A 112708-nucleotide genomic window follows, 5' to 3' on the forward strand; every position below is an offset into this window, starting at 1 on the left:
CACCACCGCGTTGATCTCGTTGATACCGGCGACGAGGCGCTGCATCTGCTCGTCGGCATCCTTGATCTCGAGCCGGGCCGAGAAATCGCCGGCCGCAGCCGCAGCGACCACCTCGCCGACATCCGAGACCACCGCTTCCATCGCCTGCGCCCGGGCGAGACGTGTCGCGGCAGCGGCACGCTCCTGCTCTTCGAGGGCGCGTACGCGCTGGATATTGGCCTGGAAATCGCCCAGTGCGTGGCTGATCGCGTCGATCTCGACCATGCCGACCTTGGCCGGGATCTTCGCATCCTCGGCGCCCGACAGCATCAGCTCGACGGAGCCGGCCAGGCGTCCGAGCGGGCGGACGACGCCGCGGTTGAACACGAACACGATGGCGATGACCACGCCTGTCACGGCAAGAATCGCGAGGATCGACAGGACCAGCTGCCAGCGGGCCATCGAGATGTTGGAGTCGATGTCGGCCTTGGCCGATTCGAAGGCCGCGTCGCGCATCTGCAGGATCGTCGCGAGAGACTTCTGCACCCAGCTGCGCCACTCGGGCAGGCTCATGCTGACGGGCTTGCCGTCGCGCGCGGCCTCATACATGGCCGCATAGGTCTTCAGTTCCTCGTCGCGGAAACCGGTCTTGACCACATCGAGCGCCGCTGTGAGCTGCGGCGTCGACTGCATCTGGACAAGGGCCTGGTCGACCAACGCCCAGAGCTGCTCGATGCGCCCCGTCAGGCGGTCGGCCTGCGCGATCGTCGCCGGCGCGAGCTTCGTGCCGCTGCCGACATACTGGGTGTAGTGGACCGCCCGGCTGCCGGCTGCCTCGCGCAGCGTGGTCGCGAATTCGGCGAGCGAGACGGTGTTGCTGACATCCGGATTCAGATCGCCGATGCGGGCGCCGATCTGGCGCTGCAGGGCGGATTGCTGGGTCAGCAGAGTGAGCAGCGTGGCGCTGAACACCTGGGCTGCCTTGGGGTCGCGCTGAGCGAGGGGCTTCGCGCCTTCGGCCTGCGCGGCCTTGCGCGCCTCGGCCAGGCGCTGGGCAATCTGGTTCACGGGCCCCGCTAGATCGGCACGCTTGGCGAAGGACGTCCCGGCGAAGCCTTCCTGCATCTGCGTAACGCGGCGATCGGTTTCGCGCGCCGCTTCGAGATTGGTCGCCGCAATCTTGCCATCGGCATCATCCGCGAGGATCAGCTGCGTGACGGCTCCTCGCTCGATGGCGGCGCGTTCGATGACGCGGCTGATGGCTTCCGAGGTGACGACGAGACTGCGAGTCTCCTGCGCCGTCGAGAGTGCCTGCATCTGCTGGTAGGCGACATAGCCGCTGGCGAGAATGGCTGCACCACCGGCCGCGATGGTGCAGATCAGGAAATGCGTGACGCGCATCGTATGAAGCCTTCTGGCGGTAGCAATACGCCGCCCGTGATATGCAGCCTTGTCGAAGCCGGAATCCGCTCAGCCGCCGATGCCGACGGTCTGTCTTTACGCCAAGGCCGTTAACGCCGACTTTCCCGCGCGCAACGACTGCGGAATGACTCCCGCGACCAAGTGTCTCCGCGCCGCTCTTCGGCACGCCCCCTTGATCCTGCGGGCTGGCCTGAACATCTTGGCGGCTTCCTGAGTCCCGTTCCGGTTCCCGATCGCCATGTCCGAATCCAGCAACGCCCCCGTCATGCACGCCACCACCATCCTGATGGTGCGCAAGGGCGGCCGCGTCGTCATCGGCGGTGACGGGCAGGTCTCGCTCGGTCAGACGATCATGAAGGGCAACGCGCGCAAGGTGCGCCGCCTCGCCAAGGGGCAGGTGATCGCGGGCTTCGCTGGCGCCACCGCCGATGCCTTCACCCTGTTCGAGCGGCTGGAGAGCAAGCTGGAGCAGTACCCGACGCAGCTTCTGCGCGCCTGCGTCGAGCTCGCCAAGGACTGGCGCACCGATCGCTATCTGCGCCGGCTGGAGGCGATGCTGCTCGTCGCCGACAAGGAGGTCTCCCTGCTGATCTCCGGCACAGGCGACGTGCTGGAGCCCGAAGCGAGCGAGCACGGCGCCGTGATGGCGATCGGCTCCGGCGGCAACTATGCGCTGGCGGCGGCGCGAGCGCTGGTCGATATCGAGCCCGATGCCGAGACGATCGTGCGCAAGGCCATGAAGATCGCCGGCGACATCTGCGTTTACACCAACCACAGCCTCGTCATCGAAACGCTGGACGCCGCTTGACGGATTCCAGCACCATAACGCTTCTCTGCGTTTCGGTATCAGCTCAACAAAGCTCGATAAGGCATTGCCAGTGACCAGTTTTTCTCCGCGCGAGATCGTTTCGGAACTCGACCGCTTCATCGTCGGCCAGAAGGATGCCAAGCGCGCCGTCGCCATTGCCTTGCGCAATCGCTGGCGTCGGCAGCAGCTCGAGGGGCCGCTGCGCGAGGAGGTCTCGCCGAAGAACATCCTGATGATCGGGCCGACCGGCTGCGGCAAGACCGAGATCGCGCGGCGCCTCGCCAAGCTCGCGGGCGCGCCGTTCCTCAAGGTCGAGGCGACCAAGTTCACCGAGGTCGGCTATGTCGGCCGCGATGTCGAATCGATCGTCCGCGATCTAGTCGAGATCGCGATCGCGCTGGTGCGCGAGAGCCGGCGCAAGGATGTCGAGGCCAAGGCCCATGTCGCCGCCGAGGAGCGCGTGCTCGATGCCCTCGTCGGGGCGAATTCCAGCCAGGCGACGCGCGATTCCTTCCGCAAGAAGCTGCGCGCCAACGAGCTCGACGACAAGGAGATCGAGATCGAGGTGGCGGCAGGCGGCGGCGCGGCGACCCCGATGTTCGAATTGCCCGGCATGCCCGGCGCCTCGATCGGCGCGATCAATCTCGGCGACATGTTCGGCAAGGCCTTCGGCCAGAAGGGCAAGCCGAAGCGCATGCTGGTCAAGGACGCCTATCAACCGTTGCTGGCCGAGGAGAGCGACAAGCTGATCGATCAGGATGCCATCGTGCAGGCCGCGCTCCGCGAGGTCGAGAACAACGGCATCGTCTTCCTCGACGAGATCGACAAGATCTGCGCCCGCGAGGGCAAGGGCGCCGCCGACGTCTCGCGCGAGGGCGTGCAGCGTGACCTTTTGCCGCTGATCGAGGGCACCACCGTCGCGACCAAGCATGGCGCGGTGAAGAGCGACCACATCCTCTTCATCGCCTCGGGCGCCTTCCATGTCTCGCGGCCCTCCGATCTCCTGCCCGAACTGCAGGGCCGCCTGCCGATCCGCGTCGAGCTCAACCCGCTCGACATCGAGGATTTCAAGCGCATCCTGACCGAGACGGAAGCCAGCCTGATCAAGCAGTCTGTGGCGCTGATGGCGACGGAGGAGGTCGAGATCGCCTTCACTCCGGACGCGATCGACGCCATCGCGCGCATCGCCGTCGAGGTGAATTCCACGGTCGAGAACATCGGCGCCCGCCGCCTCCAGACGGTGATCGAGCGCATTCTCGATGACATCTCCTTCACCGCGCCGGACCGTTCGGGAGAGACGGTGACGATCGATGCCGCTTACGTCGAGGCGCGCATCGGGGATCTTGCCAAGAACGCGGATCTGAGCCGGTTCATTCTCTGATGGACGGACCGGGAGCTTCCAGACCGGACGCGTCCCGGCTCGCCCGCGATTCCGCCGTCGTCGGTGCGGCGACGGTCGCCTCGCGCCTTCTCGGCTTCGCCCGCGATGTGCTGATCGCGCGCCTTCTCGGCGGCGGACCGGTGGCCGATGCTTTCCTCGCCGCGCTGCGCCTGCCCAATCTGGTCCGGCGCGTGCTCGGGGAGGGCGGGCTCAATGCGCCCTTCGTACCGCTCTACCTCGCGGTCAAGGGCGAGCGTGGCGAGGCTGAGGCCCGTCGTTTCGCCGGCGAGGCCGCGGGACATCTCGGGCTTCTCCTGCTGGTGCTGGTGGTGTTGGGCGAGCTTTTCGCCCCCTGGGTGGTGCTCGGCCTCGCCGGCGGCTTTGGCGACGAGCCGGCCACGCTGTTCCTTGCCGCGCATTACACGCGGCTGATGCTACCCTTCCTGCTGCTGACGACCCTCGCGGCCTTGCTGGCGGCCCTGCTCAATGCCGAGAAGCGCTTTGCGGTGGCGGCGCTGGCGCCGGCGCTGATGAACGCGATCCTGCTCGGTGTCCTGCTGGCTCTGCATCTGATCGGCGCGGCGCCGGAAACCGGGGCGCGTTGGCTCGCGCTCTCAGTCAGCCTGACCGGGCTCGCCCATTTGGCGATGATCCTGTGGGCCTTCGGCGGCGTAGGTCTGCCGCGCCCGAGCCTGCGCTGGTCGCCGGAGATGATGCGGCTCGTCCGGACCGGCGGCGGCACCCTGCTCGCCGCCTCCGCCGCCCAGCTCGTCCTGCTGGTGGCGACGCAGATCGCGTCCGCCGAGCCCGGGGCGGTCGCTGCGCTCTACTACGCCGACAGGGTGTTCCAGCTTCCGCTCGGTTTCGTCGGCGTGGCGATGGGCACGGTCGTGCTCTCCGACATGGCGCTGGCGGCAGGCAAGGATGGACCGGACGCCATGCTCGGCCGCGCCCTGGCGCTGGGCCTGGCCCTGGCGCTGCCGGCCGCGACGGCCCTCGTCGCGCTGGCCGGGCCGATCGTCTCCGTGCTGTTCGAGCATGGCCGCTTCGATGCCGGCGATAGCGGGCGCACAGCGGCGGCGCTCGCCGCCTTCGGCTATGGCCTGCCCTTCGCCATTGCCGCCAAGGTCTTCGGCCAGGTCTATTTTGCCCGGCGCAGGCCGCGCCTGCCGCTGGTTTCCGGCGCTCTGGCGGTGCTGGTCACCATTCTGGCCGGCCTGGTCTCGATCGGCAGGGGCGTTCCGGCGGCGCAGAGTGCGGCCCTCGCAGCGACGCTCGCCTTTGCCGCTCAGGCAGTGCTGCTGGGAGCCGTCCTGATGCGGGACGGGATCTGGCGTCCGACACTCGGCAATCTGAAGCCCATCGCCGGCGCGCTCGGCGCGAGCCTTGTGATGCTCGCTGTGCTGCTCTGGCTCAAGGGACTGCTGGCCACATTGCTGGCGCCGGACGGGCCGCTGCTGCTGCGCATCGGAGGCCTCGGTCTGCTTTGCCTCGGCGGTCTCGCTGTCTATGGCGCGGCCGGCTGGGTCATGGGTGCTTTCGGTGGTGTCCCCTTGCGCAAGCGGCAGGGTTGAGCCAGAAGCGCCGCTTCCCTCCTCCATCGTGACGACGGAGCGCCCCATGTCGGGTTTTCATCAGCGCGTTTTCTCAGGCATGCAGCCGACCTCGACGCTGCACCTCGGCAACTATCTCGGCGCGCTGACCAACTGGGTGGCGATGCAGCAGACACATGAGTGCATCTATTGCGTCGTCGACATGCACGCGATCACGATGTGGCAGGACCCTGCCGATCTGAAGCGCGCCATCCGCGAGGTCACGGCGGCCTATATCGCCGCCGGCGTCGATCCGAAGAAGAGCGTGATCTTCAACCAGAGCCAGGTCTCCGGCCATGCCGAGCTCGGCTGGGTGTTCAACTGCGTGGCCCGCCTGGGCTGGCTCAACCGCATGACCCAGTTCAAGGAGAAGGCCGGAAAGGACCGCGAGAACGCCTCGGTGGGCTTGTACGCCTATCCGAACCTGATGGCGGCCGACATCCTGCTCTACAAGGCGACGCATGTGCCGGTGGGCGAGGACCAGAAGCAGCATCTGGAGCTGACCCGCGACATCGCCCAGAAGTTCAACAACGACTTTGGGCCGCAGATCGCGGAGCTTGGGCTCGGCACCGGTGAGCTCGGCTTCTTCCCGCTGCCCGAGCCGATGATCCAGGGCCCGGCGCCGCGCGTGATGAGCCTGCGCGACGGCACCAAGAAGATGTCGAAATCGGACGCGTCCGACAATTCGCGCATCAACCTGACCGACGATGCCGAAACCATCGCCCAGAAGATCCGCAAGGCGAAGACCGATCCCGACGCGTTGCCTTCCGAGGAGAAGGGGCTGGAGGGCCGGCCGGAGGCGGAGAACCTCGTCGGCATCTATGCCGGCCTCTCCGGTAGCACGAAATCGGCGGTGCTGCAGCAGTTCGGCGGCGGCCAGTTCTCCGGCTTCAAGGCCGCGCTGGTCGATCTCGCGGTCGAGAAGCTGAGCCCCATCGCCGGCGAGATGCGCCGCCTGCTGGCGGAACCGAGGCATATCGACGCGATCCTCGGCGAAGGTGCCGAGCGTGCGAGGGCGATCGCGGCGCCGATCATGAACGACGTCAAGGACATCGTCGGCTTCGTGCGTTGATATGGGGTTGATCGAAGAGCGGAATCCGCTTTTCGGAGCCAGTGGGTGCGACGTTGGGGAAGCCCGTGACCGGCATGGCGGGCTTGCGCCGGCACCCCGGCGCGGGCCACCATGACGCCTCCCGAAGCGGCGGCACGGCGGGTTCAATGGTCAAGAAGCGGCGCTCCTACGAGACGGGCCATCGCCCGAAATTCCTCGCTGTGGTCGATGACAGCGAGGAATGTGCCAAGGCGATTCGCTTCGCTGCGCGTCGCTGCGCCCGCGTCGGCGCGGCGATGGTGCTGCTTGGGGTCGCCCAGACCCCGGAGCACGAGAACTGGCTCGGTGTCGGCAAGGTGATGCAGGCCGAGGCCGAAGCCGAGGCCGAGAAGCGGCTCGACGAGGCGGCGGCGGCCGTTCGCGCGCTGGCCGGCCTCGAGCCCGAGAAGGTCGTCCGCACCGGCGACAAGGCGGACGAGCTCGTCAAGCTGATCGAGGAGGACGAGGACATCTCGCTGCTGGTGCTGGCCGCCGGCACGGGACGCGAGGGGCCGGGGCCGCTGGTCAGCGCGCTCACCGGCAAGTCCTCGGCCAGCTTCCCGATCCCGGTGGCGATCGTGCCCGGTCATCTGGAAGACGAGGAGATCGACGCGCTCGCCTGATTCGGCGTTGCCGTCATTGCGAGGCGCGAAGCGATCCATGGGAGCGCGTCGAAGCGTTCAAGCCGGCCCCCTCGATTGCGTCGCTTTGCTCGCAATGACGACTCGGCTGGAATGATTCCATCCGCCGGCCTATATCGAGGACAGGAACGGCGACCTTGAACCGCCGGCATCCGGAGGTTGTCATGTTCATCCAGACCGAAGCCACGCCCAATCCGGCGACCCTGAAATTTCTGCCCGGCCGCATCGTCATGGGTTCGGGCACGCTCGACATGCGCGACGAGGCCGAAGCCGGGCGTTCGCCGCTGGCGCAGCGCCTATTCGGCGTCTCGGGCGTCTCGGGCGTCTTTCTCGGCTCGGATTTCATCACCGTCACCAAGTCGGATGGCGAGTGGCCGCATCTGAAGCCCGCGATCCTCGGCGCCATCATGGAGCACTTCATGTCCGGCGCGCCGGTGCTCGCCGCCGATTCCTCAGCCGACATGGACGAGGAGGGCGAGTTCTTCGCGCCCGAGGACGCGCAGACGGTCGAGACGATCAAGGACCTGCTCGAGACGCGCATCCGCCCGGCCGTGGCCGGTGACGGCGGCGACATCACCTTCAAGGGCTATCGTGACGGCACGGTCTATCTCGTCATGAAGGGCGCCTGCTCGGGCTGCCCGTCCTCGACCGCCACGCTGAAGCACGGCATCCAGAACCTGCTGCGCCATTTCCTGCCGGATGTGCGCGAGGTCGAGGCCGTCTGACGGAAAAGGTTCGGCATAGCCCTGATGCGCATCCTTGCGATCGATACCGCGCTCGGGGCCTGCTCGGCCTGCGTGCTGGAGGCCGGCGCCACCACGCCGCTGGCGCAGGAGCAGGCCCTGATGGATCGCGGCCATGCCGAGGCGCTGATGCCTCTGGTCGAGCGCGTGATGCAGCAGGCCGAAGGCGGCTTCGCGGCACTGGGCCGTGTGGCGGTCACGGTCGGCCCCGGCAGCTATACCGGCCTGCGCGTCGGCGTCAGCGCCGCCCGCGCCATCGCCTTCGCGACCGGCATTCCGGCCGTCGGCGTCACCACCGTCGCAGCCTGCGCCGCGCCGCTGATCGGCCGCGAGCACGGTCGTGTCATCGCCGCTGCGCTCGATGCCAGGCACGGCCAGGTCTGGTTCCAGGCCCTGACGGCGGAGGGCAAGCCGCTCGTCTCGCTGCGACAGGTCAGCTATCGCGATGCCGCGCGTGCCATCGGTGCAGGCCCCGTCAGCCTCGTCGGTTCGGCGGCGCTCTCCGTCGCCAACGAGGCCTGGGCCATCGGCCTCGACGCGCTGGTGGTCGATGACGCCAAGGCTCCGGACATCGCCTGGGTGGCACGGCTCGGCCTGATCGCCGATCCGGAGAGCGCGCCGCCGCGCCCGCTCTACCTGAAGGCGCCCGAGACGACGCCGCAGGACAAAGCCCGCCTGCCGCGCCGGTGAACGCATCCGTGAAATTCCGGTTGACGTTGCGTCAGTTTATGCGAACAGGCGGCATGGCCTGGCTGCGAACACTCCTCCGCCCGAACTCGGCACCCGCACACGCGATGCGGCTCGACTCCGCCTATGCGCGGCAGGTCGCGATCCTCCACCATTTCGGCGGCTTCGCGCGCGGCTGGGAGCCGGCCGAATGCGCCGCCTTGATGGTCGATGCCGCTGTCGTGACCGATGGCGTGTTCTGCGGCCGGCGCAGCGAGCCTGTCGGCTTCATCATGTCGCGCAAGGCCGCCGATGAGGCGGAGATCCTGAGCATCGTGATCGCGCCGGGTCACCGCGGCGATGGCCTGGGCGGAGTGTTGTTGGCTGCTCACCTCGCCCGGCTCGGCGAGGAAGGGGTCGCGCGTGTCTTCCTCGAGGTCGAGGATGGCAACGAACCGGCGGAAAGGCTCTACCGGCATTTCGACTTCCGCGAGGTCGGCCGCCGCAAGGGCTACTACCCCAAGGCCGATGGAACCCGGGTGAGCGCGATCGCCATGCGGCTCGATCTCGCGTGACATCCTGCGGCCGCCGGGCCATTGAAGCACTCGTGCTCGATCCTCTGAATCGCCCGGAATGAAGAGACTTCCCCCCGGCGCCATGTTCCGTCTGGCCGCGCTCGGGCTCGGCACGCTGGCCCTCGTCCCGCTGCAGATGGCTGCGCTGCGCCTCGCGCCGGGGCGCGCCGGAGCCTTGCCGATCCGTTTTCATCGGCTTGTCTGCCGATGCCTCGGCGTGCGCAGCCGCGTCCGGGGCAACCCGCCGCCGCCCGGGGTCGGCGCGCTCATCGTTGCGAACCATGTGTCCTGGCTCGATATCAGCGTGATTGGCGCTGAGCAGCGCCTTTGCTTCGTCGCCAAGAGCGAGGTTGCCGGCTGGCCGGTGGTCGGTTTCCTCGCCAGCCTCCAGCGCACCCTCTATATCGACCGCCAGCGGCGCAGCGCGACCGCAGGCGTCGCCGCGACGATGGGCGAGCGCCTGGCTGCGGGCGACGACGTCGTGCTGTTCGCCGAGGGCACGACCGGCGACGGCACGCGTCTGCTGCCCTTCCGCTCCTCGCTACTGGGTGCGGCCCATCAGGCCATGGGCGATGCGACGTCGGAGGTCACCGTCTATCCGCTGGCGATCACCTATACCGGCTGGCAGGGCCTGCCGGGCGGGCGTATCGAGCGTAGCGAGCTCGCCTGGTATGGCGATACCGAGCTCTGGCCGCATCTCAAGCTGGTCTTGGAGCGCGGCGGCGCCGATGTCGAGCTGGTCTGGGGCGAGCCGATCGTGATGGGCAAGACCACGTCCCGCAAGGAGGCGACGCGGCTTGTCGAAAGCGCGGTGCGCCAGGCCAGGCGCGAGGCCGTGACCGGGCGCCCGCCGGAATAGCGTCGGGCGTCATTCTCGAGCGAAGCAAGGCGCAGACCCGAGAATCTCCACCCGGGGAGTCGCGCGGCGTCGCAGGAGCCTCCTTTCCCAAGAGATGCCCGACTCAAGCCCGAGCATGACGGCTCGGATCTTGGTGCGGGCCTTGCTTTCCCCTCCATACGACGGGCCGGACATTTCCAAGGCGTCCGATCCGCAGTATGGAAGGACATTGGAGTTCCCGACCCGAGACGATGAAGAAAGTCCACATCAAGTCCTTCGGCTGCCAGATGAACGTTTATGACGGGCAGCGCATGGCCGATATCCTGAGCCACCAGGGCTATGAGGAGACGGCGACGCCCGAGGGCGCGGACCTCATCCTGCTCAATACCTGCCATATCCGCGACCGGGCGGTGCAGAAGGTCTATACCGAGCTCGGCAAGCTCAGGGACATCAAGAACGCCCAGAAGGCGGATGGTCAGGAGACGCGGATCGTCGTCGCCGGCTGCGTCGCGCAGGCCGAGGGCGGCGAGATCCAGCGCCGCCAGCCCGCCGTCGACCTCGTGGTCGGCCCGCAGGCCTATCATCGCCTGCCGGAGCTGCTGGCCGAAGCGGCGAGCAAGCGCGTCGTCGACACCGATCTGCCGATCGAGGACAAGTTCGGCTTCCTGCCGGCGCCGAAGCCGCAGGCGATCCGCGCGCGCGGCATCTCGGCCTTCGTCACGGTGCAGGAGGGTTGCGACAAGTTCTGCGCCTTCTGCGTCGTGCCCTATACGCGCGGCGCCGAGTTCTCGCGGCCCGTCGCGCAGATCATGGCGGAGGTCGAGCGCCTTGCCGCTGCCGGCGTCCGCGACGTCACCCTGATCGGCCAGAACGTCAACGCCTATCACGGCGAGGGGCCGGATGGCGCGGTCTGGGGTCTCGCCCGGCTGATGCATCGCGTCGCCGAGGTGCCGGGCATCGCCCGTATCCGCTATACCACCAGCCACCCCCGCGACATGGACGATGACCTCATCGCCGCCCATCGCGATCTGCCGCAGGTCATGCCCTTCCTGCACCTGCCGGTGCAGGCCGGCTCCGACCGCATCCTCGCCGCGATGAATCGCAAGCATACGGGCGACGAGTATCGCCGCCTCGTCGAGCGCATCCGCGAGGCGCGGCCCGACATCGCGCTCTCCTCCGATTTCATCGTCGGCTTCCCCGGCGAGAGCGATGCCGATTTCGAGGACACGATCCGTTTTGTCGACGAGATCGGTTTCGCCTCAAGCTATTCCTTCAAATATTCATCGCGCCCCGGCACGCCCGCGGCCGATCTCGACGCGCAGATTCCGCGCGAAGTGATGGATGAGCGGCTCTATCGGCTGCAGGAGCGCATCGAGCATCATCGCCAGGCCTTCAATGCGGCGATGGTCGGACGGACGGTCGAGGTCCTGCTCGAGCGCGCCGGCCGCCATCCGGAACAGCTTGCCGGCAAGTCGCCCTATCTGCAGGCTGTGCAGATCGAGAGCACGGCGAATCAGATTGGCGACATCGTGCGGGTGGTGATCGAGAAGACCAGTACCAACTCGCTCTTCGGCCGGCTGGCGGAGCCGGCCGCAGACGGCGGAAAGGATTTGGCCGCTTGAGCAGGCCCGGCTCCATGCCCATCTGCCGGAAGGACGCGGCCTGTCATCAGGCTGAAATCGTTGCGTTCGGTTATGCTGCGAGACGACCCGGCCGGGCGCTCCTGCCCGGATGGAATGCCGATCGGAGCCCGCATCGGCTCCGATGCTCAGAAGGGCGATGAATTTGGCACAGGCTGATTCGACGACGCAAAGACCGGACAGGACCCCGCGGCGCGAGGCGGCGCCTGCCCGTCCCGAGGCTGTGAGCCGCGAAGGGCTGCCGGCCGCCGAGGTGGAGCTGTCCTTCGACGACAACCGTCTCGCCAGCCTCGTCTTCGGCCAGTACGACCAGAATCTCGCCCATCTGGAGCGTCGGCTCGGCGTCGTGGTCAATCCCAACGGCAACCACGTCACCGTGAAGGGTCCGCGCGAGACGGCCGAGCAGGCCGGGCGCGTGCTGAAGACGCTCTACAGCCGCGCCAAGGCCGGAGCCCCCGTCACGCTGGGCGAGGTCGACGGCGCGATCGAAGAGAGCAACGTGCAGCGCTCGCTGTTCCCGACCGCCGATGTCGGCAAAGCCTCCTTCGACGCGGTCGTCACCCGCAAGCGCGGGCCAGTGCGGGCGCGCAATGCGGCGCAGGACGCCTATCTGCGCCAGCTCAAGCGCCACGAGCTCGTGCTCGCCGAAGGCCCGGCCGGCACCGGCAAGACCTGGCTCGCGGTCGGCCACGCCGTCTCGCTGATCGAGCAGGGCGTGGTCGAGCGCATGGTGCTGTCGCGCCCGGCGGTCGAGGCTGGCGAGCGCCTCGGCTTCCTGCCCGGCGACATGCGCGAGAAGGTCGATCCGTATCTCAGGCCGATCTATGACGCCCTCAACGACTTCATGGAGGCGCGCCATGTCGAGCGCGGCCTGCAGACCGGCATGATCGAGATCGCGCCGCTCGCCTTCATGCGCGGCCGCACGCTCTCCAATGCGGTCGTGCTGCTCGACGAGGCCCAGAACGCGACCTCGATGCAGATGAAGATGTTCCTCACCCGCCTGGGCGAGGGTTCGCGCATGATCATCACCGGCGACCCCACCCAGATCGACCTGCCGCCGGGCCAGCGTTCCGGCCTCGGCGAGGCGGTCAGGCTGCTCAAGGATGTCGAGGGCGTCGGCTATGCCCGTTTCGAGCAAGGCGATGTCGTGCGTCATGAACTGGTGCGCCGCATCGTTCTGGCTTATGAGACGGCGTCGCGCGAGGAGCGCGAGGAGCGGGAGGCGCGCATGCGCGATCCCGGAACGTCCTCCGATCTCCATCGCGAGGACGACAGCGAAGGGCTGAAGCGGATGTTGGCGCGGGAGCGGCCGCGATGAACGATCGACCTCGCGGGCGGCGCTCGGCGCCGCCACCCGAGAAGACGTCTCCTGATCTCAATCTCGACGTCAGGGTCCAGTCGCGCCGTTGGCACGAGCTGGGCAAGCTGGCGAGCCTGCGGGCGCTGGTCACCGATGCGCTCGCCGCAGGCGTGGCCGTGGCGCCGCGACGGCCTCTGCCGGGCGCCGAACTGAGCCTCCTGCTGACCGACGACAAGCGCATCCGCGTGATCAACCGAGACTGGCGCGGCTTCGACAAGGCGACCAACGTGCTCTCTTTCCCGGCCGCGCCGCCGGAGCGCATCGCCGCGAGCCCGCTGCTCGGCGACATCGTCCTCGCCTATGAGACAGTAGCGCGGGAGGCTGAGGCCGAGGGCAAGGCGCCCGCCGATCACCTCAGCCATCTCGCCATCCACGGCCTGTTGCATCTGCTGGGCGAGGACCATGAGACCGAGACCGAAGCGCGCCGCATGGAAGCGCTTGAGGTCGAGGCGCTCGCCCGCCTCGGCATTGCCGATCCCTATGCCGACGCCGAGCTCGTGACCGGGCCGGCCGCTTCCACAGTAGAACATCCACGACCATGAGCGACGACAGTCGACAATCCCAGGCCGAAAACGGCAATCGCGGCCTCGGGCACTGGCTCGGCCAGTTTCTGGACAGGCTCGGCCTGCGTGGCGGAGGCACGGCCCGCGAGGAGATCGTCGAAGCCCTGGCCGAGGAGAATGGCGAGCTCGCCGATCTCTCCACGCAGGAGCGGGCGATGCTCACCAATGTGCTGAGCCTGCGCGAGCGCCGCGTCGGCGACGTCATGGTGCCGCGCGCCGACATCGTCGCGGTTCCCGCCGATGCGACGCTCGACGAGCTGCTCGCCCATTTCCGCACGGCCGGCCATTCCCGCCTGCCCGTCTTCGACGACACGCTCGACGATCCGCGCGGCATGGTCCATATCCGCGACTTCCTCGAATACATCGCCGAGAAGGCCCGCCCGGATGAGGCGACGCTGCCGGAAGAGCCGGGCAAGCTCGCCGTGCCGCATGATCTCGCGGCGCTCGATCTGTCGGCAAGGCTTTCGGAGACGAAGCTGCTGCGCCCGGTGCTCTATGTGCCGCCCTCGATGCCGGCGGTCGACCTGCTGGTGCGGATGCAGGCGACCCGCACCCACATCGCCCTGGTCATCGACGAGTATGGCGGCACGGACGGCCTGGTCTCGATCGAGGACCTGATCGAGATCGTCGTCGGCAACATCGAGGACGAGCACGATCTCGAGGAGACGCCGATCGCGCCGGCCGGCGACGACAGCTTCACCGCCGATGCCCGCGCCACGCTGCACGAGCTGAAGCAGGCGACCGGCGTCGACCTCTCCGACAACGAGGTGGCCGAGGACGTCGACACGCTCGGCGGGCTGATCGTCACGCTGGCGGGTCGCGTGCCGACGCAGGGCGAGACGGTCGAGGGGCCGGAGGGGCTCTCCTTCGAGATTCTCGATTCCGATCAGCGTCGCGTGAAGCGCTTGACCATTCATTGTCGCCGCCAGCCCGTGTCCGAAGAGCCGGCGATGGAGCCCGGCTGATGCAGATCGGGAGGCTCGCTGAGGCCGTCATCCTGGCCTGGGGGTGGCGGAAGCGGCTGATCGCGTTGTTCGCCGGGGCGAGCGGCGCGCTGGCGCTGCCTCCGCTCGATCTTTGGCCTCTGCTCGTCGTGCCGATGACCATCGCGGTCTGGTTGGTCGATGGGGCCGTGGGGCCGAGCGCCGTCCGTCGCTTCCGTGCAGCCTTCGCCGCCGGATGGTGGTGGGGCTTCGGCTTCTTTCTGGCCGGGCTCTGGTGGCTCGGCGCCGCCTTCCTGGTCGAGGCCGATAAATTCGCCTGGGCGATGCCGCTCGGCGTCGTCGCCCTGCCCGCTTTCCTCGCCATCTTCCCGGCGCTCGGCTTCGCGGCCGCCCGCTTGATCTGGCCGGAAGGCGCCGGCCGCATCTTCGCGCTCGCCGCGATGCTCGCGATTAGCGAATGGGTGCGCGGCCATGTGCTGACGGGCTTTCCGTGGAACGCCTATGGCATGATGCTGGCGGGCGAGATCCATCTCGCCCAGTTCGGCGCGGTTGCCGGCCTCTACGGCCTGACGTTGCTAGCGGTCGCCATCGGCGCGGCGCCTGCGGTGCTCGGCACGGCGAAGACGGCCTCCGGCCGCTGGCTGCCGCCTCTGGTGGCGCTCGGCGTGCTGGCGGGTCTTTTCGCCTATGGCCTGTGGCGCCTGCCGGTCGGGCCGTCCCCGGTGGTGGCCGGCGTCAAGCTGCGGTTGATGCAGCCCAATCTGCCGCAGGACGCCAAGTTCAGCGGCGAGAACGGGGCTGCCATCCTCGATGGCTATCTGGCGCTAAGCGACCGCGCGACCAGCCCGACGACGCCCGGCCTCCAGGCCGTTACCCACCTGATCTGGCCGGAATCGGCCTTCCCCTTCCTGCTCGGGCGCACGCCCGGCGCGCTGTCCCGCATCGCCGCGACGCTGCCGCCGGACGTCACGCTGATCACCGGCGCTGCACGGGCCGGCGAGATGCTGCCGGGAGAGGGGCGTCCGCCGATCTACAACGCCATTCAGGTCGTCAATGACGAGGGCGTCATCGTCGCAAGCTACGACAAGGTCCATCTCGTCCCCTTCGGCGAATATCTGCCGCCCTTCCTGGACAACCTGATCCGGCGTGTCGGCCTTTCCGAGTTCGTCTCGGTGCCGGGCGGCTTCTCTGCAGGCACCGCGCGCACACCGCTCGCGGTCAAGGGCCTGCCGGTCGCTGCTCCCCTGATCTGCTACGAGGCCGTATTCCCGGGCGATGTCGCGCCGCGCGGCCCTCGGGCGGGCTTCTTCCTCAATCTGACGAATGACGGCTGGTTCGGTCAGACCAGCGGCCCCTATCAGCATCTCGCCCAGGCCAGGTTACGCAGCATCGAGGAAGGGCTGCCGTTGGTGCGCGTCGCCAATACAGGCATTTCCGGTGTGGTGGATGCTTACGGCCGCATGGTCGCAAGCCTGCCTCTGGGAACGGAAGGCGTGCTCGATTCCGCCTTGCCGCGTGCCGGGCCGGTCACGCTCTACGCGCGGCTGTCCGATGCGGTCTTCGCAGCCATGTTGTTGGTTTTCCTCGCGTTTTCACGCGCCAGGCTGCCATGATCCCGCGTAAGGAACCGCGTCGGATCGTCTCATTTGGAACTTTTGGGCCACAAACAGTGGACCGGCAGCGCAGCCTAGACTAAAGCATCATTCCTAATACAAATCGAACTTCGCGTCGATCGGGGTAGGGCGGCCTCCGGTCAAGGCAGGCGCGGGAACGGGCGGATCATGATCAAGAAGATTCCCAATCCGATCGACCGCCATGTCGGCAGCCGCGTTCGGATGCGCCGCATGCTTGCCGGCATCAGCCAGGAGAAGCTGGGGGATGCTTTGGGCCTGACCTTCCAGCAGGTCCAGAAATACGAGAAGGGCTCGAACCGCATCAGCGCGAGCCGCCTGCAGCAGATCGCCAAGATGCTGGACGTGCCGGTGTCCTTCTTCTTCGACGGGGCTCCCACGGGGGATGTTCCGACCGCCGGCTTCGCCGATTCCGCAGCGACGACCTATATTTCGGACTTTCTCACTACCAGCGAGGGTGTCCAGCTCACCAAGGCGTTCACGCGCATCAAGAGCGGCCGCCTTCGGCGCCGGGTCATCGACCTGGTCGAGGCGCTTGCCGATGAAGACGGCGAGAAGGCTTGATTTCTCTCGTTTTTTGTTCGGCTTGACGAACAAGCTTTCCGATAAACGGATTTATTCCGCTTGACGGCGAACGCGTCCGCTGTAATGACGGTGCGCTTTCCGGGGCCGATGCCGTTACGTCGGCCCTTCTCCATGTGCTGATCAGGGGCCCGCGAACCGTGTCACGCCAGAACTATCTCTTCACCAGCGAGTCCGTCTCCGAGGGGCATCCCGACAAGGTGTGCGACCGCATCTCGGACGAGATCGTCGATCTGTTCTTTAAGGAGGCCGTCAAGGCAGGTTACGATCCCGCCAAGGTGCGTGTCGCGGCCGAGACGCTGGCGACGACCAACCGCGTCGTCATCGCCGGCGAGGTTCGCACCCATCTGACCGAGAAGCAGATCAAGTCGAAGGTGAAGTCGGTCGCCCGCAAGGCGATCCGCAACATCGGCTACGAGCAGGACGGCTTCCACTGGAAGAAGTGCAAGATCGACGTGCTGCTGCATCCGCAGTCGGCCGACATCGCGCAGGGCGTCGACGAGGCCGGCAACAAGGATGTCGGCGCCGGCGACCAGGGCATCATGTTCGGCTATGCGAGCCGCGAGACGCCCGAACTCTTGCCCGCGCCGATCTACTATGCCCACAAGATCCTCGAGACGCTGACGATCGCCCGCAAGAAGGGCGAGGGCGCGGCCGCCAAGCTCGGCCCGGACGCCAAGAGCCAGGTCACGGTCAAGTACGAGAACGGCAAGCCGGTCGGCGTCACGCAGATCGTGCTCTCCACCCAGCATCTCGACGAGACGCTCTCCTCGGCCGACGTCCGCAAGATCGTCGAGCCTTATATCCGCGCGGCCCTGCCCGATGGCTGGATCAGCAAGGACACGGTCTGGCACATCAACCCGACCGGCAAGTTCGTGATCGGCGGCCCTGATGGTGACGCCGGCCTCACCGGCCGCAAGATCATCGTCGACACCTATGGCGGCGCGGCGCCCCACGGCGGCGGCGCCTTCTCGGGCAAGGACCCGACCAAGGTCGACCGTTCCGCGGCCTATGCGGCACGCTATCTCGCCAAGAACGTCGTCGCGGCGAAGCTCGCCGACCGCGCGACGATCCAGCTTTCCTACGCCATCGGCGTCGCCAAGCCGCTGTCGATCTATGTCGACCTGCACGGCACCGGCAAGGTCGAGGAAGCGAAGCTGGAGGAGGTCCTCGGCAAGATCGTCGATCTTTCGCCGAACGGCATCCGCAACCATCTCGGCCTCAACAAGGCGATCTACGCCAAGACCTCGGCCTACGGCCATTTCGGCCGCAAGGCCGGCCGCGACGGCAGCTTCTCCTGGGAGAAGACGGACCTCGTCGATACGCTGAAGAAGGCCGTCGCCGCCTGAGGCAGCGCCTTCGCTTGAATTGAAAAGGCCGGAGCCGATCGCTCCGGCCTTTTCATTTTGCGACAGCCGTCCTATCCGCGCCGTCATCCCGGATCGGCGCGGCTGAAGCCGCCTGTCCGGGATGACCTCGGTTCCTGCGAGACGATTCCGAATGACCTACGACCCCGATCATGACGACCGCGCCTTCTATGGCCGCCGCAAGGGCAAGGCCCTTCGCGACGGCCAGAGCCTCCTGATCGAGGAGACGCTGCCGCGCCTGCGCCTGCCGGAGGGCGAGATCGCCGATCTCAAGGCGCTGTTCCCGCAGCCTGTGGAAGCCGTACGGCTCGAGATCGGTTTCGGCGGCGGCGAGCATCTGCTGATGCGGATGCGCGAAAGCCCGCAGATCGGCTTTATCGGCGTCGAGCCCTTCATCAACGGCATGGCCAAGTTTCTGGCCGTGGCCGCACGCGAGGGGCTGACCAATATCAGGGTCTGGAACGACGATGCCGCGCTCCTGCTGCCGCGCTTGCCCGCAGGCAGCCTCGACGCGATCGACCTGCTCTATCCCGATCCCTGGCCGAAACGCCGCCAGCGCAAGCGCCGCTTCGTCTCGGAACACACGCTTGGCCTGTTCGCCCGCACGCTCAGGCCGGGCGGGCGTTTCCGCTTCGCCAGCGATATCGACGACTATGTCGGCTGGACGCTGTCGCGGTTGCGCGCCTCGCCCGATTTCGACTGGGCCGACGAGCGCCCCGACGATTGGCGCAGGCCCTATCCGGGCTGGATTCGCACGCGCTACGAGGCCAAGGCGGTCAAGGCCGGGCGCGTGCCGAGCTATCTTACTGCCTTGCGTCGCGCATCCTGAGAAAGCCCAAGACGCGCTGGGCGGTGTTCTCGCTCAGATTGCGAAAGCTCGCATGGGCGCGTTCTACCGCCGCCTGCGACCTCCCCAGATCCTTGCGCAGCGAGATCAGCGCCGCGGTTGTTTCCCAGGACCAGCCAAGCCCGCGCGTGACGAGCAGGATCGCCTCGCGGTCATGGCCGAGGACGATCTGCTCGGCGGCCGGCATGCTCAGTTGCGCCAGCACGGCGAGCGCGCAGATGGCATGTTCGCGTGCGCCTTCCTGCCCGAAGCCGCGGATCCTGGCTTCGTTGAGCTCGCCCGCCTCGTTCAACTCCCGGATTTCCTCGAGGGCGGCGCTGATGGCGTCGAGTTCCCGCGGCAGGCGCCCCGAAGCCTTGATGTCCTCGGCGCCGCGCTCCACCGCCTTGTCGACTGCCCCGGCCAGCCCCGGCTCGAGGCTCGCGTTGAGGCGCCGGCGGGCGGCGTTCTTGGCGGCCGTCATCAGCTGGTCGACGAGTTCCGCCGGAATGTCGCGGCGCAGGCCCAGCTTGGCCTGAAGTCCCTCGTCCTGTGCGGCGCGCATCACCATCACGCCCATGCCGTGGCGCGAGAAGCGCGCGGTCTGGTTGGCCGCGACGGCATGGGTGACGACACGTCCGCCGCGCAGGATCAGGAAATCGGTGATCGGCTCGCCGAGATGGGGCCGCTCGGTGATGGCGAGCATATGATCCCGCCCGCGCGCCGCCGAAATCGCGACGAGATCCTGATCTGTCAGGCGCGCGGATTGTGCGAGAACGGGTCGTGCCACGGCGATTTCATCGAGCGCGAGCTGGCGGATCACGCCGGTCGGCGCATTCGGCACCGGCGCGAGGCGCTCGGCGAGTTCGATGCGTGCGCGCAGCTCGATGGCCCGCGAGAGGCGGCCGATGACGGCGTCGAAGACACCGACCTGATCATCGTCCAGATGCACCGCGGTCGCGAGGAACAGGTCCGTCAGCCGCGTGACGATGCCCGCATGCTCGTCGCCCGAGCCGTGCGTCATCGTCGGTTCCAGATCTCGCAGCAGCGTGCCGACCGCACTCATTCTTTGACCTCTTGCACTGTCCCCCAGCGCTCCTCCCGTCAGGTTGGCAGCCACGAGTGACCACCCGGTTAGCGGGATCGTGAGAATTTGGCGTATCCATGAGGGGGAACTTGCATGTTCCGCCGATGCGGATTAAGTAGCCCGCAACAGCTCTGGTATCGGTCAGAACCGATGATCAAGAGCGGGCCTGCCGGCCCGCTCTTTTTTATTGGCCGCGACCCGCCGGAGGCAGATGGAACCGTCCGGGTCATGAGCGAACCGACATCCGAGCAGGAAAAGCGCCTCGTCGTCGAGACGGGTGTTGCGGCGCGAGTCGCCGCCATCATCGAGCCGGCGATCGTCGATCTCGGCTATCGGCTGGTGCGCGTGCGCGTCAGCGCCCAGAACGGCTGTACCGTGCAGATCATGGCCGAACGGCCGGACGGCACGATGAATGTCGAGGGCTGCGAGGAGATCAGCCAGGCTGTTTCGCCGGCGCTCGATGTCGACGATCCCGTCCAGGCGGCCTATCATCTCGAGGTTTCGTCGCCGGGCATCGACCGGCCGCTGGTGCGCGCGAGCGATTTCGAGCGCTGGGCCGGCCATCTTGCCAAGATCGAGACGAGCGAGCCCTTCGCCGGCCGCAAGCGCTTCCGCGGCATCCTGCGCGGCGTCACAGGTTCGGATGCCTTGCTGTCGCGTGATGACGCCAAGACCGACGAAGAACGGGACGTCGCCATTCCGATGCGGTTGATCGCCGAGGCCAGGCTCATGCTGACCGACGCGCTGGTCACCGAGTCGCTGCGCCGCGGCAAATCCGGCCTGCCGCCGGAGATGCCCGCCGCCGAGGACATTGCAGGCCCGAAGAAGGGCCGGGGTAAATCACTGGGACCGCGTCCGGGCAAGAAGTCCGGCGGACCGGCTCCGCAGAACGACGATATCGAAGAGGAGTGAGCGTCATGGTCGTCAGCGCCAACAGGCTCGAACTGCTGCAGATCGCCGATGCGGTCGCGCGCGAGAAGTCGATCGATCGCCAGATCGTCGTCGACGCCATGCAGGACGCCATCGCCAAGGCGGCCCGCTCGCGCTACGGCGCCGAGACGGACGTCCATGCCGAGATCAACACCAAGACCGGCGAGCTGCGGCTGGCCCGCCATCTCCAGGTCGTCGACACTGTCGAGAACCCGGCGATCGAGATCACGGTCGACGAGGCCAAGCGCCACAATCCTGCTGCGCAAGCAGGGGACGTGATCGCCGATCCGCTGCCGCCCTTCGATTTCGGCCGCATCGCCGCCCAGTCGGCGAAGCAGGTCATCGTCCAGAAGGTCCGCGAGGCCGAGCGCGACCGCCAGTACGACGAATACAAGGACCGCATCGGCGAAATCGTCAACGGCGCCGTCAAGCGCGTCGAATACGGCAACGTCTTCGTCGATCTCGGCCGGGGCGAGGCGATCATCCGCCGCGACGAGATGATCCCGCGCGAGACCTTCAAGGTCGGCGATCGCGCCCGCGCCTATGTCTATGACGTGCGCCGCGAGCCGCGCGGCCCGCAGATCTTCCTGTCCCGCACCCATCCGCAGTTCATGGCCAAGCTCTTCGGCCAGGAAGTGCCGGAGATCTATGACGGCATCGTGGAAGTCAAAGCCGTTGCCCGCGACCCGGGTTCGCGCGCCAAGATCGCCGTGATCTCCCGCGATTCCTCGATCGACCCGGTCGGTGCCTGCGTCGGCATGCGCGGCTCGCGCGTGCAGGCCGTCGTCGGCGAGCTGCAGGGCGAGAAGATCGACATCATCCCGTGGTCGCCCGACGTCGCGACCTTCGTCGTCAACGCGCTGCAGCCGGCGGAAGTCGCGAAGGTGGTGCTGGACGAGGAAGCCGACAAGATCGAGGTCGTGGTGCCGGACGAGCAGCTCTCGCTCGCGATCGGCCGCCGCGGCCAGAACGTCCGCCTCGCCTCGCAGCTCACCGGCTGGGACATCGACATCCTCACCGAGCAGGAGGAGTCGGAGCGCCGCCAGAAGGAGTTCGTGCAGCGCACCGAGCTGTTCATGAATGCGCTGAACGTCGACGAGACGGTCGGCCAGCTCCTGGCTTCGGAAGGCTTCCGCAATGTCGAGGAGCTCGCCTATGTCGAGCTCGCCGAGCTCGCCTCGATCGAGGGCTTCGACGAGGAGACCGCTTCCGAGATCCAGAACCGCGCGCTCGAGCATCTGGCCGCCATCGAGGCGGAGTTCGACGAGAAGCGCCGTGCGCTCGGCGTCGAGGACGCCTTGCGCGAAGTCGAGGGCGTCACCACTTCCATGATGGTCGCGCTTGGCGAGAACGACGTGAAGAGCGTCGAGGATCTCGCCGGCTGCGCCACTGACGACCTTGTCGGCTGGACCGAGCGCAAGGATGGCGAGGCCACCCGGCATTCCGGATATCTCGACGGTTTCGATCTCTCGCGTCAGGATGCGGAAGCGATCATCATGGCCGCGCGCGTCCATGCCGGTTGGATCGAGGCTCCCGTCGAGGAACCCGAGGCTGAGGCCGACGAGACGGCCGAGGCCTGAACGGGACTGTCGCGGTGAAGGCGGCGACGCAGAGAGACCGGAAGGAAGGGCTTGAGCGGAGCTGCGTCGTGACGCGGACCGCCAAGGCGCCGGAGGATCTCATCCGTTTCGTCGCCGGGCCTGACGGCGTGCTGGTGCCCGATCTGCGCAGGAAGCTGCCCGGGCGCGGCGTCTGGGCGAGCCTCAGCCGCCGTACTGTGGCGGAGGCGATCCGGCGCAAGGCTTTCGAGCGCTCGCTCAAGGCCAAGGTCGCGGTGCCGGCCGATCTGCCGGACATGATCGACCGGCTGATGCTGCGCGATGCGTTGCAGGCGCTGTCGATGGCCAACAAGGCCGGGCTCGTCATCGCCGGCTTCGCGAAGGTCGAGGCGCTGATCGGCTCCGGCCGTTGCCTCGCCGTCATCGCGGCGAGCGATGGCGCCGAGGACGGCAGGCGCAAGATCGGCCAGGCGGTCCGCAGGGTTGCAGCGGCCCGCGAGGCCGAAGGGCTCAAGGCCCGCGAACTGCCCGTCGTCGAGATTTTCTCGGCGGCGGATTTGGAATTGGCGTTGGGGCGGGCACATGTGATACATGCCGCCCTTGCTCCGGGTCCAGCGGCCGAGGGTGTGCTCTCTCGCTGGCGTCGGCTCGTCCGATACCGGACGGACGACACCGCCGCATCTGACCAGAACGACACCGAAAACACGACCGAACCGGCAGGACCGAACGCGGAATGACCGATACCAAGACCCCGGGCGACAAGACACTCTCCGTCAACCCGCCCAAGACCCTGTCGCTGAAGCGGCCTGTCGAGCAGAGCACTGTTCGTCAGAGCTTCTCGCATGGGCGCTCCAAGCAGGTCGTCGTCGAGGTCAAGCGCCGCGTCGCCGGGCCGGAGGTGAAGGAACCCGTCGCGCCGCGTCCGCCGCAGGCTCCCGCCCCGCAGGCGGTGCAGCCGCGCCCGTCGGCCCCCGCGCAACCCGCGCCGCAGCGTCCGGCCAGCAGCATGCTGCTGCGCACCCTCTCCGACGAGGAGAAGGACGCCCGCCAGCGCGCCCTGTCCGAGGCCCGCAACACCGAGGCCGAAGCGCGCCGTGCCGCCGAGGACGAGGCGCGCCGTCGCGCCGCCGCCGCCGAACGCGAGCGGCAGGAGCGTGACGATGCGCAGGCTCGCCAGCGCCAGGAAGAAGAGCGTCGCCGTCACGACGACGATCAGAAGCGCCGCGCCGAAAGCGCTGCCCGTCAGCGCGACGAGCAGGTCTTCCGCCCGGCCGCGCCTGCCAGCCGCGAGGCTGCTCCGTCGGCCCCGGCTTCCGCCCCGGCCCCGCAGGCAACCCAGTATTTCGGCCGCCCGGCCCCGTCCGGTCCGCGCGAATTCGCGCCGCGTCAGCCGATGCGCGACACAGGCGCGCGCCCGCCGCGGCTGGACAGCCGTCCGCCGCGCTCGGATTCGCCGCGTCCGCCCCGCATGGACACCACGGCCCCGTCCGAGCCTGCCGTCGTGCGTCCGGCCCGTCAGGCACCGTCTTCGAGCGGTGCCCCGCGCAGTCGCTCGGACGACGTCGATGTCAAGGCGGCGTTCCGCCGGCCCGGCATCGGCGCCGGTGCTGGCCGGGGGCCTGCTCCTGCCGCGCCCAAGGTTCCGAAGACCGCCAACGACAAGCCGCGCGGCCGCCTGACGCTATCGACCGCGACCGGGAGCGAGGACGAGCGGACACGCTCGGTCGCCTCGTTCCGCCGGCGCGTGCAGCGCATGACCGGCCATCGGGCTTCCGATGCGCAGAAAGAGCGCGTGATGCGCGAGGTGATCATCCCGGAGACGATCACCATCCAGGAACTCGCGAACCGCATGACGGAGCGCGGCGTCGACGTCATCCGCCTGCTGATGAAGCAGGGCGCGATGCACAAGATCACGGACGTGATCGATGCCGACACTGCCCAGCTCATCGCCGAGGAGATGGGCCACACCGTCAAGCGCGTGGCCGAGTCCGACGTCGAGGAAGGCCTGTTCGATACGCCTGACACCGACGAGACCCTGGAGTCGCGGCCGTCGGTCGTGACCATCATGGGCCATGTCGACCACGGCAAGACCTCGCTGCTCGACGCGATCCGCAAGACCAAGGTCGTCACCGGCGAGGCCGGCGGCATCACCCAGCATATCGGCGCCTATCAGGTGACGACGCCGCTGGGCAGCCAGGTGACCTTCATCGACACCCCCGGCCACGCCGCCTTCACGGCGATGCGCGCCCGCGGCGCCAAGGTGACGGACATCGTCGTCCTGGTCGTGGCGGCCGATGACGGCGTCATGCCGCAGACGGCCGAGGCCATCAATCACGCCAAGGCGGCCGGCGTTCCGCTGATCGTCGCGATCAACAAGGTCGACAAGGCAGACGCCAACCCCGACCGCGTCCGCGCCGAACTGCTGCAATACGAGATCCAGGTCGAGACGCTGGGCGGTGAGACGCTCGAAGTCGAGGTTTCCGCCAAGACCGGCCACAACCTCGACAAGCTGCTCGAGGCGATCTCGCTGCAGGCCGAGGTGCTCGATCTCAAGGCCAACCCGCATCGCGCCGCCGAAGGCACGGTCATCGAGGCCAAGCTCGATCGCGGCCGCGGCCCGGTCGCGACCGTTCTCGTCCAGCGCGGCACGCTGCGCACCGGCGACATCGTCGTGGCGGGCGCCGAATGGGGCCGCGTGCGCGCCCTGATCGCCGATACCGGCGCCCAGGTGAAGGAGGCTGCGCCCTCCATGCCGGTCGAGGTGCTCGGCTTCAACGGCACGCCCGAGGCCGGCGACCGCGTCGCGGTGGTCGAGTCCGAGGCCCGCGCCCGCGAGATCACCGATTACCGCGAGCGTCAGCGCCGCGACCGCCTCGCCGCCCGCGGCGCGGCTTCGGGCGCCGGTCGCTCGCTCGCCGAGATGATGCGCGAGCTCAAGGAAGGCGCCGGCCGCAAGGAGTTCCCGCTCGTCATCAAGGGCGACGTGCAGGGCTCGGTCGAGGCCATCGTCGGCTCGCTCGAGAAGGTCGGCAACGAGGAGGTGCGCGCCCGCGTGCTGTCCTCGGGCGTCGGCGCCATCACCGAGTCGGATGTCACGCTTGCCCAGGCTTCGGGCGCGGTCGTCGTCGGCTTCAACGTGCGCGCCCACAAGGAAGCGCGCGAGGCGGCTGAACGGGCCGGCGTCGAGATTCGCTACTACAACATCATCTATAACCTCATGGATGACGTGAAGGATGCGATGTCGGGCCTGCTGGCGCCGACTCTCCGCGAGACGATGCTCGGCAATGCCTCGATCCTCGAGATCTTCAACGTCTCGAAGGTCGGCAAGATCGCCGGTTGCCGCGTTACCGACGGCACGATCGAGCGTGGCGCCAATGTCCGCCTGATCCGCGACGGCGTCGTGGTCCACGAGGGCAAGCTCGGCCAGCTCAAGCGCTTCAAGGACGACGCGAAGGAAGTCGTGGCCGGCCAGGAATGCGGCATGTCCTTCGAGAACTATCAGGACATGCGCGTCGCCGACGTCATCGAGTGTTACCGCGTCGAAGAGATCAAGCGCAGCCTCTGAGGGCTGCGCTTCCTGAAGCAGCACGTCATGGCCGGGCTCGACCCGGCCATCTCGTGACGAGAAGAGCGCGTCCGGCGCCTTGTCTTCTGAGAGATGGTCGGGTCAGGCCCGTCCGTGACGTTTGATCCGGTCCGATCCCGGAGAACGAGAACAATGGCCAAACCAGCGAAACCTTCCGGTCCGTCCCAGCGGCAGCTCCGCGTCGGCGAACTCATTCGCCACGCCATCGCCGACATGCTGGCGCGCGGCGACATTCATGACGACGTGCTGGCAAAGCATGTCGTCACCGTGCCTGAGGTGCGCCTCTCGCCCGATCTCAAGCTCGCCACGGCCTACATCATGCCGCTCGGCGGGCAGGACGTTAAGCCGGTGCTCAAGGCGCTGGAGGGCCACAAGCGCTATATCCGCGGCGAAATCGCCCACCGCGTGAACCTGAAATACGCGCCTGACGTCCGCTTCCGCGCCGATGAGAGCTTCGCCGAGGCGGAGCGCATCGACACACTGCTGGATTCCGAGCAAGTGCGCCGCGACACCGATCGCAAACCCCTCAAGATCGACCAAGACGACGACCGTGACGATGACCTCTGAGAGCAAGACCGAAGCCGCCGCCATCAGGGAGGAGGCTCCGCCCCGCCCGAAGAAGCGTGACGTCCATGGCTGGGTCGTGCTCGACAAGCCCGTCGGCATGACCTCGACCCATGCGGTCAGCGTGGTGAAGCGCGCCTTCTCGGCGAAGAAGGCCGGCCATGCCGGCACGCTCGATCCGCTCGCCTCGGGCCTGCTGCCGATCGCGCTCGGCGAGGCGACGAAGACTGTTCCCTTCGTGATGGACGGGCGCAAGGCCTATCAGTTCACCGTCGCCTGGGGCAGCCAGACCGATACGGACGACACCGAGGGGCGCGTGATCGCGACCTCCGAGACGCGCCCGGACGAAGCAGCGATCCGCGCGCTGCTGCCGCGCTTCACGGGGACGATCCTGCAGACGCCGCCGAAGTTCTCGGCGATCAAGATCGCCGGCGAGCGTGCCTACGATCTCGCCCGCGACGGCGAGGAGGTTGCGCTCGAAGCGCGTCCCGTGGAGATCGATTCGCTGGTGATCGTCAGCCACGACGGCGCCACTACCACCTTCGAGGCCGAGTGCGGCAAGGGCACCTATGTCCGCGCCATCGCCCGCGACCTCGGCCAGGCGCTGGGCTGCCTCGGCCATGTCGCGCATCTGCGCCGCACCCGCGTCGGACCCTTCTCGGTTGCAGATGGGGTTGGCGTCGAGACGCTGCGCGAAAGCCCTGACGAGGCGCTGGCCGCGCTGAGGCCGGTCAAGTCGGCTCTGACGCTGATCCCGGAGATCGTGATCCATCGCGACGCCGCGGCCCGTATCAAGCGCGGCCAGAGCGCCCTGCTGCGTGGCGCCGAAGCGCCGGTCGCGTTGCAGGCGGCCTATGCCACCTGCGCCGGCACGCTGGTGGCGACCGGCTCGGTCGAGAACGGCGAGTTCGTGCCGCACCGGGTGTTCAATCTCTGAGACAATACCGCGTCACAGGGCGTCATGCTCGGGTCTGCGCTTTGCTCAGACCGAGAGTGGCGGCGTGGCGCCCTACGCCGCCCGCTTCAGCCCATCCCGAGTCCAGATCGCCGTCAGCGCCGCGACGAGCGCCTCGATATGCGCATCGGTGTGGAAGGGTGAAGGCGTGATCCTGAGCCGTTCCGTGCCGCGCGGCACGGTCGGGTAGTTGATCGGCTGCACATAGATGTCGAAGCGCGCGAGCAACTCGTCGCTGATCGCCTTGCAGGCCTTCGCCTCGCCGACCATCACCGGCACGATGTGGCTGGGATTGGCGAGATGCGGGATGCCGGCACGATCGAGCGCCCGGCGGAGCGTCGCCACGCGCTCCTGCTGCCGCTCGCGCTCGATGGCGCTGTCCTTGAGGTGATGGATCGCCGCGATGGCGCCGGCCGCCACGGCCGGCGGCAGCGCGCTGGAGAAGATGAAGCCCGAGGCGAAGCTGCGGATGAAGTCGCAGAGCGCCGCCGAGCCGGTGATGTAGCCGCCGATTACGCCGAAGGACTTCGCCAGCGTGCCCTGGATCAGCGTCAGCCGGTCGGTCAGCCCCTCGCGTTCCGAGATGCCGCCGCCGCGCGGCCCGTAGAGGCCCACCGCATGGACCTCGTCGACATAGGTCATCGCGCCGAATTCATCGGCGATGTCGCAGAATTCCTTGATCGGGGCGACGTCGCCATCCATCGAATAGACGGACTCGAAGGCGATCAGCTTGGGCCGCGCCGGATCAAGCGCGGCGAGCTTGCGGCGCAGGTCGTCGGGGTCGTTATGGGCGAAGATCAGCTTCTCGGCGCGCGAATGCCGGATGCCCTCGATCATCGAGGCATGGTTCAGGGCGTCGGTCAGGACGATGCAGCCGGGAATCCGCGCGGCCAGCGTCGAGAGCGCGGCCCAGTTCGACATGTAGCCGGAGTTGAACAGCAGCGCGGCTTCCTTGCCATGCAGATCGGCCAGCTCGCGTTCCAGCAGCACATGGTAGTGGTTGGTGCCGCCGATGTTGCGCGTGCCGCCTGCGCCGGCGCCGCAGCCATCGAGCGCTTCATGCATCGCGGCGAGCACCTTCGGGTGCTGGCCCATGCCGAGATAATCATTGGAGCACCAGACGGTGACGTCGCGCGGGCCGTTCGCGCCATGGAAGCGCGCGGTCGGGAAACGGCCGGCCTTGCGCTCCAGATCGGCGAAGACGCGGTAGCGGCCCTCGTGGCGCAAGGTCTCCAGCTCTGCGCGGAAGAAATGCTCGAAATCCATGGCCAGCCTCCTGCGGCGCGCCATTCCTAGTCCGCGGGGACGTTTCGCGGAATGGCGCGCGGTGTCGCGGCTGGAATTCTTCTACTTCGACCGTTCGGCGAGTTCCAGAATCGTCTCGAGCATCACGCGGATCGCGATGCCGGCATCGGCCTCGGTCATGTTCTCCAGCGGCGAGTGGCTGATGCCCTTCTCGTTGCGCACGAACAGCATGGCGGCGGGCGCGACCGCCGCCATCGACATGGCGTCATGGCCGGCGCCGGAGGGCAGGCGCCGGGTCGCGAGATTGCTGCCGGTCTTCGTCACGCCGGCGGCAAGGGCTTCCTGCAGGGCAGGGTCCATCGGCACAGCCTCGGCTCGGGCATAGGGCACGATATCGAGGCCGACGCCGCGGCGCGTGGCGATCTCGGCGAAGCGGGCGCGGATCGCGGTCTCCATCGAAGCGAGCGTCTCGTTCTTCGGCGCGCGGAAGTCGATGGTGAATTCGACCGCACCGGGCACGACATTGGTCGCGCCGGGGTTCGGCCGGAAGACGCCGACCGTGCCCACCGCGAGCTCATGGCTGCCGGCGATCGCCTCCAGCGCCAGTGCCATTTCGGCGGCGGCCGTCAGCGCATCCTTGCGCAGCGCCATCGGCACGGTGCCGGCATGGCCGGCCTCGCCGGTGATGCGCACCCGTGCGCGGCTCTGGGCGTTGATCGTGGTGACGATGCCGACCGGCTCGTTCTCGGCCTCCAGCACCGGCCCCTGCTCGATATGCAGCTCGAGATAGGCCCGGATCGAGCCGGGCTTGCGCGCGAGCGCGGGAATCCCGGCGGGATTGCCGCCGAAGGCGACGAGTGCGTCGGAGAGCTTCACGCCATCCGCGTCCCGGCCATCGAGCCAGGCCGGGTCGTAGCGCCCGGCCAGCGCCTCCGAGGTCGACAGATGCGTCGGGAAGCGGACATTCTCCTCATCGCCGAAGGCGACGACCTCCAGCGGAAAAGGCAGCGTGATCCCGGCATCGCGCAGCGCCTGCGCCACGAGGATGCCGGCGACCACGCCGAGATTGCCGTCGAAGCGCCCGCCATCCTTGACCGTGTCGATATGCGAGCCGATCATCACGGAAGGGTGGCCTGCGGCCGCCCCATCGCGCCGTCCCTGCACGGAGCCGGCAGCATCGATGAAGGCGCTGAGCCCGGCCACCTCCATCGCGCCCTTGACCCATTCCGCCGCCTGCCTGTGGGCCGGCGAGAGATAGAGCCGGGTCAGCTTGCCGGGCTCGTCGGAGAAACGGTTGAGGCCGGCAAGCGCGGCAAAGGCGCGGGCGCCGAGGACGGCGGCGGAGGGAAGCATCTGCGTCATGGCCGCGACGTTAGTGCAGCGCCGCTGAATCGGCGACAGGCATTTTGGCCTATCGCGTCGAACCATGTCGCAGGCGCTTTGTCGGCCGGATCCGCTCTCGGCGAGGTTGCTCCTAGCTCTGGGCGGCGTCCGCATCGCAGCGCTGCATCATGCGCGAGGCGGCTGTGACGCCGGCGAGCGAAAAGGTGTAGGTCGTGACATTGCCCCGCGCCGAGCGTGCTTCCAGCGTCATGTTGCTGCCGGCTCGCATGGCCGCGAAAAGCGCCGGTTCGCGTTCCAGCTGTTCGAGCCAGGCGTTGCTGCCCTCCGTCAGCATGCGAAAGCTGTCATCGCCGATGGTGATGGTGACGACCGAGTTCGTGGCGAAGTCATAGCCGGTCTGGAAACTCGATTCGGTGTTGCTGTCGCTGCCGCCCGTCTGCGTGAAGAAGAACACCTCTCCATGGCGCAAGCTCGAAGGCTCCATGGTCGATGGCGCGCTCATGATGAAGCAACGCTGCGTATCGCCTTTCTCATAGGTCACCGCGCTCCAGTCATTGAACTGTCCGAGCGACTTGGCGGTGACGGCCTGAGCTGCCGAAGCCGTCAGAAGGGCAAGGGCTGCTGTCGAGAGGGCCAGCTTGATCATCGTTTATCTCCTTTTCGCCCCCTTAGGGTGAAAAGAGAGCCTTACCGGGGCGTAAACATGATCAAGATAATTCTGCGTCGTTCTGGCGCAGGGCGCGACGCGGCGCTCAGGGGCTGCGCCGAAGCGGAGAATCCGGTCCGGCGCAGCTGATCGTCGGTGCCGGCCTCAGTAGGTCGCCCGGCCGCCCGAGAGGTCGAAGACGCTGGCGGTGGTGAAGCTGTTCTCGGCCGAGGCCAGGAAGGCGACCATGGAGGCGACCTCCTCGGGCAGCAGGAAGCGCCCGCGCGGGATCTTCGCCAGCATGTAGCCGATATGCTCCTCGCTCATCTGGTCGAAGATGCGGGTCCGCGCCGCGGCCGGCGTGATGCAGTTCACCGCGATGTCCTTGTCGGCCAGCTCCTTGCCGAGCGACTTGGTCAGCGCGATCACGGCCGCTTTCGAGGCTGAGTAGGCCGAGGCGTTGGGGTTGCCCTCCTTGCCGGCGATCGAGGCGACGAGGACGATGCGGCCGTAGTTGCGCTTGATCATGCCGGGCACGACAGCGCGGCAGCAATGCATCGTGCCGTCGACGTTCAACTTCATCACCCGCGCCCAGTCCTCGAGCGGGTATTCCCAGGTCTTGTGGTTCGGCCCGGCTATGCCGGCGCTGGTGACGAGGATGTCGACGCTGCCGTGCTTGGCTTCCAGCGCGTCGCTCGCCGCCTGCACGGCGGCCGCGTCGGTCACGTCGACGGCGATGCCGGCGGCGCCATGGCCGATCTCGGCGGCGGCCTTCTGGGCCAGCGCTCCGTCCACATCCCAGATTGCGACCGTCGCGCCGCTGGCCGCGAAACGTTCGGCGACGGCGCGGCCGATCCCCTGCGCGCCGCCCGTGACGATGGCGACGCGGTTCTTTAAATCGATTTGGTTCATTGGGGGGCCTCCCTCAGCCTTATGCGGCCTGAGCCTAGCCGGGACGTCGAGGCCGGGCCAGAGGGGCTTAATACTTCATTCAATCGTGCATGGTCGATATGCGTAAATCGCATGTCGAGAGCGGGGCGCGGCACACGTCTGGGCGTGTGTCCCGTGTCGTAACGAAACGGGGCGGGCCGATCCTGTGTCATCGCGGAACCTCCCGGCTGCGGCTGCCATGCAGGGCTGAAAAAGAGGGCGACGCGACGTTCCGGATCGGCACAAAACCTCGATATTACAAGTGGATCGCCGTTAAGGCGCATTCGCGCTTCGGGGAAGGAACGCGTTCACCTTCAAGCCGTCTTGGCCTTGACCGTGGGGCCGGTTGCGTCATGACATCCTCGCTATAAACAGGGGGCCGGCACGGCCTGGGAAAACGATCAGTGCGCGCATCTCTCTCCATCGCGATTGCCAATGAAGCCGAGCGCCGGAAGCGCGCGGGCTACGTCAAGCGCGACATCGGCGGCATCGGAGTCGCCGTCATGGAGCGCGAGGCTGCGATCGCGGAGGTCTTCGACGCGATCGCGACGCGCCGCCATGTGAAGCTCGCCTTCTGCAACGCCAATCTCGTCAACGTCGCCGCGGGTGACACGCTGCTGCAGCGCAGCCTCTCGACCTTTCTGGTGCTCGCTGACGGCATCGGCGTCGATCTCGGCAGCTGGCTGCTTTACGGCAGCCACTTCCCGGCCAATCTCAATGGCACCGATTTCTTCCCTGCCCTCTTCGCCCGGCAGGACCATCCGCTGCGCGTAGCGCTGCTCGGCGGCCGGCCCGGCGTTGCCGATCGCGCCGCCGCCCGGCTGGCGCAGCTCTATCCCACCCACCGCTTCAGCGTGCTGTCGCACGGTTATTATGCGCCGGCCGAGGAGGCGGGGCTGCTCGACAGGCTGAAGGCTGAGCAGCCGGACCTGCTGCTGGTGGCCTTTGGCAATCCCCTGCAGGAGCGCTTCATCGCCGACAAGCTCACAGGCCGGCACGCATCCGTGGCCGCGGGCGTCGGGGCGCTGTTCGACTTCTTCGCCGGCGAGGTGCCGCGCGCGCCGGAGGCGATCCGCAAGGCCCGGCTCGAATGGGTCTATCGCCTCTGGCTGGAGCCGCGCCGGCTCTGGCGCCGCTATGTCGTCGGCAACCCGGCCTTCCTGCTGCGCCTGTTCAGGCAATACGTCGCCGACGGCCGACGCAGCGGGTGAGTTCGCGGCATTGAGCATGAGCTTTGCCCTGGCGACGCCGAGCTACAGGGGCGATATCGAGCGTTGCCGCCTGCTCTGCGCCAGCATCGATCGCTTCGTGACCGGCCATGCGGTCCACTACCTCCTGATCGAGGACCGCGACCTTCCCCTGTTCCGGGATTTCGAAGGCCCGCGTCGGCGCGTCCTCGCCGAATCCGAAGTGCTGCCGCGCTGGCTGAAGTCCTGGCCCGATCCGTTCAGCCTGGGCCGGCGCCGGGTCTGGACGGGCTTGGGCGCCGCGGCCCGTGGCATCCCGCCGCTGCGGGGCTGGCACGCCCAGCAATTGCGTAAATTCGCCGTCGCGAAGGCCAGCGCTGAGGATGTCATCCTCTTCGCCGATTCGGACATGCTCTTCGTCAGGCCTTTCGATCTCGCGAGCCTGATGAAGGACGGCGCCACCCGCCTCTATCGCAAGCCGGATAACATCACCGCCGAAATGGAGCCTCATCGAGCCTGGTGCGAGAATGCCTCGACCCTGCTCGGCCTGGCGTCCCCGGCCTATCCGGGGCCGGACTACATCAACAACATGGTCAGCTGGCGCCGCGAGCATGTGCTGTCTTTGCTCGCCCTGATCGAGCGCCGCAGCGGGCGCGACTGGGTGACGGCGATCGCGCGCGACCGGCGGTTCTCCGAATACATGATCTACGGCTACTACGTGGAACGCCTGCTCGGGCTGGAGGCCGCCGGCCACTGGCCGGACCCGCGCGAGCTCTGCAAGGTCTACTGGATCAACGAGGATGTCGAAGGCTTCGAGCGCCTGGATTCCTTCGAGGAGGTACTGGCGCCCTGGCAGGTCGCGGTGGGCGTGCAGTCCTTCATCGGCGAGCCGCTCGACCGCATCCGCGCCCTGTTCGAGCGGCAGGCTCGACAGGCGAGCTAGCGCCGCGCCGGCGCCAGCAGCGGATAGGTGAAGCCGGCCGAGACCAGATAGACGAGGCCAAAGACGAGGTTCATCCAGCCGGCCCACTCGTCTCCCGCCGCGAAACGCGTCATCACGAGCGTGATCAGCCCGGCCTTGAGCGCCGTCAGCAGGGCGAGCAGCAGGATGCGCGAGCCCGTCCGTTCGCGGGCATAGAGCAGCTCGGCATGGTATTCGACGAGATTGCGGAAGGCCGGCACCAGCAGCATCGGCGCGAAGAGATAGGCGGCCTGGGAGACGTTGCGCCCGAGCAGCCCCGGAAACGGCATCAGGGCCAGGATCACGGCCACGAGCCCGGCGACCGAGACCAGCGCGATGCCGGCCTCGAAGCCGGCGAGCCGCCTGCCTCCGCCGAGCCCGCGCTCCTGCATGATCTTCTGCACCAGCATCTGGTTGAAGCTGCGCACCGGCATGGCGGTGAGGTCGATGACCCGGAAGGCGATGGCGTAGAGCCCGGCAGTGCGCTCGCCGGCGATGCCTAGCACGAGCAGCTTGTCGAGCTCGGACTGGATGTAGAAGAAGATATCGGCCGTGCCGGCAAAGACCGCGTCCGCCATGCGGCGCGGATAGAGGCTGCGCACGAAGCGCCAGCGCGACGCCGGCAGGAAGGCCGCGAGCGCGATCGCCGCGCTGGTCATCGTCGCGGCGCAATAGGCGAAGGCCCAGTTCTCGAGGCTGGAATGGCCGAGCGCGACGAAGGCCAGCGCCGCGGCGGTCCGCAGCGCCGAGCCGATGATGACGAGCAGCGCCGCCTGCCGGAAGCGCCTGAGGCCGTTGTTGACGATGGCGACGACCTCGACGACGCGCCAGCCCAGCACCTCAGCGCCGATAATCGCCGCGAAGGGCAGGATGGCGAGGCGTTCCGCGAAGAGGGCGAGATAGGCTGCCGCGGCGACGGCGGCGATCAGTGGCAGCGACACCAGGCCAAGCCCCGCGAAGCCGCCGAGATAGGCTCCCAGCAGGCGCGGCTTGACGGTGGCGGTGCGATAGAGCGGCGAGACGAAGCCGAAGGCGAGCAGCCGCGACAGGATCAGCCCGGTCGCCGAGGCGGTGGCGAACAGGCCGAAATCGCCGAGAGTCAACGTGTTGGCAACTATAAGGAAGTAGACAAGGGAGATGACGAGCCGGCCGGCCGAGCCGCTCAGGATGGTGAGGTATGCGACGATGACGGCACGATCTGGCAGCATGATCCGTTTCCGCGGGCGGCTGGCCCGGCGCGTGCCTCTGGCGTGGCATATGGCGAGTCCCTCATAGCCGAGAGGCGTTGAACGACCCTAAACGAAACGGAATCGCCCCAAATAAGGCGGCCCCCGGAAAGCGCCCAGGAAAGAGCCCAGCGCCGATGCAGCAGACCGAAGCGGACCGGAATGACGCGATGCCGACGCGGCGCGGACTCCTGCGCGGCGCCGCAGCCTGCGCGTTGACGGCCGCAGCGGCCGGCCCGGATGCGGCGCAGGCGGCTCTTCGGCCGATCCCCTTCGGCTCCGCCGCCGAGATCGACGCTTTCCGGAGCGATGCGCGCTATCGCGAGGCGCTGAAGCGCTATTGCGACGTCATCGTGCCGATGAACGACCTGAAATGGCAGGGGCTGCGGCACGACCGGCCGCGCTTCGACTTCTCCGGAGCCGACGAGATCGTCGCCTTCGCGCAGGCGAACCGCAAGGCGCTGCGCGGCCACACCCTGCTCTGGGGCGATGCGCTGCCGCCCTGGGCGAAGGAGATGACGACCCGGGCGGAGGCCGAGCGCGAGCTCGTCAACCACATCGAAATCGTCGTCGATCGCTACAAGGGCCGGATCGCGACCTGGGATGTGGTCAACGAGGTCATCAGATACGAGCCCAGTCCCGATACGCCCCTGCGCGACACGATCTGGCAGCGCCTGCTCGGCCCTGAGCATATCGAGATCGCCTTCCGCACGGCCGCACGGGTCGATCCCAAGGCGCGGCTCGTCCTCAACGACTTTCTCTTCGAGGAGGCGGCTCCCGCCGGTGCCGCGCGCCGCAAGGTCGCGCTCGACATCTTCCGGCGCCTCCGGGACAAGGGCATCCCCGTCCACGGCCTCGGCATTCAGGCTCATCTCTACGGCGAGAAGGACCTCGATCTCGACGGGCTCCAGCGCTTCCTGCGCGATCTCGACGCGCTCGGCCTCGATGTCGAGATCACCGAGCTCGACGTCATCGACTGGAAGCTGCCCGCCGATCCGGTCCTGCGCGACAAGCTGGCCGCGGCCAGGGTCTCGTCCTTCCTGGAAGCCGTCGTCGCCGCCAAGCGCCCCAAGGCGATCGTGACCTGGGGGCTGACCGATCGCTATTCCTGGGTCCCGGACACCTTCCCGCGTCAGGATTCGGCCCGCGCCCGGCCCCTCCCGCTCGATACCGATTACCGCCCCAAGCCGATGATGGCCGTGCTCGAGCGCTTCCGGCGCGGCACGGCCTAGTACAGCCCCTTATCCCGGAACAGAGTGAAGCGTCGCGTCATGTTCACCACCGAGCCGGCTGCACAGGAAGGACAGGAGGCACCCGCCCGCCGGGAACGGCCGGCCTCGCCCTCCGCCCTGCCGCTCGCCCGCCTTGCCGACCCCGCCTGGATCCTGGCGACGCTCTGGAGCCGGCGCGGGCTGATCCTGCTGATGGCGGTCGCTGGTCTCGGCCTGGGCATCCTCGCCGGCCTGATGATGACGCCGAAATACGTCTCGACGGCGCAGCTCTTCATCGACCCGCGCGACCTGCGCGTGCTCCAGAACGACGTGTCGCCCAATACGGTCGGCAGCGACCCCACCTCGATCACCGGCTATCTGGAAAGCCAGGCGCGGGTCATCGCCTCGGACAGCATCAAGTCACGTGTCGTCGAGCGGCTCGGCCTCGACAAGGACCCCGATTACGGCGGCGTGGCCCGCGGCGGCCTGTTCTCCTCCCTCTTTTCCTCAACACCGGCCCCCGGCTCGCCCGATCGGTCCATGCTCTATGCGCTGGCGGCGCTCGACAAGAATGTCGCGGTCCGCCGCGGCGAGCGCACCTTCGTCATCGACATCTCCGCGACGGCGCAGGACCCCGACAAGGCCGCGAAGATCGCCAACGCTCTCGCCGAGGCCTATCTGGAGGATCAGGCCGCGGTCCGTGTCGAGTTGGCGCAGCGCGCCACCGCGTCCCTGACCGGGCGTCTGGAGGAGCTGCGCAACCGTCTGCGGATCGCCGAGGACAAGGCGCAGAAATACCGCGAGGCCAATAATCTCGTCGGCATCGGCGGCAAGCCGCTGAGCGAGGAGCAGCTCGCGCTCAATACAGGCCAGCTCGTCGCGGCGCGTACACGAATGACCGAAGCCAAGGCGAAATACGACCAGATCGTCGCGACCCGCGCCTCCAGCCTCGAGGCAGGAGCCGCGCCCGAGGCCGTCTCCTCGAACACCATGACGGCGCTGCGCGCCCAGCTCGGTGCCGCGCTCGCCCGCGAGGCCGATCTCGTCGCCTCGCTCGGCGATCGCCATCCTGCACTCGCGGCCGCGCAATCGCAGGTCCGTGACGCACGCCGCCAGATCACCGAGGAACTCGCCCGCATCGGCCGTTCCGCCAAGGTCGAGTACGACCGGGCCATGGATGCCGAGCGCCAGCTCGCCAGCCGCGTCGATCAGCTCACCAAGGCGCAATATGCCGTGGGCCGCGCCTCGGTCGAGCTGCGCGAGCTGGAGCGCGAGGTCGAGTCCTCGCGCGCCGTCTATGACGCCTTCCTGCGCCGCGCCCGCGAGACCGGCGAACTCGGCGGCATCGACACCACCAACGCCCGCGTCATCAGCCCGGCCATGCCGCCGCTGGAGAAGAGCGGCATCAGCCGCCGCAATCTCGCATTGCTCGGCGCCATCGGCGGTGGCGGCTTCGGTGCCCTGCTCGCGCTGGCCCTCGCCCTCTCACCCGTCCCGCTTCCGGCGCCGGGCGTTGGCGCCGCCATGCGCCGGCCCTTCTGGCGCCGCGCTCCGCGTCCGGTGGCGACGCCTGCGCCTGAAGCCTCCCCGGCTCCGGTCCCGCCCCCACAGGCCGCGGCTGTGCCGCCCGAGCCCCCCGTCCTGAAGCCGGCCGCGACCCCACAGGTCGAGACGAGCAAGCCCAGGGAAGCGGAGCCGGCCGCCCAGACGAGCGGCTGGCGCCGCCTCATCGCGATTCCGGGCGGCCAGACCGAACGCGGTGCCGATAGGCCGGTGCCCACTCCCTTGCGCGTGCTGGGCGCGCTTCCGGCGGTGCGCCATCGCCGCTGGCGCAGCGAGGTCGCCGATCCGCGCTCGGTCTTCCAGGCGCAGGCCCATCTCGTCGACGTCATCGACAAGCCGCAGGGCGGCTTCGCGCGCGCGGTCGCCACGATCCGCACCGAACTGGCGCAGGCCGGCAACCGCCGCCGCATCCTTGTCGTCGGGCTGCAGCCGCAGGCGGGCGCCACCACATTCGCGCTGAACCTGGCGCTCGATGCCGCGCAGGCCGGTCTGCCGGCACTGCTGGTCGATGCCGGCGATGGCGCGCTCGGCCTTACCCGCATCTTCGCCTCGGATGCCCCGACCGGTCTCGCCGAGGTGCTCGGCCAAGGCGCTTCCGTCGCGCGCACCGCCTGCAAGGACGAGGGCACGGGCCTCGCCTTTCTGCCGCGCATCGGCAGCGTGCCGGTGCCGGGTCCGAACGCGATCCAGTCCGGGCTGTTCGGCGCGGCGCATCGCTTCGGCCCGATCGTGATCGATGGTGGCAGCCGCCGGGCCGATGCGCTGATCGGCCGCTTCGCCGAGGCGGTCGACGACATCGTGCTGGTCGTGCGCGGGGAAGAGCCCGCCAAGGCGGAGATCGAGCGCTGGAGGGCCGAGCTCGGGCCTCAGGCCGGCAAGCTCGCCGGCGTCGTCGTCAACGCGGGCTGAGCCGGCGCGTCCTCCGTCCCGATTCGAGGATGCCGCCCTTTTTCATTGCGGCATCGGTTCTGGGTTCCGGCCTCAGGCCTGCAGCCTGCCCCGGAATGACGGGGAGGTTCCGTTGCCTAGTTCTTTTCCGGCTTGCGATACTGCTCGTTGGCGACGCCGAATTCGGACATCAGGCGACCCCATGCCACCTGCGCATGATAGAGCCCGATCAGCCCCGAGCTCGTCCGCAACCCGAGCGCGATGCCACGCGGAATGGAAGCCGCCAGAAGGGCTAGCGACTTCCCTAGCACGCGCAGTCGCCCGGTGGGTCCGGGATGCTGCCGTCGCTCGATGGCGGCCGAGATCGCGCCGTTGCGCAAGCCGCGCGCCGCGATCCAGCCGAACTCGCTGCGCCGCGCCGGCATGGTCTCGCGCTGCGCCGCTTCCTGCACCCACCAGAAGCGGAAGCCGGCGGCCTTGGCGCGGGTGAAGAAATCGGTATCGCCGCCGCCGGTGAAATCGAAGCTCTCGTCCAGGAAGGGGAAGCCGAGCCGCTCCAGCACCTCGCGGCGGATCAGGTAGTTGGCGCTCGAATAGAGCATCGGCACCGGCCCCGAGGCGCTGTAATGCGACCGGAAGACCGGATGCGCCGAGAGCCAGTCGCGCGAGGTGTCAGTGAAGACGGGGGTCACCGAGCCGCCGAACAACTCCGCCGGCGCGCTTCCGGCCGCTTTCAGGAAGGCGTCGAGCCAGCCGGGTTCGGCCTCTTCGTCGTCGTCGATGCCGAGCACCTGCTTGAGCGCCGGAAACCGCGTCATCGCGCAGCGCCAGGCGGCGTTATAAGCCTTGCAGTTGCCCTGGCGCGGCTCGACGATCACCAGTCCCTTGAACAGACCGGCCGCCAGCAGCGCGCTCGCTCGTGCGGCACCGGCCCGCTCGATCCCCTCGTTCTCGACCACGATCACCGCGAAATCATGCCCGCCCTGCTGGCCGGCGAGCGAACGCAGCGTCGCCTCCAGCATGTCGGGCCGCTTGAAGGTCGGCACGCAGATCACGCTCTCGACCCCGGCGAGCGCGCCAGGCGGCGATTGCGCGATCACCGCGAACGGCTCCGGCGTGTCGAAATGCAGGGCAGTCGTCATGGGGCCGGACCCTAGGTCAGCGTGGCTTAAGGTTCGGTGTTCGCGGGCTCATTTAGCATGGTTTCCCTTGGCGCTTGACCTGTCGTGACAATGGGGAGACTGAAACGCATCCGCTCCAGAGCCTCCGTCATTGCGCCTCGCTTTCCTGACCTCGCTCATCCCGGTTGCCCGGCCTGATACCGGCTTTGAGATCGCCAATGCGGCGATCCTCTCGGCTTTGCGTGCCGCCGGTCACGACGTCCTGGCGATCGGCTTCGTCCGGCCGGGCGAAGTTCCGGCCGATCCGGAGGCCGCCGTTGTCGTCGCGGAGGTCGACATCGAGAATGCGGTGGTCCCGCTGGCGCGAAGGCTCGAATGGCTCGCGGCGGCCTTCCGTTTCCGGCTTCCGGTCGCCAGTGCCAAGCTGCGGCAGGCCGGCGCCGGACGCCTCGTCGAAGCGGTCGAGGCGCATGGACCCTTCGATGCCATCGTCCTGAATTCCGTCATGCTCCCGGGCGCCTTTCCCGAGCTGCTCCAGCTCGCGCCCTGCATCCTCGTCGAGCACAATATCGAGCATGCATCCGCGCGGCAGAGCGCCGCCTACGCAGGCAACCCGCTGCTCCGCTGGCTCTTCGCCCGCGAGGCCCGGCTGCTGGAGGAGATCGAGCGCCGGCTCTGGCGGGAGGCGCGCTTCGTCTGGACCCTGTCCGAGGAAGACAGGCAGGCGCTCGGCCCGGCCGGGCAAGGCAAGTCGGACGTGCTGCCGCTGCTCTCGGGGTGCGGCGAAGCACTGCCGCAGGGCGCGCCGGAGGCGCCGCCGGCCTTCGATATCGGCCTGATCGGCACCTGGAGCTGGGAGCCGAACCGGGTCGGGCTCGACTGGTTCCTGCGGGAAGTCTGCCCGCTGCTGCCGGCGGATCTGCACGTTGCCGTCGCCGGCCGGCTGCCGGCCGATCTGCAGGCGCCGCCCCATGTCGCGCTCGTCGGCCGCGTGCCGGCTGCCGACGCCTTCCTCCGCTCCTGCCGGATCGTCGCGCTGTCGAGCCGGGCGGGCACCGGCGTCCAGCTCAAGACGATCGAGGCGATGCAGCTCGGCATGCCGGCCGTGGCGACGCCGCTTTCCTGCCGTGGCTTCACGGCGCTGCCGGCCAACTTCACCCTCGCCGAAACGCCCGCCGATTTCGCAGCGGCGCTGGTCGGGCGGCTCGGGGCGATCCGTGCCGGTGATCGTCAGCGCATCGACGGAGCGGCCTTTCTCGACGGTCAAAGCGCCGCCCTGGCGGAAGCGCTCGCGCGTGGGCTTGCTGCCGTTCGGCCTTGAGCGCGGCCATCGGCCGCGCCATCGGCACAACCCCGCCATGTGCCTGTCCCACTGGCCGCGCTGCGGCGCTTCGCCGATGAAAGAGGCAAGGGAAGAAGCGCTGATCCGGCCCCTCTTGAGGCCGGGCGATGGTTGGGGCGATGAGCGAGGACAGGCAGGCCGGGCGGCAGAGCCGTTCGGGGTTTGAGGCTGAGGCTCCGGCCTGGCAGGAGCCGGCCGCAATCGCGCCCCCGGGTTCCAGCACTGCATCTTCCGCCACCGCATCCGATGCGTCTCCGGCAGCTTCGCAACGGTTGCCCGACAACGCGGTTTCGGCCGCGCCGGGCCGGCTCACCCGGAAATTCCGGCACTGGTGGCGCGGCGCGAGCCCCAATCTGCGCGGCTCGGTGTTCATGCTCGGTGCGATGCTGGTCTATGCGGTGATGGTCGCCGGCATCAAGCATGTCGGCCAGGCCATCCCCCTCGTGCAGATCCTGCTGATCCGGCAGGTGATCATGACGATGATCCTGCTGGCCTTCGCCGCCGGCAGCCTGCGCCAGGCCCTGCATACCGACCGCCTCGGACTGCAGATCACCCGCAGCGTCTTCACGCTGGCGTCGATGCTGGCCGGCTTCACGGCGGTGGTTAAGATCCCGCTGGCACAGGCCACGGCAATCGGCTTCAGCCAGGTGCTCTTCGTCACCATCGCCGCCGTCATCGTGCTGAAGGAAAGGGTCGATGGCCGGCGCTGGGCCGCGACGATCATCGGCTTCGTCGGCGTGCTGATCATGCTGCGTCCCAGCAGCGACGGGCTCGACATCTACGCGCTGCTGGCCGTCTTCGGCGCGGTCTGCGGCGCCGGCATCACGGTCAGCGTCCGCAAGCTCGCGGCGAGCGAGCGCACCGACACGATCCTGCTCTACCAGGGCGCCGTGCTCATCGTCCTGCTCGCCATCCCGACCTGGGCCTGGTGGCAGGCGCCGACCGCCAACCAGTGGTTCTGGATTGCCGTGCTGAGCCTGTTCGGCACCGCCGGGCAGTGGCTGATCACCCGTGCCTATCAGGTCGGCGAGGCGGCGGCGCTGGCGCCGCTCGATTTCAGCCGCCTGCTGCTGGCGAGCTTCACCGGCTTCTTCTTCTTCGCCGAGATTCCCGCGCTCACCACCTGGATCGGCGCGGCCATCGTGATCGGCGCGACGCTCTACACCATCCGCAAGAACGCCCGCATCGCCGCCCCGGCCGCAACCTGAGGTGAGCCGGCCGGCGTGACCTCGGGCGCCTGTCAGGGATTGGGATTTCCGCCGCTACCGCTTTCGGCCCGGCTGTTGCATAGTCCGGTTTCCAGCACAGAAAGCCGCCAATGGCTTCGGGGAGACGGGACTATGACCATCAGAATCTTCAGCACGGCCGCGGTTCTCGCCGCCGGAATCTCTTTCGCGCAGGCGCAGCAGCTTGCACCGAGCCCGACGCTGGATGCCGTCAAGGCGCGCGGCAATCTCGAATGCGGCGTGCATCTCGGCCTGCCCGGCTTCTCCTTCGCCAATGACAAGGGCGAATGGAGCGGCATCGACGTCGATTACTGCAAGGCGCTGGCCGCCGCGATCTTCGGCGACGCGACCAAGGTCAAGTACACGCCGACCTCGGTGCAGCAGCGCTGGCCGATCCTGCAATCCGGCCAGGTCGACGTGCTTTCGCGCAACTCGACCATCACCTTCTCGCGCAACGCGACGCTCGGCCTGAACTTCCAGGGCATCAACTTCTACGAGGGCCAGACCTTTCTCGTCCGCAAGTCGGCCAACGTGAAGGAAGCCGCTGGCCTCGACGGCGCCTCGGTCTGCGTCGCTGCCGGCTCGACCGAGGAGAAGAACGCCGCCGACTGGTTCCGCGAGCGCAATCTCAAGGTCACCATCACCAACTTCCAGAAGAACGACGATGCCATCGCCGCCTATGACGCCGGCCGCTGCGACGCCTATACGGCTGGCGTCGGCGCGCTCGCGGGCCAGCGCATCAAGCTGAAGGCGCCGGACGAGCACGTCATCCTGACCCAGCCGATCTCGAACGACCCGCAGGGCCCTGTGACGCGCTGGGGCGACGAGCGCTGGCAGCTCATCGTCCGCTGGGTGTTGAACGGCACGATCGCGGCCGAGGCGCTCGGCGTCACCTCCAAGAACGTCGACGAGATGAAGGCGAACTCGAAGAGCTCCGAGGTTCGCCGTCTGCTCGGCGCAGAGGGCGGCTTCGGCAAGATGATGGGCCTGAACGACGACTGGATGTACAACGCCATCAAGCAGGTCGGGAACTATGGCGAGAGCTATGAGCGCACCGTCGGCATGGGCTCCCCGCTGAAGCTTGAGCGCGGCCAGAACCAGCTCTGGATCAAGGGCGGCCTGCTCTTCACCCCGCCTTTCCAGTGAGAGCGGGCGCCGGTTCCGCGTAAATCCGGAACCCGCCGTCATTCCGGGGCGCCCCGCAGGGGCGAGCCCGGAATCCAGAACCGCAGGTCCGACAGGAAAACCCGTCGGGCTTGCCGCTCTTCCTGACAGCCGCATCGGCTCTGGAGTCCGGGCTCTTCGCTGCGCGAAGCCCCGAAATGACGGAGGCGCCAGCGGGTCTTCTACGATTCAGGGTTCCATCATCGTGAACAAGGCCCTGTCCTTCATCAACGACAAGCGCGTCCGCGACTGGATCTACCAGATCGCGGCCGTGGCCTTCCTCGTCGGGCTGACGATCTTCTTCGTGCGCAATGCCTCGGAGAACATGGTCAAGGCCGGCATCGCCTCCGGTTTCGGCTTCCTCTGGCGCACCTCCGGCATCGAGGTGCCCTTCGTCCTCACCGGCTACACCCAGTCCGACAATATTTTCAGCCTGTTCTGGGTCGGCGTCGCCAACACCATGCTGGTGACGGTGATCGGCATCGTGCTCGCGACCTTGCTGGGCTTCGTCATCGGCATCGCCCGGCTCTCCTCGCATTGGCTGACCTCGGCCATCGCCGGCGCCTATATCGAGTTTGTCCGCAACATCCCGCTGCTCTTCTTCGTGCTGTTCTGGTATTTCGGCGTCATCGCCGCCTTGCCGGCGCCGCGCCAGAGCATCGGTCTCTTCGGCGTCGCCTTCCTCAACAATCGCGGCCTGACCATCCCCTTGCCGGACAGCGTCGACAACCTCCGCTGGGCCGCGCTGATCGTGCTCGCATCCTGGGTCGCCTACGGGCTGATCTCGGTCTGGGCGCGGCGGCGCAAGGAGCGCACGGGGCAGGACGCGCCGCTGCTCGCCATAGGCATCGGGTTGATCCTCGTCATTCCCGCGCTCGCCATCGCCTGGGCGAGCCTCGCCACGCGCTGGGACGTGCCGGTGCTGCGCGGCTTCAACTACCGCGGCGGCTTCGCGGTGATTCCGGAGTTCGTCGCGCTGCTGGCGGCCCTCGTCACCTATACGGCGGGCTTCATCGCCGAGATCGTGCGCGGCGGCATCGAATCCGTACCGAAGGGGCAGACCGAGGCCGCCGGCGCGCTCGGCCTGCGTCCGGGGCGCATCCTGAGCCTCGTCGTCATCCCGCAGGCGCTGCGCGTCATGATGCCACCGCTGACCAACCAGTATCTGAACGTGCTGAAGAACTCCTCCTTCGGCGCGGCTATCGCCTATCCCGACGTGGTCAGCCTGTTCATGGGCTCGGCGCTCAACAATACCGGCCAGGCGATCGAGATCATCGCCATGACGCTCGCGGTCTATCTGGTCATCGGCCTTGCCGTCTCAGGCTTGATGAACTGGTACAACGCCCGCATCGCCCTGGTGACGCGATGAACCGTGTCTCGTCCCTCTCCCTCTGGCGGGAACGCCTCTTCGGCACGCCCTTCACCGGCTTCCTGACGCTGGTGATGGCCTTCGGCATCGCCTGGGTCGCGGTGCCGCTGATCCGCTGGTCGCTGATCGACGCGACCTGGGCGGGCACGACCCGGGCCGATTGCGCGCCGGGCGGTGCCTGCTGGGTCTTCATCCGCGCCCGCTTCGGCCAGTTCATGTACGGGCTCTATCCGGTCGACCAGCGCTGGCGCGTCGATTTGGCCGGCATCCTCTTCCTCCTCGGCACGCTGTCGGTGGTCTTCGCGCCGCAGCGTTTGCGCCTCAGGCTCGGCGTCGCCATGCTGGTTCTCCTGCCGCCGCTGGGAATCTGGCTTCTCTCGGGCGGGCTCAGTCTGCGCTACATCGAGACGCGCGAATGGGGCGGGCTGATGCTCACCCTGTTCATCTCGATCTATGCCAGCCTCATCGCCATCCCGCTCGGCATCCTCTTCGCGCTCGGCCGGCAATCGGAGCTGCGCGTCATCCGGCTGATCAGCGTCGTCTTCATCGAGTTCTGGCGCGGCGTGCCGATCATCGCCGTGATCTTCCTCGCCTCGCTGCTGCTGCCGCTGATCCTGCCGGGCGGCATCGGCATCGACCGGCTGGCGCGGGCGGTGATCGGCCTCGGCTTCGTCATCGCGGCCTATATGGCCGAAGCGGTGCGCGGCGGCCTCCAGGCCCTGCCCAAGGGCCAGCGCGAGGCGGCGACCGCGCTCGGTCTCACCTACTGGAAGGCGACAGGGCTCATCATCCTGCCGCAGGCGCTGCGCATCTCGCTGCCGGCGATGACCAACGAGTTCATCGCGCTGATCAAGAACACCACGCTGGTGCTGGTCGTCTCGATCCTCGACCTGCTCGGCATCGCCCAGGCCTCGCTCGCCGACCCCAACTGGGTCGGCATGAATATGGAGGCCTATGCCTTCTCGGGCGCGATCTACTGGCTGATCTGCTTCGCGCTCTCACGCTGGAGCCGGCACCTGGAGACGCTCGGCCGGCGCCAGAATCATTGAAAGCAAAGCGCTATAACCGTCAGTCGCTAGCAACCGCCGCGGCACTTGCGGCCGGCGAGTTTGAAGGCCTCCCGACTATCGGAAAGTGCCGACCAATCGCGTCGCCGACGTGAATCTGGGGTTGCGACGAGGTAAGTCCGTCACGCCGCTCCCATTCGCCGACGAGTTCCTTCGCCTTTTCGAAGGCAGCCGAGAGCGTCGGCGCCGTTCGCAGCGCCTGATTGAAGAAGGCGTCGCCGAAATAGGTCCAGTCGCGTTCGTTCGAGCATCCGAAAGAGTTTGTCGTCGCGGATGAAGCGGTGATCACGACCGTGTTCTCGTCGGCGAGTTCCGGCACGAAAACGCCGGAATAGCAGGCCGAAACGACGATGATCCGATTCTTGATCTCGGCGCTGTCGAGCATCGCTTTTAGGGCGAACGGCGTAAGTGTCCGCTGCACGAGGCTCCCGAAAGCCAGTGAGAAGCCGGTCTTGTCGCCGTGCGATGTCAGGACGAGCAACGCCGCGTCGCGGTCCTTGTCCATGCGCTTGCCGATGGCGCGCAATGCTGCAGAAATGTTCGAGACCGAAGCGATAGGCAGCGTTGAGGGGAATGTCTTCGCCGGATTAACGAGCAGGATCGACCTGTTCGTTGTGCCGAGGCGGTGTCCGACCACCTCTACGGACGCTTGAAGCTCCGTCGCGAAGACAGTTTCGGTGTTGGAGCCGGCGACGCCGAGCACGAAGATGTTGTCCTCGCCTTCCCGTCTTGCCGCGACGTTGCCGATGGCTTCTTCCATCGCCGCGGGCTGTGCCATCTCGATCGCAGCGGCGATTTCCTGACGTTGGACCCAGCGCGGATCCGGCTCATTGTCTGCCGTCGCGGCAGAGATTAGCTCCCAGATGTTGGCGGTGGAGGTGGTAAAATCCTTGCCGGTGAAGATCGGCCATGTGGGAAGCAAGGCAAGCGCGACGAATGTGCCGACAACGGCAGCTATGGCGCGTCCGACCGGACGGATCGATGCTTCGGATGCGAGACTCCCTAGTGCGGTCGCAAAGGCGCCGATCGACCAGATGACGACGACAATAAGAGTGGCGAACGAAAGCCCGGTCGAGGCAATAGCGTTCGCCTCGGACCAATCCAAAAGGAAGACATCCCGGGACAGGGCCAAGCCGCTTAACACGAGCGAAGTCAGGATCGACAAACCCAGTCCGATCGCGATGCCGGAGGCGCGTCGTCCCAGTGGCGCAGCCATGCCCATCAAGGCAATGCTGATCGCGGAGCCGGCGATCACGGAATTCACGCCGTAGAGTTGAAACGCTCGGTCTTCGCCGGCAAGCGTCCACTCAAAAAGGACGGCGGAAAGGCCCGATAGTACGGCGAGGGCGACGAGGGATGCCGGGTGGGGTTCTCTGGAGGGTAATGAGAAGCGCTGCCATGCGCCGGCGCTGATGATGTTTGACAACAGCGAGAATGCTGGCATCGGGACACTCCACGTAACAGCTGACCTTAGGTCCTTTCCACTTAAGGTTGCTCCGTACTAATCGATCGAATTTGATTGATACGGAGTGCGGCAACAAAAAAGCCGGCCTCACGGCCGGCTTTTCCATAATTGCCAAGCTTTCTGCCCTCAACTCAGGCCCGCGCCTTGCTCCGGTCGCGCCGGCGGTCGGCGGCGGGCTGGTAGGCGATGCGGGCGTGGTAGCCGCAATAGGGCATGCCGGTCTGCGAGCGCGCCCCGCAGAAGCGGAATTCCGCGGTCGTCGGATCGCCCATCGGCCAGCGGCACATATATTCGCGCAGCTCCATGATGGTGACGCGCTCCGAGAAGGGGATCACCACATCTTCGGAGGGCGCCGGTTCCTGCGCGGCTTCGACATCCGCCTGGGGGGCGAAGCTCGGGGCCAGCGCATGGGCGCCGCGGGTGGCGGCGGCAGGGTTTGCCATCGGGTGGCTCGGCGAGCGCGTCGGCGCCTTGCGCGGGGCGGCGTTGCGGGGTGCGGCCTGCTGGGCCGCGCTCTTGGCCCGGCCCGAAAGGCCGAGGCGGTGAACCTTTCCGATCACCGCATTACGCGTGACGCTACCGAGCTCGGCGGCGATCTGGCTGGCGCTCAGCCCGTCGCTCCAGAGCTTCTTGAGCAACTCGACGCGTTCGTCCGTCCATGCTCCGGCTTCGTTCATCGCATCACCTGTCTGTCCGGCAGGCCTCTCGCGAGACTGCCTTTGAGGGCGCTTCGTGACGGAATCCGGAACCGTCGGCTTCTGTCGCAGGGACAAAGCCGTTTCTGCCGCAACCGACGGTACAAGGGAACGCCGCACGAAATGTCGTATCTGACGAGGCAGACCATACAAGCGGCAGTGACTCGCGAACAAGAGTCGCCGAATCCGAAAACAGCTTTTCCCCAGCCGATTGACGATTACGCCGCGCGGCGAATCTTTTCGGCAACACTGCCTGCGCCAGGCACAGCTTGCTTTGAATTGACAGTCCCGGCCGCCTTAAGCATATTTATCCACAAGGTGACGCCGCCCGCTCGGGCGGCGCTTATGTTTTGCGGATCAAGGCCCGAACGATGCGGATGACGGTGCGACGAGAGGCCAGGAGCCTGGTGCGACGATAACGTCGTCGCCGGGTCGCACCACGGCTGCAGGTTGCAGCATCAATCCCGGATCGTCGTTCAACCGTCAGCGCCAATCCGTTCTCACCGCCCCCTTCGCGAGGATTCTCGTTCCATGGCCCCCGCTCCCGTTTCCACCGCCCAATCCGTGCTCGTGCCGACCTATGCCCGCGCGCCCGTCGCTTTCGAGCGCGGCGAGGGCCCCTGGGCGATCACCGCCGACGGCACGCGTTATCTCGATTTCGGCGCCGGCATCGCCGTCAACGCGCTGGGCCACGCCCATCCGCATCTCGTCAAGACGCTGACCGAGCAGGCCGGCAAGATCTGGCATACCTCGAACCTTTATGGCGCGCCCGAAGGCGAACGCCTCGCCCGCAGGCTCTGCGAGGCGACCTTCGCCGAGCGCGTCTTCTTCACCAATTCCGGCGCCGAGGCGAACGAGTGCGCCATCAAGATGGCGCGGAAATACCAGGCCGCGAAGGGCCATCCCGAGCGCTTCCATATCGTCACCTTCGAAGGCGCCTTCCACGGCCGGACGCTGGCGACGATCGCCGCCGGCGGTCAGCAGAAGTACATCGAAGGCTTCGGCCCCAAGGTCGAGGGTTTCGACCAGGTGCCCTTCGACGATGAGAAGGCGCTGCGCGCCGCCATCGGGCCTCAGACCGCCGCGTTGATGATCGAGCCGATCCAGGGCGAGGGCGGGCTGCGCTCCGTGCCGGCGCGCTTCCTCAAGCTGCTGCGCGAGCTCTGCGACGAGAACGGCCTGCTGCTGATCTTCGACGAGATCCAGACCGGCGTCGGCCGCACCGGCAAGTTCTTCGCGCATGAGGCCTACGGCGTGACGCCGGACATCATGTCGATCGCCAAGGGCATCGGCGGGGGCTTCCCGATGGGCGCCTGCCTCGCCACCGAGGAGGCGGCTTCGGGCATGACGCTCGGCACCCATGGCACGACCTTCGGCGGCAATCCGCTCGCCATGGCGGTCGGCAATGCCGTGCTCGACGTTGTGCTGGCGCCGGGCTTCATCGAGAATGTCGGCCAGATTGCGCTCAGGCTGAAGCAGTCGCTCGCCGAGCTCAAGGACAAGCACCCGCAGGTGATCGCCGAGATCCGCGGCGAGGGGCTGATGCTGGGCCTGAAGCTTCACACGCTGAACACCGATTTCGTCAACGAGGCCCGTGCGCAGGGCCTGCTCGTGGTCGGCGCCGGCGACAATGTCGTGCGCCTGCTGCCGCCGCTGATCATCACCCAGGCGGATGTCGCCGAGGCGGTGTCCCGGCTCGACAGGGCCGCGAGCGCCGTCGAGGACGCGCTGAAGCGTCCGGCCGCCGAATAAGTTCGATCGATCAACCCCGCGCAAGCCGAAGGGAAGCGCCCGTGACGCGCCACTTCCTCGATCTCTCCGATTTCTCCGCGACCGAGCTGCGCGCCATCCTGCGCGCCGGCGAGGAGATGAAGGCGCGACGTCGCACGCCCGCCGCCGCCGGAGACCGCCTGCTCGAAGGCAAGGTCATCGCCATGATCTTCGAGCAGCCGAGCCTGCGCACGCGCGTCTCCTTCGATGTCGGCATCCGCGAACTCGGCGGCTCGCCGATGATGGTCGCGGGCCATGAGATCGAGCTCGGCGAGCGCGAGACCATCGCGGACACCGCCCGCGTGCTGTCGCGCTATGTCGATGCGATCATGATCCGCATCCTCGACCATGACTCGCTGGTCGAGATGGCCCGATACGCCACGGTCCCGGTGATCAACGGCCTGACCAAGCGCCAGCATCCCTGCCAGGTCATGGCCGATGTCATGACCTTCCAGGAGCGCAAGGGGCCGATCGCCGGCAAGCGCATCGCCTGGACGGGCGACACCAACAACGTCCTGACCTCCTGGGTGCACGCGGCCGGCCGGCTCGATTTCGAACTCTCCATCGCGACGCCCGCGGAACTGGCGCCTCCACCAGCGCTGGTCGCCTGGGCGAAGAAGCAGGGCGCGAAGATCACGCTCACCCACAGGCCCGAGGAAGCGGTTGAGGGCGCCGATTGCGTCATCACCGATTGCTGGGTTTCGATGGGCGACGATGAGGGCACGCGCCACAACCTGCTGCGGCCCTATCAGGTCGACGACAGGCTGATGGACCGCGCCGAGAAGGACGCCATCTTCATGCACTGCCTGCCGGCCTCGCGTGGCGAGGAAGTCACGGACGCGATCATGGACGGCCCGCAATCGGCTGTCTTTGACGAGGCCGAGAACCGCCTGCATGCGCAGAAGGGCATCCTCGCCTGGTGCTTCGGCGGGGTCGCGGCCTGATGGCCGCGGGCGAATTGAAGTCCACCGTCGGGCTCGACGATCGCGTCGTGCCCTTCGCCGTGCCGGATCTCGACGTGCGCGGCCGCGTCGTGCGCCTGGGCCCGGCCATCGACACGATCCTGGAGCGTCACGACTATCCGGCGCCGGTCTCCCGCGTGCTGGGAGAAGCCGCGGCGCTTGCCGTGCTGCTGGGAACGGCGCTGAAGTTCGAAGGCCGCTTCCAGCTCCAGACCAAGAGCGATGGCGCGATCTCGATGATGGTGGTCGATTTCAATGCGCCGGACAATTTCCGCGCCGTCGCCCATATCGACGAGGCGAAGCTGGTCGAGGCGATGGCGCTCGACAAGCTCTCGACCGGCGATCTGCTCGGCGAGGGCCATCTCGCCATGACCGTGGACCAGGGCTCGACCACGACACGCTATCAGGGCATCGTCGCGCTGAAGGGCCAGAGCCTCGAAGAGGCGGCGCATCAGTATTTCCGCCAGTCGGAGCAGATTCCGACCCGCGTGCGCCTCGGCGTCGGCACGGTCACGACCGGCGGGCGTCCGGAATGGCGCGCCGGCGGCATCCTCGTGCAATTCATGCCGCATTCGCCGGATCGCCTGCGCGCCGCCGACATCCATCCCGGCGATGCTCCGGAAGGCCATGAGATCCTGGCCGGGGACGATCCGGACGGCATCAGCGACGATGCCTGGATGGAGGCGCGCTCGCTCGTCGAGACGGTCGAGGATCACGAGTTGCTCGACCCCATGCTGGAGAGCGAGCGCCTGCTCTACAGGCTCTTCCACGAGCGCGGCGCGCGCGTCTTCGAGCCCGTTCTGGTGCATGAGGCCTGCCGCTGCTCGCGCGAGCGCGTGCTGTCCATGCTGCGGGGCTTCTCGCCCGAGGACCGTCGCGCCATGATCGCCGATGACGGCCAGCTCGGCGTCACCTGCGAATTCTGCTCGCGGCGCTACAGCTTCGACCCTTCGGAGGTCGAGGACGGGCTCTCCGCGGGCCTCTGAAACATCGGCCTGGAAGCGTATCCCGCTTTCGGAAAAACGATGAAAAATCAAAGCAATACAGGGGAGAAGGCTGTCATGAGCGAGACGGACGCGTTGCCGCGCCTTGGCCAGGGCGCCTGCTGGCAGGACCTGTCGGTGGGGCAGAAGTTCCGGACCTTCCGGCGCACCATCACCGAGACGGATCTGGTCAATTTCATCGCCGTGACGGGCATGCTGGAAGCGATCTTCATCGACGCCGACTATGAGGGCGCAGCGATGAAGGGCCGCCCCGTGCCGGGCGCGCTGACCTATACTCTGATCGAGGGCTTCATCCTGCAGACCCTGATCCAGGGCACCGGGCTGGCCATGCTGGAGCTGCAGCAGACGATCCACGCGCCCGTCGTCGTCGGCGACACGATCTGGGCGACGGTCGAGATCACCGGCATCAGGCCGACATCCAAGAGTGGCCGGGCCGTCGTGGATTCGATCATCGAGGTGTTCAATCAGGGTGGCGTGAAGGTCATGACCTACACCGCCCGGAGGCTTTTGGCGGGTCGGCCCGAGGCCTGAGCGAGCCGATCCGGCCTGCAACGCCCCCGTCATCCCGGGTTGACCCGGGATTCGTGCCGGAGCGCCTCCCGAAAGGCTGAGGCAAGGCTGCCAGCCGCGCGCCGCGCCGCGGGCGGCACAGTGCTCGTTCTCGTAAAAAATGCAGCGCTCTCAGTGTCTTATTTAGGTTAGCTGAGATGCGTGTTTCGCTTCGCCGCGGATGGAAGGATTGATTAACGATGTTCCTGCGCCGCGGAACGATATTTTTAAGTTTACCCGCTCAGGCAATTGTTTTTGTTGGAATTTTCCATGCATCGACGCATCTATCTGGAGAGTTTCTGCCGACGCAAGGTTAATTCGCTGACCCTGTAAGCTTCGACGCCTAAGCGGCTGAACAAATTCGGTATTTGATCGTTGCTTAAAGTGGCGCGTGAGAAAGAAGGTAGGTCAATATATTACTGCATAAAGCCAGAGTATTTACTTTAAGATGAACGACACCATCTTTTCATTCAATTTCGGCACTCGGCCATCAGCCGGCGCATGAACGCCTCGCCCGCGTCGAGCTGCTCCAGCGTAATATATTCGTCCGGCTGGTGCGCCTGATCGATCGAGCCGGGCCCGCAGACCACGGTCGGCAGCCCGGCGCGCTGGAAATGCCCTGCCTCGGTGGCATAGGCGACGGCGATCGTGTGGTTTCGCCCCGAAAGCCGCATTGCGAGCCGCTCGGCCTCGGAGCCGGGCTCGGGCGCCAGGCCGGGCACATCCGAGCTCATAACCGTCTGAATTGTCGAACTTGGTGCAGTTTTGCGCATGCGCGCAAGAATCTTGTCCGACGATACAGCAAAGCGCGCGGGCCCCATCTCCGGATCTGAGCCCGGAAGGGTCCGAATCTCCCAGAGCAGCTCGGCCCGGTCCGCAAGGATGTTGCGTGCGATGCCGCCATGGAACGAGCCGACATGGACCGTGTCATAGGGCGGGTCGAAGCGGCCGCCCCCGTCCGGCTGTTCCTTCGCCTCCTCCTGCATCAGGTCGAGCTCGGCCGCGAGCAGCGCGCCGGCATGGACCGCGCTCGCGCCGAGCTGCGGCTTGGAGGAGTGAGCGGCGAATCCGCCGATGGTCGTGTGGAAGGTTCGGATGCCCTTATGCGCATCGGCGATGTCGAGCGATGTCGGCTCGCCGACGATGACCGCTCGGGGGCGAGGCAGCGTCTTGCCCATGGCGGCGATGCCGTCGACGACGCCGAGGCAGGTCACCTCCTCGTCATAGGAGAGGAAGAGGTGGATCGGCGTCTTCAGGTCGGCCGCGATGAAGTCCGGCACCAGCGCGAGCGACAGCGCGACGAAGCCCTTCATGTCGACGGCGCCGCGGCCATAGGCGCGACCGTTCTCGACATGCAATGTGAAGGGATCCCGGCTCCAGGCCTGGCCCGCAACCGGCACTACGTCGGTATGACCGGAAAGTACGACCCCGCCACGGTCGGTAGGGCCGATGGTAGCGAACAGCGCTACCTTGTCTCCGGCCGCGTTCGGGAAGCGCACCGAAGGTATGCCCCAGCCGGCGAGGTAGTCCTCCACGAACGCCATCAGCGGCAGGTTGGAATTGGAGCTCACCGTGTCGAAGGCGACGAGGCGGGCGAGCATGTCGAGCGGCGTGTAGCGCTGCCCGGCCGGAGCGTTGGCGGGGGTCAATGCAGAACCTTCTTCACGTAAGGGGAGTCGAGCGGGAAGAGCGGCACCGCGACATCGAAGATCGCGCCCTTCTCGTCCTGCATGGCGTAGAATCCCTGCATCGAGCCGTCCGGCGTCGTCAGCGGGCAGCCGGAGGTGTAGCTGAAGCTCTCGCCCGGCCGCAGCACAGGCTGCTTCCCGACCACGCCTTCGCCGCGCACCTCATGCACCTCGCCGCGCCCGTCGGTGATGATCCAGTGCCGCGTCATCAGCTGGACGGTCTGGTCCGACAGGTTCACGATCTCGATGGAGTAGGCCCAGAAGTAGCGGCCCTGCGCATGTGAGGATTCCGCATCCATGAAACGCGGCGCCGCGCTGACGCGCACGCCATGCGTCTGTGCCTGATACATCGCCGAGGCTCCGCTCGCAGCCATCGCTCTGTTATCGGGGAGCCGGCGCCGGCGTCAATGCCGGTCATACCGCGATTCCGGCGTGGACAACCCCGCCGGTCCGGCCGCTGCCCCCTCGCGCAAGCTTGGCCTTTGCCGGGCGCTTCGCTAGCTATGGCCGATTGTCCTCGCGGATTTCGCATGCTGCCCTTCAAGCCCGGCATCCAGCCCGACAGCTCCATTCGCGCCTTCATCGAGCAGGGCGTGATCCGTCTTGCCCGCCCGCCAGCGGAGACGCAGATCCAGCCAGCGAGCCTCGATCTGCGCCTCGGTGAGCGCGCCTATCGCGTCCGCGCGAGCTTCCTGCCGGGGCCGGAACGCACGGTGCGCAGCCGCATCGAGGACCTCTCCCTGCACGAGATCGACCTGACCAACGGGGCCGTGCTGGAGACCGGCTGCGTCTATATCGCCGAGCTGATGGAGGGTCTGAACCTGCCCAGGGGCCTGCGCGCCGCAGCCAACCCGAAGAGCTCGACCGGCCGGCTCGACGTCTTCACCCGCGTCATCACCGACCGTGCCCGTGAGTTCGACCTGGTCGAGGACGGCTATGACGGCCCGCTCTTCATCGAGATCTCGCCGCGCACCTTCCCGGTGCTGGTGCGCTCCGGCTCGCGCCTGTCGCAGATCCGCTTCCGCGCCGGCGAGGCCCGCCTTGACGACAAGGCGCTGGGAGAGCTCCACGCTCGCGAAACGCTGGTCAGCGCATCGGAGCCTTCCTTCCAGGGCGGCGTTGCCGTCAGCGTCGATCTGTCGGGCTTCGGCGGTCTTCTGGGTTATCGCGGCAAGCATCATACGGCGCTGATCGACGTCGACCGCGTCGGCGCCTATCGCGCGGCTGATTTCTGGGAGCCTATCCCGGACGATGGCGCGGGCAGCATGATCCTCGATCCCGGCCAGTTCTACATCCTCGCCTCGAAGGAAGCCGTTCACGTCCCGCCCGACTACGCGGCCGAGATGACGCCCTTCGACGCGCTGGTCGGCGAATTCCGCGTGCACTACGCCGGCTTCTTCGACCCAGGCTTCGGCCACAGCGCCGCCGGCGGCCAGGGTGCCCGCGCCGTGCTCGAGGTCCGCTCCCGCGACGTGCCCTTCATCATCGAGGACGGCCAGATCGTCGGCCGGCTGGTCTACGAGACCATGGCCGGGCGGCCGGAGGCGCTCTATGGCGCAGGGCTGAGCTCGAACTACCAGGGCCAGGCCCTCAAGCTGTCGAAGCACTTCAAGGGCTGAAGTGGCCAGCGACACTGCTCCGAGCACGTCGTTGCGCTGACCGCATGGCTTTGGCTGCGTACGCAGCACCACCTGCGCGGGCGGCGACGGCAAAGAAGAGTTCTTCGCCGATCTGGGCCGTGTTCAGCTTCGGCTGAGACAGGGGGCTTCAGCGTCGTTTGCTCGGCGGTCCGTGGCGATGGCGGATGCCGAGGGAATGCCTGCTCTCAACGGCCGACGCCGACCCAAAAGTCCCGGCAGCGCCTGGCAAGGGGCGCCGCTGACGATTCCCGGATGACACCCGCATCGCGACCCGCTATGAACGCGGGCATGCCGCGCGTTGCTTCGCCAGCGCGAAGGGCATGCGGGCGTAGTTCAGTGGTAGAACGTCAGCTTCCCAAGCTGAATGTCGTCGGTTCGATCCCGATCGCCCGCTCCAATATTTTCATCCGCCGGCACTCATACGCTGACGTGCTCCATGATGCAGGGCACTTATCTGGTGATGCCTGCTCTCCGCCAGCCTTCTGTCATCTTGGATGATAGTGGATCGGCGCCTCCTTCCATTTAGATCAGACGACGGAACTATGAGCATTCTGGTTACAGGCGGGGCGGGCTACATCGGCAGCCACATGGTTCTGGAGTTGCTGGCTCGTGGCGAGACGGTCGTGGTCATCGACAATCTCTCGACTGGCAACCGGGCGGCCGTCCCCGCCGGCGTTCCGCTGATCGTTGGCGACATCGGCGACTTCGAAACCGTCGCGGGGGTCCTGCGCGAGCATGCGGTGCGCTCGGTCATCCACTTTGCAGCCCGGATTGTCGTGCCCGAATCGATGGTTGATCCGCTCGGCTACTACCTCGCCAACACGGTGAAGATGCGCACCCTGCTCGCAGCCTGCGTAGCGGGGCAGGTTGGCGAGTTCATCTTTTCCTCGACGGCCGCGGTCTATGGCGAAACGACGCTGGAGCCCGTCCGGGAAACCGATCCGACAAACCCGCTCTCGCCCTACGGCACGTCCAAACTCGTAAGCGAATGGATGCTGCGCGATACGGCGGTGGCGCACGGCCTGCGCTACGCGATCCTGCGCTACTTCAACGTCGCGGGCGCCGATCCGGCCGGCAGAACCGGGCAGAGCAACCCCGCCGCGACGCATCTGATCAAGGTCGCCCTCCAGGCCGCTCTTGGCACGCGGCCCTATGTGGAGGTTTTCGGCCAGGACTACCCCACGGCAGACGGCACCGGCGTACGCGACTACATCCATGTCTCCGATCTGGCCAGTGCCCATGCTGCCGTTCTGGACTCCCTCCGGGCAGGCTCGCGGAACCTGCTGGTCAATGCCGGCTACGGGCGCGGCTATTCCGTGAGAGAAGTGATCCGATCGGTCGAGAACATCGCCGGGTGCAAGGTCGAGGTGCGCCAGGCCCCGAGGCGTCCGGGCGACGCTCCCTCGGTCATCGCCGAGGCTTCCCAGCTTCGCCGCGACATCGGCTGGATTCCGCGCTATGAGAATCTCGATACGATCATCCGTCACGCCTATGACTGGGAAAGCCTCACGACTTCCTAGAAGCGGGGCGCTTGGCGCCTTTGCGGCGGCGCGGTTGACATCGGCCTCGCAGCGGTATTGAGAGGCGCGCTTCCTGATCGACGATCGCAAGCGGTGAAGGGGTTCGAGCGCCCTTTGCTGGCAGACTTCGGAGTGCGTGTGCCTTGTCGAAAGAGCTAACAGTCATCTCGGCGGAGCGCCAGGACGGCACCTACTGGCGAGATATCTGGCGCGAGCGCGAACTGTTCTACTTTCTGGCTTGGCGCGACCTGCTCGTCCGCTACAAGCAGACGATTATCGGCGTGGCTTGGACGGTTCTGCGACCACTCGCCTCGATCCTCGTCTACACCTTCGTCTTCGGCATCCTGGCGCAGTTGCCATCGGAGGGGGTACCGTACACTCTCGTGGTGTTGACCGGCCTTCTGCCCTGGCAGCTGTTCTCGCTGGTTCTGATCGTCTCGAGCGACAGCTTGCTGGCGAACGCGCATCTGGTTCAGAAGATTTACTTCCCGAGGCTCGTGATTCCCCTGAGCTCGGTCGTGGTCTGCGTCGTTGACCATCTCATTGCGTTCCTGCTTGTCTTCGGGCTGATGCTCTGGTTCGGGCTGTGGCCGAAGCCGCAGTTCCTTCTGTTGCCCTTCGTTACGCTGCTCGCCGTGGCGTGCGCGCTCGGGCTGGGGCTGATCGCCGCGGCGCTGAACACCCGCTATCGCGATCTGCGCCAGCTAATCCCGATCGTGCTCCAGGTCGGCGTTTTCATCTGCCCGGTGGCCTATCTGACCAGCCTCGTTTCGCCGAAATGGCAGATGGTGTACGCGCTGAACCCGATGGTCGGCATCATCGACGCATTCCGCTGGTGCATTCTCGGGCGCACGGACATCATCTATCCGCCCAGCATCCTGGTCTCGATCGTCTTCGCGGTTGCGTCTGTCGCGGTCGGCATCAAGGTCTTCCGCAAGATGGAAGACTCCTTCCCGGATATGATGTGAGCCATGGACTACGCGCTCAGAGTCGAGAATCTCGGCAAGCTCTACTCCATTAACCGTGGTGGCTCCCCGTCCGTGGGCACCGTTCGCGAGCGACTGGCGCGCGGCGTGGATCAACTGCTCGGCCGCAAGAGCGACGCCGGGGGCGTCCACGCGATGACCGAAGCGGATTCCGGCGCGTCCGAGGCCCGGAAGAAGGAATTCTGGGCACTGAGGGGCGTCAGCTTCGATGTCCAGGCGGGCGAGCGCATCGGCATTATCGGGGCCAACGGCGCCGGGAAATCGACCCTGCTCAAGATTCTGAGCCGGGTCACCTCGCCCACTGAAGGGCGCGCCGAGATCCGCGGCAAGGTCGCCAGCCTGCTTGAAGTGGGAACGGGGTTTCACCCCGAGCTGTCGGGGCGGGAGAATATCTTCCTCAACGGTGCGATCCTGGGCATGCCGAGGACCGAGATTCGCAGGAAGTTCGACCAGATCGTCGATTTCTCGGGAGTCGAGAAGTTCATCGACACCCCGGTGAAGCATTATTCGAGCGGCATGTATGTCAGGCTCGCCTTCTCGGTCTCGGCCTGGCTCGATCCCGACATCCTCATCCTCGACGAGGTCCTGGCCGTGGGCGATCAGGGCTTCCAGAAGAAGTGCGAAATGCGGATGAAGGATCTGACGAAGGAAGGCCGCACGGTGATCTTTGTCAGCCATTCCATGGCAACCATCAATCAGATGTGCCAGAAGGCCCTCTATCTGGAGCACGGCCGTGCGGTGTCCTTCAGTTCCGTTCAAGAGGCGACGGAGGAGTATGAGCACGATGTCATTGAGGCTGCCGGCATCGTCATCGTCCCGCCGCATGAGCGCAGCCTGGACAACCCGGCGGATCGTGGCGGCACTGGCGAGGCCAGGGTGGTCGAGCTCAATGTTTTCGGGCAAGTGCAGGCGGAAGGCCTACAGTGCATTACCTCCGGGCACGGCCTCGAAGTCGAGGTGACGTTCGAAGTACTGGACGATCTTCCGGGAGCCGGGACGCTCGATCTGGCCATCGGCATCGACACGGCGGCCGGGACGCGCGTTTTCACTGCCGTGTCGTCTTGGGAAGGCGTTCGCTATCCCACGAACCGCGGAACCTACAAGGCCCGGATCGCCATTGACGACATGCGTCTCAGGGCAGGAAGCTATCTCTTGAGCCTCGCCCTGATCAATGCAAGCACCACGGTGGACTCCATCGTTCATTGTGGAGCGTTCCGCGTTTCTGGAACGGCCGAGCTCGCCGGGATTCCGTGGCGCAATGAGCATGGCGCCACGCGTTTTCCCGTCAATTTCTCCCAGTAGGATAGCTCCGAATGCCTGACAGCAGCCTTTCTGCTCCCGCCAGCGCCTATCTGGAGCTTCTGAAGAGAAGCCTCCTGAACGAAATCTATGCCGATCACGAGTATTCGCGCCGGCAGATTCCGGCCGCCGCGGCAGCCAGCGTCGCGGCGCAACCCGGCGAGATTATCGCGATCCCTCGCAGGATCGATCCCGAGGCCCGTGAGCTTGGACGCATCTGGCCACCCTCTCCAATGGCGCATTCGATGATCGGGCGGAAACGCCTCGACAACATCCAGCATTGTGTCGAGCGGGTGGTCGCGGATGCGGTGCCGGGCGACCTGATCGAGACGGGCGTCTGGCGCGGCGGGGCGACCATCTTCATGCGCGGCTGCCTCCTCGCTCTCGCCGACGAAGGGCGCAGGATCTGGGTGGCGGACTCCTTCGAGGGCCTGCCGGCGCCCGATCCGCAGTACTCGGCTGATGCCGGAGACGTCCATCACACTTATCCCGAGCTGGCGATCTCGCTGGAGCAGGTGAAGGAGAATTTCGCCCGCTATGCCCTGCTTGACTCGCGTGTCGAGTTTCTCAAGGGCTGGTTCAAGGACACTCTGCCTGCGGCTCCGCTGGGCAAGCTGGCCATCATGCGCTTGGACGGAGACATGTACGGCTCCACTATGGACGCCCTCACCGCGCTCTACGACAAGCTTTCTCCCGGCGGGTTCGTCATCATTGACGACTACTGCCTGCCTCCTTGTCAGCAGGCAGTCGCGGACTTCCGAGAAAGCCGGAGCATCCGGGACGAGATCGTCAACATCGACGATACGGGCGCGTTCTGGAGACGGACATGACCGAGAACGCCGGCCCCAGCATTTTCAGCCGGCTGCCCGACAGCTACAGCGAACACCCCGACCTTCTGAAATGGGTCAAGGCTGATCCCTGCGGGCCCCTCGGGCGAATCTTCGAGCTCGTCAATCGTGGCACCGTGCTCGATGTCGGCGCCGGGGCGGGGATTCTCGGTCGCCTTCTCAAGGAGAATCCCGATGTCCAGGCTGACGGGATCGACCCGGCGATCGCAGCCGACAACCCGGGTGTTCGGCACTATCGCCGCTACGACCAGTGCATGCTGGAAGACATTCTCTCGCAGCCCCGCATTCGCGACTATGACTGGTTCATTTTCGCCGATGTTATCGAACACATGCCGTTTCCCGACATCAACCTGAAGGCGCTGGTGGCGGCAGCGGCGCCGACGGCGAAATTCGTGATCAGCACGCCGAATATCTGCCACAACTCTGTCAGGCTGGGCCTGCTGAACGGCGAGTTCGAGTACTCCAAATCAGGCATTCTCGAGAGCACGCATATGAGGTTCTTCAATATCAGGAGCCTGAGCGCCGTTCTGGCGGCGTCCGGCCTGAAGATCGATAGGCTTCTGTGCCTCAATCGCGACCACTATCCGGATGCGCTCGACCGCATGACGATGCCGCAGGCGGCGGCGGCGCTCTTTGCGATGGCACCGACCTCTTATCCCATGACGTACCAGTTTTTGGCGGTTTGCTCGATCGGCAGCGGGGAGATCGGCTCGATCGAACCGGTGGGGACCGCAACTCAATCGCGGTTGTTCCGCGAGCATCTCAAGCGACGCTACGGTCACACGCCGATCGGCAAGGCCATTTGGAAATGACGCCGGCCGTCTCCGTCTGCATCCCGACTTACGAGCAGCCTGACCTGGCGATGCGTGCCATTCATTCGGTTCAGCGCCAGGTCGGATGCGATTTCGAGATCGTCGTTACGGACGACTCGCGGAGCGATGCGGTGCAGGCGGCGATGATGCCTCTGCTCTCCGACGAGCGTGTCCGATACTACCGGAACGAGCGGCAGATGGGCGCAGTCGCAAACTGGAACGAGGCGATCAGGCGCGGACGCGGGCAGGTCCGCAAGATCCTCCACCATGACGATTGGCTTGCAGGCGACGACGCTCTGGCACGCTTTGCGGAACCGATCCTCGGCGGGCGATCCAAACTCGTTTTTGGGGCGTGCAACGCGCGCTCCGCGGATGGCGGGCTGCGCTTCGTCCACTCAGCAGGGGCAGAGCAGATCGCGCGTCTCAAGCAAGATCCGAACGAGATCCTGTTCGCGAACTTTATCGGAGCGCCAAGCGTCGTTGCGATTGATGCCAGCCTCACTTCCCGATTCGACCCGACATATCTTTGGCTGTCTGATCTGGAATTCTATCGACGCGCCATCGTCGAGCTGGGTGGCGATTTCGAGTATCTTCACGAGCCATTGATCAACATCAGCACCGATTTGCCGTCGCAGATCTCGCGTGTGTTCGAACAAAACCATGACCGCGCGTACTACGAGTATGCGTTGGCCCATGCGGCCGCCACTCTGAGCGCCGAACATCAGGAAAAGTCTCGCGCCTTCCTGCGGGGGTTTGCTGAGAAGATCCCCGCAAGGGATCAGGTTGCCATGCTTCTGCGAGCGATTGGGACTGGCCGCCTCAAACTGGCGCTCGCGTTTGCCGATGTTCTCGTTGCGAATTTCCGCAAGGGCGGCGAAGCCGCTTAGTTCTGAGGGGCGCTGCGCCGGCTGGCGATGAACTCCTGCAACTCCTCGAAATACGCTGTATCCTGAGCGATCGGGATGCGGCGCAGCGAGGGCGGAAGAATCTGCAATTCCTCGGCGTCATAGCCAATGCCGTGCCAGATCAGTTCGCGCTTGCCAGCCACGACCAGCGTTCCATCAAAGCCGTGAAAGATCGCAGCCTCGTATTCGGGGTTTTTCACCTGCGCCGGCGTATAGGTTGGAATGCCGAAGTCGTCGATCAAGCTGCACTGCAGGAAGAAGGCGTTCCAATCGGTCGCTGCGACAAGGTCGTAGCCCTTTTCCTTGGCGAGCTCGGTCAAAGCGGCCAGCGAGGCACCGCGATTGATGGATGGGTCTTCGTCCTGCACGTAGACGACGTGAGCAGGAATCGATGGGTTGAACTCGACGACGACGAGCTTTGCCTTGTGACGAACCAGCCCGTTCCAGACATGATAGTCGTTTCCGTCGATGTCGATTGACAGAACATCGAACGTCGGCGGCGCCTTCGCGATATCGAGCAGGTTGTCCAGGCAGTTTTTGCCGCTTCCCTCGACGAGCGCGTTGAGCTTGTAGATCTTATCGTTGTCAGCGTAGTTCTTGAGAAGATCTTGAAAACGTTCGGCGCTGCCTTCTATGAAGCAACCAGCCCAGCCTTCATCGGCAAGTCGTGCTGAATTCGAGAGATGGCGCCCGTCCCAGGCGCCGAACTCTACAAAGTATCCAGACCGGCATTGAATCGCGCCCAGAATGTGCTCAATGATTCCGTCCTCTCCCGATTGGGAGTGCACATCCTTGCGCCAGGCCTGATATGGTAGATTCGGCCTGCCACCGACGGTTCTGAGGATCATTTCAGCGCGACTTTCTCTTGTCCGAAAGCGTCGGAGGTTGCTGGTCTAGAGGCGGCGAGGGCGGTTGACAAGACAAGCCCCAACCTGCGCGGAGCACGCGTGTCGTAGAGCTGGCAGGCTAGAAGTGGGTTGAGATACTGCCACGCATCGGTTTATTGAGCGTCCGGCTCAGGAGCATTTTCGTGTCAACCATCACCGTTCGCCTGATCGGCGGGCTCGGCAACCAGTTGTTTCAATATGCAGCGGCACGCGCGCTCGCCCTGCGCCACGAAGCGCAGGTGAAGCTCGATCTCTCCGGCTTCGAGAGTTACGGGCTACGACGCTACGAACTCGACGCCTATCCGATCGTTGCGGGCATTGCCACGCCCGAGGAAGTCGCGGCCATCGACACGCACCAGCCGGCGAGCGGGCTGCTGGACAGGGTTCTGGCTCGCTTGCGACCGCGCCCCGCGCAGCACTACCGCGAGCCGCATTACCACTATGACCCGGAGTTGGCGCGGCAGTCACTGCCGATCTTCATGGACGGGTACTGGCAGAGCGAACGCTACTTCATCGACGCCGCCCACGTTATTCGCAAGGAGCTGACGCCGCGCGAGGTGCTGGATCCGGATAACGCCGCCGTCGCTGCCGATATCGGCAAGCTCAACGCCGTCTCGCTGCATGTGCGGCGCGGCGATTATGTCAGCGACAGCCACACCAATTCCTATCATGGCATCTGCTCGCTCGATTACTACCGGGCGGCGGTCGCGTATATTCAGGATAAGGTCGCTGAACCGCATCTGTTTGTCTTTTCGGATGATCATGACTGGACCCGCGATAACCTGAAGCTCGACCTACCCACGACCTATGTCGTCGCGAACGCCGCGGATCGCGGCTTCCGCGACATGCAGCTGATGTCGCTCTGCCGGCACCATGTGATCGCCAACTCGTCGTTCAGTTGGTGGGGGGCCTGGCTCAACCCGTCGCCGGCCAAGATCGTCGTGGCGCCGGCGACGTGGTTCGCCGCGAGCACGAACGACACGAAGGACCTCGTGCCTGAAGGCTGGGTGCGGCTGTGAGCGCGCCGATCGTCAGCGTCATCATGTCGGTCTACAATGGCGCTGAATTGGCGCCCGCGGCGATCAAGTGCATCCTCGACCAGAGCTTCACCGATTTCGAGTTCATTGTAATCGACAATGGCTCCTTCCGGGACGACACGCGGGCCCGACTTCATGCGATCGCAAGCGAGACCGGGGATGCGCGGCTGCGCATCGTCGATCTCGATCAGAACATTGGGCTCGCCGGCGCGTTGAACCACGGCATCTCACTCGCCCGGGGGTGCTATATCGCCCGACAGGACCACGACGATCTCTCGGCGCCGGATCGGCTGGAGAGGCAGGTTCGCTTCCTCGACCAGCATCCGCGCTGCGGTCTGCTCGGCACGCGAGCGGAAATCTGGATCGGGAATGCTCCGACCGGCCGCAACCACGATCACCCGATCGACACTGGCGCACTTCTGGTCGACCTGCTGGCCAACAATCCCTTCGTGCATTCTTCGGTCATGATGCGGCGCGAGGCGCTCGACAAGGTCGGTGTCTACACGACCGACCCGAACCGCCAGCCGCCGGAGGACTTCGAACTTTGGTCGCGCATCGCGCGGGCCTATGACGTGGTCAACCTCCCTGAGCGGTTGGTATTCTACCGCGAAATGCCGTCCAGCATGTCGCGCGACGGCGCGAATCCCTTTCTCGAGAAGCTGCTGCTGCTCTGCGCAGAGAACATCGCCTGGTGGAACAGGCTCGATGCACCCGATCGGGCATGCCACGACGCCGCCGCCCTCCTGCACGCCGCCTATGATCGTCTTTCCGCCACGGCGGACATCGAGGCCGTATGCGCGAGGATCACGGGAGCTTGTGAGGTGATCGCCCAGCGTGCCCCGACGGGGGATCTGGAGAAGCACCGCGACGTGATGCTCGCTAATGCCCGCCACCATTTCATCCATGCCCGCAAATTGCCCGGCTGGGCGAAGCCTCTGATCGCTCTCGGCCGCGGCCTGCCGGTGCCGGGCGCGCTGAAGGGCTGGGTCAGGTCGCGGCTTTCCCGTTGAACGCATGAAGAGAAGACCGATGCGGCTCCTTCTGGCCTGTGAATTCTACCACCCCAGTCGCGGCGGCGTTCAGGAGGTTATGCGCCAGCTCGCCGAGCGCTTCGTCGCCGCCGGGCATGACGTCACCGTCTGCACCACGAGGCTGCCGGAGCGTGACTTCACGATCCACAACGGCGTGAAGATCGAAGAGTTCGACATTTCCGGCAATCGCGCCAACGGCCTGCGAGGCGACACCCAGCGCTATGTCGACTTCCTCAAGGCATTCGATGGTGATGCGATCCTGATCAAGGCCGCGCAGCAATGGACTTTCGATGCCGCTTGGCCGGCGCTCGATACGATCAAGGCACGCAAGGTCTTCATTCCCTGCGGCTTCTCCGGCCTCTATGAACCGGCCTATCAGGCCTATTTCAAGGAACTGCCAGCGATCCTGGCCAAATTCGACCGCCTCATCTTCTACGCCGAGCGATATCGCGACGTGGATTTTGCCCGCGCACACGGCCTCACCAAGCTCTCCTTCCTGCCCAACGGCGCCAGCGAGGTGGAGTTTGCGGCGGCTCCGGCGCCGGGCATCCGTCAACGGCTTGGCATTTCTCACGACGCGTTGATGATCATCACGGTCGGCACGCCGATCAACGCGAAGGGGCACACGGAGCTCGCCGAGGCCTTTGCGAAACTCGCGCCCAACGGGCGTTCGCTGGCGCTCGTCCTGAACGGTCAGTGGCCGCTGCCGCCGGTTCCGCTGCCGGAAGAGGCCGAATCACTCGTTATAGTGAACGAGCCTCCGCCAGCCCTTCCGGTCACTGCGAGAGCATTTCGCATCCTGCGACGCGCCAGGGAACTCATGATGCAACGAGGTTTCAGGGCCTTCGCCGAGCGGACCTCGTTGTGGCTTTACCACCGCTCTCTCTGGATCCTGCGCGGCATGATGCGGTCGCTCCAGTCGGCCGCTCCCGAACCTTTCCGGCTGCTGAGGCGTCTCGTGAGCCCGTGGAAGCCGGTACTGCCGCCGAAGACGATCGACGATCACATCGCAGACAGCGTGGCGCAGCCCGACAAGATCGTGGTGAAGACCAATCTCCCTCGCACTGCGCTGGTCGAAGCCTTCTTCGCCGCCGATCTGTTCGTGTTTGCTTCGAACATCGAGTACTCGCCATTGGTCTTGTTCGAGGCAGGTGCCGCCGGTCTGCCTTACCTGACAGTGCCCGTCGGCAACGCGGACGAGATCGTCCGCTGGACGCGTGGCGGCGAGGTCTGTCCGGCCGAGAAGGATGAGCGCGGCTATACGCGTGTCGATCCATCGGTGCTTGCCGAGCACGTTCAGAGCCTGCTCGACGATCATGATCGCCGGCGTCGCCTCGGCGCGGCCGGTCGTGCCGCCTGGCGCCAGGACTTCAATTGGGCTGCCATCGCTCCGCGCTATGAGGCGATATTGCGGGGCGATATCCAATCCGACGCCGAGATGGATCGAGGATCAGGCTAGATATGATGGATAACAACTCGACCTTCGGGCCACTTGGGAAATTGCGAGGTCTGCTTGATTCAGCAAGGGCGCAGGTTGGTCTCGCGCTGCTGCCGAAAGAGGACCGGCGCTATGCGCTGCAGGGGCTCGCCAACAAGCAGATTGCGGAACGCTATCCAGCGAACCTCGATTTCGTCGCCGAGGCTCTCCGACTCTCCGACTACGTGTCGCAGACGCTGCATGAGAGGTATTGGCTGCAGGACGTCCTCGAGCAAAAGGACTTTGTGCAGAGCTTCCTCGATCGACGCAGGGGCGAACAGCGCGACCAGCAGAGCTTCCTCGGCGAGCTCGCAGCTTTCCGCGATCGTAGCGCAAGCGTCGATCGTGACTTCTCCGTAAGCGACGAAGATTTGCTGCCGCAGCTCAACGACAAGAGGGAGACGACGCCGTTCGATCGGCACTATCTCTACCATCCGGCGTGGGCGGCTCGGATCTTGGCGCGGACCCTGCCGCAAGAGCATGTCGATATCGCCTCCATCCTTCAGTTCGCCACGATGGTTTCCGCATTTGTGCCGACGCGCTTCTACGATTTTCGCCCCGCGATTCTCGGTCTGAGCGATCTCCAATCCGGCTCTGCCGATCTCACGGCCTTGTCGTTCCCGGATCGTTCGATCGCGTCTTTGTCCTGCATGCATGTGATTGAGCATATCGGCCTCGGCCGATACGGCGATCCGATCGACCCGGCAGGTGACCTAAAAGCCATCGGCGAGCTCGTTCGCGTCCTTGCTCCCGGAGGTGATCTGCTCATCGCCACGCCGGTCGGACGCAAGCGTGTCCAGTTCAATGCCCACCGAATCTACGACTACAAGGAATTCGCCTCCTATTTCGCTCCGTTGGAGCTGGTCGAGTTCTCGCTCATCGAAGAGAAGGGCGAGCGTGGGCCAATCGTCTCGCCCCCGGACGACCTCGTCATGGCGCAGGACTATGGCTGTGGTTGCTTCTGGTTCAAGCGCAAGGCATGACGAGCCCGGTGCCATCCGAAGGATGGCGCTATTCGAAGTCCCAGCGAGGCGTGATTGATGTCCGCGAGCCCCGTGCCGCTGCTCCCGTTCGAAACGACCTTGGCCGGACGCCGGCTGATGGTGACCGGCCATACGGGCTTCACCGGCGGCTGGCTGTCGCTCTGGCTGAAGTCGATTGGCGCCGAGGTATCGGGGTTGGCGCTTGAGCCCAATACCTCACCAAACCTTTTCTCCGAAGCCGCGATCGGAGACGGGATCCTTTCGGAGATCGGGGATATTCGCCATATGGCGGCGGTCCAGCGGGCAGTCGAGGCCGCGACGCCCGAAGTGATCTTTCACCTCGCGGCGCAACCGCTCGTCTCCCGGGCCTTCGAAGACCCGATCGAGAGCTTCGCTACCAACGTGCTTGGCACCGCCCATGTGCTGGAAGCCGCACGGAACACGCCGGGCGTCAAGGCCGTGGTCTGTATCACGACCGACAAGGTCTATGCCGATCAGAGCTGGCATTGGGGCTATAGGGAGCCGGACCCGCTGGGCGGGAAGGACCCCTACAGCGCCTCCAAGGCTTGCACCGAGCTCGTAGCGGCCTCCTATCGCGCCACTCTGGCCGCGCGCGGCAATGGCGTGAGGATCGCGACCGCGCGGGGCGGCAACATCATCGGCGGCGGTGATTGGTCCGACAACCGCATCGTCCCCGACTTCGTCAGGGCGACTGTCTCGGGCTCCGGACTGACCATCCGCAATCCGCAGGCGATCCGACCCTGGCAGCATGTGCTGGCTCTGGTCCATGGCTACATGGTTCTGGCGCACAACCTGCTGAGCGTGCCGGAGACCGATGCGAGCTGGAACTTCGGCCCGCGTAGCGATGAGATGAAGCCGGTTTCCGCGCTGCTCGACGCGTTGCAGGGGGAATGGACGCCGATCAAGGTCAACGTCACGCCCGGAAGCTTTCCCGAAACGCATTTCCTGCATCTCGACAGCACCAAGGCGCGCCGCGTCCTCGGCTGGCAACCGCCCATCGACTTTGCCGGGACCGTGGCTCTGACGGTGGATTGGTATCGCCGGCACGCAGAGGATCCCGGCTCCGCCCGGGCCACGACACTCGAGCAAATCTCCGGCTATCGTTCCGCGCTGCTCGCGCAAGCCTGACAGTGGATCGCGTCCTCATCACCGGGGCCTCCGGCTTCATAGGTCGGCATCTCGCTCGGCATTGCCGGACGTTCGCGGACGAGACCTGGGCCCTGACGCGGCCCGGGCGCGGTTCCGCCCTGCCGGCCGAGTTGCGTGCCGCGGAAGCCGATCTCGAGGACGAAGCATCGCTCCGGTCCGCCATTCACGCAGTTGCGCCGTCGCTGATCATGCATCTGGCGGCCTATGGCGTGGCTCCGCAGGACCGCGATCCGCTGGCGATGCAACGGGTCAATGTCGATCTCGGCGCCGCCATCGTGCGAGCGGCGGCCGGCTGCGGAGCGGCGGTCGTTTCCGCCGGAAGCTGTGCGGAATATGCCCAGCCCGACGAACCGAAGCGCCTGAGCGAGCAAGCGCCGCTCGAACACGAAAAGCTCTACGGCTCCTCCAAGGCTGCAGGCGGCCTGCTGGCGCTGGGGACGGCTGCTGCCCTCGGCGTTCCGATGCGGCACCTGCGCTTGTTCAACGTCTATGGTCCGGGGGAAGCACCGCATAGGCTGATCCCCAGCCTGGTCGCGCAACGTGGCAGCGGGCGCAGGGTCAGCCTGTCCGCGGGCTCCCAGATTCGCGACTTCATTCATGTCGACGACGCCACAGCCGGCATAGCGATCGCCGGCCGGCGGCTGCAGGCCGGGACGATCCGGGGCAGCAAGGCCCTCAACCTGTGCACTGGCGTCGGAACCACCGTCCGCGACCTGGCGACACTGGCGGCGGAGGCCTGCGGGGTCGCCCTGGACAATCTCGGCTTCGGCGACCTGCCAATGCGCGCCGACGAGATTCCCTATCTGGTCGGAGACCCCGATGAAATGGCGTTTGATCTCGATTGGCGAGCCACTTATGGTCCCGCCGCGGGAGTTAAGGCCACTGTCGAAACATAGGCTGACGGGAGGCCCTCGAGAATCGGGCGGGCAGAGGTGAATCAGTGAAAGTTGTGATTCTTGCGGGCGGTTTTGGTACGCGCCTCTCAGAAGAAACGGATGTCAGGCCTAAGCCTCTCGTCGAGATCGGCGGAAAGCCGATTCTTTGGCATATCATGAAAATCTACGAAGCAGCCGGGCTGAGCGACTTCATCATCTGCTGTGGCTACAAGGGGCAGATGATCAAGCACTACTTCGTGAATTACTTCATGGAGAATTACGACATCCAGGTGGACCTCGGCGCGAACAAGGTCGAATTCCTGGGCCATCCGAGCGAACGCTGGAAGGTCACGATGGTGGATACCGGCGCCGACAGCATGACCGGCGGCCGCGTGAAGCGCATCGCACACCTGCTTGGCGACGAACCGTTCTGCCTGACCTATGGCGACGGCGTGGCGGATCTCGACATTCGGCAGGTGATCGCGCACCACCAAAAGCACGGACGAAAGGCAACCGTCACGGCCGTGCCGTCGCCGGGGCGCTTCGGCATCCTTGAGCTCGAAGGCGGAGCGGTCGCGAATTTCCGGGAAAAGCCTGCGAACGAGATGGGTTGGATCAATGGCGGCTTCTTCGTATTGGAGCCGTCCGTGATCGATCTGATCAGCTCCGACGCGACGATCTGGGAGCGCGAGCCCCTCGAAGCGCTGGCGAAGACCGGTGAGCTTTCCGCCTATCGCCACACCGGCTTCTGGCGCCCGATGGACACGTTGCGCGACAAGCGCGATCTTGAGCAGATGTGGGCGAGTGGACAGGCTCCCTGGAAGATCTGGCCCTGATGCTGCGCGCCTCGGAAAGGCCGTTATAGGGCTGACTTCGACTTGCAAAGCTGTTCAGGCTCGCCCATCGCCACCCCGCTCCGGAGCTGCGAGCATCGCTTGAGCACGACTTCCATAAGGCCGGTTGGAGCTTCTGCTGGATGTCGCACATCATGCGCGATACCGGCTTTGTGGATAGTGTGCTGAGTAGCTGGTTCGCCGGGCGTGTGTCTGCAGGGCACGGACTTCGTTACCCGAGCCTCGGTGGGTCGGATCAAATGTCCTCACTCAGCGTAGTGCAGCCTGGATCTTTCACTGTCGGGCTATCCGACCTTCCGCAGGATCGAGACACAATCGAGCTCGTCCTGCCCCCAGCCCTCGGCACGCCCTTGCAGCTTCTGATCGACGACTTCGAGCGCTGCGTTCTCCGCGTAATCTCGCATCAGGCGCGCTGACATATCAGAGCGCGTTCCAGCATTCTTGGCCCAATCGCTATCGGGGGCGAATTCGCCATAATTAGAATGATGCAGGAACGCAATGCCTTCATTTTTCAAAACGCGCGAGATCTCGAATAAGTAATCTTTCACAATTAATTTATCAAAGTGGACCATAGAATCCCATGAATACACTAATGTAATCGTGCCTGATTCAATCATTTTCATGTGATTTCCATCTGTTACATGATAATGAAATCGAACGGTATCGTAAGAAAGCTTAAATCTATCGCGACAAGCATCTATGCATGATTGGTTTATGTCAACCAAGTGAATATTATTTGAGAGTCGGGATAGATATTCAGTATTTCTACCGTGTCCGCAGGCGAGATCAACTATTTCGGTAAAATCAAAATCCTTTATGATAGGATATATTATATTATCCCATTGATATTCTATAACAGATTCAGCATCGGTGAAATATCCCTTGCTGACATCGTGGGTATGCCCGCATTGAATGGCCGTCTTCCATTTGACGATTTCATCGAGAGCATCCTCGATCCGCTCAATAGGGGAGCGAGATAACGCGTCCAGGCGCTTCCCGGCGCGGTTGGCTATCATCTCAGAAAACACGTGAACAGCATGGCCCGTCTTTTTGATTTCATGAGAATCTACTAATGTTGCGGCGCGCTTCGAAAGTTTGTCCTTCGACTTCATCAATTCAATTAGCTCAACCCAGGTGCTGATATTGCGAGGATTAACAAGCAAATCATTCTCACATCGCCGCATACGGCGGTGTGCAGGAAAAAGTGACGCAATCTGCTCCTTAAGCATTGAAGACGCTCCTTGTCGCAAAGGCGTGGAGAAGCTGTATTCAAGGCATATGCGCGACCCGTAACCTGAGGGGCGCGCCATCGCACGACAGGCCGAAGCCTGCGGGGTCGCTGCAAAAGACTACGGAAGCCTTCGGACGACAGCAAGCCTTGGCAGGCGGGTCAATTCCTGTGGGATGCTGCTGGGCGGGCGCTGAATGGCCGGCTCGGCCAAGGGCCGTCTGCGGCGGGCGTCTTGCTGCCCTATATGTTACACGCTCGGCCGGGCAACCCGGGCCGACACGATGGTCAATCTCCGCGAAGTTCGAGCTTGCGACTGCTGCCGGATCATACGGCGACCCGTCACTGACCAACGCATTCTGCAGAGTGAACTGATAGGGATCCTAAATCAAAGCGCTCTCAGCGTCGCTAGATATGAGGCCTGCATGCTGGGGAGTGTGTGGGGGCCGGCGTGGAAGCGCTCGCGGATGCGGGAGCGTTGGTCTTCCCCTGCAAAAGTGGCTAGGAAGCCGGGGATGGCCTCGCTCAGCGCAAGAGGTTGCCCAGCGTCGACCAGTACGCCGTCCGCGCCCTGCTGGAGCACGCGGGAGATGTCGCCCACGTTGGTTGCAGCAACGGGGCACCCGACTGCCAAAGCTTCCAGCACGACGAGCGGCAGACCTTCGATCGCGGAGGTCAGCACAAGCATGTCCGCTGCTGCGAGCAGCAGGCCCAATTCAGAGGCATCGCGATGACCCAGGCGGCTGACGCGCGCGCCCAGCCCCGCTCTCGCGATGGCGGCATCCACCGCGGGTTCAAGTGGTCCTTCACCGACCATGATGGCACGATAGTCGGTCTTATCGCCCAGGGCTGCAACGAGATGCACAAAAGCTTCCGGTCTTTTCTCCGGGGCGAAACGGCCGACCCATAAGAGAAGCTTATCGGCCTCGAGAAGCCCGAGGCCGCTTCGGCTGGCCGCGCGGTGAGAGGCGGCAGCGCGCCAAGGGCCAGCATCGATGCCGTTGCTGATTTCACTGGTCCGGGCAGGTGAGACTCCTGCCGAGGCCAGTGCGGTTGCGGTGCGGTGAGATACTGCAATGTGCCGATCGAGAGCCGCCCCGGCCGCGACGGCGGCCCGGAAAGTTGAATCTGGGACCTCGTTGTGAAGGATGTTTGCGACGCGGGCGCTAGCCAGCGCTCCGCGTTTGAGCTCAGGCAGGTTCGATAGAAACCAGGCCGAACCACTGGAAAGCACATGAGTAACGCGCCGTGAGGTGGCGATATGAGAAAGGAAGGCGATCCGATCCTTTGGATCGATCGTGCCGTGCAGATGAAAGATCTCGCTGTCGAGAGCCGCGAACTCCGTCCTCATCAAATGCGGATCATCTTCCGTCGTGACGAGAGTGACTTGCCAGTCCGATAGGCAGCCTTGAAGTATCGAATGCAGCAGGACTTCGGCGCCGCCCCGGCGGAGCCACGGAACCACGACAAGCAATCCCGGCTTGTTTCGGCTCGCGATTGCCGAGGATAGCTTCGCGAACGCCGCCGGGTCTCGCGGCGGCTTGGCGGTGACCCGTCGGATGCGTCGTCGCAGAGACGCATTTTCAAAGACCTCGGGATTAAGGGAACGCATACGCGCCTGAAGCTCTTCCTGCCGATCTTTGGCATCATGCGTCATGGTCCGGCCATGCCGCCGATGAAGGAAAAGAGGTTGTGCGATCACACGGCCGCGCCGGCCAAGCGAACCAAGTCGGATCCAGAACTCCCAATCCTCGAAGCCGCCGCGCATCACAGGAGAATAGCCGCCCACCTCGCGCCAGTCGTCCCGACGGAAGACGGCGGCGACGGAGGTGAAATTGGCAATCAGGGCTTGCTGAATGTCGAATTCGCGCGTTTCCCATATCTCGGAAACGTCGCCGAACATGCGTACGTAGGAATAGGCAAAACCAGCAGCCCGATCTGCCATTAGCACGGCGATCGCACATTCGAGATACGTCGGCTCGATCAGGTCATCGGCATCGAGGCAGCATACATACTCGCCTTTGGCGACAGCGATGCCGTTGTTGCGCGCGGTCGGCAGCCCCTGATTGTCCTGGCGGATGACATGCAGCCCCGGATCATCCGCGAGGCGGTCCAAGAGAGCACGAGTGGCAGCCTCGGTCGATCCGTCGTCGACCACGATGATTTCACAGGACGAGATCGTCTGGGATCGGACGGAAGCGATGGCCTCTTCGAGATACCGGCCGTAGTTGAAGCAGGGGATCACCACGCTGACCAGGAGCGGAGCGTCTTCGCTCGGATACCTCCATTTCTGCTTGTCGATGATGACTCCGGTGGAATCGAAGCGCTCTGTCGCGGCGTCGATCGCTATCCTGGCGAGGGCATTGCGCCGGGAGAACGCGTTTAAACGAGCCGGGCGGAAGATTTTCTTTGCTACATGACCAAGCAGTGCATCGACCTCGGTATATCGTCCCTGGTCGATCAGGCCGGCGACGTAGTCGCTGCTACCTCGGGCGCGCTGAGAAAAGCGCCCGGCGAACGTTCCTGCCGCACGCAGGCCAAGGGCCAGGCAGCGGTACATTGCTCTTTTCGCGGGGCGTAGCGAGAACTGAGGCATTTCAGATCTGCTACGCCGCGTGCCGCTGTCCGTCCAGACAGGCCGGGTAAGCGAGCTTCAACCGGTCCGTTAGGGAGGTGTACGATTCGCAGCCGAGCCATGCGAGCTTCAGGGGCGTGACGTCCGGCTTGGATGTGTCGAACACGGGGTTGCCCTTGAATGCCACCACGTTTGCGATGGTGCGCTGCGTTCTAAACGAGAATGGGCGGCGCTTTACGCCTTGCACATCATATCCCTTTGCAGCAGGAGCTCGGAGAGGTATGCGCCATCCTGCCCGATCAGGCCCATGATCACAGCCGCGCGCCGCCCGGCATCAGGAAGCGTCATCATGTTGTCCATCGCAGATTTAAGGGATTCAAATTTGAGATGCGGCTGACTACCGAAATGCGCATCGAAGCGCAAATGCGATCCCGGCGACCGCCGGTCACATTCTGATGGAATTTTGAGGCAGGATTGGATGGCCGTCCAGAGACGTCTGCTTTTTTCGTTTTGGGGGCGCCGTGGCGCGCTCACACAATTCGCGTTGGATGCCGCTCGGACGTTGAGCGCTAGCACGAACATGGCGACCACTTTCTCCGTTTCGCGCCAGAACGAGGCTTTCAGCGAATTTGAGGCGTTGGGTACCCCTCTTCTGCCAATCGACACCTTCTCGTCGGAAGCCGGAGCGGCGTTGGGCCTGTGGCGCATTCCGAGTTTGAGGCGAAGACTGGCCGAATACGTTCGTGCCGAGCGCATCGAAGCTGTGATCGAGTTGATGCCGCACGTCTGGTCGCCCCTCCTGATTCCGGCGATCCGCGCCGAGGGAGCGAAATACGCAACAATCATCCATGATGCTGCGATGCATCCAGGTGATCGGACGGGTCTGGTGAAGCCGTTGCTCGATATGCCGTTGCGTACCGCCGACCGATTATTGACGTTGAGCAAATCGGTCGCTGAACAGCTGCGAGTGGCGAAAGGCATCTCCGAGGAGCGGCTTACCGTGCTGTTTCATCCGGATTTTGCTTACGCGGGGCCTTCGGCGAGGCACGCCGGCCCCTCTCCGGGAGAACCTTTTAGGATTCTCTTCCTTGGGCGCATAATGCCCTACAAGGGGCTTTCGCTGTTCGTCGACGCCGTGGAGCGCCTTCGGGAGCGGGGCATCGCGATTGAGCCTCTTGTTTATGGTGAGGGTTCCCTTGGAGCGGACGGCGACCGGCTTGCCGGATTAGGAGCAAGAGTTGTCAATCGCTGGTTGAGCGCGGACGAAATCGCCCTCGTTCTCACAGAAGCGCACGCTGTGGTTCTGTCGCATGTCGAGGCTAGTCAGTCGGGTGTCGCCGCCGCGGCTTTCGGTGCGGGCGTCCCGGTCGTGGCAACGCCGGTGGGTGGGCTTGTCGAACAGGTGCGTGATGGGACGACAGGCGTCCTGGCTCGCAGCGTCGATGCGGACGCTATCGCTGACGCCATCGCTCGCCTGATCGACGAGCCGGTGCTCTACCAGCGGATCGTGGAACGACTCGAAGCCGAGCGGGGCGGGCGCTCAATGGCGCATTTCCTCGATCTCGCGATCGCCTCGACTTTGGGCATCGTTGAAACGGACAAGCCGCGGTAGCCCTACGGGCGAACAAGCATCTTGTGCTATCAGCATGCGAGCGCTGGAATGCCGTATGAACCCCTCCCAGCAGGGGTTCATAAGAGCGCAGCCTGCTTGCTGCCTGCTTGGCTGATTGCTGCACGCTGTCTTGCCTGGCTCCGGAATACTCAGACCTCCGGCGGCGGCTCGGCGCCCGTGCGGCTGGTGATCAGGCCGTAATGCTCGATGCGGCGGTGGCGGGCGAAGTCGAAGATGGTCGACTTGCCGAACTTCGTCTCGTCGAGGTCGCAGGCATGGACGAGCAGTTCGTCGCCCTCGGTCTTCGCCTCGGCGACGATCTCGCCATTGGGATCGACGATCAGCGAGCCGCCGAACAGATGGTGGCCGTCCTCGTCGCCCGCCTTGGCCACCGCGACGACCCAGGTCGCGTTCTGATAGGCCCCGGCCTGGACGCTGAGGCGGTTGTGGAACAGCCGCTTCTCGATTCCCTCGTTGCCGCGCTGTGAATTCACCGAGGGGGTGTTGTAGCCGATCAGCACCATCTCGACGCCCTGCAGCCCCATCACCCGATAGGTCTCGGGCCAGCGCCGGTCGTTGCAGATCGCCATGCCGATGATGCCGCCAAGCGCGCGCCAGACCGGGAAGCCGAGGTCGCCCGGCTCGAAATAGCGCTTCTCCAGATGCTGGTGCGTACGCTCGGTGTCGTATTCGACATGGCCGGGCAGATGCACCTTGCGGTACTTGCCGACGATGGCGCCGGTCTTGTCGGTCAGGATGCTGGTGTTGAAATGGTGCCCGTCCGGCGTCTTCTCGGCATAGCCGAAGCTGATCGCGATGCCGTGCTCGCGGGCGCGGTCGAAGAGGGCTTGCGTCGCCGGGCCGGGCATCTGCGTGTCGAACCAGATGTCCGCCTCGGCGCGATCCTCATGATACCAGCGCGGGAAGAAGGTGGTGAGCGCGAGCTCCGGATAGACCACGAGCTCGGCCCCGGCCGCCTTCGCCTGGTCGAGCAGGGCGATCATCCGTGCGATCACGCTCTCGCGGCTGTCGGCCTTCTGGATCGGGCCCATCTGGGCGGCGGCGACGGTGAGCGTCCGCATGGCGGTTTTCCTTGTGAAGCGGGGATGAAGTATCAGCGTGCGGCGGCGTGTTCCAGCCGGCTAACCAGCCTGACGGCCGGCCAGAGCAGCGCGAAATAGATCAGCGCGGCGAGCACGATGGGCGAGGCGTTGAAGGTCAGCGAGCGCGCCATGTCGGCCGAGTAGAGCATTTCCTGCAGCGACACGACGCTGGCGAGCGAGGTGAGCTTCACCACCTCGACCGTGTTCGAGACGAGGTCCGGCAGGACGTTGCGCAGGGCCTGAGGCAGCACGACCCAGGTGAAGGTCTGGTCGGCACGCAGGCCTGTGGAGCGCGCGGCCTCCCATTGCCCGTTCGGCACGCTCTCGATCCCGGCGCGGACGATCTCGCCATAATAGGCGGCGTTGTTGAGGAAGAAGGCGATGGTCACGGCTGCCAGGGGCGACAGGCGCAGGCCCAGGAACGGCAGGCCCGAATAGACGAGGATCAGGAGGACGAGCGGCGGCAGCGCCCGCAGCAGGTCGACGAAGAGCGTCAGCAGTCGCACCAGGATCCTGCTGCGGGAGAGGCTGCCGAGCGCGACGAGGATGCCACCCAGAAGTCCCATTGGTATGACAATCAGGCAGATGAGCAGCGTCGTCTTCAGGCCCTGCAGCACCAGCGGCAGAGCCTTGAGCATGATCTCGATGTTGAAGAACTGCTGGATCAGGGCGTCCATTACTGGCGCCTCCAGGCAAAGCGCGCTTCGATCCAGCGGCCGAGCCCGATCACCGGGATGAAAAGTAGCAGATAGGCGGCGGCGCCCATCATCAGCGGCGTGGCGTTGCCGGAGAAGGAGACCGCTGTCGTCGCCTGGTTCATGATCTCCGGCACGCCGATCACCGTGCCGAGCGCGGTGTTCTTGGTGATCGCGATCGTGCGGTTGGTGAGCGGCGGCACCGCGAGCCGCAAGGCCTGAGGCAGCACGACGTAGATCAGCGTCTGCGTCTCGCTCAGGCCGGTGGAGCGCGCCGCTTCCCACTGGCCCTTGCGCACGGCGATGAGCCCGGCCCAGATGATTTCCTCCGCGAAGGCCGCGAGCACGAGGCTCAGCACCAGCCAGAGCACGGCGAAGCTCGGCAGGTCGATGCCGACATTGGGCAGGCCGAAAAAGATCAGCAGGATCAGGACGAGCGCCGGCACGGCGCGGAACAGGTCGACGAAGAACATCAGCGGCCAGGTGAACCAGCCTCCGGCCCGCCAGCGCAGCAGCGCAAGCGCGAGCCCCAGCGCCAAGCCGCTGACGACGACGAGCGCGGCGATCTCGATCGTGACCACGAGACCCTTCAGGATCGCCGGCCAGGTCGCAGCGATCAATTTCGGATTCAGGAAACTATCGAGGAAGCGCTCCATGGCCGCTGGTCAGCGCGCCACGTCGGAGACGAAGGCGCGCGTGCGGGCCTGGGTCGCGGCGCCGAAAATCTGCTCCGGCGGCCCCTGCTCGACGATGACGCCGCCATCCATGAAGACGACCCGGTCGGCCGCCTCGCGGGCGAAGCGCATCTCGTGGCTGACGACCAGCATCGTCATGCCGCTCTCGCGCAACTCCCGCATCGTGGCGAGCACGCTGCCGACAAGCTCGGGGTCGAGCGCCGAGGTCGGTTCGTCGAAGAGCATGAGCTTGGGCTCGAGCGCGAGCGCCCGCGCGATGGCGACGCGCTGCTGCTGGCCGCCCGAAAGCTCGGCCGGATAGGACGAAGCCTTGTGGGCGAGGCCGACGCGCTCCAGTGCCTTGAGCCCGATCTCGGCGGCCTCGGCCTTCGGCTTCCGCAGCACCTTGCGCAAGGCAAGCGTCACGTTCCCCAGCGCGGTCATGTGCGGGTAGAGGTTGAACGACTGGAACACCATGCCCATCCGCCGGCGCAGGCCGTTGATGTCGATCTTCGGATCGAGCACCTCCTTGCCGTCGAAATGGATCGAGCCGCCCGTCGGCTCCTCCAGCCGGTTGCAGCAGCGCAGCAGCGTGCTCTTGCCGGAGCCGGAGGGGCCGATCAGGAAGACGAGCTCCCCGTCCGAGACGGAAAGCTCGATCCCCTTCAAGACTTCGACGGATCCGAAGCTCTTGAACAGGCCGCGGATGTCGAGCAGCGGATCGCGCTGGCGCATGAGTGAATGCCAGGCTGCCCGGTTTACTTGCAGGAAGCGGAATGGGCCGTGGCGTCGTAGCCCGGCATGTCCGGCACGCCGTATCCGGGGAAGGCAGTGACGGCGGCCGAGCCGGCGGCCGGCTTGATGCCGAACCACTTCTCATGCATCGCCGCGATGGTGCCGTCGGCCTTCAGGCATTCGATCGCCTGATCGAGCTCCTTGCGCAGCTCCCCGGAATCCTTGCGCAGCGCGACCGCCCAGACCAGGCCGGTCGAGTGCACAAGCGACAGCTGGATCTGCGGGTTGCTCTTCGCGGCATACTGCACGGCGGTGTTGCCGGCGACGTTGGCATAGGCGCGGCCGGCGATGACCGCCTGCACGGCATCGGTCTGGGTGCCGAAGGATTCGACCTTCCAGCCGATCTTCTCCTCGAGCCCGCGCGCCCAGGCGTCATAGGCCGAGCCCTTGTTGACCGCGATGACCTTGCCCTTGAGGTCGTCAAGCTTTTCGATCGGGGGGGCGCCCTTCTTGGTCATGAACTGGAAGTCGGTGTTCAGATAGCCTTCGGTGAAGAGCAGGCTCTCGGCGCGTTCCTTGGTCACGGTCACCGGGGCGACGATGAAGTCGTAGGTGCCTGCCTGCAGGGCGGGCACCAGCCCGGAGAACTGGGCCGAGTCGACGGTGACGGTCTTGCCGAGCTTCTTGCCGATGGCTTCGGCGAGATCGATGTTGAAGCCCTCGGTTCCGCCGGAAAGCTTGGGCATGGCATGCGGCGCGAAGGTGCCGTCGACGGCGGTCTTGAGCGTGGCCTGGGCCAAGGCCGCGTGCGAGACCAGCATGGCGATGCCGAATGCGGCTGCTGCTTTGGCGAACATCTGAGGCTCCTCGAGGAAGGACGGAACAGCCTGGATCAGGCTTGTGGCTGCCCGGCAGGCAACATCGATGCCAGAACCGGCTTTATCGGTGCGCATCGCGAGCGTGGCCGCCGGCCTCGATCGCCGGCTCCGGGTCCGTGCGTCATTCCGCCGGCGTGCATTCCATCCGCACGCGATCTCCCGGCTGGCTCGATGTCTGGCAGACGACCTTGGCGGGCAGGATGGGGGCTCCCGCCGGTGCCGCCAGAGCCGATGCGGGGATCGTCGGCTTGATCGCGGGCTTTGTCCGCGCCGATGCGAGCTGCGCTACGGGCCGAGGCCTCGGGGCTGAGGGACGATCGACGGCCGCGCTCGTTTCCAGCTTCCCGGCCGGGGGAGCCAGCGGAACGCTCTCGACGGGCGTCGCGCTCGCCACTTGCACCGTTGCGGGCTCGGGGTTTGGCCGCCACGGCGTCCAGGATGCGAGCCGCGCGAAAGCTTCGCTGGTCGGCTTCGTAATGGTTTCGGCGGTCGGCATCGACTGCATGCAGCCTGAAAGCATGAAGCCGGTGAGACATACGGCCGCGCGGGTCGGGCTCGACAGCATCTTCGCCGCTCCTGCTGTGGAAATGGATCGCGAGCGGGCAGACCATGCCGGGCCGAGCTTTGGCGAGTCAACCTTCCGGAACGACAGATGCGGACGAATCGACCGGCTCAGGCCTTCACGACATGCGCCGCGGACGCCCCGTTCCGCTCGCAGGCATTGCGCGTGTCGATGACGAGCCGGGCCTGCGCGACCAGGGCCTTGTAGTCGACCGCGTCGTGATCCGTCGCGATCAGCACGGCGTGGTAGCTGCCCACCGTCCCGTCCAGAAGCTCGACCGAGCGCCGCCCCGCCAGCGCTGCATGCTCGCGTGTGGGCGGGATCACCGGCACGAAGGGGTCGTGATAGTCGACCGTCGCCCCGCGCTGCTCGATCAGCTCGATCAGGCGCAGCGACGGGCTTTCGCGCATATCGTCGACGTTCTTCTTGTAGGCCGCGCCGATGACGAGGATCCTGGCGCCGTTCAGCCCCTGGCCGAGGTGCTGATCCAGTGCCTGGGCCAGCTTCTCGACGACGAGGCGCGGCATGGCCGTGTTGATCTCGCCCGCGAGCTCGATGAAGCGCGCCGTGATGTCGAATTCGCGCGCCTTCCAGGACAGGTAGAACGGATCGATCGGGATGCAGTGCCCGCCGAGCCCCGGGCCGGGATAGAAGGGCATGAAGCCGAAGGGCTTGGTCTTGGCGGCGTCGATCACCTCCCAGATATCGATGCCCATCGCCGCGTAGATGACCTTGAGCTCGTTGACGAGCGCGATGTTGACCGAGCGGAAGATGTTTTCGGTCAGCTTCACGGCCTCGGCCGTCGCGGTCGACGAGACCGGAACGGTGGTTACGACGAGCTGGCCATACAGCTCCTGCGCGATCCGCAGCGCCTCAGGGCCGTCGCCTCCCACCACCTTCGGGATCGCAGCCGTGCCGAAATTCGGATTGCCGGGATCCTCTCGCTCCGGGGAGAAGGCGAGATAGAAGTCCTGGCCGCTCTTCAGGCCCGTCCGTTCGAGGATGGGCCTGACGACCTCGTCCGTGGTCCCCGGATAGGTCGTCGATTCGAGGACGATGAGCTGCCCCTTCCGCAGGCGGCCGGCGATCGCCTCGGCGGTCTTGGTGACGAAGCTGAGATCGGGCTCGCGGTGGCGGGTCAGCGGCGTCGGCACGCAGATGATCAGGCCATCGGGCTCTTCCAGCCGGGAGAAGTCATCTGTCGCCAGGAAGCGCCCGGCGCGGGCTGCGGCTTCGAGCTCTGCGCCCTCGATGTGCTTGATGCCGGTCCGGCCCCGGTTGAGGTCTTCGACGCGCGCCGCGTTGATGTCGAAGCCAAGAACCTCGTACCCCGCCCGCAGCGCTGCCAGCGCCAGCGGCACGCCGACATAGCCCAGGCCGATGATGCCGACCTTGAAGCTGCGATCCTGCACGCGCCGGAGAATGTCGCTGGCGGGCCCGGTCTGGATGGTCTCGTGCATGGCTTTCCCGGTGCCGGGGCGGCGCGTGCCGACCGGCTCCGGATGCTCTATGCCGCCGCTCGCGGCCCGGCAAGCCGAGGCGGTTAGTTGCAGCTGTGAAGCGCGACCTGCATGAGCGGCGCCCCTCCCCGACGCTCCCATGGATCGAAACCGTATCTCGCGCGTTGTTTCGCCGGAGCGCCACAATCAGGCGCAAGGAGCACGACACAATATGATGACGATCAGGCAGACAGCCGCTTCCCTCGCAACGGTTCTGATGCTGGCCTCGCCGGCCATGGCGCAATCGCAGCGCTCGCTCGGCCCCTCGACGGGTACGGTCAAGATCGAGCAGGTCCAGGCGGGCTTCATTGCCTCGGGTGAGGTCGGCGGCGGCACCTTGCGCTATCAGGGCCGCTCGTACCCGATCACCGTCGGCGGCCTCGGCGTCGGCTCCATCGGCGCCTCTCGCACCGTTGCGTCCGGAAATGTCTATGGCCTGCAGCGTGCCTCCGATCTCGCCGGCGCTTATGTCCAGCTCAAGGAAGGTTGGGCCGTCGGCAATCGCGGCCGCGGCTACACCTGGCTGCGCAACGACAAGGGCGTGACGCTGCGCCTGGCCTCGCAGAGGCAGGGCCTTCAGCTTTCCCTTGGCGCCGATGGCGTGCTGATCGGCTTCAAGAACTGAAGTCGGCCCGCGGCCACGTCGCCGCCATTGTGGGTCGTCTGAAGCTCTAGGCTTTTGCGCCGCCTCGACTATGGTGCAGGCGCTTTGACGATCCTCCTGATCCCTCCCGCGATCCTCGTCGCCGCCGCCGTGATGGCGGCGGCGCTTTGCGTCGCGCTGCGCCCGCTCCTGCTGCGCTATGCGCTGGCGCGGCCCAATGCCCGCTCGAGCCACAAGGTGCCGACCCCGCAGGGCGGCGGCATCGCAGTGCTGGCCGGCGCCTTCCTCGCCTTGGGCATGGCGCTTTGGCTGAGCCCGGTCGAGGCCGAGGCCGGTCGAGGTCTTTTCGTCCTTGTCCTGGCAACAGCGGCACTCGCCGCCGTCGGCGCCTGGGACGACATCCGGCCGCTGCCGGCGAGCCTGCGGCTCGTCCTGCAGGCGGCCTGCGTCGGCATTGTGCTGTTCGCGGTGGCGCCGGAACTCCGCCTCTTTCCGGAGCTGATGCCCCTGGCGGTCGAGCGGGGACTCGCGCTGCTGGCGGGTATCTGGTTCGTCAACCTCGTCAACTTCATGGACGGGCTCGACTGGGTCACCGTCGCAGGCATCCTGCCGCTGGCCGGCGCGCTCGCGCTGGCGGGAAGCCTCGGCGTCATCGATCCCGTCACGGGCTGGCTCGCCGCCGCGCTCTGCGGCGGGCTTGCCGGCTTCGCGCCCTTCAACCGGCCGGTGGCGAAGCTCTTTCTCGGCGATGTCGGCTCCCTGCCGATCGGCCTCGTCACCGCCTATCTGCTCTACCGTCTCGCCGGCGCCGGCCATCTGGCCGCGGCAATGATCCTGCCCCTCTACCATCTCGCCGATGCGACCATCACGCTGCTCAGGCGCCTCGCACGCGGCGAGAGGGTCTGGGAGGCGCATCGCTCGCATTTCTACCAGCAGGCGACGACGAACGGCTTCAGCGTGCTCGCGGTCGTCGGGCGCGTCGCGCTCCTGAACCTCGCCCTCGTCGCTCTTGCGGGCCTCTCCATCGCGCTGCCGGAGCTCCCGTACCAATTCGTCTTCCTCGCCGCTGCCGCCCTGCTGACCGGCCTGCTGCTGCGCCGTTTTGCCAACGGACCCCGCCATGGCTGACGGGCGCATCCTCCTGACGGGGGCCAGTGGCTTCGTCGGTCCGCATGTCGTGGCGGCGCTGCTGCGGGCGGGCTATCGGCTGCGCCTCGCCCAGCGCCGGCCAGGAGCGGCGCCGGAAGGCGTCGAGACGGTCGTCACGGGTGATCTCTCGGCACCGGCCGATTGGACCGCCGCGCTGGCCGGCGTCGATCATCTCGTGCATATGGCCGGGCTCGCCCATGCCGGGCCGGGCCTCGACGAGGCGCTCTATCGCCGCATCAACACGCAGGTGACGCTGGAGCTGGCCGGAGCCGCCGCCTCAGCCGGCGTGAAGCGCTTCGTCTATCTCTCCTCGATCAAGGCCCTCTCCGGCGGCTTCGACGGCCCGCCGCTTTCGGAAGACGCCGAGCCTGCGCCGGCAGATCCCTATGGCCGCTCCAAGCTGGCCGCCGAGCACGGGCTTGGCCGTCTCGACCTGGACTGGGTCGCGCTGCGCCCGGTGCTGGTCTACGGGCCGGGGGTGAAGGCCAATATGGCAGCGCTGCTCAGGCTGGCCCGCTCGCCCCTTCCTTTGCCCCTTGGCGGCCTGAAGGCCCCCCGTTCGCTCCTGGCGGTCGAGAACCTGGCGGATGCCATCCTCTTTGGCCTGACGCCTGCCTGCCCGGCCCGACAGGCCTATACCGTCTCGGACCCGGAGCCGATCAGCGTTGCGGGCATGCTCGCGGCGATGCGGGCGGGGCTAGGGCGTTCGCCCGGCCTGCTGCCGGTGCCGGAGCGGCTGCTCAGGGCGATGGCGCGGCTGGCCGGGCGCGAGGAGACCTTCCTGAAGCTCGCCGGCAGCCTGGTCGCGCGGCCCGGCCGCCTGCTCAGTGCCGGCTGGCGGCCGCCGGCAGAGACGAAGGCTGCGCTGGCTGAACTGGCGCGGTCGGCTCGCGACGGCTGAAATCGGGGATCGCTTCGTCGAGTACGGCATTGGCCGCCTCGCGATCGTCGCTCTTCACCGCCGTTTCCAGTCGGGCAAGCCAGGACAGGATCTTGGCTCGGCCGGCGAAGATCGGCTTCGCCGCCATGACGCCGTCGAGCCCGGTCTCGGCCATCGGCTCGTCGCGGGCGAAGAGGATCTCGTTCAGCCGCTCGCCGGGCCTGACACCCGAGACCACGATCTCGATATCCTCGCCCGGCTCGAAGCCGGCGAGCCGGATCATCCGCTCGGCGAGGTCCATGATCCGCATGGGCTGGCCCATCTTGAGCACATAGACCGCGGCGCGCTCCGCCTCGGGGCCATCGGCGCGAGCATGGGAGGCGGCGGTCAGCACGAGGTCGCAGGCCTCGCGGATCGTCATGAAGTAGCGGATCATCTCCGGGCTGGTCACGGTGACCGGCCCGCCGCGGGCGATCTGTGCCTTGAATTTCGGCACCACCGAGCCCACCGAGCCCAGCACATTGCCGAAGCGCACCGCCACGAGGCGGACGCCGGAAGCGGCCGCGACGAACTCGGCATCGCGCGACTGCGCATACATCTCGGCGAAGCGCTTGGTCGCGCCCAGCATCGAGACAGGCTCGATCGCCTTGTCGGTCGAGATCATCACGAACGTCTTGGTGCCGGCGGCGACGGCGGCGTCGATGACATTCATCGAGCCGAAGATATTGGTCTTGATGCCTTCGCTCCAGTCCGCCTCGAGATAAGGCACATGCTTCAGCGCGGCGGCATGGATCACGATGTCGGGCTTGAACGCGGCGAAGAGCAGCATGATCCGCTCGCGGTCGCGCACATCGGCCAGCACGCCCGAGACGGCCGTATCCGGCGCCTGGACGGCGAGCTGCTCCGTGATCTGGAACAGGGCGGGCTCGGAACTCTCGACGACCAGGAGCTCGGACGCACCGAATGCGGCGCAGCGCAGGCAGATCTCCGAGCCGATCGAGCCGCCACCGCCGGTGACGAGCACGCGCTTGCCCTTCAGGAAGCCGCCGAGCCGCTCGCGGTCGATCGCGACCGTGGAGCGCACCAGCAGATCCTCGATCTCGAGCGGCGCGATCTCCGTGTCGCGCCCGCCTTCGCCCAGCGCCTCGATGCGCGAGATCGGCAGGGCGAGCTTGCGGGTGCGCGAAAGCCAGTTCTCCGGCTTGGCCTCGGGCGTCAGCGCCGAGGGCGTGGCGACGATGCGGCGGAAGGGTTCGCCGCGTTCGACCGCATCGTTGGCGATCCGCTCGATCTCGGAGAGAAGTCCGAGCACCGGCACGCCGCGGATCGACTGGTTGAGATCGTCGATGCGTGGCGAGAGAATTCCGGCCGGTCGCAGCCTCCGCATGGTGCCCGCTTCCATGGCGCGGATCACCATCTCGACCTCGACGCCGCGTCCCAGGATCAGGGCCGGCAGGGTGGCCTCACGCACGGCGCTGGTGCGCGAGCGGGCATATTTGAAGTAGCGATAGCCGATGCGCGGCCCGCCCAGCAGCGCGATCTGGACGAGCCAGTAGAGCGCGATGGTGATTTTGCCGAAGTAGAAGGCGCCGTAGAAGTTCGGCGCGACCAGCACATAGTCGACCACCAGCAGCGTCACGGTCAGTACCGAAACCGCCTTGACGATGTTCGACAGGTCCGGGAGCGAGGCGAAGCGCCATTTCGACCGGTAGAGCGAGAAGAACCAGTAGACCAGCCCGGCATAGACGACGAAGGGCGGCAGGAACTGCGGCAGGTAGCGCATATGCTCCTGCAGTTGCCATCCCTCGAAGCGGACGATGAAGACGAGGCAGATCGCCAGCGCCGTCACCACGAGGTCGTGGAGGACGATGGCTGTCTTCTTGAAGTTCTGTTTGGGGTGGGCGGCCATTGCAGGGGCGGTATCCCGCTCCCTAGACGGCTTGTCAACGCGCCGCGGCGTAATCGCTCAGTTCGCCTTCGGCCTTGCTTCCAGTGCGCTGAGGACGAAGGCGATCAGCTCGTCCGGCGAAGGGCCGGGGATGCATTCGCATTGGCTGATCAGCAGCGGATGCATGAAGCGGATCATTGCGGTGCGGATGCAGCCGGTCGCATGAGCCGGATCAACCGGCCGGAATTCTCCGCTGGCCACGCCCTCGGCGACCACACGCCGCAGCACGGCATCGAAACGCTCGATATGGGCGAGGATCGCGTCCCAGCTTTCCTCCATCGCGGCGCAGACCATCTCCTGCATGCGGGCATGGCCGGCGAAGCGGGCGACGTTCAGGCGGAAGGAGGTGGCGAGGATGTCGTGCAGCCTCTCGGCGGCCGGGCGGTCCTCGGCGGCAATGGCGGCGATGGCCTCTTCCTGCTCGCGCTTGTAGCGCTCGAGCACCGCCTCGTTGATCGATTTCTTGGAATCGAAGAAGCGGTAGACGTTGGCGGGGCTCATCCGCAGGGATTTCGCGATGTCGGCGACAGTCGTCTTCTGGTAGCCGATGTCCCGGAAGAACCGTTCGGCTGTGTCGACGATGATCTGCTTGGTATCGCGTTCGGTATGGCTCACGGCGGCGCGGGCTGGTTGATTTTCAATGAATGCGGTGAAGGTTTGATCACTATGACGAATTTCGTCATTCGTCAACGCTATGGCGAATAACAGTTTTTGACTTTGATTCGCATCAATCCCGCCCAGCCCGATCCTGACAACCTGCTGACGGCCGCCTTTCAATGAACCGATGGTGGCGAAGCTGGTTCCCTGCGGGCGTCACTTCGCCGGAATTGGCGCCCTGGCGAGCGTCAGCAGCGCGTCGATGTCGAGATGGGTGGCGAGATGAGCTGCCAGCCCATCCAGAACCCGGTCGACCTCGCCCTCATAGTCCAGCGAGGATGCTCTGGCTTCGCCGGCGATGCGGCTGAGCCAGGCGCCGCGCACGGCGTCGGACGCAAAAGCGCCGTGCAGATAGGTGCCCGCGACGCGCCCATCCGGGCTCGACGCGCCTTCCGGCCTGCCTTCGACACGAAAAGGCGCGCGAGCCGTGTCGTGGCCCTTCGTCCGGCCGAGATGGATCTCGTAGGCCCGGCCTGGGACCCCGGTAGTGGCATCGCTGAAAGCGGTCTCCCGGACCGTCTTCTGCGCGTCGAGCGTCGTCTCGACATCGAGCAGGCCGAGTCCCTGCGCTTCTCCAGCCGGCCCTTCGATGCCGAACGGATCGCGCACCACCCGCCCGAGCATCTGGTAGCCACCGCAGAGCCCAATCACATGCCCGCCGCGGCGGCGATGCGCCAGGATGTCGATGTGCCAGCCTTCACGCCTCAGTGCGGCGAGGTCACGCAGGGTCGTCTTCGAGCCGGGCAGGACGACGAGATCGGCGTCGCCGGGCAACGCCTGACCCGGTCCGATCATGGCAAGATCGACGTCGCTCTCCAGCTTGAGCGGGTCGAGATCGTCGAAATTGGCAATGCCCGGCAGCACCGGCACCACGATCTTGAGCCGCGCGCCGCTCTTCCGGCCCGAGCGGATATCGAGCCCGTCCTCGGCCGGCAGCCGCGCGGCCTCGGTAAACCAGGGCACCACGCCGAGGCAGGGCCAGCCTGTCGCCCGCCGGATCGTCTCGACGCCCGGCCCGAACAGCCCGACATCGCCGCGGAAGCGGTTGATCGCGAAGGCGCGGATCATGGCGCGGTCGTCCGAATCCAGCACCGCATGGGTGCCGACGAGGCTCGCGATCACGCCACCCCGGTCGATGTCGCCGACCAGCACGGCGGGTACCCCGGCAGCCCGCGCGAAGCCGAGATTGGCGATGTCGCGGGCGCGCAGGTTCGTTTCGGCCGGCGAGCCGGCGCCCTCGACGATGACGAGATCGGCGTCCGCGCGCAGGCGTTCGAAGCTTTCGAGCACCTTCGGGAGGAAATCGCCGCGTCTCGCGAAGTCGCGCGAGGCGAGGTGGCCGGCGACGCGGCCCTGCAGGATGATCTGGCTGCCCTGCCCGCCCTCGGGCTTCAGCAGCACCGGGTTCATGTCGGGATGCGGGGCGATCCGGGCGGCGCGCGCCTGCAGCGCCTGCGCGCGGCCGATCTCGCCATCGGCGGTGGCAGCGGCATTGTTCGACATGTTCTGCGGCTTGAACGGCCGTACCTTCAGCCCACGGTCGGCGAAGAGCCGGCAGAGCCCCGCGACGATCAGCGATTTGCCGACGTTGGAGCCGGTGCCGAGAATCATCAGCGCTGGAGCGGGGGAGCGGGCCATCGACCCTGCTTAGAGCATTTTCGAGCGAAGTGGATACCGGATCGCGGGACGAAAATGGGCCAAGACAAAGCGTTAGAGCATTCGGGCTCTCGGAGGAAAAACCTCCTGACATGGCTCGCCGGTCCACTGCGGCAACCTGCTGCGCCAAAGGGGCGAAGTCGCAACTGGCCACCGCCGAGGACCGGCTTGACGTCAATAAATACTGACCTGTGATGAATGTCAACATTCATCACTCGGCATTCGACGTAAGGATCCACGAGGCCGAGATGGCCGGATTCGGCGTGCGAATGGGCGCCGGGCGTGCTACAGCCGGCGCCCGCAAATCCCGCGTCCAATCGGCCGAACCGACATGAATCCGATTTTCTCCGCCCTTTCGACCAGCGTCTTCGAGGTGATGTCGGGGCTGGCGCGTGAAACCGGCGCGGTCAACCTCGGCCAGGGCTTTCCGGACGATCCGGGCCCGATCGACGTGCGGCAGAAGGCCGCCGACGCGGTGATCCATGGCTGGAACCAGTATCCGCCGATGATGGGCATCCCCGAACTGCGCCAGGCGGTCGCCACCCACTACAAGCATTGGCAGGGCCTCGACCTTAATCCCGAGACCGAAGTGATGGTGACTTCGGGTGCGACCGAGGCGATTGCCGGCGCGCTGATGGCGCTGGTCACGCCTGGCGACGAAGTCGTGCTGTTCGAGCCGATGTACGATGCCTATGTGCCGCTGGTCCGGCGCGCCGGCGGCATCCCGAAATTCGTCACGCTCACCCCGCCGCATTTCGGGCTGACGGAGGAGGCGCTGGCGAAGGCCTTCTCGCCGAAGACGAAGGTCGTGCTCTTCAACAATCCGCTCAACCCGACCGCGACGATCTTCAGCCCGGCCGATCTCGATCTCCTTGCCGATTTCTGCATCCGGCACGATGCCATCGCGATCTGCGACGAGGTCTGGGAGCATGTCGTCTTCGACGGCCACCGTCATGTGCCCGTGCTCGGCCGGCCCGACATGCGCGAGCGCACGGTCAAGATCTCGTCGGCGGGCAAGATCTTCTCGCTGACCGGCTGGAAGGTCGGGCTCGTCATGGCGGCGCCCTCCGTGATGCGGGTGCTTGCCAAGGCGCACCAGTACATCACCTTCACCACCCCGCCGAACCTGCAGGCCGCGGTGGCCTACGGTCTCGGCAAGGATGATGGGTACTTCGAGGGCATGCGGGCCGATTTCCAGCGCTCGCGCGATCGCTTCACGGCGGGCCTGCAGGACCTCGGCTTTTCCGTGCTGCCCAGCGCCGGCACCTATTTCCTCAACGTCGACATCGCCCCGCTGGGCGAGACCGACGACGTCGATTTCTGCCGGCGTCTGGTGACCGAGAACGGCGTCGCGGCGATCCCCGTCAGCGCTTTCTATGCCGAAGGCGCGGTGAAGAACGTGGTGCGCTTCTGCTTCGCCAAGCGCGACGCGACGCTGGACGCCGCGCTGGAGCGGCTGGCGCGCCTGCGCCGCGCCGCCTGAGCATCACAGGAAGCTGGACCGCCACTTTGCGTCCGAAAGGCCGAGTCGCGGTCTAGGTTCAGGCCGAGCGCGACTGTGCCGGCGTAGCTGCCCGGATGAAGGCTGGCACGGTGGCGAGGCGCTTCTGCAGCGCCATCGCATCCGTCGCCAGCCCTGCACCGTGCAGGGCCGCGATGGCGGTGGCGATCCGGCTCAACGCGTCATGGGTCATGGCCGGATCGTGACACCGCTCCGCCAGGCGGATCATCGCCAACGCCTGATTGACCGAACTCTTCGCCCATAGCAGCGGCATGGTCTCCCGCCGGCGCTCCTTCAGCGCCCCGCCGAAGGCGGCGATCGCTTCCTCCAGCACCACAGGCTCGCTGTAGCGTTCGCCCATGGCGGTCAGGACGCCGCCGATCCGATCCTGCAGATCGGCCCAGCGCAGCGGCTCGCCGGCGCGGTCGATCGCCTCGGAGACCCGGTTGAAGCCGTTGAAGGCGCGTTCGAGCAGGGCCAGGTCGTTGCGGCGCCCGCCGAGCGAAGCCCGCGCCCGCGCCATCGTCTGTTCGGCCTCGAGCCAGCCGGCTTCCTCCTCGCTGCGCTGCCACTGGGCGAGCAGCCGGGCGAGCGCGCCGATGGCCTCCTCCAGCAGCGCATCGTCCTCGCGCTCCTCGCCGATCGTCACGGCGAGCTTGCCGAAGCGCAGCATCAGGCCGCGCCACAGCAGCGGGGCGTCTTCGCGGCGCAGGTCCCGCAGGCCTGCACGGCAATGGACGAGGGCGTCGACGCGCCGATCGACTTCGCCGGCACTGTCGGCAATGTCTTCGAGCGCGGCGGCGAGCGCCTTGTGGGCGCCGGAAAAGGCGATCGGCTCTGCCCGGCTGTCGATCCCTTCGATCAGGCTGCGCAGCGCGCTGACGGCCGCGTCATAGCCTTCGCGCCCGCCGAAATCGGCGCTGATCCGCGCGAGCACCTTGGCTTGTTCCAGAGCCGCGCTGCTGCTGCGGCCGAGATCGGCGAGGCCGATCAGGGCGGCGGCCTCGCCATAGCGGGCCGCGGCCTCGCGATAGGCCTCCGGCGTCATGCGCAGGAAGCTGAGCGATGCGCGGTCGGCGCGATTCTCGCCGATCAGCAGCCGGCGCTCGGCCGGCAGGGCGGAAAGATCGCCCGATCCGTCGATCGCCTTCAGCTCGGCCTGTGCCAGCGCCTTGTCGGCATCGGCGAGGCGGCCGGCGACGAGCGCCGTCGCAGCCTCGTGCCGCAGGCGCCGGATTTCTCCCTCGCCCCGCGGCGTCGCCAGGCGCGCAGCCAGGGCGAGGAAGTCGGAGGCCTTGCGATCGAGCACGGCCTCGCTGAGTTCAGTGGAATCGGGACGGCGCAGCCAATCGGCCATCATCGCCGCCAGCACCTCCTCAGGGAGGTTGTGGCGGTTCGCGACGCGCGTCAGAAGCGGCGCGATCTCGATGGTCGGGCTGATGGCTGCCTCCCCCGGTTCCGATGTTACTTCGCGGCGATGACCGCGATCTCGACGGTGTACTGCGGCGCGGCGAGCTTGGCCTCGACGGTGGCGCGGCCGGGGGTCTGGTCGGGCAGGATCCACTTGTCCCAGACCGCGTTCATCTCGGCGAAGGTCGAGATGTCGGAGAGCCAGATGTTGACCATGAGCAGCTTCGACTTGTCGGTGCCGGCCTCGGCCAGGATGCCGTCGATGATGCTGAGGATGTCGGCGGTCTGCTCGCCGACGCTCTTGCCGGCGGCGTTGGCGGCAACCTGACCGGCCAGATAGACGGTGTCGCCATGGACCACGGCCTTGGACATGCGGGGGCCGACGCCGATACGCTTGATGCTCATAGTCATATCTCCTTGAGGGAGGCCCTCGGTAGCCCGGCCCGGCCGATTAAGCAAACGCTCAAGTAACGTAAATATTAAACCGAAATCGTTAAAAGTGTAATGACGGCGTGACGCAAGGACCGACGCCATTCAGGCGAGACTCAGCCACCCGGCCCAGAGGGCGCCGTAGCGTCCGGCCTTGCCGAGCAAGACCAGGATGATGAAGCGGCCTGCGGGATAGTTCAGCGTGCCGGCGACGAAGGTCAGCGGGTCGCCGACGAGCGGCAGCCATGACAGCAGCAGGGACGGCCAGCCGAAGCGGGCGAAGAAGGCCTGCGCCCGGGCGAGACTTGCAGGCGCCGGCCGCAGGCGTGTCGGCAGTCGGTCCACGCCGTGCCGGGCGACGAGCCGGCCCAGCCACCAGTTGAGGAAGGAGCCCGCGGTGTTCGCCAGGCTCGCCGTCAGGAAGAGCGCGAGCGGATCGACGCTGCGCGCCGCCAGCAGCCCCACGAAGACGGCTTCCGACTGCGCCGGAAGCAGCGTCGCGGCGAGGAAGGCCGCGCTCGCCATGCCGGCGAGCGACATGATGGATTCCATGGGGGTCCTAATGATGACGCGGTGGCGCAGCCCTCATCCTGAGGAGCGTTCCGAAGGAGCGCGTCTCGAAGGATGCTCCAGATGGTTCGGAGCCTCCGGGATCATCCTTCGAGACGCCGCTACGCGGCTCCTCAGGATGAGGGCTTGGGGATGTAACGCTTAGAGCCGCCGCAGTGCGACCTGCTGGATGCGGTGGCTCGCGCCCTTGGTCAGGATCAGGCTGGCGCGCTGGCGCGTCGGCAGGATGTTCTCCTGCAGGTTCGGCAGGTTGATCCCGGTCCAGAGCTTCTCGGCGATCGAGAGGGCCTCCTCCTCGCCGATCTCCGCATATTTGCGGAAGAAGGAGCGCGGGTCGCGGAAGGCCGTCTGGCGCAACGTCATGAAGCGGTTGACGTACCAGCGATGCAGGTCGTTCTCATCGGCGTCGAGATACACCGAGAAGTCGAAATAGTCCGAGACGAAGGGGATCACCGTCCCGTCCTTGGGCATGCGGCTCGGCTGCAGGACGTTGAGCCCTTCGAGGATCAGGATGTCCGGCCGCTCGACCGTCACCGTCTCGCCCGGCATGACGTCGTAGACGAGGTGCGAATAGACCGGCGCGGTCACCTGCGGCTTGCCGGCCTTGACGTCGGAGAGGAAGCGCAGGATCGCCGAGCCGTCATAGCTCTCCGGGAAGCCCTTGCGCTGCATCAGCCCGCGCCGCTCCAGCTCGGCATTCGGCAGCAGGAAGCCATCCGTGGTGACGAGCTCGACCTTTGGCGTGTTCGGCCAGCGCGAGAGCAGCGCCTTCAGCACGCGCGCCGTGGTCGACTTGCCGACGGCGACCGAGCCGGCGACCCCGATGATATAGGGCACCTTGACCTCGGACTCGGCCATCAGGAAGCGCTGGGTCGCCTTGAACAGCCCCTGCGTCGCCGCGACATAGAGCGACAGCAGGCGCGAGAGCGGCAAGTAGATCGCGACGATCTCGTCGAGCGAGATCGGATCGTTGATCGATTGCAGCTTGGTCAGGTCGTCGACCGAAAGCGTCAGCGGCGTGTCGGCGCGCAGATGCGCCCACTCGTCCCGGGAGAAGGCGCGGTAGGGCGAAACCAGCTCGCGTTCCGACGCTGTCGAGATCAGGCGCTGGTCCATGACACGACCTGCAATCCAGGCTTCGAGGTTCAAGAAAGGGTCATCCTGGCGCGGGTCCATCTCGCGGCACTCAACTTGGCCGGGCCGCCTTTTCCGCCAGTCCGGAACGGCCCGTCCGCTCTTCAAGCTGGCTCAAGACGTCCCGCAATGCAACATCGCGGGCCTTGAGCACGACCAAAAGATGATACAGCACGTCCGCGCTTTCGGCGATCAGCTCGGCCTTGTCGCCCTTCACGGCGGCGATCACGGCCTCGACGGCCTCCTCGCCGAACTTCTTCGCGGCGCGCTCGGGGCCGGCCGCGAGCAGCTTGGCCGTCCAGGATTCCTCGGGTGAAGCGGCGGCGCGCTCGGCGATGCGGGCTTCGAGGTCGGAGAGAGTGAAACCCGCCATTTCAGTCGAGCCTCATCCGCAGGCCGGCCTCGGCCATATACGCCTTGGCCTCGCCGATGCTGTAGGTGCCGAAATGGAAGATCGAGGCGGCGAGCACGGCCGAGGCATGGCCCTCGCTGACGCCCGCGACGAGGTCGTCGAGCGTGCCGACGCCGCCCGAGGCGATGACCGGAACCGAGACGGCATCCGCGATCGTGCAGGTCAGGCCCAGATCGTAGCCCGATTTGGTGCCGTCCTTGTCCATCGAAGTGACGAGCAGTTCGCCCGCGCCCAGCGAAACGACCTCGCGCGCGAAGGCGACGGCCTCGATGCCGGTGGCGTTGCGGCCGCCATGGGTGAAGATCTCCCAACGGCCGGGCGAGACCTGCTTGGCGTCGATGGCGACGACGATGCACTGGTCGCCGAACTTCTCGGCCGCCTCCTTGACGAATTGCCGGTTGGTGACGGCGGCGGTGTTGATCGAGACCTTGTCGGCCCCCGCGAGCAGCAGCGCCCGGATATCCTCGACCTTGCGCACGCCGCCGCCGACGGTCAGCGGCATGAAGCAGGCTTCCGCCGTGCGCGTCACGACATCGAGCAGGATGCCGCGGTCCTCATGGCTCGCGGTGATGTCGAGAAAGCAGAGCTCGTCGGCGCCGGCGGCGTCATAGGCCTTGGCGGCCTCTACGGGATCGCCGGCATCGACGAGATCGAGGAACTTCACGCCCTTGACGACGCGGCCGTCCTTGACGTCGAGGCAGGGGATGATGCGGGTCTTCAGGGTCATCGGCTGCACGCTGTCCTGCGGGTGCGGAGCCGGTTGATCGGAGCCTGCAACCCTGCTCTGCTGGCGCGGACTGATAGCAGTCCAAAGAGGGGAATTCCATGTCTATTGCGTTGATCTCACTTGCATCGATGGCTCGGCGGACCGGCCTGGCCGCCTGCTTCGCTTTTGCCGCCTCGTCCGCCTCGGCGCAGACTCCGACGAGCCTGCTCGACACCATCCAGAGCCGTGGCGCGCTGCAGGTCTGCACCACCGGCGATTACAAGCCCTTCACGCTGGCGAAGGACGGCTCCTTTGAGGGCATCGACATCGAGCTCGCGAAGTCCCTCGCCAAGGCGCTCGGCGTCGAGGCGAAGTTCGTCCAGACGAAATGGTCGGACCTGCTGACAGACATGGGCTCGGGCAAATGCGATGTCGCGATGGGCGGCATTTCGGTGACGTTGGACCGGCAGAAGAAGGTGTTCTTCTCCTCGCCCTATCTCGTCAACGGCAAGGCGCCGATCGTGCGCTGCGCCGACAAGGCCAAGTTCCAGACGGTCGCCGACATCGACAAGCCGGAGACGCGCGTCATCGTCAATCCGGGTGGCACCAACGAGCGCTTCGTGCGCGCCAACTTCAAGCAGGCCAAGATCGAGGTCTATCCCGACAACGTCACGATCTTCGACCAGATCCTGGCGGGCAAGGCCGACATCATGATCGCCGAGTCGATCGAGGTGAAGGTGCAGGAGAAGGCGAAGCCCGGGCTCTGCGCCGTCAACCCGGACGAGCCGCTGCAATATGGCGAGATGGGCTACATGCTCCCGCGCGGCGACGCCACCTTCAAGGGCTTTGTCGACACCTGGCTGCACCTCGCCAAGGCGACCGGCGAGTTCGGCAAGATCTACGACCAGTTCGTGCGCTGAGGCGCGGTCTATGCCGGGCGGCCTTCAGGCCGCCCGCGTAAGCCTGTCCAGCGCCGCGGCCGGGTCGATGCGTCCGTCATAGAGCGCGCGGCCCGTGATCGCGCCTTCCAGGATCGCGGCGTCGGGCGCGCAGAGCCGCTCGATATCCGCCATCGAGGCCAGCCCGCCAGAGGCGATGACCGGGATCGAAACCGCCTTCGCCAGCGCGATCGTGCTGTCCCAGTTGATGCCCTGGAGCATGCCGTCGCGGGCGATGTCGGTGTAGACGATGGCTGCGACGCCGGCATCCTCGAAGCGCCTGCCGAGATCGGCCGCCGCCAGCGAGGAGGTTTCGGCCCAGCCCTCCACGGCCACGAAGCCGTCGCGCGCGTCGATGCCCACCGCGACCTGCCCCGGAAATTCCTTCGCCGCCTCGCGTACGAAGCCGGGGTCGCGCACCGCCGCCGTGCCGATGATGACCCGCTTGATGCCCTTATCCAGCCAGCCCGCGACCGTCTTCATATCGCGTATGCCGCCGCCGAGCTGCACCGGGAAGGAGACGCGAGCGAGGATCGCCTCGACCGCTGCCGCATTCATCGGCTTCCCGGCGAAGGCGCCGTCTAGATCGACGACGTGCAGCCACGCGAAGCCCTGGGTCTCGAAATCGGCGGCCTGCGCGGCCGGATCGTCGTTGAAGACCGTGGCTTGCGCCATGTCGCCCTGCTTCAGCCGGACGCAGCGACCTTCTTTCAGGTCGATGGCGGGGAAGAGAATCATGGCTTCCAGCCCAGGAAATTGGCGATGAGTTTCAAGCCGAGCTTCTGGCTCTTCTCGGGGTGGAACTGCGTGCCGGCGATGTTGCCGCGCGCGACCATCGCCGTCACTGGCCCGCCATGGTGGGTCAGGGCGAGCACGTCCTGCGGGCGCTGCGGCGTCAGCGCATAGGAGTGCACGAAATAGGCGTGCAGCCCCTGCGGACCGGTCTCGATGCCTTCGAGAAGCGGGTGGTCGTCCTGCCGGTGCAGCGTGTTCCAGCCCATATGCGGAATCTTGAGGCTCTTGTCGTCGGGCTCGATCAGCGCGACGTCGCCCGGAATCCAGCCGAGGCCCTCGGTGATGGTGTATTCGAGGCCGCGCGAGGCGAGGAGCTGCATGCCGACGCAGATGCCCAGGAAGGGCCGGCCCTGCCCACGCACCACCTCTTCCAGCGTCTGCACCATGCCCGGCACGGCATCGAGCCCCCGCCGGCAATCGGCGAAGGCGCCGACGCCCGGCAATACGATCCGGTCCGCGGCGCGCACCACATCCGTGTCGCTGGTGACGTGGATGGTCGAGGCGATGCCGCTCTCCAGCGCCGCCCGCTCGAAGGCCTTGGCGGCCGAGTGCAGGTTGCCCGAGCCGTAATCGATGATCGCGACGGACTGGCTCATCGCCCCTTCGCCTCCGGGAACAGACCGATGATCGGCAGCGACCCACTCGGCGGCACAGGCGGGGTAGCCACTGCCGCGACAGCGCGGGGCACGGTCCTCTCGCCGGCCAGCGCCCGCTCGAAATAGCGGCGCTCGGCTTCGGGAAGGTCACGCGCCTCGACCACGTCGGCGAGGCGCCAGCCCATGCGGGCGAGCTTGCGGGTGACGAGGTTGTCGCCCTCGATGCCGAGGAACAGTGCGGCCGCCCAGTAGCTCAAGGTCAGCGCCACCGGATGCAGGCCGAAGCGGTTGCTCAGATAGATCAGCCCGGCGCCGGCGAGCACGAAGATGAGCGATGCCAGCCACAGCCGCTTGCCGAGCAGCCAGACGATCGTGAGCAGGAACGCGCTCTTGGAGAAGCTCTCCGGCAGCAGCCGCGCCTGTTCGATCTCGCCGCGCGCCCCGCCGGAGCCCGGCGGCGGCGTCATGACGGTGTAGAACGCCATGGTTTCCTCCCAGAGCATTTTCGAGCGAAGTGGGTACCGGTTCGCGTGAAGAAAATGCGATAAAACAAAGAGCTAAAGCGCGCCCTTGGTGGAGGGGATGCGGTCGCCCTCGCGCGGATCGATCTCCAGCGCCTGCCTCAGCGCCCGCGCCAGCCCCTTGAAGCAGCTCTCGGCGATATGGTGGGCGTTGTCGCCATAGAGCGTCTCGACATGCAGTGTGATGCCGGCGTTGATGGCGAAGGCCTGGAAGAACTCGCGCACCAACTCCGTATCGAAGCTGCCGATCTTCTGCGCCTTGAACTCCGTCCTGAAGACGAGGAAGGGCCGGCCCGAGACGTCGAGCGCCACGCGCGTCAGCGTCTCGTCCATCGGCAGGTGGACGTCGGCATAGCGGCGGATGCCCTTCTTGGAGCCGAGCGCCTGCTTCAGGGCCTCGCCGAGCGCGATGCCGGCATCCTCGACCGAGTGGTGGTCGTCGATATGCGTGTCACCCTTCACCGCGACCTTGAGGTCGATCAGCGAATGGCGGGCGAAGAGCTCGAGCATATGGTCGAAGAAGCCGACGCCGCTGGCGATCTCGGCCTTGCCGGTGCCGTCAATGACGAGCGAGACCGCGATGTTGGTCTCGTTGGTGCGGCGCTTCACTTCGCCCGAACGCATGCTGGCCTCTCAAGCCTTTGCGGGAATGGAGCCCGCTTTAGCAGGGGCGGGCGGGGAAGGCCATGCCCCGCCCTGCGCAGGCTTAAACCTTCGCCAGCGCCTGCTCCAGATCGGCGATCAGGTCGTCAGGATGTTCCAGCCCGATCGAGAGGCGGACCAGCCCGTCGGTCACGCCCATGGCGGCGCGCACCTCCGGCGTGAAGCGCTGATGCGTCGTCGTCGCCGGGTGGACGATCAGGCTCTTGGCGTCGCCGAGATTGTTCGAGATCCGGATCAGCCGGCAGGCGTCGAGCATGCGGTAGGCACCGGCCTTGCCGCCGGGCACCTCGAAAGCGATCAGCGTCGAGGGGCCGCTCATCTGGCGGGCGATGATCTCCGCCTGCGGATGGTTGCTGTGGCCGCAGAAGATCACGCGCGACGGCACGGCATGCGCCGCCAGCCAGTCCGCGACCTTTGCCGCGTTCTCGGCCTGCTTGCCGACCCGCAGCGGCAGCGTCTCCAGCGATTTCAACATCACCCAGGCGTTGAAGGGGGAGAGCGCCGGCCCGGTCTGGCGCAGATACTGCTGGATGTCGCCTTCGATCAGCGCCTTCGCGCCGAGGATGAGGCCGCCCAGACATCGTCCCTGCCCGTCGATGTGCTTCGTGGCCGAGTAGACGACGACATCGGCGCCGAGATCGAGCGGGCGCTGGAAGAGGGGCGTGGCGAAGACGTTGTCGACGACAAGGATGGCGCCGGCGGCCTTCGCGATCTTCGCGATGGCGGCGATATCGAGCACTTCGAGCGTCGGGTTGGACGGGCTTTCGAGGAAGAAGACCTTGGTGTTCGGCCTCACCGCCTTGCGCCAGGCCTCGATATCGGTGCCCTCGACCAGCGTTGTCTCCACGCCATAGCGCGGCAGGTGGTCCTCGACGATGTAGCGGCAGGAGCCGAACAGCGCGCTGGCCGCCACGACATGGTCGCCCGCGCGTACCGGCGCCATCACCGCCGCGGTCACGGCGGCCATGCCGGTCGCCGTGGCGCGGCAGGCCTCGGCGCCCTCGAAAGCGGCCATCCGCTCCTCCAGCATCGCCACTGTCGGATTCGACAGGCGGCCATACTGGAAGCCCGGATCGGTGTTGAGGAACCGGCCTTCCGCCTGCGCGGCATTGTCGTAGACATGGCCCTGCGTCAGGAACAGAGCCTCGGAGGTCTCGCCGAACTGCGAGCGCATCGTGCCGGCATGGACCAGACGCGTTTCCGGGTGCAGCCTGGCTGCGACGTTGTCCGATGCCGACATGAGAACCTCATTCCGTTCTATATAACGGACAAGGCCACTAGCACTTTCCCTATTGTTCGTAAAGAAGAACAGATTTTCCTTTTCGGGGAACGCCTGCCGGGCGATCTTTTTACCGAGCCTAGAGGCCGCGTTCGGTGGAACGTCCGAGCGGCTTCAGGAAGCCGGTCAGATCTGCCGTGACATGGTGGACATGGCCGGCCTCGACCGCGACCTGCTCCCAGGCCTCGCGGAAAGGGTCGGGCGTCTTCGGCACGATCAGCACCGTCTTCATGCCGAGCGCGCTCGGCACGACGAGGTTCTTCTCGATATCTTCGAACATCGCCGCGCGGCCGGGGTCGACCGCATGCTTGGCGAGGAAGTTCTCATAGGTGACGCGCTCTGGCTTCGGCGTGAAGCCGGCCTGCACGATGTCGAAAATGTCCTCGAAATGATGCAGAATGCCGAGCTTGCCGGCGACGTTCTCGGCGTGGCCGCGCGAGCCGTTGGTCAGGATCAGCTTGCGGCCGGGCAGGGCCGCGATCGCCTCGCCGAGATCGGGATTCGGGTCGAGCAGGGTCAGGTCGATCTGGTGGGCGAAGTCGAGGAAATCGTCCGGGTCGATGCCGTGTTCCTGCATCAGCCCCTTCAGCGTCGTGCCGTATTGCTGGTAGTAGTATTTCTGCAGCGCGCGCGACGACAGCCCGTCCAGGCCGAACAGCTCGGCGAGGAACAGCGTGATCCGCTCGTCCACCTGCGGCCAGACCTTGGCCTCATGCGAGTAGAGCGTGTTGTCGAGGTCGAAGATCCAGTGATCGACATGCGCGAAGGCCTCCGCCGTCAGGGGCGGGGTCGCGGCAGGGGATTCGGCGAGCGTTTTCATCGGACTCCGAGATGTGGCGAAGCGGAGTCTGCGCTGCAAGTCCTTGGCCAAGGCTTAATGGCCGCAGGCGGATTCGCGTCATGGTCGGGCTTGACCCGACCATCTCGGAAACCAGTACGCGCTGGTCATGAGATTCTCGGGTCGCAGCGGCGCTGCGCCCGAGAATCACGTCCTCAGCTTCTCAGCGCCGGATGATCGTACCGGCGCCGGTGTCGGTGAAGAGCTCGATCAGCGCCGCGTGCGGCACCTTGCCGTCGAGGATCACGACCGCCTCCACGCCCTTCTCCAGCGCGTAGATGCAGGTCTCGATCTTCGGGATCATGCCGCCCGAGATGGTGCCGTCCGCGATCAGGCGGCGGCATTCCTCGACCGTCAGCTCCGGGATGAGCTGCTTGTCCTTGTTCAGCACGCCGGGCACGTCGGTCAGCAGCAGCAGGCGCTTGGCGTTGAGCGCGCCGGCGATGGCGCCCGCGAAGGTGTCGGCGTTAACGTTGTAGGTCTGGCCGTCCGCCGCCGCGCAGACCGGGGCGAGCACGGGGATCAGCTCGGCCTTGAGCACGGCGTCGAGCACGGTGGTGTTGACCGCCTCGGGCTCGCCGACGAAGCCGAGATCCAGCACCTCCTCGATCTTCGAATCGGGGTCGACGATGGTGCGGGTCACCTTGCGGGCGGTGACCATGTTGCCGTCCTTGCCGCAAAGCCCGATCGCCTTGCCGCCCTCGCGGCTGATATAGCCGACGATCTCCTTGTTGACCGAGCCGGCCAGAACCATCTCGACCACCTCGACGGTCGCCGCATCGGTGACGCGCAGGCCCTGCTTGAACTCGGACTGGATGCCGAGCTTCTTGAGCATCGCCGCGATCTGCGGCCCGCCGCCATGGCAGACGACGGGCTTCAGGCCCGACTGCTCGAGCAGCACGATGTCCTCGGCGAAGTCCTCGGCCGTCGCGGCGTCGCCCATGGCGTTGCCGCCATACTTGATGACGATGATTTCCTGGTCGTAGCGCTGCATATGCGGCAGCGCCTGCACGAGCAGATCGGCGGATTGCGACGGCGTCAGATGGGGATGGTCGTTCATTCGGCGGACTCCGCGCGCGGTCGCAGGAGGAGGGTGCGGCGGCGCTTCTAACCGAACTCTCCGGATGGCGAAAGCGCGCTGATGCGGGTCAGCCTCGTTTGGCGGTCACGGCTGCGACGGCCAGCCCGAGCCAGCCGCCGAGCATGAACCAGCCACCGATCGGCGCCGCGCGCGGAAAGAGCCCCTCATTGGCGAAGCCGCGGCGGGAGAGATCGGCCGCGAACAGTACGGCGCCGAAGATGACGGCGGAGAGCGCGATCCGGGCGATGCCGTCATGGAGATGCCCGCCTTTCCGCGCCGCGGTCGCGCCGATCACGACGGAGGCGTGGAACAGCAGCATCTGCCCGGCGGTCTGGACATTGGCCGTGCCGGTGACATGGGCGGCAGCTGCCAGCAGCGCGACGCCGGCAAGCCCCATCAGGGCGGCGAGGGCGAGATGGATGCGGGTGGCGGTCATGCGCGGCGTCTCCTGCGGGCGGTCGCCTGCAGCCGAAGGAAAGGCGCCGGGACGGACGCTCGCGTCAAGCGCGACGCACCGTCGCCCCGGCCTGCGATGCGCTCACTGCGCGTCGAACCATGTCTTCCACTCGGGCACCGCCTTGGCGAAGGTGCCGCGATGGGTGGTCGGGCCTGTCGGGATCGCCTCGACCTTGTCGTTGCCGAGCGCCTTCTGCCAGGTCATCGGCAGCTGGCCGAGCTCGTCGCGGATGACCTCGTCCGCCTGCCCGTAATAGGCGCGGACCGGTGTCTTCGTCACCCAGCGATAGGCCTGCGTCTGCGCGACGAGGCGGCCATAGGCCGAATTGGCGAAGAACTGCGGATCGAAATACTCCGGCCGGATCAGCTTGCGCAGGTCGGTCGGCACCTGCGAGGCCTCGACGGGCTCCCTCTCATAGACCTTGCGCGAGACCTCGTAGGTCTCGTCCGTGAGCAGGGCGCGTGCGAGCCCCGGCACGCCGTAGTAGTTCTCGAAGGAGAAGGACGAGAGGATGAACAGCGTCGTCACCCAGTTCGCATCGTTCTTGCGCGGAAAGTTCAGGAAGCCGTTGAGGGCGACGAAGACGTCGACGGGGGCGCTGGCCGTCGTCATCGCCTGGACGGGAATGCCGACGCTCTCCAGCTTTTCCAGCATCGCAAAGCTGACGAACCCGCCCTGCGACCAGCCGCTCAGGAAGAGCTTCGTCGCGGAAAGCTTCATCTGCGCAAGCACGGAACGGCTGGCGAGCAGCATGTCGAGCGTGGCCTGCTGATGGCTGGCCTTGACGACGTAGCCCTCGGGCTCCTTCGAGGCGCCCATCCCGAAATAATCGGCGCCGATGACGAGATAACCCTGTCCGGCGAACTGGGCGATCATCAGCCGCGTCTCGTCGGACTGTTCCGGGAAGGAGGGAACCTGCTGTTTCCCGTAGACCGTGCCGTGCTGGTAGGAAACCATCGGGAAGGTGGTCTCGGGCACGTCCGGCACCGCCAGCAGTCCGGTCGCCACGATGGGCTTGTTGCCGCGCTCGGGCACCACGGACGGATAGGTCACGCGGTAGAGCCTGACCGCATTGCGCGCCGGGGTGTAGGTCACGGGGATGCCGGCGAATTTCGGCATCTCCTCGGTCAGGATGCGGTTCAGCCTGTCGACGTCCCATCGCGCCAGCAATTCATAGGTCACGCCGGACGTAACGGCCGTTGCCTGCGGCTGCTGGGCCTGCTGCGCCCGCGCGGGCGGCGTCGCGGCCAGGGGCGCCGCGAACAGCGCGAGACAGATTGCGAGGCGGCCTAGCCGGGACATCGGATTTTCCCCATCTGTCGGCCAGGCGAAAAGCGGTCGGCCGACCATGAGGCCGGACCTTGCCCGTCTGGCCGTAAAGATAGGGTGGATGCGATCGCCGCGCCGTCCGGCGTGGCGTCAGCTCCGCTCGGACAGCGCGCGGGCAATGGCAGCGCGGAATTCCGGAATGCCGGTGCCCTTCTCGCTGGAGGTCAGCAGAATCTCCGGGAAGGCCGCCGCCCGGCGCTTGATCGCCGCGAGCGTCTTCTCGACGATTGCCTCCTGCTCGGTCTTCTTCAGCGCGTCGGCCTTGGTCAGCACGACCTGATAGGAGACGGCGGACTTGTCGAGCGTCTCCAGCACCGCGCCGTCGACGTCCTTGATGCCGTGGCGCGCGTCGATCAGCACATAGACGCGCATCAGGTTGGAGCGGCCGCGCAGATAGTCGTGGATCAGGTTGGTCCAGGCCGCGACCTTGTCCTTGCCGACGGCGGCATAGCCGTAGCCCGGCATGTCGACGATGGTCAGGCGTTCATCATGGTCGACCTGCCGGAAGAAGTTGAGCTGTTGCGTCCGGCCCGGCGTGTGCGAGGTCCGCGCCAGCGCGTTGCGCCGCGTCAGCGCGTTGATCAGGCTCGACTTGCCGACATTGGAGCGCCCGGCGAAGGCGATCTCCTGCCCCACCATCGGTGGCAGGTCGTCGATCTTGGTCGAGGCCCAGACGAAGTCCCACGGTCCCTCGAAGAGCTTGCGGGCGGATTCGAGCTCGTCCTCGGTGAAGGAGCTGGCGGTTTGATCGGTCATGGGGCCTGCCTACACGGCTGAGCGCAGCGCGTCGATGTCGGCGCCCTGGATCGCCGCGAGATTCCGCGCGATTGTCTCCGCATCCCAGTCCCACCAGCGGATCGCCAGCAGTTCGGAGACGACCTCCGGCCCGAAGCGCATCTTGACGATCCGCCCCGGATTGCCGGCGACCACCGCATAGGGTGGCACGTCCTTGGTCACCTGCGCCCGCGTGCCGATGACGGCGCCGTCGCTGACCGTGACGCCCGGCATGATGACCGCCTCCCGCCCGATCCAGACGTCGTTTCCGATCACCATGTCGCCGCGGTTGTTGGGGCCGGGCCGCTTGAGGGATTCCGGATCGCCGAGGCCGAACATCTGGAAAGGAAAGGTTGAGAACCCGCCGAGCGGGTGGTTGGCGCCATTCATGATGAACTGCGCCGCCTGGGCGATGGCGACGAACTTCCCGATGATCAGCCGGTCGCCGATGAAGTCGAAATGATAGCGCACGCAGCGGGCGACGAAATGCTCCGGCCCGCGCGAGTCGTCATAATAGCCGTAGTCGCCGACCTCGATCAGCGGATGGTCGACGACGGCCTTCAGGAAGGCAGTGCCTTTCCAGCCGGGAATGGGGTGGCGTGTCAGCGGGTCGGGCAGGGGCATGATCTGAAAAGCGAAGGGCGGGAAACCCCGCCCTTCGATCTCTCACTTCTTGTTGGTGTTGGCCGGCTTCGGCTCCGCGGCGGCTGTCGCTTCCGCTGGCTTTTTGCCGAACATCCCCTTGAGGTTGTCGAACAGCTCGATCTTCACCCCGTGCTTGCGCATGATGTAGCCCTGCTGGAGCACGGAGAGCAGGTTGTTCCAGCTCCAGTAGATCACCAGGCCGGCCGGGAACGAGCCGAGCAGGAAGGTGAAGAACACCGGCATCCAGGTGAACATCATCTTCTGCACCGGGTCCGGCGGCTCCGGGTTCATCTTCATCTGGATGAACATCGTGATGCCCATGATGATCGGCCACAGGCCCAGATGCAGCATGGCCGGCGGGGTGAACGGCAGCAGCCCGAACAGGTTGAACAGGTTCGTCGGGTCCGGCGCGGCGAGATCGTGGATCCAGCCGAAGAACGGCGCGTGCCGCATCTCGATGGTGATGAACAGGATCTTGTAGAGCGCGAAGAACACCGGGATTTGCAGCAGCACCGGCCAGCAGCCGGCGATCGGGTTGATCTTCTGCGTCTTGTACAGCTCCATCAGCGCCTGCTGCTGCTTCATCTTGTCGTCCGCATAGCGCTCGCGGATCGCCACCATCTCCGGCTGCAGCGCCTTCATCTTCGCCATCGAGGCGTAGGACTTGTTGGCGAGCGGGAAGAACAGGATCTTCAGCAGCACCGTGACGAGCAGGATCGCGACGCCGAAATTACCGGTGTGCTTGTAGATCCAGTCGAGCACGAAGAAGAGCGGCTTGGTGATGAAATAGAACCAGCCCCAGTCGATCAGCAGCTCGAAGCGCTTGATGCCGAGGTTCTTCTCATAGCCGTCGATGGCCGCGACTTCCTTGGCGCCGGCGAAGAGCCGGGCGTCGGAAGATGCGGTGGCGCCCGGCGCGATGACGAGGCTCTCACCCAGGAAATCGGCCTGATAGGTATGGCCCGTGCCGGTCTGGACCGCGGAATAGCGGCCTTCATATTTCCGGTTCTGGTCCGGGATGACGGCGGCGGCCCAGTATTTGTCGGTGATGCCGACGAACCCGCCGACCGCGTCCTTCCAGCTCTTGCCGGTCGTGCCCGGCGAGAGCAGCGGCTCCTTGTCGAGCTTGTCGTAGGTGTATTCCTGCAGGCCCTGTTCGCCGAGATTGCCGACGAGGCCCTCATGCAGCACGTAGTAGCCCAGCGTCGCGGGCTTCCCCTGGCGGACGACCTGCCCGTAGGGGAACAGCGTCACGGCGGCGGAACCCCTGTTCTCGACCTCGTCGCGGATCGTGAACATTGCATTGTTGTCGACGCTGATGATGCGCTTGAAGACGAGGCCCTGGCCGTTGTCCCAGCTCAGCGTCACCGGCTTGGCGGGGGTCAGCACCGGTCCGTCGGCGCTCCACACCGTCGTCGCGTTCGGCAGCGCGACATTGCTGCCCGGAGCCGCGACCCAGCCGAAGTCCGAGTAATAGGCACTCGGTCCGCCGGCCGGCGAGAGCAGCACGATGTTGGCGCTGTTGGGGTCGACCGTCTCGCGATAGGCCTTGAGCGAGACGTCGTCGATGCGCGCGCCGGTCAGCGAGAGTGAACCCACGATCTTCGGCGTGTCGATGCGCACGCGCTGGCTCGCCGCCAGCGCCTGCTCGCGCGTGCCGAAGCCCTGCGTCGCAGCAGTGCCCGGAGCAGCGGAGCCGGCCGGCTGGCCGGGCGTGGACGGCGCCGGAGTGGAGCCGGAGGCCGCGGGAACCTGCTGGCTCTGGGCCTGCTGGTTCTGGCGTGCGATCTCCTGCTGCTTGTCGATCTGCGGCTTGGCGTAGAAGAACTGCCAGCCGAGCAGCACGACCACCGATAGGACGATCGCGAGAAGCAGATTGCGGTTGTCTTCTTTCATCATGATCGGAAACGGATCTCGCTTGGTCCGGCAGGTTCGGGAAGGCGCGTCGTCAGGCTAGCCGCGCCGTCCCGCGCCGGGAGGGCGGTTGGCACCGGGCTTTGAATGCGGCTTTTGGGGCTTTGCCCGGTCGATGGCAATCGAAAGATCGGCCACGAGTGCGTGAAAATCAGCACCGAGCACTTCGGAGCGCGCGATGATCACGACATCACAGGGCTTGTGGGTCTGTTCGCGCAGGGCCTGGGCCGCGGCGGCGCGCAGGCGGCGGCGGATGCGGTTGCGCTTCACGGCGTTGCCGGTCTTGCGCGAGGCGGTCAGCCCGAGGCGTAAGCCACGCGGCTCTTCGCCTTCGCCGTCTTCTTTGGGCGCGGCGTCACGCACCTGCACCAGGAAGGCAGGCGAACGAAAACGGCGGCCATGCTCGGCCGCCGCCAGGAATTCTTTGCGTTGCGTCAGACGGGCGAGGCGCATGGCGATTGGCCAGTCTTCCGGAACCGGCGCGTCGCGCGCCTTGGCTCGTCAGGCCGACAGGCGCTTGCGGCCGTGGGCGCGGCGGGCGGCGATGACCTTGCGGCCACCCTTGGTCGCCATGCGGGCGCGATAGCCGTGGCGGCGCTTGCGAACCAGCTTGCTGGGTTGATAGGTTCTCTTCACGGTCCGTCTCCGGGGCCTTTATGAGCACGACGGCCGCGGCTTTCCCGGGGAAAGCATGGCCAACCGAGCCTGTCATGCGATAAGGGTCGGCGCCGCCTTACGGCTGCGCAAGTCGCGGGCTTATGACGGATGGACGACGCCAAGTCAACGCCAAAGTCGCGGCCGAACCCTGTCCTGCGGCAAGGTTTCGCGGCCTTTTTCTGCCGGCTTGCGATTCCGGTCGACATCCCCGATATAGCGGGCGGGAGGTTGGCGAGGGACGTCTCACTCGCCAACCGGGTCAGGTCCGGAAGGAAGCAGCCCTAACGAGACCGAACGGGTCTTCGTCCAGCCTCCCACCGTTGCGCCATCAAAGCGCCGGACCGAACTGCGGAGCCGGCGCGGCGCCATTGACCCTCGCCTCCCGATTGGCGAAACCAGCTTCATGACCGACGAGATCGATGCCGCCTCCGCTGACGAACCGGGCTTTGCCGGTTTCGATCCGGCGCCCGTGCCGGCGGCGACGGCTGGGCCGACGCCATACCGTGTGCTCGCCCGCAAATACCGTCCGGCGCATTTCGGCGATCTGATCGGCCAGGGCGCGATGGTGCGCACCCTCACCAACGCCTTCGCGGCCGGCCGCATCCCGCAGGCCTGGATGCTGACCGGCGTGCGCGGCGTGGGCAAGACCACCACCGCACGCATCCTCGCCCGCGCGCTCAACTACCAGACGGCCAACGGCGCCGGCGCGCCGACCACGGATCTGCGCGAATTCGGCATCCATTGCCGCGAAATCGTCGAGGGCCGGCATATCGACGTGATGGAGATCGACGCCGCCTCCAACAACAGCGTCGACAACATCCGCCAGATCAACGACGCGGTGCGCTATGCCCCGGTCTCGGCCCGCTACAAGGTCTATATCGTCGACGAGGTGCACATGCTCTCGACCGGCGCCTTCAACGCCTTCCTGAAGACGCTGGAGGAGCCGCCGCCGCACGCGAAGTTCATCTTCGCGACGACCGAGATCCGCAAGGTGCCGATCACGGTGCTCTCGCGCTGCCAGCGCTTCGATCTGCGCCGGGTCGAGGCGGACCAGCTCGTCGCCCATCTCTCCGGCATCTGCCGGGCCGAGGGCGTCGATGCCGAGGATGAAGCCTTGGCGGCCATCGCCCGCGCCGCGGAAGGCTCGGTCCGCGACTCGCTCTCGATCCTCGACCAGGCTATCGCGCATGCCGCAGGCCGCATCACGCTCGATGATATCCGCGCCATGCTCGGCCTCGCCGACCGGGCCCGTGTCATCGACCTCTTCGAAGCCGTGATGAAGGGCGACATCGCCGCTGCGCTCGGCGAGCTGCGCGCCCAGTATGATGCCGGCGCCGACCCGGTCGTGGTGCTGAACGATCTCGCCGAATTCACCCATCTGGTGACGCGGCTGAAGCTCGTTCCGGATGCGGTCAAGGACAACAGCCTCGCCCAGGCCGAGCGGGTCCGCGGCGGCGATTTCGCCCAGCGCCTCTCGATCCGCGTGCTCGCGCGTACCTGGCAGCTCCTGCTCAAGGGCATCAGCGAGGTGAAGCAGGCCGACCGGCCGGTCATGGCGGCGGAGATGGTGCTGGTGCGCCTCGCCCACGCTGCCGACCTGCCGACGCCGGACGAGGCGCTGAAGATGCTGCGCGACGGCTCGGGCGCCATCCCCTCCGGCAACGGAAACGGTGGTGGCGGCATGCCGCGCCCGCCAATCGGCGGCGGCAACACGGCGCTTGCGGCGCGGCCGATCCTCGCCAGCGCCAATCCCGCGCCGGCTCCGGTCGCACGCGCGGTCGCGGCGCCTGCCGCGATCGTCGCCAGCCTTGAGGATGTCATCGCCCTCGCTTCGCAGAACCGCGACATCGGCCTGAAGCTCGCGCTCGAGCGCGATGTCCGCCCGGTGCGCTTCGAAGCCGGCCGCATCGAGTTCTCGCTGGCCGAGGGCGCCTCGCGCACGCTGGCGCAGGACTTGTCTCGCCGCCTCAAGGAGTGGACCGGCCAGACCTGGATGGTCGCGATCGTCAACGAGGAGGGCGGCGCCACGCTGCGCGAGCAGGCCGCCGCCGCCAAGGATCAGCGCGAGAACGACGCGGCGGCGCATCCCTCGGTGAAGGCCGTGCTGGAACGCTTTCCCGGCGCCCGAATCGTCGATGTCCGCGATCCGCGCGCGCTGGAGGCGGCGGAGAACGCTGCTGCCCAGCCGTCCGCGGACGAATACCTGCCGGATGCCGAGCCGCTGTTCGACGATGCCGAGCCGGATTTCGACGGCATCGATTTCTGAAGCTTTCGAGGAGGATTTCCCGTGCGTGACATGATGGGCCTGATGAAGCAGGCACAGCAGATGCAGCAGAAGATGGCCGACATGCAGGCCGAGCTCGACACCATCGAGGTCGAGGGTGCGGCCGGCGGCGGCATGGTCAAGGTGACGATGACGGCCAAGGGCGCGCTCAAGGGCGTCAGGATCGACCCCAGCCTGATGGTGCCGGACGAGCGCGAGATCCTCGAGGATCTGATCGTCGCCGCCGCCAACGATGCACGCGGCCGCGGCGAGCGCGTCATGCAGGAGCGCATGGCCGAGATCACCAAGGGCCTGCCGATCCCGCCCGGCATGAAGCTGTTTTGAGCGTGCGAGCCAACGCCTGTCATTTCGGGGTTCCGGGTTCGGCCTGCGGCCGCCCCGGAATGACGGCGTAGCGACATGTCCCGCGCCATCGCCGGTCCCGAGATCGAAAGACTGATCCAGCTCCTGGCCAAGCTGCCGGGGCTCGGGCCGCGCTCGGCCCGGCGTGCGGCTCTGCACCTCGTCAAGAAGCGCGAGCAGTTGCTCGGCCCGCTATCCGAGGCGATGGCCGTGGCGCGCGAGCGCATCGTCGTCTGCTCGCGCTGCGGCAATGTCGACACCAGCGATCCTTGCGGCCTCTGCACCGATCCGCGCCGCGACGACAGCCTGATCGTCGTCGTCGCCGATATCTCCGATCTCTGGGCGCTGGAGCGCTCCGGCGCGGTCGCCGGCCGCTATCACGTGCTGGGCGGCGTGCTCTCGGCGCTGGACGGCGTCCGGCCCGAGCATCTGACGCTCGATGCGCTGGTGGCGCGCGCCTCCGATCCGGCAGTGAAGGAGATCATCCTCGCGCTGAGCGCCACGGTCGACGGCCAGACCACGGCGCATTTCATCACCGACCTGCTGGCCCATCTGCCCGTCAAGGTGACGAAGCTGGCCCATGGCGTGCCGGTAGGCGGCGAGCTCGACTATCTCGACGACGGTACGCTCGCCGCCGCGATCCGCCAGCGCACGGGTTTCTAGCACGCGTCATTCTCGGGCTTGGTCCGAGAATCTCGTGCCGCAGAAGGCGCCCTCTTTTCCAGAGATGCTCGGGTCAAGCCCGAGCATGACGGCAGGGGCGAGCTCTCAGAACTTGTAGGCGATGCTGGCGCGGGCGGATTGCGTCGCCAGTTCCTGGCTGCCGGTCAGGCCGGTGAAGGCGCCCGAGCTCGTGAAGCGGTTGCGGCCGAAATCGGTGTAGCGATATTCCGCGCCCAGGATCACGCTTTCGGTCAGCGCGAAATTGACACCGGCGCCGATGTTCCAGCCCGTGCGCGCGGCGGTCAGCCGCTCGCTCAGCCCCGCCCCGTCATAGACACGCCGCTCATATTCGGTGAAGGAGGCGCCGCCCGTGCCGTAGATCATCAGGCGGTCGAAGGCGTAGCCGATGCGCGCGCGCAGCGCGCCCTGCCAGTCCTGCGTGATGCGGCCGTTGAGGCCGCCGGCGGTGAAGCGCCCCGAGCCCTGGAGCACCTCGACATCGCCTTCGACGCCGAGGACGATGCTGCCCATCTGGTAATTGAGGCCGGCATGAACGCCGCCGAAGCCGAGATTGTCGTCGATGCGAAAGCTCATCGGCGCGAAGGGGCCTGTCGCCCCGCCGATCCTGACCCGGTTGCTGCCCCAGCCATAGCCGCCCTGCAGGCCGACATAGAAGCCGCTCCAGTCATAGAGCGCCGGCAGCTCGGGGGCGGGCGGCAACGCGACGCTGCCGCGCAGGTCGGCCGCGCCAGCGGCTGAGGAAAGCAGAAGCGCGAGGCCCGTCAGGGCGGTTCTGAGCGTCGTCATCGGGCCTGTCCGGAAGCAACTGATCCGCACCGGCCCGTCTCGGCCGTGCCCCGTCATAACGAAGCATTAAGGTTAACAATCGGCTAAGCCGGCATATGGCGCTCATGGGCTGCGTAGCGGAACAATTGCGGCCGGGCCCGGTTGGCCGCAAGCTGCTCCCGGCAGCGGAGATTTCTGTCCAGACATGGCTTTTCTGAAACGGATCACGGGCGCAGCCGGCTTGGGGGTGGCGCTCGGCTACATTTCCGGGGCGATCTCCGAACGTTCGGGCCGGCGCCGGCGCGAGGCGGTTCGCGGCCGGCTGGCCCGCACCCCGCTGCAGATGACCTGGCTCGGCTGGAAGGACGTCCTGCTGCGCTTCGCCGCCAATGTCGCGGAGAACCGCCTGAGCTCGCTGGCCGGCGCTGTCGCCTTCTTCACCCTGCTCTCGCTGGTGCCGGCGCTCTCGCTCCTCGTCACGATCTACCGCTATTTCACCGACCCCGCGACGATCGCGGCGCAGCTCGATGCCGTCACGACGGTGTTTCCGCTCGCGGCGCAGGAACTGATTCACGAGCAGGCGATCCGGCTTGCCAGCCAGTCCGGCGCCAGCCTGTCATGGACCTTCCTGATCAGCTTTCTCGTCGCAACCTGGTCGGCCAATGCGGCCGTGAAGGCGCTCTTCGACGCGCTGAACATCATCTATCGCGAGGCGGAGAAGCGCAGCTTCATCAAGCTCAACGCCATCTCGCTCCTGACCACGGTCAGCGGCATCGTGCTGCTGACGATAGCTCTGATCGTCATCGCCAGCCTGCCGGTGGTGACGGCCTTCTTCCCGTTCCAATCCGAGTTGGAGCGGATGATCCGGCTGGTGCGCTGGCCCTCCTTCTTCGTCATCGCCACGCTCTCGATCGCCTGCCTCTACTGGATCGGCCCGAGCCGCGAGCGCGCCCGCTTCGTCTGGGTCATGCCGGGGGCGGGGCTGGCGGCGCTGTTCTGGGGCGCGGCCTCCTATGCCTTCTCCTGGTATGTCGGCACGCTCGGCAACTACACGGCGGCCTACGGCTCGCTCGCCACGGTCGTCGTGTTCATGACCTGGCTCTGGCTCTCTGCGACGATCGTGCTCGCCGGAGCCGAGTTCAACGCCGAGCTGGAGCACCAGACCGCGCACGACACCACCACGGGCCGGCCGCGGCCGCTCGGCCAGCGCGGCGCGACCATGGCCGACCGTGTCGGCCCTGCAAGAGCGGAGT

Annotated in this window: 106 protein-coding genes, 1 tRNA gene and 1 other RNA gene (1 of these 108 cut by a window edge); 62 read left to right on the forward strand and 46 right to left on the reverse strand. The window is 66.4% G+C overall.

Going from position 1 to position 112708, the window contains the following annotated elements; translation table 11 throughout:
• Nucleotides 1-1380: hypothetical protein (locus BoBH3_RS16660; protein ID WP_262331964.1), on the reverse strand; the 1380-nt coding region annotated here is incomplete at its 3' end.
• Between the two features lie 259 nt (nt 1381-1639).
• On the opposite strand from BoBH3_RS16660, the gene hslV reads away from it, so the two are divergent.
• From hslV to trmB, 17 genes are all read left to right on the forward strand, one after another.
• A complete protein-coding gene (gene hslV, locus BoBH3_RS16665; protein ID WP_262331965.1) occupies nt 1640-2209 on the forward strand; it encodes an ATP-dependent protease subunit HslV in 570 nt (189 codons plus the stop codon).
• 70 nt (nt 2210-2279) lie between these two features.
• On the forward strand, nt 2280-3590 hold the full coding sequence (gene hslU / locus BoBH3_RS16670) for an ATP-dependent protease ATPase subunit HslU (protein WP_262331966.1): 1311 nt from the start codon (nt 2280-2282) through the stop codon (nt 3588-3590).
• The gene (murJ, locus tag BoBH3_RS16675) at nt 3590-5164 is read left to right on the forward strand and encodes a murein biosynthesis integral membrane protein MurJ (RefSeq protein WP_262331967.1); all 1575 of its coding nucleotides are present in this window, start codon (nt 3590-3592) and stop codon (nt 5162-5164) included. The genes hslU and murJ overlap by 1 nt, the downstream gene beginning before the upstream one ends.
• A gap of 46 nt (nt 5165-5210) precedes the next feature.
• Nucleotides 5211-6254: a tryptophan--tRNA ligase gene (trpS, locus tag BoBH3_RS16680; protein ID WP_262331968.1), complete on the forward strand. Its 1044-nt coding sequence runs from the start codon at nt 5211-5213 to the stop codon at nt 6252-6254.
• A gap of 146 nt (nt 6255-6400) precedes the next feature.
• Nucleotides 6401-6895 carry a universal stress protein gene (locus tag BoBH3_RS16685; protein WP_262332539.1) on the forward strand — a complete coding sequence of 165 codons (495 nt, stop codon included), beginning with the start codon at nt 6401-6403 and terminating at the stop codon, nt 6893-6895.
• Between the two features lie 182 nt (nt 6896-7077).
• Entirely contained in the window at nt 7078-7638 is a 561-nt protein-coding gene (locus BoBH3_RS16690; RefSeq protein ID WP_262331969.1) for a NifU family protein, read from the forward strand.
• A gap of 24 nt (nt 7639-7662) precedes the next feature.
• On the forward strand, nt 7663-8346 hold the full coding sequence (gene tsaB, locus BoBH3_RS16695; RefSeq protein WP_262331970.1) for a tRNA (adenosine(37)-N6)-threonylcarbamoyltransferase complex dimerization subunit type 1 TsaB: 684 nt from the start codon (nt 7663-7665) through the stop codon (nt 8344-8346).
• 104 nt (nt 8347-8450) lie between these two features.
• Nucleotides 8451-8897, forward strand: a complete 447-nt coding sequence (locus BoBH3_RS16700) for a GNAT family N-acetyltransferase (RefSeq protein WP_262331971.1) — start codon at nt 8451-8453, stop codon at nt 8895-8897.
• 58 nt (nt 8898-8955) lie between these two features.
• The gene (locus BoBH3_RS16705; RefSeq protein ID WP_262331972.1) at nt 8956-9756 is read left to right on the forward strand and encodes a lysophospholipid acyltransferase family protein; all 801 of its coding nucleotides are present in this window, start codon (nt 8956-8958) and stop codon (nt 9754-9756) included.
• A 230-nt stretch (nt 9757-9986) separates the two neighbouring features.
• Nucleotides 9987-11357, forward strand: a complete 1371-nt coding sequence (gene miaB, locus BoBH3_RS16710; RefSeq protein WP_262331973.1) for a tRNA (N6-isopentenyl adenosine(37)-C2)-methylthiotransferase MiaB — start codon at nt 9987-9989, stop codon at nt 11355-11357.
• A 157-nt stretch (nt 11358-11514) separates the two neighbouring features.
• A complete protein-coding gene (locus BoBH3_RS16715; protein WP_262331974.1) occupies nt 11515-12693 on the forward strand; it encodes a PhoH family protein in 1179 nt (392 codons plus the stop codon).
• A complete protein-coding gene (gene ybeY, locus BoBH3_RS16720) occupies nt 12690-13277 on the forward strand; it encodes an rRNA maturation RNase YbeY (RefSeq protein ID WP_262331975.1) in 588 nt (195 codons plus the stop codon). Before BoBH3_RS16715 ends, ybeY begins: the two co-directional genes overlap by 4 nt.
• Nucleotides 13274-14263: a hemolysin family protein gene (locus tag BoBH3_RS16725; RefSeq protein ID WP_262331976.1), complete on the forward strand. Its 990-nt coding sequence runs from the start codon at nt 13274-13276 to the stop codon at nt 14261-14263. Before ybeY ends, BoBH3_RS16725 begins: the two co-directional genes overlap by 4 nt.
• Nucleotides 14263-15855, forward strand: a complete 1593-nt coding sequence (lnt, locus tag BoBH3_RS16730; RefSeq protein ID WP_262331977.1) for an apolipoprotein N-acyltransferase — start codon at nt 14263-14265, stop codon at nt 15853-15855. Before BoBH3_RS16725 ends, lnt begins: the two co-directional genes overlap by 1 nt.
• A 168-nt stretch (nt 15856-16023) precedes the next feature.
• Entirely contained in the window at nt 16024-16437 is a 414-nt protein-coding gene (locus BoBH3_RS16735; RefSeq protein ID WP_262331978.1) for a helix-turn-helix domain-containing protein, read from the forward strand.
• A gap of 158 nt (nt 16438-16595) precedes the next feature.
• Entirely contained in the window at nt 16596-17804 is a 1209-nt protein-coding gene (gene metK / locus BoBH3_RS16740; protein WP_262331979.1) for a methionine adenosyltransferase, read from the forward strand.
• A 151-nt stretch (nt 17805-17955) separates the two neighbouring features.
• Nucleotides 17956-18651 carry a tRNA (guanine(46)-N(7))-methyltransferase TrmB gene (trmB, locus tag BoBH3_RS16745; RefSeq protein WP_262331980.1) on the forward strand — a complete coding sequence of 232 codons (696 nt, stop codon included), beginning with the start codon at nt 17956-17958 and terminating at the stop codon, nt 18649-18651.
• On the opposite strand, the gene BoBH3_RS16750 is transcribed toward trmB, so the two are convergent.
• On the reverse strand, nt 18626-19714 hold the full coding sequence (locus tag BoBH3_RS16750; RefSeq protein WP_262331981.1) for a DUF2336 domain-containing protein: 1089 nt from the start codon (nt 19712-19714) through the stop codon (nt 18626-18628). The genes trmB and BoBH3_RS16750 overlap by 26 nt on opposite strands.
• A gap of 249 nt (nt 19715-19963) precedes the next feature.
• Between BoBH3_RS16750 and rimP the strand changes: the two genes are divergently transcribed.
• The 6 genes from rimP to truB all read left to right on the forward strand — a co-directional run bounded on the left by rimP (nt 19964) and on the right by truB (nt 27311).
• Nucleotides 19964-20647: a ribosome maturation factor RimP gene (gene rimP, locus BoBH3_RS16755; RefSeq protein ID WP_262331982.1), complete on the forward strand. Its 684-nt coding sequence runs from the start codon at nt 19964-19966 to the stop codon at nt 20645-20647.
• A gap of 5 nt (nt 20648-20652) precedes the next feature.
• Nucleotides 20653-22245, forward strand: coding sequence for a transcription termination factor NusA (gene nusA, locus BoBH3_RS16760; RefSeq protein WP_262331983.1), 1593 nt, complete (start codon nt 20653-20655; stop codon nt 22243-22245).
• 14 nt (nt 22246-22259) lie between these two features.
• Entirely contained in the window at nt 22260-22961 is a 702-nt protein-coding gene (locus BoBH3_RS16765) for an RNA-binding protein (protein ID WP_262331984.1), read from the forward strand.
• On the forward strand, nt 22958-25789 hold the full coding sequence (gene infB, locus BoBH3_RS16770; RefSeq protein WP_262331985.1) for a translation initiation factor IF-2: 2832 nt from the start codon (nt 22958-22960) through the stop codon (nt 25787-25789). Before BoBH3_RS16765 ends, infB begins: the two co-directional genes overlap by 4 nt.
• 153 nt (nt 25790-25942) lie before the next feature.
• A complete protein-coding gene (rbfA, locus tag BoBH3_RS16775; RefSeq protein WP_262331986.1) occupies nt 25943-26377 on the forward strand; it encodes a 30S ribosome-binding factor RbfA in 435 nt (144 codons plus the stop codon).
• The gene (gene truB, locus BoBH3_RS16780) at nt 26367-27311 is read left to right on the forward strand and encodes a tRNA pseudouridine(55) synthase TruB (RefSeq protein WP_262332540.1); all 945 of its coding nucleotides are present in this window, start codon (nt 26367-26369) and stop codon (nt 27309-27311) included. The genes rbfA and truB overlap by 11 nt, the downstream gene beginning before the upstream one ends.
• A 72-nt stretch (nt 27312-27383) precedes the next feature.
• Here the strand turns inward: truB and hemA are convergent, their stop codons facing one another.
• The 4 genes from hemA to BoBH3_RS16800 all read right to left on the reverse strand — a co-directional run bounded on the left by hemA (nt 27384) and on the right by BoBH3_RS16800 (nt 31476).
• The gene (gene hemA, locus BoBH3_RS16785; RefSeq protein ID WP_262331987.1) at nt 27384-28595 is read right to left on the reverse strand and encodes a 5-aminolevulinate synthase; all 1212 of its coding nucleotides are present in this window, start codon (nt 28593-28595) and stop codon (nt 27384-27386) included.
• Between the two features lie 81 nt (nt 28596-28676).
• Nucleotides 28677-29936 (reverse strand): allantoate amidohydrolase, encoded by a 1260-nt coding sequence (locus BoBH3_RS16790; RefSeq protein WP_262331988.1) that lies wholly within the window; start codon nt 29934-29936, stop codon nt 28677-28679.
• Nucleotides 29937-30048: 112 nt separating this feature from the next.
• Nucleotides 30049-30564 (reverse strand): invasion associated locus B family protein, encoded by a 516-nt coding sequence (locus tag BoBH3_RS16795; protein ID WP_262331989.1) that lies wholly within the window; start codon nt 30562-30564, stop codon nt 30049-30051.
• Nucleotides 30565-30729: 165 nt separating this feature from the next.
• Nucleotides 30730-31476, reverse strand: coding sequence for an SDR family NAD(P)-dependent oxidoreductase (locus BoBH3_RS16800; protein WP_262331990.1), 747 nt, complete (start codon nt 31474-31476; stop codon nt 30730-30732).
• A 422-nt stretch (nt 31477-31898) separates the two neighbouring features.
• On the opposite strand from BoBH3_RS16800, the gene BoBH3_RS16805 reads away from it, so the two are divergent.
• Together BoBH3_RS16805 and BoBH3_RS16810 are read left to right on the forward strand one after the other, a co-directional pair.
• The gene (locus BoBH3_RS16805) at nt 31899-32705 is read left to right on the forward strand and encodes a WecB/TagA/CpsF family glycosyltransferase (protein WP_262331991.1); all 807 of its coding nucleotides are present in this window, start codon (nt 31899-31901) and stop codon (nt 32703-32705) included.
• Between the two features lie 16 nt (nt 32706-32721).
• Nucleotides 32722-33624: a DUF6492 family protein gene (locus tag BoBH3_RS16810; protein ID WP_262331992.1), complete on the forward strand. Its 903-nt coding sequence runs from the start codon at nt 32722-32724 to the stop codon at nt 33622-33624.
• On the opposite strand, the gene BoBH3_RS16815 is transcribed toward BoBH3_RS16810, so the two are convergent.
• Complete coding sequence (locus BoBH3_RS16815; protein WP_262331993.1) at nt 33621-34850, reverse strand: lipopolysaccharide biosynthesis protein; 1230 nt, start codon at nt 34848-34850, stop codon at nt 33621-33623. The genes BoBH3_RS16810 and BoBH3_RS16815 overlap by 4 nt on opposite strands.
• Nucleotides 34851-35005: 155 nt before the next feature.
• On the opposite strand from BoBH3_RS16815, the gene BoBH3_RS16820 reads away from it, so the two are divergent.
• Nucleotides 35006-36100, forward strand: coding sequence for an endo-1,4-beta-xylanase (locus BoBH3_RS16820; RefSeq protein ID WP_262331994.1), 1095 nt, complete (start codon nt 35006-35008; stop codon nt 36098-36100).
• 24 nt (nt 36101-36124) lie between these two features.
• Complete coding sequence (locus tag BoBH3_RS16825; RefSeq protein WP_262331995.1) at nt 36125-38551, forward strand: exopolysaccharide transport family protein; 2427 nt, start codon at nt 36125-36127, stop codon at nt 38549-38551.
• A gap of 116 nt (nt 38552-38667) precedes the next feature.
• Here BoBH3_RS16825 and BoBH3_RS16830 read toward each other — a convergent pair whose 3' ends face one another.
• On the reverse strand, nt 38668-39672 hold the full coding sequence (locus BoBH3_RS16830; RefSeq protein WP_262331996.1) for a glycosyltransferase family 2 protein: 1005 nt from the start codon (nt 39670-39672) through the stop codon (nt 38668-38670).
• A gap of 130 nt (nt 39673-39802) precedes the next feature.
• On the opposite strand from BoBH3_RS16830, the gene BoBH3_RS16835 reads away from it, so the two are divergent.
• The 5 genes from BoBH3_RS16835 (at nt 39803) to BoBH3_RS16855 (ending at nt 45801) form a co-directional block, all read left to right on the forward strand.
• A complete protein-coding gene (locus BoBH3_RS16835) occupies nt 39803-40972 on the forward strand; it encodes a glycosyltransferase (protein WP_262331997.1) in 1170 nt (389 codons plus the stop codon).
• A gap of 293 nt (nt 40973-41265) precedes the next feature.
• The gene (locus BoBH3_RS16840) at nt 41266-42201 is read left to right on the forward strand and encodes a DMT family transporter (RefSeq protein ID WP_262331998.1); all 936 of its coding nucleotides are present in this window, start codon (nt 41266-41268) and stop codon (nt 42199-42201) included.
• Nucleotides 42202-42333: 132 nt separating this feature from the next.
• On the forward strand, nt 42334-43365 hold the full coding sequence (locus BoBH3_RS16845; RefSeq protein WP_262331999.1) for an amino acid ABC transporter substrate-binding protein: 1032 nt from the start codon (nt 42334-42336) through the stop codon (nt 43363-43365).
• A gap of 223 nt (nt 43366-43588) precedes the next feature.
• The gene (locus BoBH3_RS16850) at nt 43589-44752 is read left to right on the forward strand and encodes an amino acid ABC transporter permease (protein ID WP_262332000.1); all 1164 of its coding nucleotides are present in this window, start codon (nt 43589-43591) and stop codon (nt 44750-44752) included.
• Nucleotides 44749-45801: an amino acid ABC transporter permease gene (locus BoBH3_RS16855; RefSeq protein WP_262332001.1), complete on the forward strand. Its 1053-nt coding sequence runs from the start codon at nt 44749-44751 to the stop codon at nt 45799-45801. Before BoBH3_RS16850 ends, BoBH3_RS16855 begins: the two co-directional genes overlap by 4 nt.
• A 19-nt stretch (nt 45802-45820) precedes the next feature.
• On the opposite strand, the gene BoBH3_RS16860 is transcribed toward BoBH3_RS16855, so the two are convergent.
• Together BoBH3_RS16860 and BoBH3_RS16865 are read right to left on the reverse strand one after the other, a co-directional pair.
• Entirely contained in the window at nt 45821-47263 is a 1443-nt protein-coding gene (locus BoBH3_RS16860) for a C13 family peptidase (RefSeq protein WP_262332002.1), read from the reverse strand.
• A 152-nt stretch (nt 47264-47415) separates the two neighbouring features.
• Nucleotides 47416-47961, reverse strand: a complete 546-nt coding sequence (locus BoBH3_RS16865; protein WP_262332003.1) for a GcrA family cell cycle regulator — start codon at nt 47959-47961, stop codon at nt 47416-47418.
• A 549-nt stretch (nt 47962-48510) separates the two neighbouring features.
• Between BoBH3_RS16865 and BoBH3_RS16870 the strand changes: the two genes are divergently transcribed.
• The 4 genes from BoBH3_RS16870 (at nt 48511) to BoBH3_RS16885 (ending at nt 52246) form a co-directional block, all read left to right on the forward strand.
• Nucleotides 48511-49731 (forward strand): aspartate aminotransferase family protein, encoded by a 1221-nt coding sequence (locus BoBH3_RS16870; protein WP_262332004.1) that lies wholly within the window; start codon nt 48511-48513, stop codon nt 49729-49731.
• A gap of 41 nt (nt 49732-49772) precedes the next feature.
• Nucleotides 49773-50693, forward strand: a complete 921-nt coding sequence (gene argF / locus BoBH3_RS16875; protein WP_262332005.1) for an ornithine carbamoyltransferase — start codon at nt 49773-49775, stop codon at nt 50691-50693.
• The gene (locus BoBH3_RS16880; RefSeq protein WP_262332006.1) at nt 50693-51697 is read left to right on the forward strand and encodes an Hsp33 family molecular chaperone; all 1005 of its coding nucleotides are present in this window, start codon (nt 50693-50695) and stop codon (nt 51695-51697) included. Before argF ends, BoBH3_RS16880 begins: the two co-directional genes overlap by 1 nt.
• A gap of 75 nt (nt 51698-51772) precedes the next feature.
• A complete protein-coding gene (locus BoBH3_RS16885) occupies nt 51773-52246 on the forward strand; it encodes a MaoC family dehydratase (RefSeq protein WP_262332007.1) in 474 nt (157 codons plus the stop codon).
• Between the two features lie 488 nt (nt 52247-52734).
• Here the strand turns inward: BoBH3_RS16885 and argE are convergent, their stop codons facing one another.
• On the reverse strand, nt 52735-53913 hold the full coding sequence (gene argE / locus BoBH3_RS16890; RefSeq protein ID WP_262332008.1) for an acetylornithine deacetylase: 1179 nt from the start codon (nt 53911-53913) through the stop codon (nt 52735-52737).
• Nucleotides 53910-54302 carry a Co2+/Mg2+ efflux protein ApaG gene (gene apaG, locus BoBH3_RS16895; RefSeq protein ID WP_262332541.1) on the reverse strand — a complete coding sequence of 131 codons (393 nt, stop codon included), beginning with the start codon at nt 54300-54302 and terminating at the stop codon, nt 53910-53912. Before apaG ends, argE begins: the two co-directional genes overlap by 4 nt.
• Before the next feature lie 180 nt (nt 54303-54482).
• Here apaG and BoBH3_RS16900 point away from each other — a divergent pair, with 180 nt between their 5' ends.
• The 8 genes from BoBH3_RS16900 to BoBH3_RS16935 all read left to right on the forward strand — a co-directional run bounded on the left by BoBH3_RS16900 (nt 54483) and on the right by BoBH3_RS16935 (nt 61944).
• The gene (locus tag BoBH3_RS16900; RefSeq protein ID WP_262332009.1) at nt 54483-55571 is read left to right on the forward strand and encodes a 2'-deoxycytidine 5'-triphosphate deaminase; all 1089 of its coding nucleotides are present in this window, start codon (nt 54483-54485) and stop codon (nt 55569-55571) included.
• A 343-nt stretch (nt 55572-55914) separates the two neighbouring features.
• Nucleotides 55915-55989: transfer RNA gene (locus tag BoBH3_RS16905), tRNA-Gly, on the forward strand.
• Between the two features lie 145 nt (nt 55990-56134).
• A complete protein-coding gene (galE, locus tag BoBH3_RS16910; RefSeq protein WP_262332010.1) occupies nt 56135-57112 on the forward strand; it encodes a UDP-glucose 4-epimerase GalE in 978 nt (325 codons plus the stop codon).
• A gap of 143 nt (nt 57113-57255) precedes the next feature.
• Nucleotides 57256-58080, forward strand: a complete 825-nt coding sequence (locus tag BoBH3_RS16915; protein WP_262332011.1) for an ABC transporter permease — start codon at nt 57256-57258, stop codon at nt 58078-58080.
• Between the two features lie 3 nt (nt 58081-58083).
• Nucleotides 58084-59400 (forward strand): ABC transporter ATP-binding protein, encoded by a 1317-nt coding sequence (locus BoBH3_RS16920; RefSeq protein ID WP_262332012.1) that lies wholly within the window; start codon nt 58084-58086, stop codon nt 59398-59400.
• A gap of 11 nt (nt 59401-59411) precedes the next feature.
• Complete coding sequence (locus BoBH3_RS16925) at nt 59412-60227, forward strand: TylF/MycF family methyltransferase (protein WP_262332013.1); 816 nt, start codon at nt 59412-59414, stop codon at nt 60225-60227.
• Nucleotides 60224-61057 carry a class I SAM-dependent methyltransferase gene (locus BoBH3_RS16930; protein ID WP_262332014.1) on the forward strand — a complete coding sequence of 278 codons (834 nt, stop codon included), beginning with the start codon at nt 60224-60226 and terminating at the stop codon, nt 61055-61057. The genes BoBH3_RS16925 and BoBH3_RS16930 overlap by 4 nt, the downstream gene beginning before the upstream one ends.
• Complete coding sequence (locus tag BoBH3_RS16935; RefSeq protein WP_262332015.1) at nt 61054-61944, forward strand: glycosyltransferase family 2 protein; 891 nt, start codon at nt 61054-61056, stop codon at nt 61942-61944. Before BoBH3_RS16930 ends, BoBH3_RS16935 begins: the two co-directional genes overlap by 4 nt.
• Here BoBH3_RS16935 and BoBH3_RS16940 read toward each other — a convergent pair.
• The gene (locus BoBH3_RS16940; RefSeq protein ID WP_262332016.1) at nt 61941-62810 is read right to left on the reverse strand and encodes a hypothetical protein; all 870 of its coding nucleotides are present in this window, start codon (nt 62808-62810) and stop codon (nt 61941-61943) included. The genes BoBH3_RS16935 and BoBH3_RS16940 overlap by 4 nt on opposite strands.
• A 182-nt stretch (nt 62811-62992) precedes the next feature.
• Between BoBH3_RS16940 and BoBH3_RS16945 the strand changes: the two genes are divergently transcribed.
• The 7 genes from BoBH3_RS16945 to rfbF are packed head-to-tail and all read left to right on the forward strand — an operon-like array spanning nt 62993 to nt 70258.
• Nucleotides 62993-63868: an alpha-1,2-fucosyltransferase gene (locus BoBH3_RS16945; protein WP_262332017.1), complete on the forward strand. Its 876-nt coding sequence runs from the start codon at nt 62993-62995 to the stop codon at nt 63866-63868.
• Entirely contained in the window at nt 63865-64896 is a 1032-nt protein-coding gene (locus BoBH3_RS16950) for a glycosyltransferase family 2 protein (RefSeq protein WP_262332018.1), read from the forward strand. Before BoBH3_RS16945 ends, BoBH3_RS16950 begins: the two co-directional genes overlap by 4 nt.
• Before the next feature lie 19 nt (nt 64897-64915).
• The gene (locus BoBH3_RS16955) at nt 64916-66376 is read left to right on the forward strand and encodes a glycosyltransferase family 4 protein (RefSeq protein WP_262332019.1); all 1461 of its coding nucleotides are present in this window, start codon (nt 64916-64918) and stop codon (nt 66374-66376) included.
• Between the two features lie 2 nt (nt 66377-66378).
• A complete protein-coding gene (locus tag BoBH3_RS16960; protein WP_262332020.1) occupies nt 66379-67377 on the forward strand; it encodes a DUF268 domain-containing protein in 999 nt (332 codons plus the stop codon).
• A gap of 57 nt (nt 67378-67434) precedes the next feature.
• Nucleotides 67435-68526, forward strand: a complete 1092-nt coding sequence (rfbG, locus tag BoBH3_RS16965) for a CDP-glucose 4,6-dehydratase (protein WP_262332021.1) — start codon at nt 67435-67437, stop codon at nt 68524-68526.
• Between the two features lie 2 nt (nt 68527-68528).
• On the forward strand, nt 68529-69443 hold the full coding sequence (locus BoBH3_RS16970) for an NAD-dependent epimerase/dehydratase family protein (protein ID WP_262332022.1): 915 nt from the start codon (nt 68529-68531) through the stop codon (nt 69441-69443).
• Nucleotides 69444-69487: 44 nt separating this feature from the next.
• Complete coding sequence (gene rfbF, locus BoBH3_RS16975; RefSeq protein ID WP_262332023.1) at nt 69488-70258, forward strand: glucose-1-phosphate cytidylyltransferase; 771 nt, start codon at nt 69488-69490, stop codon at nt 70256-70258.
• A gap of 302 nt (nt 70259-70560) precedes the next feature.
• Here rfbF and BoBH3_RS16980 read toward each other — a convergent pair whose 3' ends face one another.
• From BoBH3_RS16980 to BoBH3_RS16990, 3 genes are all read right to left on the reverse strand, one after another.
• Nucleotides 70561-71505 (reverse strand): class I SAM-dependent methyltransferase, encoded by a 945-nt coding sequence (locus tag BoBH3_RS16980; protein WP_262332024.1) that lies wholly within the window; start codon nt 71503-71505, stop codon nt 70561-70563.
• 387 nt (nt 71506-71892) lie between these two features.
• Nucleotides 71893-74064, reverse strand: a complete 2172-nt coding sequence (locus tag BoBH3_RS16985) for a glycosyltransferase (protein ID WP_262332025.1) — start codon at nt 74062-74064, stop codon at nt 71893-71895.
• 249 nt (nt 74065-74313) lie between these two features.
• Entirely contained in the window at nt 74314-74661 is a 348-nt protein-coding gene (locus BoBH3_RS16990; RefSeq protein WP_262332026.1) for a hypothetical protein, read from the reverse strand.
• On the opposite strand from BoBH3_RS16990, the gene BoBH3_RS16995 reads away from it, so the two are divergent.
• The gene (locus tag BoBH3_RS16995; protein WP_262332027.1) at nt 74660-75691 is read left to right on the forward strand and encodes a glycosyltransferase; all 1032 of its coding nucleotides are present in this window, start codon (nt 74660-74662) and stop codon (nt 75689-75691) included. The two genes, BoBH3_RS16990 and BoBH3_RS16995, sit on opposite strands and share 2 nt — an antisense overlap.
• Before the next feature lie 149 nt (nt 75692-75840).
• Here BoBH3_RS16995 and BoBH3_RS17000 read toward each other — a convergent pair whose 3' ends face one another.
• The 6 genes from BoBH3_RS17000 to BoBH3_RS17025 form a co-directional block, all read right to left on the reverse strand.
• The gene (locus BoBH3_RS17000) at nt 75841-76773 is read right to left on the reverse strand and encodes an N-carbamoyl-D-amino-acid hydrolase (RefSeq protein WP_262332028.1); all 933 of its coding nucleotides are present in this window, start codon (nt 76771-76773) and stop codon (nt 75841-75843) included.
• A 32-nt stretch (nt 76774-76805) separates the two neighbouring features.
• Nucleotides 76806-77471, reverse strand: coding sequence for an amino acid ABC transporter permease (locus BoBH3_RS17005; protein WP_262332029.1), 666 nt, complete (start codon nt 77469-77471; stop codon nt 76806-76808).
• Nucleotides 77471-78109: an amino acid ABC transporter permease gene (locus BoBH3_RS17010; protein ID WP_262332030.1), complete on the reverse strand. Its 639-nt coding sequence runs from the start codon at nt 78107-78109 to the stop codon at nt 77471-77473. Before BoBH3_RS17010 ends, BoBH3_RS17005 begins: the two co-directional genes overlap by 1 nt.
• Before the next feature lie 45 nt (nt 78110-78154).
• Nucleotides 78155-78898 (reverse strand): amino acid ABC transporter ATP-binding protein, encoded by a 744-nt coding sequence (locus BoBH3_RS17015; RefSeq protein WP_316045112.1) that lies wholly within the window; start codon nt 78896-78898, stop codon nt 78155-78157.
• A 23-nt stretch (nt 78899-78921) separates the two neighbouring features.
• Nucleotides 78922-79755: a transporter substrate-binding domain-containing protein gene (locus tag BoBH3_RS17020; protein WP_262332031.1), complete on the reverse strand. Its 834-nt coding sequence runs from the start codon at nt 79753-79755 to the stop codon at nt 78922-78924.
• A 693-nt stretch (nt 79756-80448) separates the two neighbouring features.
• The gene (locus tag BoBH3_RS17025) at nt 80449-81798 is read right to left on the reverse strand and encodes a nucleotide sugar dehydrogenase (protein ID WP_262332032.1); all 1350 of its coding nucleotides are present in this window, start codon (nt 81796-81798) and stop codon (nt 80449-80451) included.
• Between the two features lie 211 nt (nt 81799-82009).
• Here BoBH3_RS17025 and BoBH3_RS17030 point away from each other — a divergent pair, with 211 nt between their 5' ends.
• From BoBH3_RS17030 to BoBH3_RS17040, 3 genes are all read left to right on the forward strand, one after another.
• Nucleotides 82010-82462 carry a hypothetical protein gene (locus tag BoBH3_RS17030; protein ID WP_262332033.1) on the forward strand — a complete coding sequence of 151 codons (453 nt, stop codon included), beginning with the start codon at nt 82010-82012 and terminating at the stop codon, nt 82460-82462.
• 90 nt (nt 82463-82552) lie between these two features.
• Nucleotides 82553-83569 carry an MraY family glycosyltransferase gene (locus tag BoBH3_RS17035; RefSeq protein ID WP_410050625.1) on the forward strand — a complete coding sequence of 339 codons (1017 nt, stop codon included), beginning with the start codon at nt 82553-82555 and terminating at the stop codon, nt 83567-83569.
• Complete coding sequence (locus BoBH3_RS17040) at nt 83562-84491, forward strand: NAD-dependent epimerase/dehydratase family protein (protein ID WP_262332034.1); 930 nt, start codon at nt 83562-83564, stop codon at nt 84489-84491. Before BoBH3_RS17035 ends, BoBH3_RS17040 begins: the two co-directional genes overlap by 8 nt.
• Here the strand turns inward: BoBH3_RS17040 and BoBH3_RS17045 are convergent.
• Genes BoBH3_RS17045 through BoBH3_RS17055 form a run of 3 tightly spaced genes read right to left on the reverse strand, consistent with a single transcriptional unit; the run spans nt 84415 to nt 88713 of the window.
• Nucleotides 84415-86379, reverse strand: a complete 1965-nt coding sequence (locus tag BoBH3_RS17045; protein WP_262332035.1) for a nucleoside-diphosphate sugar epimerase/dehydratase — start codon at nt 86377-86379, stop codon at nt 84415-84417. The genes BoBH3_RS17040 and BoBH3_RS17045 overlap by 77 nt on opposite strands.
• Nucleotides 86380-86436: 57 nt before the next feature.
• The gene (locus BoBH3_RS17050) at nt 86437-87195 is read right to left on the reverse strand and encodes a TetR/AcrR family transcriptional regulator (protein WP_262332036.1); all 759 of its coding nucleotides are present in this window, start codon (nt 87193-87195) and stop codon (nt 86437-86439) included.
• 36 nt (nt 87196-87231) lie between these two features.
• Nucleotides 87232-88713, reverse strand: a complete 1482-nt coding sequence (locus BoBH3_RS17055) for a cobyric acid synthase (RefSeq protein ID WP_262332037.1) — start codon at nt 88711-88713, stop codon at nt 87232-87234.
• A 349-nt stretch (nt 88714-89062) separates the two neighbouring features.
• Here BoBH3_RS17055 and BoBH3_RS17060 point away from each other — a divergent pair, with 349 nt between their 5' ends.
• The gene (locus BoBH3_RS17060; RefSeq protein ID WP_262332038.1) at nt 89063-90214 is read left to right on the forward strand and encodes an aminotransferase; all 1152 of its coding nucleotides are present in this window, start codon (nt 89063-89065) and stop codon (nt 90212-90214) included.
• 58 nt (nt 90215-90272) lie between these two features.
• On the opposite strand, the gene BoBH3_RS17065 is transcribed toward BoBH3_RS17060, so the two are convergent.
• From BoBH3_RS17065 to hisF, 6 genes are all read right to left on the reverse strand, one after another.
• Nucleotides 90273-91592: a hypothetical protein gene (locus BoBH3_RS17065; RefSeq protein ID WP_262332039.1), complete on the reverse strand. Its 1320-nt coding sequence runs from the start codon at nt 91590-91592 to the stop codon at nt 90273-90275.
• A gap of 104 nt (nt 91593-91696) precedes the next feature.
• Nucleotides 91697-92047: a RidA family protein gene (locus BoBH3_RS17070; protein WP_262332040.1), complete on the reverse strand. Its 351-nt coding sequence runs from the start codon at nt 92045-92047 to the stop codon at nt 91697-91699.
• A 129-nt stretch (nt 92048-92176) separates the two neighbouring features.
• Complete coding sequence (locus BoBH3_RS17075; RefSeq protein ID WP_262332041.1) at nt 92177-92623, reverse strand: YqaA family protein; 447 nt, start codon at nt 92621-92623, stop codon at nt 92177-92179.
• A gap of 159 nt (nt 92624-92782) precedes the next feature.
• Nucleotides 92783-93757 carry a type I pantothenate kinase gene (gene coaA / locus BoBH3_RS17080; protein ID WP_262332544.1) on the reverse strand — a complete coding sequence of 325 codons (975 nt, stop codon included), beginning with the start codon at nt 93755-93757 and terminating at the stop codon, nt 92783-92785.
• Between the two features lie 70 nt (nt 93758-93827).
• Nucleotides 93828-94148 carry a phosphoribosyl-ATP diphosphatase gene (locus BoBH3_RS17085; protein WP_262332042.1) on the reverse strand — a complete coding sequence of 107 codons (321 nt, stop codon included), beginning with the start codon at nt 94146-94148 and terminating at the stop codon, nt 93828-93830.
• Between the two features lies 1 nt (nt 94149).
• Nucleotides 94150-94914, reverse strand: a complete 765-nt coding sequence (hisF, locus tag BoBH3_RS17090; protein ID WP_262332043.1) for an imidazole glycerol phosphate synthase subunit HisF — start codon at nt 94912-94914, stop codon at nt 94150-94152.
• 98 nt (nt 94915-95012) lie between these two features.
• Between hisF and BoBH3_RS17095 the strand changes: the two genes are divergently transcribed.
• Nucleotides 95013-95813, forward strand: a complete 801-nt coding sequence (locus BoBH3_RS17095; RefSeq protein ID WP_262332044.1) for a transporter substrate-binding domain-containing protein — start codon at nt 95013-95015, stop codon at nt 95811-95813.
• Nucleotides 95814-95837: 24 nt separating this feature from the next.
• On the opposite strand, the gene hisA is transcribed toward BoBH3_RS17095, so the two are convergent.
• From hisA to rpmH, 14 genes are all read right to left on the reverse strand, one after another.
• Nucleotides 95838-96578, reverse strand: a complete 741-nt coding sequence (gene hisA / locus BoBH3_RS17100) for a 1-(5-phosphoribosyl)-5-[(5-phosphoribosylamino)methylideneamino]imidazole-4-carboxamide isomerase (RefSeq protein ID WP_262332545.1) — start codon at nt 96576-96578, stop codon at nt 95838-95840.
• Nucleotides 96566-97222, reverse strand: a complete 657-nt coding sequence (gene hisH, locus BoBH3_RS17105) for an imidazole glycerol phosphate synthase subunit HisH (RefSeq protein WP_262332045.1) — start codon at nt 97220-97222, stop codon at nt 96566-96568. The genes hisA and hisH overlap by 13 nt, the downstream gene beginning before the upstream one ends.
• Nucleotides 97219-97707 carry a DUF2628 domain-containing protein gene (locus BoBH3_RS17110; RefSeq protein ID WP_262332046.1) on the reverse strand — a complete coding sequence of 163 codons (489 nt, stop codon included), beginning with the start codon at nt 97705-97707 and terminating at the stop codon, nt 97219-97221. Before BoBH3_RS17110 ends, hisH begins: the two co-directional genes overlap by 4 nt.
• 72 nt (nt 97708-97779) lie before the next feature.
• Complete coding sequence (gene hisB, locus BoBH3_RS17115) at nt 97780-98367, reverse strand: imidazoleglycerol-phosphate dehydratase HisB (protein WP_262332047.1); 588 nt, start codon at nt 98365-98367, stop codon at nt 97780-97782.
• An 82-nt stretch (nt 98368-98449) separates the two neighbouring features.
• Nucleotides 98450-99646 (reverse strand): O-succinylhomoserine sulfhydrylase, encoded by a 1197-nt coding sequence (gene metZ, locus BoBH3_RS17120; RefSeq protein ID WP_262332048.1) that lies wholly within the window; start codon nt 99644-99646, stop codon nt 98450-98452.
• A 118-nt stretch (nt 99647-99764) separates the two neighbouring features.
• A complete protein-coding gene (locus tag BoBH3_RS17125) occupies nt 99765-100505 on the reverse strand; it encodes a pyrimidine 5'-nucleotidase (protein ID WP_262332049.1) in 741 nt (246 codons plus the stop codon).
• Nucleotides 100506-100686: 181 nt separating this feature from the next.
• Entirely contained in the window at nt 100687-101583 is an 897-nt protein-coding gene (argB, locus tag BoBH3_RS17130) for an acetylglutamate kinase (protein ID WP_262332050.1), read from the reverse strand.
• A gap of 88 nt (nt 101584-101671) precedes the next feature.
• Nucleotides 101672-102040, reverse strand: coding sequence for a DUF423 domain-containing protein (locus BoBH3_RS17135; RefSeq protein WP_262332051.1), 369 nt, complete (start codon nt 102038-102040; stop codon nt 101672-101674).
• 102 nt (nt 102041-102142) lie between these two features.
• Nucleotides 102143-103363, reverse strand: coding sequence for an alpha/beta hydrolase family protein (locus BoBH3_RS17140; protein ID WP_262332052.1), 1221 nt, complete (start codon nt 103361-103363; stop codon nt 102143-102145).
• Between the two features lie 117 nt (nt 103364-103480).
• Nucleotides 103481-104146, reverse strand: a complete 666-nt coding sequence (gene yihA, locus BoBH3_RS17145; protein ID WP_262332053.1) for a ribosome biogenesis GTP-binding protein YihA/YsxC — start codon at nt 104144-104146, stop codon at nt 103481-103483.
• Nucleotides 104147-104155: 9 nt separating this feature from the next.
• A complete protein-coding gene (locus BoBH3_RS17150) occupies nt 104156-104788 on the reverse strand; it encodes a CatB-related O-acetyltransferase (protein WP_262332054.1) in 633 nt (210 codons plus the stop codon).
• 42 nt (nt 104789-104830) lie between these two features.
• Complete coding sequence (yidC, locus tag BoBH3_RS17155) at nt 104831-106705, reverse strand: membrane protein insertase YidC (protein WP_262332546.1); 1875 nt, start codon at nt 106703-106705, stop codon at nt 104831-104833.
• A gap of 57 nt (nt 106706-106762) precedes the next feature.
• Nucleotides 106763-107176, reverse strand: a complete 414-nt coding sequence (rnpA, locus tag BoBH3_RS17160) for a ribonuclease P protein component (protein ID WP_262332055.1) — start codon at nt 107174-107176, stop codon at nt 106763-106765.
• A 48-nt stretch (nt 107177-107224) separates the two neighbouring features.
• Nucleotides 107225-107359, reverse strand: coding sequence for a 50S ribosomal protein L34 (gene rpmH, locus BoBH3_RS17165; RefSeq protein ID WP_038364779.1), 135 nt, complete (start codon nt 107357-107359; stop codon nt 107225-107227).
• A gap of 243 nt (nt 107360-107602) precedes the next feature.
• Here rpmH and ffs point away from each other — a divergent pair.
• The 4 genes from ffs to recR all read left to right on the forward strand — a co-directional run bounded on the left by ffs (nt 107603) and on the right by recR (nt 110669).
• Nucleotides 107603-107699: signal recognition particle sRNA small type (gene ffs, locus BoBH3_RS17170), an RNA gene on the forward strand.
• An 84-nt stretch (nt 107700-107783) separates the two neighbouring features.
• Entirely contained in the window at nt 107784-109646 is a 1863-nt protein-coding gene (locus BoBH3_RS17175; protein WP_262332056.1) for a DNA polymerase III subunit gamma/tau, read from the forward strand.
• Nucleotides 109647-109667: 21 nt separating this feature from the next.
• Complete coding sequence (locus BoBH3_RS17180; protein WP_262332057.1) at nt 109668-109988, forward strand: YbaB/EbfC family nucleoid-associated protein; 321 nt, start codon at nt 109668-109670, stop codon at nt 109986-109988.
• 75 nt (nt 109989-110063) lie between these two features.
• Nucleotides 110064-110669 carry a recombination mediator RecR gene (recR, locus tag BoBH3_RS17185; protein WP_262332058.1) on the forward strand — a complete coding sequence of 202 codons (606 nt, stop codon included), beginning with the start codon at nt 110064-110066 and terminating at the stop codon, nt 110667-110669.
• Nucleotides 110670-110774: 105 nt separating this feature from the next.
• On the opposite strand, the gene BoBH3_RS17190 is transcribed toward recR, so the two are convergent.
• Complete coding sequence (locus tag BoBH3_RS17190) at nt 110775-111476, reverse strand: outer membrane protein (RefSeq protein WP_262332059.1); 702 nt, start codon at nt 111474-111476, stop codon at nt 110775-110777.
• Between the two features lie 184 nt (nt 111477-111660).
• On the opposite strand from BoBH3_RS17190, the gene BoBH3_RS17195 reads away from it, so the two are divergent.
• On the forward strand, nt 111661-112708 hold the 5' portion of the coding sequence (locus BoBH3_RS17195) for a YihY/virulence factor BrkB family protein (RefSeq protein ID WP_262332060.1). The gene runs 2 nt beyond the window's last position; 1048 of the gene's 1050 nt are visible here — the first part of the coding sequence; the start codon lies at nt 111661-111663; only part of the stop codon is in view: it crosses the right edge, with 1 base visible at nt 112708.

Source organism: Allobosea sp. BH3, assembly GCF_025499465.1.
Taxonomy (GTDB): Bacteria; Pseudomonadota; Alphaproteobacteria; order Rhizobiales; family Beijerinckiaceae; genus Allobosea.

Excerpts from the sequence above, each read along its gene's own strand:
- hslV (WP_262331965.1), top strand. The coding sequence starts at position 1,640 with ATGTCCGAATCCAGCAACGCCCCCGTCATGCACGCCACCACCATCCTG.
- murJ (WP_262331967.1), top strand. The coding sequence starts at position 3,590 with ATGGACGGACCGGGAGCTTCCAGACCGGACGCGTCCCGGCTCGCCCGC.
- trpS (WP_262331968.1), top strand. The coding sequence starts at position 5,211 with ATGTCGGGTTTTCATCAGCGCGTTTTCTCAGGCATGCAGCCGACCTCG.
- BoBH3_RS16685 (WP_262332539.1), top strand. The coding sequence starts at position 6,401 with ATGGTCAAGAAGCGGCGCTCCTACGAGACGGGCCATCGCCCGAAATTC.
- BoBH3_RS16690 (WP_262331969.1), top strand. The coding sequence starts at position 7,078 with ATGTTCATCCAGACCGAAGCCACGCCCAATCCGGCGACCCTGAAATTT.
- tsaB (WP_262331970.1), top strand. The coding sequence starts at position 7,663 with ATGCGCATCCTTGCGATCGATACCGCGCTCGGGGCCTGCTCGGCCTGC.
- BoBH3_RS16700 (WP_262331971.1), top strand. The coding sequence starts at position 8,451 with ATGCGGCTCGACTCCGCCTATGCGCGGCAGGTCGCGATCCTCCACCAT.
- BoBH3_RS16705 (WP_262331972.1), top strand. The coding sequence starts at position 8,956 with ATGAAGAGACTTCCCCCCGGCGCCATGTTCCGTCTGGCCGCGCTCGGG.
- miaB (WP_262331973.1), top strand. The coding sequence starts at position 9,987 with ATGAAGAAAGTCCACATCAAGTCCTTCGGCTGCCAGATGAACGTTTAT.
- BoBH3_RS16715 (WP_262331974.1), top strand. The coding sequence starts at position 11,515 with ATGAATTTGGCACAGGCTGATTCGACGACGCAAAGACCGGACAGGACC.
- ybeY (WP_262331975.1), top strand. The coding sequence starts at position 12,690 with ATGAACGATCGACCTCGCGGGCGGCGCTCGGCGCCGCCACCCGAGAAG.
- BoBH3_RS16725 (WP_262331976.1), top strand. The coding sequence starts at position 13,274 with ATGAGCGACGACAGTCGACAATCCCAGGCCGAAAACGGCAATCGCGGC.
- lnt (WP_262331977.1), top strand. The coding sequence starts at position 14,263 with ATGCAGATCGGGAGGCTCGCTGAGGCCGTCATCCTGGCCTGGGGGTGG.
- BoBH3_RS16735 (WP_262331978.1), top strand. The coding sequence starts at position 16,024 with ATGATCAAGAAGATTCCCAATCCGATCGACCGCCATGTCGGCAGCCGC.
- trmB (WP_262331980.1), top strand. The coding sequence starts at position 17,956 with ATGACCTACGACCCCGATCATGACGACCGCGCCTTCTATGGCCGCCGC.
- BoBH3_RS16750 (WP_262331981.1), bottom strand. The coding sequence starts at position 19,714 with ATGAGTGCGGTCGGCACGCTGCTGCGAGATCTGGAACCGACGATGACG.
- rimP (WP_262331982.1), top strand. The coding sequence starts at position 19,964 with ATGAGCGAACCGACATCCGAGCAGGAAAAGCGCCTCGTCGTCGAGACG.
- nusA (WP_262331983.1), top strand. The coding sequence starts at position 20,653 with ATGGTCGTCAGCGCCAACAGGCTCGAACTGCTGCAGATCGCCGATGCG.
- infB (WP_262331985.1), top strand. The coding sequence starts at position 22,958 with ATGACCGATACCAAGACCCCGGGCGACAAGACACTCTCCGTCAACCCG.
- rbfA (WP_262331986.1), top strand. The coding sequence starts at position 25,943 with ATGGCCAAACCAGCGAAACCTTCCGGTCCGTCCCAGCGGCAGCTCCGC.
- truB (WP_262332540.1), top strand. The coding sequence starts at position 26,367 with ATGACCTCTGAGAGCAAGACCGAAGCCGCCGCCATCAGGGAGGAGGCT.
- hemA (WP_262331987.1), bottom strand. The coding sequence starts at position 28,595 with ATGGATTTCGAGCATTTCTTCCGCGCAGAGCTGGAGACCTTGCGCCAC.
- BoBH3_RS16790 (WP_262331988.1), bottom strand. The coding sequence starts at position 29,936 with ATGACGCAGATGCTTCCCTCCGCCGCCGTCCTCGGCGCCCGCGCCTTT.
- BoBH3_RS16795 (WP_262331989.1), bottom strand. The coding sequence starts at position 30,564 with ATGATCAAGCTGGCCCTCTCGACAGCAGCCCTTGCCCTTCTGACGGCT.
- BoBH3_RS16800 (WP_262331990.1), bottom strand. The coding sequence starts at position 31,476 with ATGAACCAAATCGATTTAAAGAACCGCGTCGCCATCGTCACGGGCGGC.
- BoBH3_RS16810 (WP_262331992.1), top strand. The coding sequence starts at position 32,722 with ATGAGCTTTGCCCTGGCGACGCCGAGCTACAGGGGCGATATCGAGCGT.
- BoBH3_RS16815 (WP_262331993.1), bottom strand. The coding sequence starts at position 34,850 with ATGCTGCCAGATCGTGCCGTCATCGTCGCATACCTCACCATCCTGAGC.
- BoBH3_RS16820 (WP_262331994.1), top strand. The coding sequence starts at position 35,006 with ATGCAGCAGACCGAAGCGGACCGGAATGACGCGATGCCGACGCGGCGC.
- BoBH3_RS16830 (WP_262331996.1), bottom strand. The coding sequence starts at position 39,672 with ATGACGACTGCCCTGCATTTCGACACGCCGGAGCCGTTCGCGGTGATC.
- BoBH3_RS16845 (WP_262331999.1), top strand. The coding sequence starts at position 42,334 with ATGACCATCAGAATCTTCAGCACGGCCGCGGTTCTCGCCGCCGGAATC.
- BoBH3_RS16855 (WP_262332001.1), top strand. The coding sequence starts at position 44,749 with ATGAACCGTGTCTCGTCCCTCTCCCTCTGGCGGGAACGCCTCTTCGGC.
- BoBH3_RS16860 (WP_262332002.1), bottom strand. The coding sequence starts at position 47,263 with ATGCCAGCATTCTCGCTGTTGTCAAACATCATCAGCGCCGGCGCATGG.
- BoBH3_RS16865 (WP_262332003.1), bottom strand. The coding sequence starts at position 47,961 with ATGAACGAAGCCGGAGCATGGACGGACGAACGCGTCGAGTTGCTCAAG.
- BoBH3_RS16870 (WP_262332004.1), top strand. The coding sequence starts at position 48,511 with ATGGCCCCCGCTCCCGTTTCCACCGCCCAATCCGTGCTCGTGCCGACC.
- BoBH3_RS16880 (WP_262332006.1), top strand. The coding sequence starts at position 50,693 with ATGGCCGCGGGCGAATTGAAGTCCACCGTCGGGCTCGACGATCGCGTC.
- BoBH3_RS16885 (WP_262332007.1), top strand. The coding sequence starts at position 51,773 with ATGAGCGAGACGGACGCGTTGCCGCGCCTTGGCCAGGGCGCCTGCTGG.
- apaG (WP_262332541.1), bottom strand. The coding sequence starts at position 54,302 with ATGTATCAGGCACAGACGCATGGCGTGCGCGTCAGCGCGGCGCCGCGT.
- BoBH3_RS16900 (WP_262332009.1), top strand. The coding sequence starts at position 54,483 with ATGCTGCCCTTCAAGCCCGGCATCCAGCCCGACAGCTCCATTCGCGCC.
- galE (WP_262332010.1), top strand. The coding sequence starts at position 56,135 with ATGAGCATTCTGGTTACAGGCGGGGCGGGCTACATCGGCAGCCACATG.
- BoBH3_RS16920 (WP_262332012.1), top strand. The coding sequence starts at position 58,084 with ATGGACTACGCGCTCAGAGTCGAGAATCTCGGCAAGCTCTACTCCATT.
- BoBH3_RS16925 (WP_262332013.1), top strand. The coding sequence starts at position 59,412 with ATGCCTGACAGCAGCCTTTCTGCTCCCGCCAGCGCCTATCTGGAGCTT.
- BoBH3_RS16930 (WP_262332014.1), top strand. The coding sequence starts at position 60,224 with ATGACCGAGAACGCCGGCCCCAGCATTTTCAGCCGGCTGCCCGACAGC.
- BoBH3_RS16935 (WP_262332015.1), top strand. The coding sequence starts at position 61,054 with ATGACGCCGGCCGTCTCCGTCTGCATCCCGACTTACGAGCAGCCTGAC.
- BoBH3_RS16940 (WP_262332016.1), bottom strand. The coding sequence starts at position 62,810 with ATGATCCTCAGAACCGTCGGTGGCAGGCCGAATCTACCATATCAGGCC.
- BoBH3_RS16955 (WP_262332019.1), top strand. The coding sequence starts at position 64,916 with ATGCGGCTCCTTCTGGCCTGTGAATTCTACCACCCCAGTCGCGGCGGC.
- BoBH3_RS16960 (WP_262332020.1), top strand. The coding sequence starts at position 66,379 with ATGATGGATAACAACTCGACCTTCGGGCCACTTGGGAAATTGCGAGGT.
- rfbG (WP_262332021.1), top strand. The coding sequence starts at position 67,435 with ATGTCCGCGAGCCCCGTGCCGCTGCTCCCGTTCGAAACGACCTTGGCC.
- BoBH3_RS16980 (WP_262332024.1), bottom strand. The coding sequence starts at position 71,505 with ATGCTTAAGGAGCAGATTGCGTCACTTTTTCCTGCACACCGCCGTATG.
- BoBH3_RS16985 (WP_262332025.1), bottom strand. The coding sequence starts at position 74,064 with ATGTACCGCTGCCTGGCCCTTGGCCTGCGTGCGGCAGGAACGTTCGCC.
- BoBH3_RS16995 (WP_262332027.1), top strand. The coding sequence starts at position 74,660 with ATGGCGACCACTTTCTCCGTTTCGCGCCAGAACGAGGCTTTCAGCGAA.
- BoBH3_RS16990 (WP_262332026.1), bottom strand. The coding sequence starts at position 74,661 with ATGTTCGTGCTAGCGCTCAACGTCCGAGCGGCATCCAACGCGAATTGT.
- BoBH3_RS17000 (WP_262332028.1), bottom strand. The coding sequence starts at position 76,773 with ATGCGGACGCTCACCGTCGCCGCCGCCCAGATGGGCCCGATCCAGAAG.
- BoBH3_RS17005 (WP_262332029.1), bottom strand. The coding sequence starts at position 77,471 with ATGGACGCCCTGATCCAGCAGTTCTTCAACATCGAGATCATGCTCAAG.
- BoBH3_RS17015 (WP_316045112.1), bottom strand. The coding sequence starts at position 78,898 with ATGCGCCAGCGCGATCCGCTGCTCGACATCCGCGGCCTGTTCAAGAGC.
- BoBH3_RS17020 (WP_262332031.1), bottom strand. The coding sequence starts at position 79,755 with ATGTTCGCCAAAGCAGCAGCCGCATTCGGCATCGCCATGCTGGTCTCG.
- BoBH3_RS17025 (WP_262332032.1), bottom strand. The coding sequence starts at position 81,798 with ATGCACGAGACCATCCAGACCGGGCCCGCCAGCGACATTCTCCGGCGC.
- BoBH3_RS17030 (WP_262332033.1), top strand. The coding sequence starts at position 82,010 with ATGATGACGATCAGGCAGACAGCCGCTTCCCTCGCAACGGTTCTGATG.
- BoBH3_RS17040 (WP_262332034.1), top strand. The coding sequence starts at position 83,562 with ATGGCTGACGGGCGCATCCTCCTGACGGGGGCCAGTGGCTTCGTCGGT.
- BoBH3_RS17045 (WP_262332035.1), bottom strand. The coding sequence starts at position 86,379 with ATGGCCGCCCACCCCAAACAGAACTTCAAGAAGACAGCCATCGTCCTC.
- BoBH3_RS17055 (WP_262332037.1), bottom strand. The coding sequence starts at position 88,713 with ATGGCCCGCTCCCCCGCTCCAGCGCTGATGATTCTCGGCACCGGCTCC.
- BoBH3_RS17060 (WP_262332038.1), top strand. The coding sequence starts at position 89,063 with ATGAATCCGATTTTCTCCGCCCTTTCGACCAGCGTCTTCGAGGTGATG.
- BoBH3_RS17065 (WP_262332039.1), bottom strand. The coding sequence starts at position 91,592 with ATGATGGCCGATTGGCTGCGCCGTCCCGATTCCACTGAACTCAGCGAG.
- BoBH3_RS17070 (WP_262332040.1), bottom strand. The coding sequence starts at position 92,047 with ATGAGCATCAAGCGTATCGGCGTCGGCCCCCGCATGTCCAAGGCCGTG.
- BoBH3_RS17075 (WP_262332041.1), bottom strand. The coding sequence starts at position 92,623 with ATGGAATCCATCATGTCGCTCGCCGGCATGGCGAGCGCGGCCTTCCTC.
- coaA (WP_262332544.1), bottom strand. The coding sequence starts at position 93,757 with ATGGACCAGCGCCTGATCTCGACAGCGTCGGAACGCGAGCTGGTTTCG.
- BoBH3_RS17085 (WP_262332042.1), bottom strand. The coding sequence starts at position 94,148 with ATGGCGGGTTTCACTCTCTCCGACCTCGAAGCCCGCATCGCCGAGCGC.
- hisF (WP_262332043.1), bottom strand. The coding sequence starts at position 94,914 with ATGACCCTGAAGACCCGCATCATCCCCTGCCTCGACGTCAAGGACGGC.
- BoBH3_RS17095 (WP_262332044.1), top strand. The coding sequence starts at position 95,013 with ATGTCTATTGCGTTGATCTCACTTGCATCGATGGCTCGGCGGACCGGC.
- hisH (WP_262332045.1), bottom strand. The coding sequence starts at position 97,222 with ATGAGCCAGTCCGTCGCGATCATCGATTACGGCTCGGGCAACCTGCAC.
- BoBH3_RS17110 (WP_262332046.1), bottom strand. The coding sequence starts at position 97,707 with ATGGCGTTCTACACCGTCATGACGCCGCCGCCGGGCTCCGGCGGGGCG.
- hisB (WP_262332047.1), bottom strand. The coding sequence starts at position 98,367 with ATGCGTTCGGGCGAAGTGAAGCGCCGCACCAACGAGACCAACATCGCG.
- metZ (WP_262332048.1), bottom strand. The coding sequence starts at position 99,646 with ATGTCGGCATCGGACAACGTCGCAGCCAGGCTGCACCCGGAAACGCGT.
- BoBH3_RS17125 (WP_262332049.1), bottom strand. The coding sequence starts at position 100,505 with ATGAAAACGCTCGCCGAATCCCCTGCCGCGACCCCGCCCCTGACGGCG.
- argB (WP_262332050.1), bottom strand. The coding sequence starts at position 101,583 with ATGAACGACCATCCCCATCTGACGCCGTCGCAATCCGCCGATCTGCTC.
- BoBH3_RS17135 (WP_262332051.1), bottom strand. The coding sequence starts at position 102,040 with ATGACCGCCACCCGCATCCATCTCGCCCTCGCCGCCCTGATGGGGCTT.
- BoBH3_RS17140 (WP_262332052.1), bottom strand. The coding sequence starts at position 103,363 with ATGTCCCGGCTAGGCCGCCTCGCAATCTGTCTCGCGCTGTTCGCGGCG.
- yihA (WP_262332053.1), bottom strand. The coding sequence starts at position 104,146 with ATGACCGATCAAACCGCCAGCTCCTTCACCGAGGACGAGCTCGAATCC.
- BoBH3_RS17150 (WP_262332054.1), bottom strand. The coding sequence starts at position 104,788 with ATGCCCCTGCCCGACCCGCTGACACGCCACCCCATTCCCGGCTGGAAA.
- yidC (WP_262332546.1), bottom strand. The coding sequence starts at position 106,705 with ATGAAAGAAGACAACCGCAATCTGCTTCTCGCGATCGTCCTATCGGTG.
- rnpA (WP_262332055.1), bottom strand. The coding sequence starts at position 107,176 with ATGCGCCTCGCCCGTCTGACGCAACGCAAAGAATTCCTGGCGGCGGCC.
- BoBH3_RS17175 (WP_262332056.1), top strand. The coding sequence starts at position 107,784 with ATGACCGACGAGATCGATGCCGCCTCCGCTGACGAACCGGGCTTTGCC.
- recR (WP_262332058.1), top strand. The coding sequence starts at position 110,064 with ATGTCCCGCGCCATCGCCGGTCCCGAGATCGAAAGACTGATCCAGCTC.
- BoBH3_RS17190 (WP_262332059.1), bottom strand. The coding sequence starts at position 111,476 with ATGACGACGCTCAGAACCGCCCTGACGGGCCTCGCGCTTCTGCTTTCC.